The 96,588-nt window shown below is 63.7% G+C and carries 82 protein-coding genes, 2 pseudogenes and 1 CRISPR repeat array; of the genes and pseudogenes, 28 read left to right on the top strand and 56 right to left on the bottom strand.

What is annotated here, in order from left to right; genetic code table 11:
* Nucleotides 1-616: IS21-like element helper ATPase IstB (gene istB, locus HOLFODRAFT_RS20980; RefSeq protein WP_043486717.1), on the top strand; the 616-nt coding region annotated here is incomplete at its 5' end.
* Between the two features lie 193 nt (nucleotides 617-809).
* Here istB and HOLFODRAFT_RS0212055 read toward each other — a convergent pair.
* Genes HOLFODRAFT_RS0212055 through creB form a run of 3 tightly spaced genes read right to left on the bottom strand, consistent with a single transcriptional unit; the run spans nucleotide 810 to nucleotide 3,486 of the window.
* On the bottom strand, nucleotides 810-1,325 hold the full coding sequence (locus HOLFODRAFT_RS0212055; protein ID WP_005035772.1) for an inner membrane CreD family protein: 516 nt from the start codon (nucleotides 1,323-1,325) through the stop codon (nucleotides 810-812).
* Nucleotides 1,326-1,384: 59 nt separating this feature from the next.
* Nucleotides 1,385-2,815, bottom strand: coding sequence for a two-component system sensor histidine kinase CreC (gene creC, locus HOLFODRAFT_RS0212050; protein WP_005035771.1), 1,431 nt, complete (start codon nucleotides 2,813-2,815; stop codon nucleotides 1,385-1,387).
* Nucleotides 2,812-3,486 (bottom strand): two-component system response regulator CreB, encoded by a 675-nt coding sequence (creB, locus tag HOLFODRAFT_RS0212045; RefSeq protein WP_005035770.1) that lies wholly within the window; start codon nucleotides 3,484-3,486, stop codon nucleotides 2,812-2,814. The genes creC and creB overlap by 4 nt, the downstream gene beginning before the upstream one ends.
* 289 nt (nucleotides 3,487-3,775) lie before the next feature.
* Between creB and HOLFODRAFT_RS0212040 the strand changes: the two genes are divergently transcribed.
* The 4 genes from HOLFODRAFT_RS0212040 to HOLFODRAFT_RS0212025 are packed head-to-tail and all read left to right on the top strand — an operon-like array spanning nucleotide 3,776 to nucleotide 10,036.
* Nucleotides 3,776-5,176, top strand: a complete 1,401-nt coding sequence (locus HOLFODRAFT_RS0212040; protein WP_005035769.1) for an MFS transporter — start codon at nucleotides 3,776-3,778, stop codon at nucleotides 5,174-5,176.
* A gap of 24 nt (nucleotides 5,177-5,200) precedes the next feature.
* On the top strand, nucleotides 5,201-5,671 hold the full coding sequence (locus HOLFODRAFT_RS20975; protein WP_005035767.1) for a MarR family winged helix-turn-helix transcriptional regulator: 471 nt from the start codon (nucleotides 5,201-5,203) through the stop codon (nucleotides 5,669-5,671).
* Nucleotides 5,672-5,681: 10 nt separating this feature from the next.
* Nucleotides 5,682-8,897: an efflux RND transporter permease subunit gene (locus tag HOLFODRAFT_RS0212030; RefSeq protein ID WP_005035765.1), complete on the top strand. Its 3,216-nt coding sequence runs from the start codon at nucleotides 5,682-5,684 to the stop codon at nucleotides 8,895-8,897.
* Nucleotides 8,894-10,036 (top strand): efflux RND transporter periplasmic adaptor subunit, encoded by a 1,143-nt coding sequence (locus HOLFODRAFT_RS0212025; RefSeq protein ID WP_005035763.1) that lies wholly within the window; start codon nucleotides 8,894-8,896, stop codon nucleotides 10,034-10,036. The genes HOLFODRAFT_RS0212030 and HOLFODRAFT_RS0212025 overlap by 4 nt, the downstream gene beginning before the upstream one ends.
* 162 nt (nucleotides 10,037-10,198) lie before the next feature.
* On the opposite strand, the gene HOLFODRAFT_RS0212020 is transcribed toward HOLFODRAFT_RS0212025, so the two are convergent.
* From HOLFODRAFT_RS0212020 to HOLFODRAFT_RS20965, 5 genes are read right to left on the bottom strand one after another with little or no spacing between them, the layout of a single operon-like run.
* The gene (locus HOLFODRAFT_RS0212020; RefSeq protein WP_005035762.1) at nucleotides 10,199-10,675 is read right to left on the bottom strand and encodes a hypothetical protein; all 477 of its coding nucleotides are present in this window, start codon (nucleotides 10,673-10,675) and stop codon (nucleotides 10,199-10,201) included.
* 8 nt (nucleotides 10,676-10,683) lie between these two features.
* Entirely contained in the window at nucleotides 10,684-11,091 is a 408-nt protein-coding gene (locus HOLFODRAFT_RS0212015; protein ID WP_005035760.1) for a type II secretion system protein, read from the bottom strand.
* A gap of 48 nt (nucleotides 11,092-11,139) precedes the next feature.
* Entirely contained in the window at nucleotides 11,140-14,061 is a 2,922-nt protein-coding gene (gene infB / locus HOLFODRAFT_RS0212010; protein WP_026939279.1) for a translation initiation factor IF-2, read from the bottom strand.
* A gap of 51 nt (nucleotides 14,062-14,112) precedes the next feature.
* A complete protein-coding gene (nusA, locus tag HOLFODRAFT_RS20970; protein WP_005032318.1) occupies nucleotides 14,113-15,438 on the bottom strand; it encodes a transcription termination factor NusA in 1,326 nt (441 codons plus the stop codon).
* 9 nt (nucleotides 15,439-15,447) lie between these two features.
* A complete protein-coding gene (locus HOLFODRAFT_RS20965; protein WP_005032316.1) occupies nucleotides 15,448-15,993 on the bottom strand; it encodes a ribosome maturation factor RimP in 546 nt (181 codons plus the stop codon).
* A gap of 313 nt (nucleotides 15,994-16,306) precedes the next feature.
* On the opposite strand from HOLFODRAFT_RS20965, the gene HOLFODRAFT_RS0211995 reads away from it, so the two are divergent.
* On the top strand, nucleotides 16,307-17,503 hold the full coding sequence (locus tag HOLFODRAFT_RS0211995) for a trans-sulfuration enzyme family protein (RefSeq protein WP_005032315.1): 1,197 nt from the start codon (nucleotides 16,307-16,309) through the stop codon (nucleotides 17,501-17,503).
* Between the two features lie 7 nt (nucleotides 17,504-17,510).
* Nucleotides 17,511-17,711, top strand: a complete 201-nt coding sequence (gene thiS / locus HOLFODRAFT_RS0211990) for a sulfur carrier protein ThiS (protein WP_005032313.1) — start codon at nucleotides 17,511-17,513, stop codon at nucleotides 17,709-17,711.
* A 101-nt stretch (nucleotides 17,712-17,812) separates the two neighbouring features.
* Here thiS and HOLFODRAFT_RS0211985 read toward each other — a convergent pair whose 3' ends face one another.
* Genes HOLFODRAFT_RS0211985 through HOLFODRAFT_RS24890 form a run of 3 tightly spaced genes read right to left on the bottom strand, consistent with a single transcriptional unit; the run spans nucleotide 17,813 to nucleotide 20,080 of the window.
* A complete protein-coding gene (locus tag HOLFODRAFT_RS0211985; RefSeq protein ID WP_005032310.1) occupies nucleotides 17,813-18,796 on the bottom strand; it encodes a hypothetical protein in 984 nt (327 codons plus the stop codon).
* A gap of 13 nt (nucleotides 18,797-18,809) precedes the next feature.
* Entirely contained in the window at nucleotides 18,810-19,250 is a 441-nt protein-coding gene (locus HOLFODRAFT_RS0211980; protein WP_005032307.1) for a hypothetical protein, read from the bottom strand.
* A complete protein-coding gene (locus tag HOLFODRAFT_RS24890; protein ID WP_052572553.1) occupies nucleotides 19,247-20,080 on the bottom strand; it encodes an OmpA family protein in 834 nt (277 codons plus the stop codon). Before HOLFODRAFT_RS24890 ends, HOLFODRAFT_RS0211980 begins: the two co-directional genes overlap by 4 nt.
* A 532-nt stretch (nucleotides 20,081-20,612) precedes the next feature.
* Between HOLFODRAFT_RS24890 and HOLFODRAFT_RS0211970 the strand changes: the two genes are divergently transcribed.
* The 3 genes from HOLFODRAFT_RS0211970 to HOLFODRAFT_RS23180 are packed head-to-tail and all read left to right on the top strand — an operon-like array spanning nucleotide 20,613 to nucleotide 22,962.
* Complete coding sequence (locus HOLFODRAFT_RS0211970; protein WP_005032304.1) at nucleotides 20,613-21,389, top strand: hypothetical protein; 777 nt, start codon at nucleotides 20,613-20,615, stop codon at nucleotides 21,387-21,389.
* Nucleotides 21,386-22,531, top strand: coding sequence for a murein hydrolase activator EnvC family protein (locus tag HOLFODRAFT_RS23185; RefSeq protein WP_005032301.1), 1,146 nt, complete (start codon nucleotides 21,386-21,388; stop codon nucleotides 22,529-22,531). Before HOLFODRAFT_RS0211970 ends, HOLFODRAFT_RS23185 begins: the two co-directional genes overlap by 4 nt.
* Nucleotides 22,528-22,962, top strand: a complete 435-nt coding sequence (locus HOLFODRAFT_RS23180) for a gamma-glutamylcyclotransferase family protein (protein WP_005032299.1) — start codon at nucleotides 22,528-22,530, stop codon at nucleotides 22,960-22,962. Before HOLFODRAFT_RS23185 ends, HOLFODRAFT_RS23180 begins: the two co-directional genes overlap by 4 nt.
* Before the next feature lie 50 nt (nucleotides 22,963-23,012).
* On the opposite strand, the gene HOLFODRAFT_RS0211955 is transcribed toward HOLFODRAFT_RS23180, so the two are convergent.
* Nucleotides 23,013-23,957, bottom strand: coding sequence for a DUF3187 family protein (locus HOLFODRAFT_RS0211955; protein ID WP_280113205.1), 945 nt, complete (start codon nucleotides 23,955-23,957; stop codon nucleotides 23,013-23,015).
* A gap of 200 nt (nucleotides 23,958-24,157) precedes the next feature.
* Between HOLFODRAFT_RS0211955 and HOLFODRAFT_RS20945 the strand changes: the two genes are divergently transcribed.
* From HOLFODRAFT_RS20945 to HOLFODRAFT_RS20940, 3 genes and pseudogenes are all read left to right on the top strand, one after another.
* Nucleotides 24,158-25,774 carry an ATP-dependent nuclease gene (locus tag HOLFODRAFT_RS20945; RefSeq protein ID WP_005032296.1) on the top strand — a complete coding sequence of 539 codons (1,617 nt, stop codon included), beginning with the start codon at nucleotides 24,158-24,160 and terminating at the stop codon, nucleotides 25,772-25,774.
* A gap of 8 nt (nucleotides 25,775-25,782) precedes the next feature.
* Nucleotides 25,783-26,508, top strand: a complete 726-nt coding sequence (locus HOLFODRAFT_RS0211945; RefSeq protein WP_005032294.1) for a tetratricopeptide repeat protein — start codon at nucleotides 25,783-25,785, stop codon at nucleotides 26,506-26,508.
* A 60-nt stretch (nucleotides 26,509-26,568) separates the two neighbouring features.
* Nucleotides 26,569-26,916: pseudogene (locus HOLFODRAFT_RS20940) on the top strand (flavodoxin family protein); the annotation flags it as partial.
* A 66-nt stretch (nucleotides 26,917-26,982) separates the two neighbouring features.
* Nucleotides 26,983-28,868: a CRISPR direct-repeat array (repeat unit 37 nt; unit sequence GTTTCAATCCACGTGCAGGCCCGAAGGCCCGCACGAC).
* Between the two features lie 188 nt (nucleotides 28,869-29,056).
* Here HOLFODRAFT_RS20940 and cas2 read toward each other — a convergent pair.
* From cas2 to HOLFODRAFT_RS0211880, 12 genes are all read right to left on the bottom strand, one after another.
* A complete protein-coding gene (gene cas2, locus HOLFODRAFT_RS0211935; RefSeq protein ID WP_005032288.1) occupies nucleotides 29,057-29,347 on the bottom strand; it encodes a CRISPR-associated endonuclease Cas2 in 291 nt (96 codons plus the stop codon).
* A 3-nt stretch (nucleotides 29,348-29,350) separates the two neighbouring features.
* On the bottom strand, nucleotides 29,351-30,382 hold the full coding sequence (cas1c, locus tag HOLFODRAFT_RS0211930) for a type I-C CRISPR-associated endonuclease Cas1c (protein WP_005032286.1): 1,032 nt from the start codon (nucleotides 30,380-30,382) through the stop codon (nucleotides 29,351-29,353).
* Entirely contained in the window at nucleotides 30,383-31,009 is a 627-nt protein-coding gene (gene cas4, locus HOLFODRAFT_RS0211925; RefSeq protein ID WP_005032284.1) for a CRISPR-associated protein Cas4, read from the bottom strand.
* A complete protein-coding gene (cas7c, locus tag HOLFODRAFT_RS0211920; protein ID WP_005032282.1) occupies nucleotides 31,010-31,915 on the bottom strand; it encodes a type I-C CRISPR-associated protein Cas7/Csd2 in 906 nt (301 codons plus the stop codon).
* Between the two features lie 9 nt (nucleotides 31,916-31,924).
* The gene (gene cas8c / locus HOLFODRAFT_RS0211915; RefSeq protein WP_005032281.1) at nucleotides 31,925-33,658 is read right to left on the bottom strand and encodes a type I-C CRISPR-associated protein Cas8c/Csd1; all 1,734 of its coding nucleotides are present in this window, start codon (nucleotides 33,656-33,658) and stop codon (nucleotides 31,925-31,927) included.
* Nucleotides 33,655-34,365: a type I-C CRISPR-associated protein Cas5c gene (gene cas5c / locus HOLFODRAFT_RS0211910; protein ID WP_005032278.1), complete on the bottom strand. Its 711-nt coding sequence runs from the start codon at nucleotides 34,363-34,365 to the stop codon at nucleotides 33,655-33,657. The genes cas8c and cas5c overlap by 4 nt, the downstream gene beginning before the upstream one ends.
* 19 nt (nucleotides 34,366-34,384) lie before the next feature.
* Nucleotides 34,385-36,631 carry a CRISPR-associated endonuclease Cas3'' gene (locus tag HOLFODRAFT_RS0211905; protein ID WP_084053610.1) on the bottom strand — a complete coding sequence of 749 codons (2,247 nt, stop codon included), beginning with the start codon at nucleotides 36,629-36,631 and terminating at the stop codon, nucleotides 34,385-34,387.
* 193 nt (nucleotides 36,632-36,824) lie between these two features.
* Nucleotides 36,825-37,859, bottom strand: coding sequence for a zinc-dependent alcohol dehydrogenase (locus HOLFODRAFT_RS23175; protein WP_005032274.1), 1,035 nt, complete (start codon nucleotides 37,857-37,859; stop codon nucleotides 36,825-36,827).
* A complete protein-coding gene (locus HOLFODRAFT_RS20930; protein WP_005032273.1) occupies nucleotides 37,844-38,662 on the bottom strand; it encodes a sugar phosphate isomerase/epimerase family protein in 819 nt (272 codons plus the stop codon). The genes HOLFODRAFT_RS23175 and HOLFODRAFT_RS20930 overlap by 16 nt, the downstream gene beginning before the upstream one ends.
* Before the next feature lie 29 nt (nucleotides 38,663-38,691).
* Nucleotides 38,692-39,882 (bottom strand): 2-deoxy-scyllo-inosose synthase, encoded by a 1,191-nt coding sequence (locus tag HOLFODRAFT_RS0211890; protein ID WP_005032271.1) that lies wholly within the window; start codon nucleotides 39,880-39,882, stop codon nucleotides 38,692-38,694.
* Nucleotides 39,883-40,286: 404 nt separating this feature from the next.
* Nucleotides 40,287-41,369: a deoxyhypusine synthase family protein gene (locus HOLFODRAFT_RS0211885; protein ID WP_211237957.1), complete on the bottom strand. Its 1,083-nt coding sequence runs from the start codon at nucleotides 41,367-41,369 to the stop codon at nucleotides 40,287-40,289.
* 62 nt (nucleotides 41,370-41,431) lie between these two features.
* The gene (locus HOLFODRAFT_RS0211880) at nucleotides 41,432-42,076 is read right to left on the bottom strand and encodes a DUF3786 domain-containing protein (protein ID WP_005032268.1); all 645 of its coding nucleotides are present in this window, start codon (nucleotides 42,074-42,076) and stop codon (nucleotides 41,432-41,434) included.
* Between the two features lie 61 nt (nucleotides 42,077-42,137).
* Here HOLFODRAFT_RS0211880 and amrA point away from each other — a divergent pair, with 61 nt between their 5' ends.
* Nucleotides 42,138-42,662 (top strand): AmmeMemoRadiSam system protein A, encoded by a 525-nt coding sequence (gene amrA, locus HOLFODRAFT_RS0211875; RefSeq protein ID WP_005032266.1) that lies wholly within the window; start codon nucleotides 42,138-42,140, stop codon nucleotides 42,660-42,662.
* Between the two features lie 3 nt (nucleotides 42,663-42,665).
* Here the strand turns inward: amrA and HOLFODRAFT_RS23170 are convergent, their stop codons facing one another.
* The 20 genes and pseudogenes from HOLFODRAFT_RS23170 to dnaA all read right to left on the bottom strand — a co-directional run bounded on the left by HOLFODRAFT_RS23170 (nucleotide 42,666) and on the right by dnaA (nucleotide 69,028).
* Nucleotides 42,666-43,532, bottom strand: coding sequence for a thioredoxin domain-containing protein (locus tag HOLFODRAFT_RS23170; RefSeq protein WP_005032264.1), 867 nt, complete (start codon nucleotides 43,530-43,532; stop codon nucleotides 42,666-42,668).
* On the bottom strand, nucleotides 43,529-44,308 hold the full coding sequence (locus HOLFODRAFT_RS0211865; protein ID WP_084053767.1) for a DUF4215 domain-containing protein: 780 nt from the start codon (nucleotides 44,306-44,308) through the stop codon (nucleotides 43,529-43,531). Before HOLFODRAFT_RS0211865 ends, HOLFODRAFT_RS23170 begins: the two co-directional genes overlap by 4 nt.
* Before the next feature lie 225 nt (nucleotides 44,309-44,533).
* Nucleotides 44,534-45,868 (bottom strand): VWA domain-containing protein, encoded by a 1,335-nt coding sequence (locus tag HOLFODRAFT_RS0211860; protein ID WP_005032260.1) that lies wholly within the window; start codon nucleotides 45,866-45,868, stop codon nucleotides 44,534-44,536.
* Nucleotides 45,849-46,727: an AAA family ATPase gene (locus HOLFODRAFT_RS0211855; protein ID WP_005032258.1), complete on the bottom strand. Its 879-nt coding sequence runs from the start codon at nucleotides 46,725-46,727 to the stop codon at nucleotides 45,849-45,851. The genes HOLFODRAFT_RS0211860 and HOLFODRAFT_RS0211855 overlap by 20 nt, the downstream gene beginning before the upstream one ends.
* Before the next feature lie 210 nt (nucleotides 46,728-46,937).
* Nucleotides 46,938-47,840, bottom strand: a complete 903-nt coding sequence (locus tag HOLFODRAFT_RS0211850) for a cation diffusion facilitator family transporter (protein ID WP_005032257.1) — start codon at nucleotides 47,838-47,840, stop codon at nucleotides 46,938-46,940.
* A gap of 153 nt (nucleotides 47,841-47,993) precedes the next feature.
* Nucleotides 47,994-49,226, bottom strand: a complete 1,233-nt coding sequence (locus HOLFODRAFT_RS0211845) for a hypothetical protein (RefSeq protein ID WP_005032255.1) — start codon at nucleotides 49,224-49,226, stop codon at nucleotides 47,994-47,996.
* Nucleotides 49,223-50,989, bottom strand: a complete 1,767-nt coding sequence (locus tag HOLFODRAFT_RS0211840) for a DUF2339 domain-containing protein (protein WP_005032252.1) — start codon at nucleotides 50,987-50,989, stop codon at nucleotides 49,223-49,225. Before HOLFODRAFT_RS0211840 ends, HOLFODRAFT_RS0211845 begins: the two co-directional genes overlap by 4 nt.
* A 51-nt stretch (nucleotides 50,990-51,040) precedes the next feature.
* Entirely contained in the window at nucleotides 51,041-51,739 is a 699-nt protein-coding gene (locus HOLFODRAFT_RS0211835; RefSeq protein ID WP_005032250.1) for a hypothetical protein, read from the bottom strand.
* A gap of 58 nt (nucleotides 51,740-51,797) precedes the next feature.
* Nucleotides 51,798-52,208: an Imm72 family immunity protein gene (locus HOLFODRAFT_RS25880; protein WP_482793352.1), complete on the bottom strand. Its 411-nt coding sequence runs from the start codon at nucleotides 52,206-52,208 to the stop codon at nucleotides 51,798-51,800.
* Between the two features lie 348 nt (nucleotides 52,209-52,556).
* A pseudogene (locus tag HOLFODRAFT_RS25875) lies at nucleotides 52,557-52,820 on the bottom strand (Imm71 family immunity protein); the annotation flags it as partial.
* 11 nt (nucleotides 52,821-52,831) lie between these two features.
* The gene (locus tag HOLFODRAFT_RS0211825; protein ID WP_005032246.1) at nucleotides 52,832-54,361 is read right to left on the bottom strand and encodes a hypothetical protein; all 1,530 of its coding nucleotides are present in this window, start codon (nucleotides 54,359-54,361) and stop codon (nucleotides 52,832-52,834) included.
* Nucleotides 54,362-54,445: 84 nt separating this feature from the next.
* A complete protein-coding gene (locus HOLFODRAFT_RS0211820; protein ID WP_005032244.1) occupies nucleotides 54,446-55,447 on the bottom strand; it encodes an Imm72 family immunity protein in 1,002 nt (333 codons plus the stop codon).
* Nucleotides 55,444-56,967 carry a hypothetical protein gene (locus tag HOLFODRAFT_RS0211815; RefSeq protein WP_005032243.1) on the bottom strand — a complete coding sequence of 508 codons (1,524 nt, stop codon included), beginning with the start codon at nucleotides 56,965-56,967 and terminating at the stop codon, nucleotides 55,444-55,446. The genes HOLFODRAFT_RS0211820 and HOLFODRAFT_RS0211815 overlap by 4 nt, the downstream gene beginning before the upstream one ends.
* Nucleotides 56,967-59,780 (bottom strand): type VI secretion system Vgr family protein, encoded by a 2,814-nt coding sequence (locus tag HOLFODRAFT_RS0211810; RefSeq protein WP_005032239.1) that lies wholly within the window; start codon nucleotides 59,778-59,780, stop codon nucleotides 56,967-56,969. The genes HOLFODRAFT_RS0211815 and HOLFODRAFT_RS0211810 overlap by 1 nt, the downstream gene beginning before the upstream one ends.
* Nucleotides 59,781-59,950: 170 nt before the next feature.
* Nucleotides 59,951-60,610: a phosphatase PAP2-related protein gene (locus HOLFODRAFT_RS20920; protein WP_052572551.1), complete on the bottom strand. Its 660-nt coding sequence runs from the start codon at nucleotides 60,608-60,610 to the stop codon at nucleotides 59,951-59,953.
* Between the two features lie 49 nt (nucleotides 60,611-60,659).
* The gene (locus HOLFODRAFT_RS0211800; protein WP_005032237.1) at nucleotides 60,660-61,043 is read right to left on the bottom strand and encodes a thioesterase family protein; all 384 of its coding nucleotides are present in this window, start codon (nucleotides 61,041-61,043) and stop codon (nucleotides 60,660-60,662) included.
* A gap of 8 nt (nucleotides 61,044-61,051) precedes the next feature.
* Entirely contained in the window at nucleotides 61,052-63,679 is a 2,628-nt protein-coding gene (gene gyrA, locus HOLFODRAFT_RS0211795) for a DNA gyrase subunit A (protein ID WP_005032235.1), read from the bottom strand.
* Nucleotides 63,680-63,721: 42 nt separating this feature from the next.
* Nucleotides 63,722-66,259, bottom strand: coding sequence for a DNA topoisomerase (ATP-hydrolyzing) subunit B (gyrB, locus tag HOLFODRAFT_RS0211790; protein WP_005032234.1), 2,538 nt, complete (start codon nucleotides 66,257-66,259; stop codon nucleotides 63,722-63,724).
* Nucleotides 66,260-66,296: 37 nt separating this feature from the next.
* On the bottom strand, nucleotides 66,297-67,424 hold the full coding sequence (dnaN, locus tag HOLFODRAFT_RS0211785; RefSeq protein WP_005032233.1) for a DNA polymerase III subunit beta: 1,128 nt from the start codon (nucleotides 67,422-67,424) through the stop codon (nucleotides 66,297-66,299).
* A gap of 215 nt (nucleotides 67,425-67,639) precedes the next feature.
* Nucleotides 67,640-69,028 (bottom strand): chromosomal replication initiator protein DnaA, encoded by a 1,389-nt coding sequence (gene dnaA, locus HOLFODRAFT_RS20915; protein WP_005032232.1) that lies wholly within the window; start codon nucleotides 69,026-69,028, stop codon nucleotides 67,640-67,642.
* Between the two features lie 181 nt (nucleotides 69,029-69,209).
* On the opposite strand from dnaA, the gene HOLFODRAFT_RS0211775 reads away from it, so the two are divergent.
* The gene (locus HOLFODRAFT_RS0211775) at nucleotides 69,210-70,448 is read left to right on the top strand and encodes a serine hydroxymethyltransferase (protein ID WP_026939270.1); all 1,239 of its coding nucleotides are present in this window, start codon (nucleotides 69,210-69,212) and stop codon (nucleotides 70,446-70,448) included.
* 66 nt (nucleotides 70,449-70,514) lie between these two features.
* Here HOLFODRAFT_RS0211775 and HOLFODRAFT_RS0211770 read toward each other — a convergent pair whose 3' ends face one another.
* Nucleotides 70,515-72,548, bottom strand: a complete 2,034-nt coding sequence (locus tag HOLFODRAFT_RS0211770; protein ID WP_005032229.1) for a WD40 repeat domain-containing protein — start codon at nucleotides 72,546-72,548, stop codon at nucleotides 70,515-70,517.
* 122 nt (nucleotides 72,549-72,670) lie between these two features.
* On the opposite strand from HOLFODRAFT_RS0211770, the gene nrdR reads away from it, so the two are divergent.
* Both nrdR and HOLFODRAFT_RS0211760 read left to right on the top strand, forming a co-directional pair.
* Nucleotides 72,671-73,270 (top strand): transcriptional regulator NrdR, encoded by a 600-nt coding sequence (gene nrdR, locus HOLFODRAFT_RS20910; RefSeq protein ID WP_005032227.1) that lies wholly within the window; start codon nucleotides 72,671-72,673, stop codon nucleotides 73,268-73,270.
* A 453-nt stretch (nucleotides 73,271-73,723) separates the two neighbouring features.
* Nucleotides 73,724-74,242: a hypothetical protein gene (locus HOLFODRAFT_RS0211760; protein WP_005032224.1), complete on the top strand. Its 519-nt coding sequence runs from the start codon at nucleotides 73,724-73,726 to the stop codon at nucleotides 74,240-74,242.
* A gap of 77 nt (nucleotides 74,243-74,319) precedes the next feature.
* On the opposite strand, the gene HOLFODRAFT_RS0211755 is transcribed toward HOLFODRAFT_RS0211760, so the two are convergent.
* From HOLFODRAFT_RS0211755 to HOLFODRAFT_RS0211745, 3 genes are read right to left on the bottom strand one after another with little or no spacing between them, the layout of a single operon-like run.
* Complete coding sequence (locus tag HOLFODRAFT_RS0211755) at nucleotides 74,320-75,411, bottom strand: hypothetical protein (protein ID WP_148300440.1); 1,092 nt, start codon at nucleotides 75,409-75,411, stop codon at nucleotides 74,320-74,322.
* A 5-nt stretch (nucleotides 75,412-75,416) separates the two neighbouring features.
* Complete coding sequence (locus HOLFODRAFT_RS23165; protein ID WP_005032213.1) at nucleotides 75,417-76,778, bottom strand: FHA domain-containing protein; 1,362 nt, start codon at nucleotides 76,776-76,778, stop codon at nucleotides 75,417-75,419.
* Nucleotides 76,779-76,825: 47 nt separating this feature from the next.
* Complete coding sequence (locus tag HOLFODRAFT_RS0211745; RefSeq protein ID WP_005032211.1) at nucleotides 76,826-78,880, bottom strand: ATP-dependent DNA helicase; 2,055 nt, start codon at nucleotides 78,878-78,880, stop codon at nucleotides 76,826-76,828.
* Between the two features lie 186 nt (nucleotides 78,881-79,066).
* Between HOLFODRAFT_RS0211745 and aqpZ the strand changes: the two genes are divergently transcribed.
* Nucleotides 79,067-79,756, top strand: a complete 690-nt coding sequence (aqpZ, locus tag HOLFODRAFT_RS0211740; protein WP_005032209.1) for an aquaporin Z — start codon at nucleotides 79,067-79,069, stop codon at nucleotides 79,754-79,756.
* 165 nt (nucleotides 79,757-79,921) lie between these two features.
* Complete coding sequence (locus tag HOLFODRAFT_RS20900) at nucleotides 79,922-81,106, top strand: S1C family serine protease (protein ID WP_158412956.1); 1,185 nt, start codon at nucleotides 79,922-79,924, stop codon at nucleotides 81,104-81,106.
* A 9-nt stretch (nucleotides 81,107-81,115) separates the two neighbouring features.
* Here the strand turns inward: HOLFODRAFT_RS20900 and HOLFODRAFT_RS0211730 are convergent, their stop codons facing one another.
* The gene (locus HOLFODRAFT_RS0211730) at nucleotides 81,116-81,883 is read right to left on the bottom strand and encodes a metallophosphoesterase family protein (protein ID WP_005032205.1); all 768 of its coding nucleotides are present in this window, start codon (nucleotides 81,881-81,883) and stop codon (nucleotides 81,116-81,118) included.
* Nucleotides 81,884-81,970: 87 nt separating this feature from the next.
* Here HOLFODRAFT_RS0211730 and HOLFODRAFT_RS20895 point away from each other — a divergent pair, with 87 nt between their 5' ends.
* The gene (locus HOLFODRAFT_RS20895) at nucleotides 81,971-82,753 is read left to right on the top strand and encodes a sulfite exporter TauE/SafE family protein (protein WP_005032203.1); all 783 of its coding nucleotides are present in this window, start codon (nucleotides 81,971-81,973) and stop codon (nucleotides 82,751-82,753) included.
* 333 nt (nucleotides 82,754-83,086) lie between these two features.
* Here HOLFODRAFT_RS20895 and ribD read toward each other — a convergent pair whose 3' ends face one another.
* Both ribD and ftsY read right to left on the bottom strand, forming a co-directional pair.
* Nucleotides 83,087-84,217, bottom strand: coding sequence for a bifunctional diaminohydroxyphosphoribosylaminopyrimidine deaminase/5-amino-6-(5-phosphoribosylamino)uracil reductase RibD (ribD, locus tag HOLFODRAFT_RS20890; protein WP_158412955.1), 1,131 nt, complete (start codon nucleotides 84,215-84,217; stop codon nucleotides 83,087-83,089).
* A complete protein-coding gene (gene ftsY, locus HOLFODRAFT_RS0211710) occupies nucleotides 84,210-85,121 on the bottom strand; it encodes a signal recognition particle-docking protein FtsY (protein WP_005032198.1) in 912 nt (303 codons plus the stop codon). Before ftsY ends, ribD begins: the two co-directional genes overlap by 8 nt.
* Nucleotides 85,122-85,194: 73 nt before the next feature.
* Here ftsY and HOLFODRAFT_RS0211705 point away from each other — a divergent pair, with 73 nt between their 5' ends.
* The gene (locus HOLFODRAFT_RS0211705) at nucleotides 85,195-85,512 is read left to right on the top strand and encodes a hypothetical protein (protein ID WP_005032197.1); all 318 of its coding nucleotides are present in this window, start codon (nucleotides 85,195-85,197) and stop codon (nucleotides 85,510-85,512) included.
* Between the two features lie 631 nt (nucleotides 85,513-86,143).
* Here HOLFODRAFT_RS0211705 and lon read toward each other — a convergent pair.
* Both lon and HOLFODRAFT_RS23160 read right to left on the bottom strand, forming a co-directional pair.
* Nucleotides 86,144-88,567, bottom strand: coding sequence for an endopeptidase La (gene lon, locus HOLFODRAFT_RS20885; protein ID WP_005032195.1), 2,424 nt, complete (start codon nucleotides 88,565-88,567; stop codon nucleotides 86,144-86,146).
* Nucleotides 88,568-88,803: 236 nt separating this feature from the next.
* Nucleotides 88,804-89,640 carry a UbiA family prenyltransferase gene (locus tag HOLFODRAFT_RS23160; protein ID WP_005032192.1) on the bottom strand — a complete coding sequence of 279 codons (837 nt, stop codon included), beginning with the start codon at nucleotides 89,638-89,640 and terminating at the stop codon, nucleotides 88,804-88,806.
* 105 nt (nucleotides 89,641-89,745) lie between these two features.
* On the opposite strand from HOLFODRAFT_RS23160, the gene HOLFODRAFT_RS0211690 reads away from it, so the two are divergent.
* Nucleotides 89,746-91,092, top strand: a complete 1,347-nt coding sequence (locus HOLFODRAFT_RS0211690) for an FAD-binding protein (RefSeq protein ID WP_005032190.1) — start codon at nucleotides 89,746-89,748, stop codon at nucleotides 91,090-91,092.
* Nucleotides 91,089-91,922 carry an SDR family NAD(P)-dependent oxidoreductase gene (locus HOLFODRAFT_RS0211685; protein ID WP_005032189.1) on the top strand — a complete coding sequence of 278 codons (834 nt, stop codon included), beginning with the start codon at nucleotides 91,089-91,091 and terminating at the stop codon, nucleotides 91,920-91,922. Before HOLFODRAFT_RS0211690 ends, HOLFODRAFT_RS0211685 begins: the two co-directional genes overlap by 4 nt.
* A 5-nt stretch (nucleotides 91,923-91,927) precedes the next feature.
* Here HOLFODRAFT_RS0211685 and HOLFODRAFT_RS0211680 read toward each other — a convergent pair whose 3' ends face one another.
* On the bottom strand, nucleotides 91,928-92,236 hold the full coding sequence (locus HOLFODRAFT_RS0211680) for a type II toxin-antitoxin system RelE/ParE family toxin (RefSeq protein WP_158412954.1): 309 nt from the start codon (nucleotides 92,234-92,236) through the stop codon (nucleotides 91,928-91,930).
* Nucleotides 92,233-92,496 carry a type II toxin-antitoxin system Phd/YefM family antitoxin gene (locus tag HOLFODRAFT_RS0211675; RefSeq protein ID WP_005032185.1) on the bottom strand — a complete coding sequence of 88 codons (264 nt, stop codon included), beginning with the start codon at nucleotides 92,494-92,496 and terminating at the stop codon, nucleotides 92,233-92,235. Before HOLFODRAFT_RS0211675 ends, HOLFODRAFT_RS0211680 begins: the two co-directional genes overlap by 4 nt.
* A gap of 144 nt (nucleotides 92,497-92,640) precedes the next feature.
* On the opposite strand from HOLFODRAFT_RS0211675, the gene HOLFODRAFT_RS0211670 reads away from it, so the two are divergent.
* From HOLFODRAFT_RS0211670 to HOLFODRAFT_RS0211650, 5 genes are read left to right on the top strand one after another with little or no spacing between them, the layout of a single operon-like run.
* On the top strand, nucleotides 92,641-93,195 hold the full coding sequence (locus HOLFODRAFT_RS0211670) for a Uma2 family endonuclease (protein WP_005032183.1): 555 nt from the start codon (nucleotides 92,641-92,643) through the stop codon (nucleotides 93,193-93,195).
* A gap of 46 nt (nucleotides 93,196-93,241) precedes the next feature.
* Nucleotides 93,242-93,559 carry a nucleotidyltransferase domain-containing protein gene (locus HOLFODRAFT_RS24990; RefSeq protein WP_005032181.1) on the top strand — a complete coding sequence of 106 codons (318 nt, stop codon included), beginning with the start codon at nucleotides 93,242-93,244 and terminating at the stop codon, nucleotides 93,557-93,559.
* Nucleotides 93,453-93,962 carry a HEPN domain-containing protein gene (locus tag HOLFODRAFT_RS0211660; protein WP_084053598.1) on the top strand — a complete coding sequence of 170 codons (510 nt, stop codon included), beginning with the start codon at nucleotides 93,453-93,455 and terminating at the stop codon, nucleotides 93,960-93,962. Before HOLFODRAFT_RS24990 ends, HOLFODRAFT_RS0211660 begins: the two co-directional genes overlap by 107 nt.
* On the top strand, nucleotides 93,959-94,411 hold the full coding sequence (locus HOLFODRAFT_RS20875; RefSeq protein ID WP_005032177.1) for a deoxycytidylate deaminase: 453 nt from the start codon (nucleotides 93,959-93,961) through the stop codon (nucleotides 94,409-94,411). The genes HOLFODRAFT_RS0211660 and HOLFODRAFT_RS20875 overlap by 4 nt, the downstream gene beginning before the upstream one ends.
* 48 nt (nucleotides 94,412-94,459) lie before the next feature.
* The gene (locus HOLFODRAFT_RS0211650; RefSeq protein ID WP_005032175.1) at nucleotides 94,460-94,879 is read left to right on the top strand and encodes a type IV pilin protein; all 420 of its coding nucleotides are present in this window, start codon (nucleotides 94,460-94,462) and stop codon (nucleotides 94,877-94,879) included.
* Here HOLFODRAFT_RS0211650 and HOLFODRAFT_RS0211645 read toward each other — a convergent pair.
* Nucleotides 94,873-96,438: a hypothetical protein gene (locus HOLFODRAFT_RS0211645; protein WP_005032173.1), complete on the bottom strand. Its 1,566-nt coding sequence runs from the start codon at nucleotides 96,436-96,438 to the stop codon at nucleotides 94,873-94,875. The genes HOLFODRAFT_RS0211650 and HOLFODRAFT_RS0211645 overlap by 7 nt on opposite strands.
* Between the last annotated feature and the right edge of the window lie 150 nt (nucleotides 96,439-96,588).

Genomic DNA, 96,588 nt, shown 5'->3' with positions numbered 1-96,588 from the left:
AAAGCGAACCCGGATGGGCATCCAGATCGCCCACTTCCCGATCCGGCGGAGCCTGGATGACTACGACTTCGACCTTCAGCCGAGCCTGGATCGCCGCCTGATCCGGGAGCTGGAGACGGGGACCTTCATCGCTCATGCGGAGAACATCCTGCTCCCTGGGCCACCAGGGGTGGGTAAGACCCACTTGGCCATCGGGTTGGGGCGGAAGTCCATCGAACGGGGCGCGAGCTGCCTGTTCGTGAGCGCCACGGCCCTGGTGGGTCAACTGATGCGGGCCGAGGCAGAGGGTCGCCTGGAGGAGCGTCTCCTGCATTTCTCGAAGCCCAAACTACTGATTGTGGATGAGCTAGGATATCTACCCTTCGAGCGGCGGGCGGCCCACCTCATGTTCCAGCTCGTGAACCGGAGATATGAGCGGGGCAGCCTCATGATCACCAGCAACCAGCCAGTGGGTGCGTGGGGCGAGGTGTTCGGGGATACCATCCTGGCAACCGCCATCCTGGACCGACTGCTGCACCACAGCCACATCATCACCATCAAAGGCGAGAGTTACCGCCTGCGGGAGAAGCGCCGAGCCGGGATCGTCCCGGCCCCGGTGCCAGCGGCCACCACCTGAGCCGCACCCAGTGGGGTGTCCTCCGCTTCGGCCTACGGCCTACGCTCCAGACACCCCACGGGCTCATACAACAAGGGGGTCAATATTCGTGTCGCCGGGTGGGTTAATTTTCATGTCGCTTGACAGTCGTCTGGCGATGCGTCAACATCGCGATGACCAAGGAGCCTTCATTTACATGGAATTGCTAGCTTTCTTACTGCGCGGGCCCGCCACACGGCGCCACCCCCGCCGCGGAGCGGCTTCGTTCAACCGTGAGCAGGAGGCGGGCCTTCCCCCACCGGATATCCCGAAGTCCGTTGGGCAGCACCGGGTGCAGAGGGATGGCAACTTCCCCCTGGAGGCTCCCTTCCAGACGGAACAGCTGGGCCTTGTACAGGCCCCGGTAGCGTTCTTCGACCTGGATACCTCCCTCCAGGAGCATCTGCTTGGGGGGGAGCAGCAGGCTGCGGCTCACCTCCTTCTCCTGCCAGTACCCCTTCTGGTTGTTCTCCCCGGGCACCCAGCATGACTCTTTGGCCGTGTAGTCCAGGGCCACCAGAGGGCCGACGAGCCGCTGCCGCTCGGCGGAGGTCTGGGCGATGTTGGCCTCTACCTCCTTCTGGCGCCGACTCCGGGCACTGACAAGGCCTTCAATCATGCAGAGGGGAAGGAGCAGCAGCAGGGCCAGACCGGCCACCGCCAGGGCTTTCCAGAGTAGTACGCGTTTCATGGGCATCCTCCTGATCGGAATGCCCAAGCTTGGGTGGCCGCAGCGAAGGGAGGATGAAGTCAGGTGAAGCGGGTGTGAAGCCAAAGCCGAGCCTCGGCACCCCCCTCCGGCGCATTCAGAAGATCGGCATCCCCCCCGTGCAACTTCGCCACCTCCCGGACAAAGCGCAGACCCAGACCAGTGCTCTTCTTTCCCGTCGAAGGGCGGGGCAGGGAATAGAAGGGTTCGAAGACCCGATCCACGGCGAAATCCGGAATCCCTGGCCCCTGGTCCCGCAGCGTCAGCAGATGGCCACCCCCCATGGGTTCCAGCCTCAGGAGCACCTCACCGCCCCCGGGGGAAAACTCCAGGGCATTGTCCAGGAGGTTGGAGATGGCCAATTCCAGGAGGAAGGGATCCCCCTGGGTCCAGCTCTCCTGCGGCAGTTCCAGCCGGAGGTGCAGCCCTCGCAACGCCATCTGGGGCTCCCTGGTCCGGCAGACTCCCTGGATGAGCTCCGGCAGGGAGAGACGCTGGGGCCGATCCAGGGCCTGACGGTTCTCCAGGGTGGCCAGGTTCAGCATCCGCTCCACCAGCCGCTGTAGCCGCTCATCCTGCTCCCGGATGTTGGCCAGGAAGCGCTGACGATCAGCCTCGGAGAGCTCCTCCTCCAGAAGCTCCGCCGCTCCGTGAATCGCCGCCAGGGGGCTCTTCATCTCGTGGGTGAGGGTGTGGACATAGCGCTCCACGTAGTGGCGGCCCTCCAGCTTTTCCCGCATGGTCTCCAGGGCCTCGCCCAGCTCCGCCAATTCGCCACCCAGGGCTGGGGGCGTGGCCTTTTCCCCTTCGGAGACCCGACGGGCGTAGCCCTGAAGCCTCTGAAGGGAACGGGTCAGCCAGAAGGTCATCCCGAGCCCCATCAGGAGGGCCGCCCCCATGAGCACCAGCCCGGCATGATAGACCTTCCGTTCGCTGCGCTGGGCGAAGGGCACCACGCTGGAGGTGGCAGTACCCACGGAGAGCACACCGGAGATCCGGCCCCCCACCAGAATCGGCGCGGCCACATACATCACCGAGCTGCTGGCATCCTTCGGATCCCGCCGGGTGCTGCGCACACCGTACTGCCCCCGCAGGGTGAGAAGGACATCGTTCCAGCGGGAGTAGTCCGCTCCGGGCTTCTCCCCCTCGGAGTCGAAGAGCAGCGAGCCCTTGGCATCCGTGACATACACCCGGAAGTCCGCACCGGTCTTGGGCAATCCCCAGATCCTGGCCCTGGGCTCCCGGGTCCGATAGCGCTGGATGGCCGCCCCCAGGGCACCCTCTCCAAGGTTCCCGGCCTCAAGCTCTGGAGCCACCACCTCCGCCAGAAGGTGGGCCGTATCCACCAGGGTCACCTCCATCCCCTGACGCACCCCGGGCTTGACCTCCTGCATGAAGATGGCCAGGACGAAATACGCCGCCAGGGCCACGATGAGGAAGAAGCCCAGGAAGACCCGGACGCTCAGCTTCACGACTGCTTCCCGAGGCTGTAACCCTGGCCCCGGTGGGTCTGGATGGGGTCCGCCTCGGGGTCCACCGCCCGCAGCTTGGCCCTCAAGGTCTTCACATGGGTATCCACGGTCCGGTCAGTGCTCTCCTCGGCCCCGGACCAGACCCGCTCCATCAGCTCGTTCCGGCTCCAGATCCGTTCAGGGTGGACCAGAAACAGACGGAGGAGCTGGTATTCGTAGCGGGTCAACTCCAGGGCCTGCCCCTGGAAACGGATGCGCCGGGCGTTTTCATCCACCTCGAAGCGGGGCGGGGCGGGGGGGGTGCCGCGCTCCGTGCGCCGCAGAATCCCCCGGACCCGGGCCGCCAGTTCCCTGGGGCTGAAGGGCTTGGACACGTAGTCATCGGCCCCAATCTCCAGGCCCACCACCCGGTCCACCTCCTCACCCCGGGCTGTCAGGAAGAGCACAGGCAGATCAGAGAAGGTGCGAAGACGCCGCAGGACCTCGAAGCCGCTGATATCCGGCAGTCCCACATCCAGCACAACGAAACGGAAGCCCCCTTCCTTCAAGAGTTCCAGGGCCTCCCTCCCGAGGGTGCAGCGCCGGGTGATGAAACCCTCCGTCTCCAGAGCGTACGAAATGGTGTCCGCAATGGCGGGTTCGTCTTCGACGATGAGGACATCGTTGGACATGGGGCTCCTGGTGACACCTTCCATTCTTGCCCAAGTGCACCCTCCTCGGGGAATCAGCCCTCTCCTTGCCCTTCCGGATCCTGGCCAGAGTGCCGAGCCTCCTGTCGGCTGTTTTCATCCCGGACGTCCCAGCTCATGTCCTTTTTGGCTGAGCATAGCCATTAACTGAAGAATATTATCTATATATTGATTAACTCACAATGTTGCTAATGCAACAAAATGCTTTGAATTCGCCTAAAGTCCGGAATAACCTATCCAGGAAGGCTAGCCTTCCTTGAAGGGAACCATCATGTCTGCACGCACCAAGGATTCCAGGTGGGCCTACTGGATCTGCATGGTCACCTCCTTCCTGGTTCCATTCATGATCAGTTCTTTGAACTTGGCCATCCCTGCCATCGGCCTACAGTTCCAAGGCAGCCAGTACCAGCTGAACTGGGTCGTGGCCTCCTTCCTGCTGGTTACGGGATCCTTTCTGCTCCCCATGGGGAAGCTGGCGGATCTGACCGGGCGGGTGCGGATCTTCAAGATCGGCCTCGCCCTGTTCTTTGCCGGCTCACTCCTCTGCGTCGCCGCGCCCAGCATCCACTGGCTCATCGCCTTCCGGACCCTGCAGGGTTTCGGCGCCTCCATGATCTTCTCGACCTCCATGGCCCTGCTGACGGCCCTGGTGCCCCCCCAGGAGCGTGGCAAGACCCTGGGAATCAATGTGGGAATCGTCTATTTCGCTTACTCCTCAGGCCCTGTCCTGGGGGGCGTGCTCTGCAGCTGCTTCGGCTGGAAGGGCATCTTCCTCTTCCTGGCGGCTCTCGCGCTGCTGGTCCTGATCGCTGCCTTCCTCCGCCTGCAGGGCCCATGGATCCGCCCGCAAGTCACGCAAATGGATCTCAAGGGCAGCCTGCTGTGCACCGTCGGCCTCATCCTCCTTCTCTACGGTTCCTCCAGCCTCTCCCTCTCGAACCTTTACTGGGTGGTCACCCTTATGGGACTGGTCATCCTTGCGGCCTTCGTCGTCCAGGAGGGCCGGGAAGCGGCGCCCATCCTCCCCATCACGCTCTTCACCCAGAATCGGGTCTTCGCCTTCTCGAATCTTTCATCCGTGATCAACTACAGCTCGATTTTCGCCATGCCCTTCCTGTTGAGCCTCTACCTCCAGACGGTGCGGAGCGTGCCCCTCAAGAGTGCTGGCTTGATCCTCCTGGTGCAGCCTGTCGTCATGGCCGTCCTCTCCCCGGTGGTGGGACGCCTGTCCGACCGCATCGAGCCCCGGATCCTGTCCTCGCTGGGCATGGCGGTCAATACGCTCGGGCTGCTGCTCTTCGCCTTCCTCGGGATGGATTCCAGCCTCCCCCTGATCCTGGCCAACCTCGCGTTCATCGGCCTCGGCTACGCCCTTTTCTCAGCCCCAAACACCAATGCCATCATGGGTTCGGTGGACCGTACCCAGTACGGGGTCGCCTCTTCCACCATGGGTACGGCACGGGTCGTGGGGCAGGCCCTGAGCATGGCCATCGTCTCCCTCATCACCACCCGCTTTGTCGGCCCCTGGAAGATCGGCACCCCGGGCTATTCGAGCCATTTCCTCCTGGGGATGAAAGCCTGCTTCATCGTCTTCACCATCCTGAACTTCATCGGAGTATTCGCCTCGCTGGCCCGGGGAGCACGACAGGAGCTGTCCCTCGTCGAGGGGTGATCCATATCCAGAGGGAGTGCCATCTTGTTCCCACAAATCAATGTCCCCTGGGATGAGGCCCACCTCCCCCTGCTCCTGACCTTGGTCCGCAGCCGGGTCAAGCAGGTCTCCCTGCAATTCCTGGCGCCCCACAACCTCACCCCCCCGCAGTTCCAAGTCCTGGCGGTCCTGGAGAGCAACCCCGGCATCTGCCACAAGAACCTGGCAGGGGCCCTCGGCATGGACAAGCCCACGGCTACCCGGATCCTCCAGACCCTCCAGAAGAAGGCCTGGATCCTGATCGAACCTGATCCCACCCACGGCAGGCGGCTCCGCATCAAGCTGAGCCCTGAAGGGGCCAGGGTCCTCGGGCAGATCGCCGAATTCCGGCACACCTTCCGGGAGGGACTGGAGGAGGGCATGGACCCAGCGGAACGCCAACAGCTCCGCGAGCTATTGCGCAGGTTGATGCTAAACCTGGATCGCCTGGAACAGGTCTCATTCTCCAGTAAGTGAAGGGAAACCCATGTGGATCGTCCGGCTGGCCCTGCGCCGCCCCTACACCGTGGCTGTCATGTGCCTCCTCATCCTCCTCATGGGGCTGCTATCCATCTTCCGGATGCAGGTGGACATCTTTCCAAGCATCGATATCCCCGTGGTGGCCGTGGTCTGGAGTTACAACGGCCTGAGCCCCGAGGAGATGGAACGGCGGGTGGTGGGGATCAGCGAGCGCACCATGTCCACGACGGTGAACGGCATCGAGCGCATCGAGTCCCAGAGCATCCAGGGGGTAGGCGTCCTCAAGATCTACTTCCAGCCCGGTACGGATATCGGAGCCGCCATCGCCCAGATCGCCTCCACCTGCACCAGCGCGACCAAGATCATGCCCCCCGGGATAACGCCCCCCAGCATCATCCAGTTCAACGCTGGCAACGTCCCGGTGGTCCAGCTAACCGCCAAGAGCGACACCCTATCGGAGCAGCAGATCTATGACCACGTCACCAACGCGGTGCGGATGCGGCTCTTCACCATCCCCGGAATCTCCATCCCGGCCCCCTTCGGCGGCAAGAGCCGCCAGATCTCGGTGGATCTGGACCTGGACAAGCTGGCGGCCCGGGGCATGAGCCCGGCGGACGTCATGTCGGCCCTCTCCACCCAGAACGTCATCTCCCCCGCAGGTCTGGCCCGCATGGGGCGCCAGGAGCTGCCGATCCAGACCAACTCCAACCCATCCAAGGTGGACGAGCTTCGGGAGATGCCCCTGAAGGTGGTCAACGGAGCCCCGGTGTACCTCAGGGATGTGGCCCGGGTCTACGACGGCTTCGCGGATCAGACCAACCTGGTGCGCATCAACGGGCACCGGGCCACCTATATCGCCATCCTCAAGAAGGCGGATGCCAGCACCCTGGCGGTGGTGGACGCCTCCAAGGAGATGCTGCCCCAGATCCAGGCGGCGGCCCCCAAGGGAATGGAGCTGAACTTCGACTTCGACCAGAGCCGCTTTGTGCGGGGGGCCATTTCGGACGTGGTGAAGGAGGCCCTGATCTCCTCGGCCCTGGTCTCCCTGATGATCCTCTTCTTCCTGGGTTCCTGGCGCAGCATGCTCCTGGTCTGCAGCTCCATCCCCCTGGCCATTCTGGTGGGCATCATCGGCCTCAAGCTCTCGGGACAGACCATGAACATCATGACCCTGGGCGGCCTGAGTCTGGCCATCGGCATGCTGGTGGATGACGCCACGGTGGAGGTGGAGAACATCCACCGCAACCAGGCCATGGGCAAGCCACTCACCGTGGCGATCCTGGACGGCGCCCGCCAGATCGCGGTGCCTGCCATCGTGGCCACCCTGGCCATCTGCATCGTCTTCTTCCCGGTGGTGCTCCTGGTGGGCCCCGCCAAGTATCTCTTCACGCCCCTGGCCATGGCGGTGGTCTACTCCATGCTGGCCTCGTACCTCCTCTCCCGGACCCTGGTGCCCACCCTGGCCAGGATGCTCCTGGAGCACGACCCCCATGGGGGGGGCCTGGCCAGCTTCAATGCCTGGCGGGAACAGGGCTTCTCGCGCTTCCAGGATGCCTACGGCCGGGTCCTGGACCGGGTCCTGCACCACCGGCGCTTCGTCCTGGTCCTCGCGGTGGCCTTCGCCTTCGTGAGCCTGGGGCTCCTCTCGATCCTGGGCCGCGACTTCTTCCCCTCAGTGGATGCCGGGATCATGAAGCTCCACATGCGGGTCGCCTCGGGCACCCGCCTGGATGAGACGGAGCTCGTGGTGGCTCAGGTGGAGCAGGCCATACGCGAGACCCTGCCCCCGGGGGAGATCCAGACCCTCAACAGCAACGTGGGGGTGCCCGTCTCCTACAACCTCTCCTTCATCCCCACGGATAACGTCACCAGCCAGGACGCCGATCTCTTCATCTCCCTGAAGCCGGAGCACCGCCCCACCCGCGAGCACATGAAGGCCCTGCGCAAAGCCCTGCAGGAGCGCTTCCCCGGCGTCAGCTTCTACTTCCAGCCCGCCGACATCGTGAGCCAGGTCCTCAACTTCGGTGTCCCGGCGCCCATCGACATCCAGATCGAGGGGAACAACCTCGCCACCAGCGCCGAGATCGCCAAGAAGCTGGAGACCGCCATCGCCCGGATTCCAGGGGCCGTGGACGTGCGCCTCAAGCAGGCCATCAACGCCCCCGGCTACCGGGTCAATGTGGACCGGACCCGGGCTGCCAGGCTCGGCCTCAGCCAGCAGGCCGTAGCCAACGGCCTGCTGGTGGCCCTGTCCGGCAACGGGCAGCTCTCGCCCTCCTTCTTCCTGGACCCCATCACCGGCGTGAACTACACCGTGGCCGTGAAGGCGCCGCTTTCCCAGATCAACAGCCCCAGGGACCTGATGGACACGCCCTTCAACGTCCAGGGGACCGGGCTCCTCCAGACCCCCGCCTTCCAGGCCGCTGGCCCCGGCTTCCAGGCGCCCTCTGAGCCCCTGGCCAACTTTGCCACCCTCCAGCGCACCACCCTTCCGAGCGAGATCAACCACTACACAGTCCAGCGGGTGCTCGACGTCATGGCCAATGCCGAAGGGCGTGATCTGGGAAGCGTGGTGACCGATATCCAGAGGGAAGTGAAGGCTCTCGGGCCGCTCCCCCAGGGCACCCGGATCCGCATCCGGGGCCAGAACGAGGTCATGGTCGAGGCCTTCGCCAACATGGCCGGGGGCCTCCTCATTGCCATCGCCCTGGTCTACCTCCTGATGGCCGTCCTCTACCAGAGCTGGCTGGACCCCTTCATCATCCTCTTCTCCGTGCCTGGAGCCCTGGTAGGCATCCTGTGGATGCTGGCCCTGACGGGAACCACCCTCAACGTGGAATCCCTGATGGGCGCCATCATGGCCGTCGGCATCGCCACCTCCAACTCCATCCTCCTGGTGAGCTTCGCCAATGAGGTCCGGGTGGCCAACCCGGGCATGTCGGCCCTTGAGGGCGCCTTTCTGGCTGGGAAGACCCGCCTGCGCCCGGTGCTCATGACCGCCCTGGCCATGATCCTCGGCATGGTGCCCATGGCCCTGGCCATGGGGGAGGCCGGAAGCCAGAACGCGCCCCTGGGACGGGCCGTCATCGGTGGCCTCCTGATGGCCACTCTGGTGACGCTCTTCGTGGTACCGGTGGTCTACAGTCTTTTCCGCAAGAGGCCCCCCACGGCCCATCTCCTGGACGAGAAGTTCCACGTGGAACAGCAAGGAAGTGAAGCATGAACCAGCAGGCCACCCCTGATCGCACCTATTCCCGTTTTCGCATCACCGGGGTCGCCCTCCTGCTGGTGGCGGCCTGCGGCATCGGCGTCCTGTGGGCCGCCAAGCGCCATACCCTGAACCAGGAGGCCCAGGGGCTCAGGGCAGGCGAGGCCGCCGGTCCCCGGGTCCGGGTGACAAGCGCCACCCAGGAGGGGGGGGATGGGCTTCTGAACCTCCAGGGCGAGGCCCAGCCCTACGCCTCCACCACCCTCTACGCCAAGGTGAGCGGGTTTCTTCGGCAGATCCATGTGGACAAGGGGAGCCCTGTCCGCCAGGGTCAGGTCCTGGCACTGCTGGAATCCGCCGAGACGGATCGAGACGCTTCAGCCCTGAAGGCCGACTACGAGAACAAGCGCCGCAGCGCAGAGCGGATGAAGGAGCTGGCGCGCCAGGGCATCATCAGCTCCCAGGCCCTGGAGGATGCGGAATCCACGGCCCAGGTCGCCCGGGAGAAACTGGCCAGCCAGGCCGCCGTGCAGGGCTACCAGCGCATCATCGCCCCCTTCTCTGGGGTGGTCACCCAGCGCTTTGCCGACCCCGGCGCCATGCTCCAGAACGGGGGTTCCACCTCCACCGCCCAGCCCGTGCTCTCGGTGGCCCAGGTAGACCGCCTGCGGGTGGTGCTCTTTCTGGATCAGCAGGTGGCGGCCCGGGTGAAGGTCGGCACCCCCGTGGAGGTGCGTTCCTCGGATCGCCCCGACCAGATCCGGCAGATCTCCATCTCGCGTCTGGCCGGTGCCCTGGACACCAAGACCAAGACCCTCCTCGCAGAAGCCGACCTCGACAACCGCGACGGGGCCTTCCTGGCAGGCGGAGCCGTGCTGGTGAGCCTCAAGCTCCCGGCTCACGTCGGTGCGCCCCAGATCCCATCCGAGGCGGTAACGATCCGGGAGAACAAGCCCCAGGTGGTCGTAGTGGGTCCAGACCAGCGCGTGAGCTTCCACCCCGTCATCCTCAGCGACGATACCGGCACCCGGGTCCAGGTCCTCCAGGGACTCAAGCCTGGCGAGAAGGTCATCCTGAGTCCCGCCGTAACCCTCAAGGATGGCGACAGGGTGCAGCCGGTGGAGGCCCCGGCAGCGGCACCGACCGGGAAATAGAGAGGGAGATGGCCGAGACACCTGCGCGGAGTTGCACACCTCACGGCACAAATTTGCCGTCAAACGTAGCGTAATCGCACACTGGGATGCGACGGCAAACGGGTATGAGCAGCCACAGAAAGATCACTCGGTCCCGACCCCTCGCCGTTTCACCGGCCCAGCTTATCCTTTTTCGCCCTTGCGCCTCGGCAGGCTCAGCGCGCCATACCCCAACCCAAGTGCCAACAGCACCCGCAGCCCCAGCATCTGGTTGGCCACAGAGCGGGCCTTGCGCAGGGAGGCCTGGTCAGGAGCCAAGTCCCGACCTTCCACCTCGGCCACAGCCAGGCGCCCTCGGATGTTAAGAATCTTGGGGGCCACGATGAAGGTGCTGGCCAGGCACATCAGGAGGGACACCAGGGCTGCGGCCATCCAGATGCGCATGGGGCCGATGGGCCCCTCGTCGGCGATCTCGTTCAACCAGCGGCTCAGGAAGCTCAGCAGGAAGGCCCCACCGAAAACGCCCCAGGCGCTGTAGTCCAGGGCTCTTCGCAGGAGTTCCAGGCGCCCGCCCACCAGGGTGGCGAGCACCAGAAGCACCCAGATCCAGAGGAGGGCCCGGGAAAGGGTATCCAGGCGGGCCAGCAGTCTTTCGTCCAAGGGTGCTCCTACTGCCATTCGTTGTACGGGATACCGTTCTCCCCGATCTCCGTGGAGTTGCTGCGGACCCGGAAGATCCCGGATTCCGCATCGGGGTTGTCAGGATCCGGAGCCTCGGTTTCAGTCACCCAATCGTCGGCGTTGGTCATGGGGTCCTTGGGGATCTGCCGCAGGTAACCCTTGGCCTGGAGCTCCGAAAGGCTGGAGGGATAGCGCCCCTTGTCCGCCCGGTACTGCTCCAGGCAGTGGTTGATCTGGTAGAGATCTTCCTTCAGCACAGACTCCCGGGCGGCCTTGGTGTGGCGTCGGTAGCCCACGATCCCCACAGTGGCCAGCATGGCCAGGATGGTCATCACAGTCAAAAGCTCCAGCAGGGTAAAACCCCGCTGGAGCCGTTTCGTTCTATCCAAGCTCATGGGCGCTCCTGGAACCTGGATGCCTTGAAATGCCCATGGGTTTCGACATTAGGCGAGGCTGGTATCAGCGACCTTCTCCCGGGTGAAGAATTCGAGGATATCCCCTTCCCTCTCCCCATCGAAGCCCTCGAGGCCAATGCCGCAGTCGAGACCATTCTTCACCTCGGAGACATCGTCCTTGAAGCGCTTGAGGCTCTTCAGGCCGCCTTCCCAGATGATGTCCTCGCCGCGACGGACCCGGACCTTGTTGCTCTTCTGGACCTTGCCCTCGGTGACGAAGGAACCGGCGATCACGCACTTGTCGATCTTGAAGATCATCCGGACCTCGGCCTGACCGATGATGGTCTCCTTGTCGATGGCGTCCAGGAGGCCCAGCATGGCCGCGCTGATCTCCTCGGTCACCTTGTAGATGATCTCGTGGTGGCGAAGATCCACACCCTCTTCCTGAGCCAAATCCTCGGCCTTGCGCTCGGTCTTGGTGCCGAAGGCGATGATGATGGCCTTGGAGGCCTCGGCCAGGAGGACGTCGTTCTCGTTGACGGTTCCGGCGGCGGCGTGAATGATCCGCACCCGCACCTTGTCGGTGCTGAGCTTCTCCAGGCTGCCCACCAGGGACTCCACGGAGCCCGAGGTATCGGCCTTGATGATGAGGGGGAGTTCCTTGACCTGACCATCCTTGAGGGTGCTGAAGATGTTCTCCAGGGTAACCCGGGACTTCATCTGCTGGGCAGCCTTGGCCTTCTCCTGACGGAAGGCGACGATGGAGCGGCCCTTGGCCTCGTCATCGACCACCTGGAAGTTGTCGCCGGAAACCGGCACTTCCTCAAAGCCCAGGATCTGGACAGCCATGGAGGCCTTGGCCTCCGTGACCTTGCGGCCCTGATCATCGAACATGGCCCGCACACGGCCCATGGTCGCGCCAGCCACGAAGATCTCGCCAGCCTTCAGGGTGCCCTGCTGGACCAGAACCGTGGCCACAGGACCACGACCGCGATCCAGGCGGGCTTCCAGGATGGAACCCGAGGCGGGGCAATCGTAAACGGCCTTCAGATCCTTGAGATCAGCCACCAGGAGGATGGTTTCCAGAAGCTCATCCAGACCCTGCTTGGTCTTGGCGGACACCGCCACGCTGGGCACATCGCCGCCGTAGGTCTCGGTCTGGACGTTGTGCTGGAGCAGCATCTGCTGAACGCGATCCGCGTTGGCGGCAGGCTTGTCGATCTTGTTGATGGCCACCACCATGGGCACATCGGCGGCCTTGGTGTGGCTGATGGCCTCGATGGTCTGGGGCATGACGCCATCATCCGCCGCCACCACGAGGATGACGATATCGGTGACCTTGGCACCCCGGGCGCGCATCTTGGTGAAGGCTTCGTGGCCGGGGGTGTCGATGAAGACCACCTGGCGCATCTCACCGGTGTTGGGGTCCTTGACGTCCACGTGATAGGCACCGATGGCCTGGGTGATGCCGCCCGCTTCGCCCGCCGCCACCTTGGAGGTGCGGATGGCATCCAGCAGCGAGGTTTTGCCGTGGTCGACGTGGCCCATGATGGTGACCACCGGAGAGCGGGGCAGCTTGTCACCCACAACCTCGGCACCCTCTTCGGCGTGCATCTGCACATCCTCTTCGAAGGAGACGATATCCGCCAGGAAGCCGAACTCCCGGGCGATCTCCTTGGCCAGCTCCGTGTCCAGAGGCTGGTTGATGGTGGCAAAGATGCCGCGGTGCAGGAGCTTGGCCACCACATCCTTGGCGGGGCGGTTGCACTTCTCGGCGAGTTCCTTGACCGTCACGCCCTCGGAGAGCATCACGATGCCGATCTCGTCCTCGATGTACTCGGTGGCGATCTGCTGAGCGCGGCTCCGGGGCTGGCGGAGCTTCAGCTCCAGGGCCTCGGCCTCGCGATCGGCGCGGGAGCGCTTATCATCCTTCTTCTTCCCGGCGAAGTGGCCGCCGCGACCGGGGCCCTTCTGGCTGTTGGGATCAATGGGTCCGGTGGAGGGAATGGAGGGACCGCGACCGGGCCCGCCGGGACGGGCGCCACCAGGACCGCCAGGACGGGCACCAGGGCCACCGGGACGGCCGGGGCCGCCAGGACGGGCGCCAGGGCCGCCGGGACGGCCGGGGCCGCCAGGACGGGCGCCGGGGCCACCGGGACGGGGAGCGCCAGGTCCGCTGGGCCGCTGTCCGACGGGACGAGGCTGGGGAAGCTGGATGTACCGGGCGGGCTCGGTGCTCCGAGTCGTGGGCTCCGGGCTGTCAGCCATCTTGATGCGGGTGAAGCCCTGCTCCGGCTGGAGCTGGGAGATGCTGGGGGGAATGAAAGGCCGACGGGTGCCGCCATTCTGGGTAGGCTGGGGCGCCTGCTCGTGCTTCACCTCACCCTTGCCAGTATTGGTGGCCATGGGCAGGACGGTGCGGGCCGCCTGGGGCCCACCGGAACGCTGCACGGCACCGGGGTTCTGCTGGCCGGGACGCTGCACCACGGGCCGGGCACCGGCCTCGGGACGGCTCTTGGGCGCAGTCTGGGGGAGCTGGATATAGCGAGCCGGAGCCTGGGCCTTGGGGGCCGGAGCCGGCGTCTGGGAAACCCGGAGCCTTGAGAACTCCGCGACCGCGGGCTGGGGAGCTGCGGCGGCAGGAGCAGTGCTTTCCGGCGCGCCCGCAGGGGCGGCCTCGGCCTCCGAAGCCTCGGGGCGCTTGACCAGGACGCTGGGCGCCTGTCCAGGCAGCATGGGAGCGGCCTTGACGATCTTCACAGCCGCAGTGGGGCGGTGGAGGGCCAGAGGGGCGGATTCTTCCGTCCCCTTGGACTTGGCGTCGAAGATGCGGCGGAGCTGGGAGATCTGGTCATCGGTGAGATTAGAGCTGTGGCTCTTCCCAGGGATGCCCAGGCGTTTCTCCATGACGTCGATGACGTCGTGATTGGTCACGCCGATTTCTTTAGCGAACTGGTTGATACGGAGCATGGAGGGGCGTACCTCGGTCGAATGGTATTCATAAAAAGCCAAAGCAGCGGGTTACTCTCCGAACTGCTCGTGGACGGCGTCGATCAGACGGAAAGCCAATTCCTGATCCATGCCTTCTACGGCGAGTAACTGTTCGACCGTTACAGTGTACAGGGATTTGGCATCGGCATAACCTGCTGCCGCAAGGTTTTCTGCCACTTGGGGAGTCAGGCCCTCAATGGAGCCCAGTTCCTCGAGCAGCGAGGAGAGGTTCTTCTCCTCTTCGGGGACCGCCTCGGGAGCGAAGTCGGGCAGGGCATTGCCCATGGCGACTTCGGCCTCGCGACGCTTCTCGGCCTCGCTGCGGACATCGATATTCCAGCCCGTGAGCTTGGCGGCGAGGCGAACATTCTGGCCGCGCTTGCCGATGGCGATGGAGAGCTGCTCGTCATCCACCACCACCTCGACCCGGTGATGCTCGGGATCCACCACATTCACCCGAAGGGCCTTGGCGGGGTTCAGGGCGTTGGCAATGAAGCGGGTCACATCCTCGTCGTAGCGGACGATGTCGATCTTCTCGTTCTTGAGCTCGCGGATAATGGCCTGGACGCGGCTGCCCTTGAGGCCCACGCAGGCGCCCACGGGATCCACATCGGGGTCCAGGCTGTGGACGGCCACCTTGGCGCGGTCCCCGGCCTCCCGGACGCAGCTGCGGATGACCACCGTGCCGTCATGAATCTCGGGAACTTCCTGATCGAAAAGCTTCACCAGTAGCCTGGGATCGACCCGGCTCACCTGGACCTGGGGATCCTTGGCGCTCTTGTCGACGCTGGAGATGACCACCTTGATGCGCTGGCCCTTGTCGAAGCGATCACCCCGGAGGGCCTCGTTGCGGCGGAGCATGGCCTCGACGCGGTCCACTTCGAGGATGATGGCGCTCTTCTCGAAGCGCTTGACCTCGCCCACCACCACTTCGCCGATGCGATCGGCAAAGTCGGTGAAGATGCGCTCACGCTCGGCCTCACGAACCTTCTGCACCAGCACCTGCTTGGCAGCCTGGGCGGCGATGCGGCCCAGCTGGGTGGTGTCCTGGGGCAGCCAGAGGGTATCGCCCTCAGCGGCCTCGGGATTCAGCTCCTGGGCCTCCGCCAGGCTGATCTCAAGATCCTCCTCCTCCACGTCCTGCACGACCTGCTTGAGGGCGTAGACGTGGAACTCGCCGGTCTCCCGGTCCATCTGGGCCTGGAAGTTGCCGTAGAAGTCGAAGCCCTGGAAGTATTTTTCCGCAGCCTTGACGAGGGATTCCTCGACCGCCTTGAAGACATCCTCTTCAGGAATGCCCTTTTCAGCGGCGATCATCTTCACACTGTCGAAGAAACTGGTTGATACGAGAGCCATCTTGCCTCCTCAGTCCGCGCTTTTCTCTACGGGGACGGCCTGCTTGGGGGTCGCGGCGAGGGCCACGATCCGCGGTTTAGGGGTCTTTTCCTCGTCAAAGGGGGCCAGCCTGGCCTTCTGGAAGATCTCGAAGGGCACGGTCTTGAGAACCCCATCCTCCTCGATCGTCACGGCCTCTTCCGTCACATCACCGATCCAGCCCTTGAACCGCTTCTGCCCGTTCAGGGGAATGCGGGTCTGGATGCGGCAGAGACGCCCGGCGAAGCGGCGGAAGTGATCCGCCTTCACGAGGGGCCGTTCCACACCCGGACTGGAGATCTCCAGGGACATATCCTCCCGGAGATTGGGGAATTCCACATCAATCCATGCCACCAGGCCATCATTGGCCGCCACGCAGTCGTCGAGGGTGATGCCCCCGCGGCTGTGATCGAGGTGGTCGATATAGAGACGCAGGATGGCATCCCGGCCCTCCTTGACGCTCTCCAGGCAGACCAGTTCGAAGCCCAGCAGTGCCAGCTGGCTTTCGATGGGGGCTTGGAGTTTCAGGAGATCCATGGGCTTTCCTCAATAGCCTAGACGGGGGAGGGACTTCCCACCCGACACGACCCAAATGCGTTTGGCGACCCACACGTTCATGCGGACCTCCTTGAGCTTGAGGGATCAAGGCCGAATTCAACTGAACAGCGTAACGCTCTTTTCCAATTCACTCAAGGCGTTAGTCGCCTATGCACTGCCCAGGCACCGCATGGGGAAGCGCCGGATGTGACGGAGGACGAGCTCGGCGGGCGGACAGTCCCCCGTCGTTCATGAAATATTGCCTGCTATCCTGGCTCCTCAATCCGATTCCAAACCCGAAGAGGTCACGTCAATGGACGCAAGGAACTGGGGATTCACCACCGCAGCCATCCACGCCGGTCGCAGCCACAACACGACCCGCGCCGTGATCACGCCCATCTTCCAGACCTCGGTGTTCGAGCTGAAGGAGAACAGCGAGGGGGCGGAGTTCGCCGCCGCCATCGAACCTCCGACTTTCTATACGCGATGGGGAAACCCCAACGCCAGTGAGGTTGAGACCGTCCTGGCCACCCTGGAGGGGGCCGATCGCGCCCTGGTGTGCAGCTCTGGCATGGCCGCCATTTCCACGGTATTCGACACCTTCCTGCGCCCAGGCTCCCATGTGGTGGCCCCAGCCGCCCTCTACATGGGCACCGAACAACTCCTGAGACGCTGGGAGGCGAACCAGAGCCTGCGCATCACCTGGATCGATAACACCCTGGACCTGGACGAGTGGGAGGCCGCCATCCAGAAGGGCGCCTCCATGGTCTGGGTGGAATCCCCCTCCAACCCGGCCCTGGCGATCACCGACCTGGCCGCCGTGGCCGCCATCGCCAAGCGATGGGGCGCCCGGGCCGTGGCGGACAACACCTTCGCCACCCCAGCCTTCACCCGCCCCCTGGAGCTGGGCTTCGACCTCAGCGTCTCCAGTGCCACCAAATACCTGGCGGGACATTCGGATGTGGTGGCCGGGGTCATCGCCGGAGGCGAAGCGGATGTGGTGGCCTGCTGGTCCACGGCCAAGCTCACGGGCCCCACCCTGGACCCCATGGCCGCCTGGTTGCTCCACCGGGGCCTCAAGACCTTCCACCTCCGCATCCGGCGCGCCGCCGACAATGCCCAATCCCTCGCCCAGTGGCTCCTCTGGCAACCCCAGGTCTCCCGGGTGGACTACCCTGGGCTGGCGGACCACCCCGGCCACGCCATCGCGGCCCGGCAGATGGGCGGAAACTTCGGGGCCATGCTGAGCTTCGAACTCCAGGGGGGCCTGGATGCCAGCCGCAGATTCTGCGAAGCCCTGGAGATCATCACCCGGGGGGTAAGCCTCGGGGGCGTGGAGAGCCTCATCCAGCACCCCGCCACCATGAGCCACGCCGCCGCCACCCCGGAAGCCAAGGCGCGGCTGGGTATCACCGAGGGCCTGCTGCGCTTCTCGGTCGGCATCGAAGACAGCCCGGATCTGAAGAGTGACATTGAGCGTGGACTCCAGGCCGCCACCCTGATGCGATAATGAGGGCATGAAGCTCATCATCAACGGCAAACCCCTGGATACCCCTGAACTGGCCACCGTGGCGGATCTCGCGGCATGGTTGGAACTCCCCTCTTACGGCAGCGCCGTGGAGCTCAACGGCGCAGTCGTCCGCAGGGGCGACCATCCGGCGACCCCCCTGAAGGATGGCGATTCGCTAGAGGTGGTGCGCTTCGTGGGGGGCGGCTGAGTCAGCCCAGAACGAGGCTCTTCCCGATCGCGGTGGTCTTGAATCCAAGCCTGGCCAAAAAGCACAAGGCCCATGGAAAGCACGGGCTTCCGAAGTTTGCACTACTCCTCCGGCATGATCGCAAGGGTCCAGAGCCCCCATTCGCCGAGGTAGGGAATGATCAGGGCGTCGTAGCGAAAGGTCTTGGCGGCCCCTTCATCATCGATCATCCGCCCCCAGGCGCTGGTCTCGATCCGCCCAGCATCGTCCCACTCGATGGGTCCGAATTCGTGGATGGCCCGGTTGCGGTTCGATTCGCTGGATGCGAGGGCCCGAGCCTCCGCTCGTTTTCCCGGCATATTCGCCCAAGCACTTGCCAGCAGATCAGGCTTGCCCAATCGTGCACCGTCCACGTAGCGGGAAAGAATGTCGTGGACGATCTTTTCGAAGCGGAGGCGCTCGCCCCACCGCTCCACCAGAACCTTGGCCGCGGCCAGGGCCCCCTTTTCCGCGGCCGTCCCTCCGGAGCCGCCGTTGTCAGGTGTCGGGTAGGCACCGCCTCCTCCCAGGTCCCCGGCACCACCTCCGACCTGGTCGCCGCCCGAAGTCTCTTCGGAAGTCGCGTGGTCTAGCTTGGACCGATCTTCGTCCAGCTGTTTCTCGCCCTTCTCGCGCTCTGCCCGCAATTTGCTCCAGAGCTTTTTGTTACCCTCGGTGGAACCCTTCACCACCGAGGGCTCACCCTTGGCGTCGTAGTAGACCCAAGTTTCGTAACGCATGTAGTCACCTGTCGCGGGATCCCGGAAATAGACCCGGGTGCGGGTCACCCGTGAGAAGCCCTTGGCGCTCGGTTCGCTGAGCGTCACATCCTCGGTGACTTCGTAGTAGTTGTCCGTGGCCCGACGAAACTTGAAGCTTTCAGACCCATCCGAGCCCCAGGTATGACTGCTGCCGCGGCTCGCACCGGCCTTCTCTTCGTCCTCAAAATTGCGGCGCGATTGCTCGGAGCGCACCTCCACCTCTGTGGTCACCCCCTTGCCCGCCTGGGCGGACAGGGGAAGAACCAGAAGGAGACATCCGAGACGAGGGAGGATAGGCCAGAACATGGGATCTCCGAGGCTACTTGGCCTTCTCGGCCAGCTTCAGGCCTGCTGCGAACTTGTTGAGTTCGCCTGCCGCCATGCCTTCGCCACCAGCGAGACCGATGGAACAGCCTTTTGCTTTGAGTTCGATCTGCAGCATGGGCATGCCAGCCATAGCGTAGCTGCGGGTGCGCAGGCCGTGGAGCAGGCCCTCCTTCAGGTTCTGGATAGCACCGGGCATGCGCTTGGCATCATCAAAAGAACTCAGGGGGCTGCAACGCACCATGAGCACCTTTTGAGGCGTCGCCCCCATGAAGGCGGCCATGTATTCGCCGCCATCCTGCTCACATTCCGCCAGCTTGTACCCTGGAACAGCCGTGACCTTCATCCAGGCCTGAAAGGATTCAAAGGAAAGCCCGGGGACTTCCTGGGCCGCCAGCGAAGCGGCCAGCACAGGGATCAGCAGCGTCAATCTCACAACTTCACCAGTTCCACGCGGCGGTTCTTGGCACGACCCTCCTCCGTACGGTTGTCCGCAACAGGCTTGTCCTGCCCGAAACCCTTGGACTGGAGACGTCCGGCCTCGATGCCCTTGGCCACAAGAGCCGCCTTGACCGCCTTGGCCCGCTCATCGGAAAGCTTGCGATTGCCTTCGGGGGTGCCCGTGTTGTCCGTATGGCCTTCCACGCTCAGCTTCAGCTTGGAATTGGCTTTGAGCAGGCTGGCGATCTCATCCACCTGGGCGGTGCTGTCGGCCTTGATGGTGGCCTTGGCAGTATCGAAGTGAATATCCAGGGCGATGAAGCCGTCCTTATTGAGGGCGTCTAAGATGGCGCTGGAGCTGATCTTCTGTTCCATCTGGCCCTTTTCCACCACGGCCACGTTGTAGCTCTTGCACCCGCCGTAGGCATAGATGTAGGCCCATGTTTCCGCTGAGCCCTTCTTCAGGCGCAGGGTAACGGCCGTACCACCCTGTTTCTCCCACATCACTTCGCCCCCCACCTTCTTGATGGCCTGCACGTGGTTGCGAACCACCTCCACCGGAGAAGGCATGTTGGCGCCCTTGCTCAGTTTGTAGTCGATGAAGGTCTTCTTACCTTCCACTGCCCGCTTCTCATCCTTCTTGACATTCTTGACCGTGAACTCCTCGCGATCAAAGTCGGAAGTCTTGTAGCGATCAATGATGAAGCCTGGCATGCGGGTGAAGAGGGCGTGATCCTGGCTTCCGGGCTTATCAACCTTCTCCTTGGGGGGTGCTGCGATAAGAACTGGAGCAGCGATACAGAAAACAATGGCATTAAGTCTCATGAGAATCTCCGGTTGATTATGAACATCCAAGGGTAACCGAAAACTTCGTTGCATTTTTTTAATGCAGAATCTGCAAGGCAATTCCTTGACATGGCTACCCTCAGGGTTGTGTACAAAACCGTCTGTAAGTCCGGCTTGAGGGCCTGAGGAGGAAGGTGGCGAGTCGTGTAGGTTGATCGCGTTCAAAAACCACCAACCATGGAGGACGCGATGGCCGAAAGGCAGTTTGGACCCGAGAGGGGCTTTGGGGAAGGTTTGTTCGAGGGTGAAGGCGGCACTGAAGACACTGTTGGACTGGATCTGCTCGTTGAGAAGGAGCTGGACGATCTCCAGATCAGTCTTCTGGAGAAAGATCCGGGAGCTGCGGCCCAGGCGCAGGGCGGCGGTGACGGGCTCCACCACGAGGCGGTAGGTGGCCAAGGGTCCCAGACCATACGCACCCCATCCCGCAGGCAATCCAGAAAAGCCCGCCATGAAGCACCTGTGGGTCCGGAGGGGGATAGCTGTACTACAATGGTGACCAGGAGTTCCCATGGATCGTTTCGGTAGTTCGCGCCTTCGCATCGTCCTGGTCTGTCTGAGCCTGCTTCTGGCCGGGCTGGTCCTCGGAGGGGTTCGGCCCGCCGAAGGTTCCAACCTCTCTGTCTTCGGAACGCCCATCCCCATCAGCGCCCTGACCATGCTGGTGGACCCCAAGGCCATCTTCCGGGGCGGCCTCAGCGCCATCATCTCCGGGGTGGTGCCTGCTACCTTCCTCCTCACCACCTTCTTTCCGATCCACGAGGCCCTCCAGAGCGGGCGGCTCAAGGCCCTGCCCCTGAACCTGGGTCTGGGGGTCCTCAACGGGCTCTTCTACACCCAGATCCTGCTTCTGCCCATGTGGGCCGCCAGCTTCAGGCTGTTGGACAGCCTCTTCCCCGCCGCCCTCTGCATGGCCGACCTCCACGCCGTCCTCCTGGGCCTCCAGCTCCTGCTCTGGGCCCTCTTCCTGGCCCGCCTCCTGGCTTCCAATCCTGGCTGGGGGCTGCTCCTGAGCTTCGCCCTGAGCGTTGTCGGCCGCTACCTGACCTGGGGCGGGGAGTATCTGGGGGATCCCGACCTCTTCCAGGTGCCGGGTTTCCTGGTGAAGTCCATGGCCATCCTGGGCAGGCTGCTGCCCACGGGCCAGCTCTCATCCGATCCCATGGCCTGGACAGCCCTTCCCCTCAGCATCGGCGGCCCGCTCGTGCTGCTGGTACTCCTCCTGATGCTCCCGGCCCGCAAGGCTGCGCCCAAGGCGGCCAAAGCTCCACGCCGGAGCAAGGGGTGAGGTTTTCCAGGCACCTTTGCCTCGCGGTCGGGATCGTCCTGAGCGCCCAGCCCGCCCAGGACTCCGCCCACCTCCGGGCGCGGCTTGGGGAGATCCAGGCCCGCCTCAGTCAGGTCGATCGCCAGATGGACGCCCTCAAGAAGCGCCGCAAGGGCATCCTGGTGGAACTCCAGGGCATCGCCCTCCAGACCGACCGGATCCGAGCCCAGGCCGACGGAGCCCGGTTGAAGCGCGACCAGACCCAGGCCCAGGTGGAGGCCGTCCAGAGCCAGAAGGTGGGCATCCAGCGCGAAATCCAGCGTCTCCAAGGCGATATCCGCAAACAGGTTCGCTGGATGCAGGCGGTGGGCCCCTGGGGTGGGCTTGGCTTCATGACCAACCTGAAGAGCTTCGAACAGTACCTGGTCCAGGGCCGCTATCTGGCCTGGCGGCGCAACCGAGAGCGCCTCCGCCTCTCCCGCATCCAGGCCCTCCATTCCGACCTCCACCGCCAGGAGGGGGCCCTGCAGGAGATTCTGAAGCGTCTGGTCACCGAGGAGCAGGAGGCCGCCAGCCTGGGGGGCGACCTCAAGTTCGCCGAGGCTCGTCTCAACGGCTTCCTGGACGGACTGCGCCAGGACGAAACCCGCCAGAAGGCCATCCAGGCTGAACTCGCCGAGGAGGCCATCCAGCTGGAGCGGATGGTGACTTCGCTTCTCGCCAAGCCTCGCAGCGATGCCTTTGCCCCCCCACAGGCCTTCACCTCTCTGGCTGGGGAGCTTCCCCGCCCCGTGGAAGGCTCCCTCGCCCAGAGTTTCGGCGAACACCTCCACCCCAAGTACCGCACCAGGACCACAAACTCCGGTCTGCTCATCGAAGCCCCCGCCGGCACCCCGGTGCAGGCGGTCGCGGAGGGCAAGGTGGTCTTCGCCGACTTCTACCAGAGCTACGGCCCCATGGTGATCCTGGACCACGGAAGCGGCTTCTACACCCTCTACACCCACCTTCGGGTCGCCCACGTGAACAAGGGACAGGTCTTGCGGCAAGGCGACATCCTTGGCACCGTGGGCGAAACCCTGGACGGTCCGCGCCTTGGCTTCGAGGTGCGGCAGCAGACCCAGGCCCAGGATCCGAACCGGTGGCTGAAGCAGAAATACCGATGATCGCTGACGGAATCTTCATCTACGGCACCCTGCGGGAGGGCGGTCGCTACCGCACCTGGCTGGAGCGCACCCACCCCCAGGGCTGGACCCCGGCCCATGCCCCCGGGCGCCTCTTCCACCTCCCCGCCGAGGGCTACCCCGCCATGGTGGCGGGCCAGGAGCCCTGCGCTCCGCCCCCGGAGCCGGGGTGGGTCCTGGGAGAGTTCGTGGGCTACGAGGACGATGAAGATCTGGAACAGGCCCTGGCGGACCTGGACGCCCTGGAGGACGTTGAGGGCGGGCTCTACGAACGCAGGGTTCTCCCGGTGCTCCTGGAGAACGGGCATCGCTACGGCGCCTGGACCTACCTCTTCCCGGAGGATCGCCTGCCCATCCTGGAGAAGGTGGCCGTGGAGCTGGAGAGCGGGGACTGGGGGCCTTATCTATATTGACTAATTAGTAGCCGTTCCGTTCGGGGCAATGAACGCTTACACTAATTACATTAAAAGCCGTATCTCAAGGCGGCGTGGAACACGACATCCGGAGATGCATTGACGATGAGGTCTTCCGAGAGGCCCAGGTCGATGGAGGTCCGTCGGGAGCAGCGCACTTCGCCGCCGAGGGTCAGCTGGGCCGAGGGCCCATTCACCTCCCGGAGCTGGCTGCCGGAATAGAAGGAGCTGTGCGCATTGACCTGGGCCCTGAGGGCCAGCCATGGCGCAACATCATAGGCGATGGCAAAAGCGCCGAAGCCGACCACCGGGCGCTGCTGGTCCGGCAGGACATCGCCCCGCGTCATGCCCATGGCCCCGATCGCACCGGACAGCACCAGCCGCTCGGATCTGGAACTCCCGACCACCCACAGCGCGAGATCCGTGCTGCCGCTGCCCCGCAGGCGATCCGGGTCACCGGTCGGCAGCTTGAGGCTGCCCCGCAGGCTCCAGTTCCTCCGCGCGTCCGAGCTTTGATAGACCTGCCAGCCCCCCGTGAGGCGGACATCCCCCACACCGCTTCCGGACTGCTCCATGTCCAGGACGGAAACGCCGTTCCTCTGGTAGCGGTACCGCAGGCGGCCCCGGGGCACCAGATCCCGGCCATGGTTGGGGAAGCCGAAGGTCGAGTGGAAGTTCTCGATGAAGTGGTCGAGGAAGCCGCCGCCGGTGGCGATCACCGGGATATCGACGCCCACCTCCCCACGGGAGCCAACCCCGTACCTTCCGGAGAGGGTGAAGCGCTTGCTCTCGCCATCCAGTTCGACCTCTTCCCCGGGGGCACTATCCCCGGCGAAATGGTTGGCCAAGTCCAGGGTCACGCGGAAGGAACCCTCGCCGTTGCCCAGCGTCCTGGCTTCGCCCAGGAAGGGAAGGCCGAAGATGGACACCAGGGGGCTCTGGTTCTGCGTTTCAAAAAACGTTGAATCCGCTGCACCGAGCCCAAGCGTGCACATCAGCGGAAAGACGCCACGGACCATGCGCCTGAGGCCAGCCTTGACCAATCGGGTACCCCTTCTCGAAGCGGTTTCAAGTCGAACTGTCGCGACACGCAATAGCTTGATGCTCCGCCGAGTTTCCTCCCGATCCGGATCAAGGTCAATCTCGGCCGCGAAGAGAAGTGAACGGCTTCACTTCCCTATGTCATCCTCCTTCCATGCACCTCGAACACGTCGAAGTGATCAACTTCCGAGGCATCACCGAACTCCGGCTCGATCTGGAGTCCGGTGCCACCGTGTGCTTCGGGGAGAACGCCTGGGGCAAGACCACCCTGGTGGAGGCTCTCCAGTCCACCCTGGGCGCCCGGACCATCACCGAGGCCGACTTCCATCGCCTGGAGAACGACCGCAGCACCATCGCCCGGCGCATGGGCATCAGCCTGCGCTTCGGGGGCGAGCCCCCCAAGGGGTGGGAGAGCGCGGGATGGCGGGATGCCAGGGGGGCCTTCCATCTGGTCCTCCACTGGTCGGGGCGGCGCCTGGGGCGGGGCAGGGCGCGGGTGGACCGGATCTTCCTGGGCCCCGAGGGACGGGAGCTGCCCCTCCCGAATGGGGATGCGGCCCTCCTGGCGGATCTGGTGGTGAAGGCCCATCCCCTGCACGTCTTCCACGAACTTCGCCTGGCCGAGGGGATGCTGGCCCCCGCCTTCTCCCCGGACCTGGAACTCCACGAGGATCCCGAACGGGCGGTCCGCCGCATTTTCGAGCGCCTCCTCACCGTGCCCCACCAGGTACACCCCAGCGAGCTGGCCCGGGGCCTGGGGGCCCTCCAGCACCTGGCGGAACGCCGTCCCGAGCTATTCCAGCCCCTGGTGGCACCGCCCCGCCGGGCCTCGGACATGACCGACGCCCCCATGGGCCTGCAGGACGGGCACTCCCTGGGAGACCTGGCCCGCCGGGCCGGTTCCGGCACCCGCCAGGTGGCCCTCCTGGCCCTGGTGGGGGCCATGCTCCAGGCGGAAATGGCCTGGCCCCAGACCGGCGAGGTCAGCCCCATCCTGGTCCTGGAGGACCCCGAAACCCACCTGCACCCGATCCAGCTCGCCACCGTCTGGAACCTGGTGAGCCAGCTCCCGGTGCAGAAGCTGGTGACCACCGCCCACGGCGCCCTGCTGGCCAGTGTGCCCAGCCGCGCCCTGCGCCGCCTGGTGCGCCGCAGTCGGCAGACGGCAGTCTATCCCAATCCCGAGGCTCCCCCCCTGAGCCAGACGGATGCCCGTCGTGTGGCCTTCCACGTCCGCACCCATCACGCCGAAAGCCTCTTCGCCCGGGTCTGGCTCCTGGTGGAGGGCGAGACCGAGGCCTGGCTTCTCCCGGAGCTGGCCCGGGTGAACGGCCTGAGCTTCCCCCTGGAGGGCATCCACTGCGTGGCCTTCGCCCAGGTGGGGCTCGCCCCCCTCATCGCCTTCGCCGACCGCTTCGGCATTCCCTGGCACCTGGTGGCGGACGGTGACGAGGCCGGGCGCCACTACGCCACCCGGGCCCGCCACCTCCTGAGGGGCCGCCCCGAATCCCGCCACCTGACCCTCCTGCCGGACAGAGACATGGAGCACTTCCTCTGGCGCAGCGGTTTCGCAAACATCTACCGCCACAATGCCCCCCACCCGGAAGGGGCCGATACGGATGCCATCATCCACCAGGCGCTGAAGGCCCAATCCAAACCCGGCATGGCCCTGGAGGTCGCGGAAGAGGCTGGACGACGCGGCGAGAAGGCCGTGCCGGGCCTGCTCAAGAAGTGTTTCACCAACCTCCAGCGTCTGACGGAAAAGCGATAGGAGGATCCATGAAGGCACCCGACGCGGACCTCCTGGCCTGGGCCGACCGAACCTACGCCGAGGCCAGGGGACAGGCCATGCCCCCGGAAACCCTGAAGAAGATCCTGGACGCCTACTCCCGCCTCGCCCACCAGGGCAACCCCGAGGCCATGACCGCCCTGGGCTGCATCCACTATGAGGGGCTGCATGTCCCCCAGGACTTCGGGCAGGCCCGGAACTGCTTTGAAAAGGCAGCAGGGCAGGGGAATGCCCTCGCCACGGTCTACCTGGGCTACTGCCACTACTACGGACGCGACATTCCCCGGGATCTGGAGCGGGCCCACCAGCTCTTCACCCTGGCAGCCGGGATGGGCCACCACAACGGGATGTACAAGCTCGGGGACATGCACTACAACGGGCACTTCGTCCCCCGGGACTTCGCCCAGGCCTTCCGCTGGTACCAGCGTGCAGAGGAGGCCTGCCCCCCCGCCAGCCCCGAGCTCCCCAACATCGCCTACCGCCTGGGGCACTGCCACCTGGAAGGGGATGGCACCCCCAGGGAGCTCCTGACAGCCCTGGACTGCCTCCATCGGGCGGAATCCGGGTGCTACCGGCTCATGGCCCAGGGAGACGCCTACGCCGGGCTGACCCTGGTGCGGGTCCAGGAAGACCTGGAGAGGGCACGGCACGAGCTGGACCGCACCCAACACCACCGCACAGCGGATCTGGGGCACCACAATCCCCTGGGCGCTTGATTCCAGGGCAGTGGCGTGAACGACCATGACCCTTGATACCCATCTCGCACCTACTTCGCCGATGTGACCCCCGAAATCAAGGCCCTCATGGACCGCGCGGGCTTCGTGGCCATGGCCAATGGAGGCCTCTTCGCGGGCAAGATCGGGGTCGGTGTGGTGGCCGTCCGCCGGGGCGGCGCCACCCATGTCATGGATTCCATGACCCACCTCTTCCAGATCAGCCAGATGATCATCCCGGGCGCCACCTACTGGAACATGGGCTACGGCCTCATGCCCGGCGATGTGGCCAACGACGCCGAGGGCCTTACCAACATGCGCCACCTGGGCAAGGCCATCCACTGGCTCGGAAAGGCCGTCCAAGCCAGCGGTGAACCCTATCCCACCCACAACGGGGCCTGCCCCGCATAGGGGCGAGAAGCAAAAGCGCGAAAACCCTCACGACCTACCAGATGGACGGGCATTGGTTCTATGTCTGTTTCAATCCACGTGCAGGCCCGAAGGCCCGCACGACTGCAGGGCTACAACACCAAGACCACGCAGCGCGTTTCAATCCACGTGCAGGCCCGAAGGCCCGCACGACGAGAGATTCCCAGGTCCAGTAGCCCCTGGACCAGTTTCAATCCACGTGCAGGCCCGAAGGCCCGCACGACCAAGGCCCCGCCCAGTCATGGGCTGGCTGCTGGAGGTTTCAATCCACGTGCAGGCCCGAAGGCCCGCACGACCTGTGTCCGATACCTCGTGATCGGCCCACACCAGTTTCAATCCACGTGCAGGCCCGAAGGCCCGCACGCACGACTCGGCTTGGTGGAGGGCACGTTCTTCGAGGAGAAGTTTCAATCCACGTGCAGGCCCGAAGGCCCGCACGACTCCCTGGTGTCCATCACAGTATCCCTGGTGTCAGTTTCAATCCACGTGCAGGCCCGAAGGCCCGCACGACCATGCCGGTAGCCCAGGGCGGTCAACTTGGCCAGGTTTCAATCCACGTGCAGGCCCGAAGGCCCGCACGACGGGGTTTCCTTTCCGGGGAAGGTCTTCACATGATCGTTTCAATCCACGTGCAGGCCCGAAGGCCCGCACGACGACCCCCGTCGTGCCTCATGGAGGGGATAATGCCACGTTTCAATCCACGTGCAGGCCCGAAGGCCCGCACGACCTGCGTTCTCGATCTTCTCGGTTCCAACCTCCTGGTTTCAATCCACGTGCAGGCCCGAAGGCCCGCACGACCGTCCGGGTCGGCATGGCGGCAACACTGGAGCAGGTTTCAATCCACGTGCAGGCCCGAAGGCCCGCACGACCGCGAATCCCTGATGGACTGCATAGCCCACGGTCAGGTTTCAATCCACGTGCAGGCCCGAAGGCCCGCACGACGCCGTCCCCACAACTCCCGGACATCGATAAACAGTTTCAATCCACGTGCAGGCCCGAAGGCCCGCACGACGGAAGCCGGTGGAGGTGAGCCGTGGATAGGAACGTTTCAATCCACGTGCAGGCCCGAAGGCCCGCACGACGCGCTCCCAGACGAGGGGCGCATCGTCGTTGTCGTTTCAATCCACGTGCAGGCCCGAAGGCCCGCACGACTCCGGGCCCTCTGCTCCCAGGTCAAAGGTTTCAAGGTTTCAATCCACGTGCAGGCCCGAAGGCCCGCACGACCCACCCCCAAGGACGGCAAGACCTCGACCTTCCAGGTTTCAATCCACGTGCAGGCCCGAAGGCCCGCACGACGAGCTGTCCCAAATCTGTCCCACACCCCCAGACGTTTCAATCCACGTGCAGGCCCGAAGGCCCGCACGACAGGTAATCACCTCCGACAACCCGCTCTACTACCCGTTTCAATCCACGTGCAGGCCCGAAGGCCCGCACGACCAGGGTGTTGGGGGTCATGCCTCACCCCCTGCGAGTTTCAATCCACGTGCAGGCCCGAAGGCCCGCACGACGACGTCCACATCGAGGTCAAGGCCCCCAGCTGGTTTCAATCCACGTGCAGGCCCGAAGGCCCGCACGACCATCGTGCAGGGCGACATGCGCGAGCACTTGGCCATGTTTCAATCCACGTGCAGGCCCGAAGGCCCGCACGACATGAAGACCTGCCCCTTCACAACTGCCCCGCCAGGTTTCAATCCACGTGCAGGCCCGAAGGCCCGCACGACCAGGAGGTCGGGGAGGTTCGTCCCATGGATCTGGTTTCAATCCACGTGCAGGCCCGAAGGCCCGCACGACCCCAAGACGGGATTGGCCTACAGCAAGATCACGGGGTTTCAATCCACGTGCAGGCCCGAAGGCCCGCACGACAATACTTCAAGGAGTTCTGGGGCGATTTTGAGTCGTTTCAATCCACGTGCAGGCCCGAAGGCCCGCACGACTCACCCTCGCGCAAATATTGCATTCGATGCCATTGGATGCATCCGAGCGCGGGGGCCTACTCGTTCTGGCAGTTCCATCATGAAAACCATACTGTTGCCAATTCACATTTCTTTATTTTTCAAGGAACCATGGGGTCGCGCGAGGGGGCCAGGAATTGGGCGTTCGCTTAACCTTCGCGCCATCCCCTTCAAAGCACCAGAGGCGCCTCAAAATCCAAGCTGGGTTTGACTCCATGGTGTTCAGCCTGACGGACATCATCTTCACCCAGGAAGTAGAAGCGAAGACTGTCCTCTCCTGGATCATAGAGGGAAAGCAGCTTCGCCTTCAACTGCGCCCACAAAGCGGGTGTCACCTTGCACTCGAACACACTGAATTGGACCCGTTGGCCATAGCTCAGGCAGGCCTTGGCTACACGGCGAAGACGACGCTGCCCAGCCCGCTCCATGGTCTGAATGTCATAACAGACAAGCACCACCATGCTTCAACCTCTGGGGTGAAAGGGAGGAAAGGCTTCGAGGTCCCCCCTCAAATGCCGTGCGAGAAGCCGAGCCTCCAGCTGGAGCACCAGTCCCCACGGAATCTCCTGGTTGAGAAATGGATGGCGGATCACCTGAGCCTTTCTGGTCTGGTGGGCGGTGATGACCTCTTTGCGGGTCTCCTCGTCCATCTCGACGGCCCCGCTTTCGCTAACCAGGAATCCCTTGGAGCGCACTTGCTGGTTGTTTACTAGCCCCAGGGCTAGGCGGTCCGCCACCAGGGGCCGGAAGCTCTCCATGAGGTCAAGGGCCAGGGCAGGACGCCCCGGACGGAAGGCGTGGAGAAATCCGAGGGCGGGGTCGAGGCCCACGGACTGACAGGCAGCCAGGCAATCTCCCATGAGAAGCGCATACGAGAAGGAGAGAAGGGCATTCATGGCATCCTTGGGCGGGCGTCGGTTCCGCCCCCCCCAAGGGAAGTCCCCGCGCTGCTGGCGCACCATGAAGGGGAATCCCTCAAAGTAGCGTGCGGCAGCTTCCCCCTCGCAGCCACGGACCTGGTCGTGAGTCTCCATGCGATCCACCTGTTTTTGGATCATCTCTATCCGCGCCGATATATCCGTGAGTTCCCGGGCCTCCTCCTCATTCGCCTCCCTGGCTGCCCGCTGAACCACATGCCTCTGATTGGCCAGCTTCCCTTTGACAAGCGTCTTGGCAATCGCCAGGCTGCGGGTTTCATCCAGGTGGGCCTCCATCTGGTTGCGCCGAAGCCAGGCCCCGGAGGCATCCGGGCCCTCCATGCGCCCGAGGAAGCGACCCCGCTCAGAGAGGAAGGTGATAGCCACATGCCGCTCCAGGCACATCCGGGAAAGGTCGGGGCTGACATAGGCCGTTCCCAGGATCACGATGGCCTGAAGGTGGTGGATAGGCACCTGGAGGCGCTTCTCCCGGTTGATCTTCACCACCACCGTCTCATTCTCCTTGTAGAGGTGGGTCTCAGGCGTCGTGATGTAGAGGGTGTTGAGCAGCAAGGTCATTCAGTCCATCCCGCGGAGATAGGCCCGGAGCCCTCCGATACCGGGGAGGCCGGGCATGCAGAGTTCCTGGAGACTGCATTCGGGACACTTGGGCCCCAGTTCGGGTGGAGGGGTGCGGGCCGATTGAAGCATCTCAAGCACCCCCCGGACAGCTTGGAGCGTCTCATCTCTCAGTGTCTGATCGAAAACCACCTCTCGTCGGCGCTTGGAGGCACCGTAGAAGATCGCTCCGGCCGGGACGGGGACCCCCAGCATTTCCTCCAGGCAAAGGGCCTGGGCACATAGCTGCAGTTCTGCGTGGCGGAAGGTGTTCCTTGAACTGCGTTTGTATTCCACCGGGAAGGGCCTCCCAGTGTCCGGCCAAACCGGATCTTCCCAGAAGACCACGGCATCGGCCCGCCCCACCAGATGGTGGACATCTGAGCGCAGCTGCAGCGCCCGGGCGACTCTCATCCCGGGGCGCTGTTCCAAGCCCGGCAGATCCACCTTCTCGTGGAGCTGGTGCCCCTCCACCGTGCGAACCGATTCCGCCCAGAGATTCTCCAGGTGGATCAGCCCGCACTGGCGGTGGCAATAGGACCAGTGCTCCAGGGCTGCCAAGGGAACGAGGAGCTCGTCGTCTTCCATTTACTGGATGCTCACCACGGTCTTGCGCTGGCTGAGGGGCTGACCATCAAGCAGGATCCGGTAGTCACTGAACTCCCGAGCCGGTCCCTCCGTGACACGCTCCCAGGTCACCCGCTCGAAGAGATCACTGGCGGGCGCACTCCCCAGGACGCTCCCATGTTCGAAGACCACTAGGCGGCGGGTGCCCATGAGCCCCCGGGCGGCGCTGCGATCATGCTCGAAGAGGTTCTCCAGGGACTCCCAGAAGAGGTCCAGATCCGCCTGCGTGAAGCCCGTCTGAGCGGCGAGGTGGGCCGAGACAAAGCCGTGGGCGCGGTAGAGACCGTAGGGCACGGTGTACTTGCGGCCCATGGTGCGGTTGTCTCCGCCCTGCTTCTCCGCCTCGGCCTCAGTGGCAACAGCCATGCGGGTGATGGAGTGCTCCAAGGCAACGATGGGCTCCACCGAACGGGCGAAGGTGAGCTGGATGGGGCCGCGAACCTGACCGGCATTGGCCCCGGTACTCATGACCGCCCCGAAGGTGCGTACATCGAAGAACCGATCACAGAGGGCCTTCCGCCCCTTGTCCACTTCACTCCCCTGCGCCGCCCCCTTGGTGTTGCGCTTCTTCCCATCCTTGGGATCAGCAGGATCCTTTTCCAGATCGATGCCCAAGGCTGTATACGCAGCCGAAATGTTCTGGTTCAAGACCGCCTTTTCCTTCACGAAGATGTCGAAGGGCGCCTGGCTGCCCCGGGTCAGCTGGACAAAGTTCCGGACCTTCCGCTTGAGGCAGACATCCGTGACCAGCCCCCGCCCGGTCTCCGCATCGATGCGGGGGAGATTGCCCGCATCGGGGTCGCCATTGGGATTGCCATCTTGAACATCGAAGAATAGGACGAAGTCATAGCGCTTGGTGAGGGTCATGGTGGCTCCTTAGGCCTGGTCAGGGGTTTCGGACTTGGGGGACTTGGTGAACAGCGCCTGGCGCTGGTGGTAGTAGCCGATGGCGAAGCGGGCCTGCTCATCCAGAGAGAGGTGGGGCTTGGGGCCCTGGGCGGGCAGCAGGTCCGTGACCTCCCCCAGCAGGCGTTCCAGGTTCACCGCCTCCCCCTTGCGCTCGATCTTGCGGAGGTGGTGGTTCTTGAGTTTCATCAGCAGAGGGTAGGTGCTGCAGGGTGAGCTGGAAAAGGCGCCATAGAAGCGATCCCGGATTCCGGCATTCACCTCCTGGTAGTTGTTGGAAGCCAGCTGGATGCGCTCCAGCAGGGCAAACACCCGGCCCAGAACGTAACCGGGACAGGTGTTGGTAGGATCGAGGCTCACGGTGATCTCCTTGGATAACGAGGGTTGGAGATGATTGGTGCGATTGAGAACGGCTTTAAGGACGGCTGCGCGCATGCGGGTGACCTGCCGCTCAGCGCGGATGCGGCGGATGGCCATATGGAGCAGGGTTTGTGGGTAGGGCCCTCCCGACAACACAGCCTTGACAACATGGCCTGCCAGATTCGGTGGCACATTGTCGGCCTTGCCCTGTAAAACCAGATCACAGAGCAGGTGCATCAGGGCCCGGCGGCCGGGATCCTGGGAGCTCTTGACGATATCCAGGTCATCCAGGTGACGCCGAAGCTTGGCTGACAGCCCCGCCACCGTATCCACATGCCAGAAGCGCACCGAGAGCCGGGCCGCATTGGGTGCAAGTCCCAGCACATAGAAGGGGGTGTCCCCGGCGCTGACAAGGTGCCCGGTGTAGGGTCCGGCATAGAGTTCAGCCACGGCCCGGGTCTCCGCATCGGGGTCGTCCTTCTGGGCAAGGCCAAAGAAGGCCGCAAAGCCCTCCTCCAGGGCCGAAGCGCTCCGGCCTGACCAGAACACCGTGGTCGCATCACCCACCTGGAGCTTCTGCTTGGAGTCCTTGGCCAACAGGCAGTTCAAAGCAGTGGTATATGCAAACGCTGCAGAATCTGAGACGGGCGCATTGAAATTCTGGGCCCTGCCATGGGATGCAAATGCAGACAGATTGAACGAAACCAGCGCAGCGCCAGAAGACTGGGCACCTCTCACCCCCTGAATGGAGGCGTGGAGCCGAGCAATGGGGCGACGAAGGCCGGAGACCAGGCAACAGCCTTCACCGCCCCTGGCCTCGGGATTCGCCACGTGGGACATCTCGATGCCCTCACAGACGGTTGTACGGGGCGAGCCATCCACCCGGAACGTGAGATTAGCATTGGTTTCCACGAGTTCCTGCCACAGTGGGCCCTCTCCGATTCTAGTTTGAATGGCCTCCAACGCCCCCCGCTCCAGAAAGGTCCTGATGACGCTGACCTCGGGATCACTCCAGTCCGTCAAACGCGCAAGGAAGGCGGCATGGCGTTCGGCGATATCCGTCCGTCCCCGGAAGTTGGCACCCAGGGCATATTCGGCGTTGTCCCAGAGGAGGTTGGCCTTGACGCCCACGGTGCGCTTTTCCGCTTTGGGAACCAGGAAAGGCCGAGCCTGCCGCTTCTTGCCCTCACCTTCCCTTGTGTCCTGGAGTTCCACAAACTCGCATTCAGGACTGACCACCACCAGGAAGGGGATGGACTTCCACTCAAAACCCTCGGGGGCGATACCGGCTTCCGGATCCGCAGCCTTCCGCTCGTAGTATTCACACAGCGCCTGTAGGATCATCGCCGCACCTCCGGGCTGTCCCAGTCGGGCACATGGACCACGCCCTGCTCCAGACGGGCCCGGAAGAACGCAGGTGCCGGACCACCCTCCGCCTGGAAGTCCAGGTCATAGAGCATGAAGCCCAGGTCCCGCGCCTCGGGAATGGGGGCCGGATCGGCGCTGGCCGGGTCCACTAATCGGTAGCTGCCCAGGCTGAACTCCCGGCACCCGAAGTAGGGCTGGTTGAAGCACTGTCCCTTGGTGGCCCGTCGCTCGAACATAGCCTGGTACTTGGCGGGATTCTCATCACGGCGGAGGACTTCCCGTTCCCCAGGGTCCACCAGGGCCTCCGGCGTGCTCCGTCCCCCGGCTTTCCGGCGGGCCACGGGAATGAACACCATCTCGGCGTGGAGCCGATAGGCCACATCCCGCAGGAAGAGCCCGGCCCGCTGCTGGCGATTGTCCTCCACGAAGAGCCCATCCTTGCCGCTCGCCACTGCCCCCACCTCATTGCGGCGGACGCTGGTCCACTGGATGGGGTTGAGGACTTCGATCTTCCGCACCCGCCACTGGATGGCGGGTTTCCAGAAGATGGCCTCGAAGATGGCCCGAGCGGCGGAGGGGGTGATGACATCGTAGCTGACCCGCTCCACCTTCATCTCTGGGCGGGTGAAGCAGGCGAAGTCGCCCCTCACCTCCAGACAATAGATCCGATTGGCATGTTCCATGGGCAGCTCCTGGCGTATTTCAAAGGGTGTAGAGATCGGGGCGGAAGCGGATGGCATCGGCACAGAGTCCAGCCCTGTCGTCGTAGAGACTGTCGGCCACCTGGACCCAGAAGCCCTGCACCTCCTCGATGTCGCCCTGGCGGTGAAGCTCCTGGACCACTCGACCCGGAAGGGTGACCGTGAAGCGCTGGAGCGCCCGGAGCCGCTCCCGGCTGGGGCCCGCAAAGCGCAGCGCCTCCACTAGCCTCTCGATCCGTTCCCGGTGGGGTCCATATCGAACGATGATGGCGGCCTGATCCCCTTCATCGATGAGCCGAAAGGCCTCGGCGGCCTCACGGAACTGGAACTTGGCGAGATGGGCCTCCTTCACCAGCAGGCCCACCATATCCTTCTCGTCAAAGCTGTTCACCTTGCCGTAGAAGGTCTGAAAATAACGGGTGAAGGCCTCCGGGGCCAAGCTCAGGGCCAGCTCCGGGCACACCCGCAGCAGCTCCCGAGCGGCCTCCTCCCCCTTGAGCAGCAAACCCGAGGGGGCGGGCTTGGGGGGCGTGAAGAGCACCACATCCCCCAGTCGCCCCAGCTTCCCCTCCCGGTTGCAGCGCCCCGCCGCCTGGGCCATGGAGTCCAGGCCCGCCAGGGCCCGGTACACGACCGGGAAGTCCAGATCCACGCCCGCTTCCACCAGCTGGGTCGAGATCACCCGGATGGGATCGCCCGCCTTGAGACGCTCCTTGATCATGCGGATCAGGTCACTGCGGTGCTCGGGACACATGAGCGCCGACAGGTGGAGAGTGCCTTCCGGCATGCAGGCGTGGAGCTCCCGGCAGTCCCGGCGGGTGTTCACGATACAGAGCACTTGGTCCTTTTCGGCCAACTCCTCCGCCAGGGCCCCCCAGGTGACGGGAGTGAAGTCCGGTGAGTGGAGGCGCAGAGCGGTGCGGCGCAGGCTCACCGCCAGACCCGTAGGATCCGGCATCAACTCGCGGACCCCCTCCAGTCCTGTGAAGACCGCCCCCTGGGTGCCGATCCGCCCCTGCAGGGTGGGCTGGGTCGCCGTACAGAGCACCGCCGAGGCCCCGTACTGCCGCACCAGGGTTCCCAGCACCTGGAGGATGGGCTTCAGGAACGAAGAGGGGAGCATCTGGGCCTCATCGAAGACCACCACGCTATCCACCAGATTGTGCAACTTGCGACAGGCCCCGGTGCGGGAGGCGAACAGGGACTCGAAGAACTGGACGTTGGTGGTGACGATGATGGGGGCATCCCAGTTTTCGGAGGCGAGCCGCCCCGCCAGGGTCTCCCGCGCCGGGTCTAGGTTGCTGTGGTGCTCCAGCACCACCCCAGGACCGAATACCTTGGCCAGAACCTCCGCGGTCTGCTCGATGATGCTGGTATAGGGAATGACCACCACCACCCGGCGCTTGCCGTGGCGCACCGCATGGTCCAAGGCGAAGGCCATGGAGGCCAGGGTCTTCCCACCGCCCGTGGGCACCGTCAAAGAGAACAGGCCAGGCGCCAACTCGGCACCATCCCGACAGGAGGCCAGCACCTGGCAGCGCACCCGGTTGACCGGAGAATCATCGGCCCCCCTAGCTAGCCCAGCCATGTGAGCGTCCAGCCTGGCCTTGAGGGCACCTAGGTGGGGCTGCTCCTGACCGCGCAGCTCGACCCGCGCTGGGTCCATGAACGCCTCAGTGTCTAGAAAATCGGCATCCACTAGGCAGGAGAAGAGCATTCTCAGCCAGAGGTGCACGTCTTCCGGATGGTCCGGGTCCACTTTGGGAGGCTGGGTCGGCGGCCTCAGAGATGCCAGTAGCGCAAGCATGCCGTTAACCTGGGCCTCCTTCAACCGGTCTAGCTTGCGGACCCGCGCCTCTAATCCAGAGACACCCCCGATCCAATCGGGAAGCCCGGCATGGTGGCCCGCAATGGGATAGGCCAACAAGGTCCCTTGTATACGCCATTGCCCACAAGCCCAGACCGCACCAGCTGAGCTGTGATCCACCTTGCCATGCTTCCCCTCCAGGTGAGCCTCAGCGTCGTATCCGCTGGCCGTACGCAGATACCTCTGGAAATCCGCCCCTGCCTTCCCAAGATCATGCAACTGGGCCGCCATCTCAGCCCAAGACTCCGAAGCAAATTGAGCGGCAAAGGCACCTGCACGCCGAGCTGTCCCGGCCAAGTGGTCACCCAGGTCATGTTGGCGCCAATCACCTGCCCCACCTTGGACAACATGAGCGAGAACATCACTTTGGGTTGCAGCCATCGCAAGGCCCCCCTGGGTTCACATCACTGACATGACCCCCCAAGAATAGCCATTGCGACTAGACATTTCTTGTCACAAGAATGTAGACGGCTAATTTCCGCGCCTGGCCCTGATTCAGTTGACCAAGGTATTCATCACCGAAGGGAATCGAAGGCCCGCACACTCAAGAGATCCCGGGCCCTCCCTCCCACCATCACCCCAGATCGATGACCACCTTGAGATCCCCGGGATGAGCCTTCCCTTCCTTGAGATAGGCTGCGGACTCGGCTAGGGGCACGATCCGGGTCACGACCCTGGAGACGGCCTCGCGGCTGCCCGCGATGATCCGGGCGGCGTCCTGGAAGCCGCCGGTGCTGCCCATGCTGGCGGCCAGGGTCAGGGACTTCTTCATCACCAGCCCGAAGTCCATCTCCAGACTTCCCTGGTGGCCGATGCAGACGATCTTGCCATCGGGGGCCGCCAGGGCCACGGTCCGCTTGAGGGCGGCGCCGCTGCCCGAGGCTTCCAGGATGAGGTCGAAGCTGTCCGCCTCCAGATCCGTGAGATCCGAGACCCTCGCCTTGACCCCGGGGACCCCCAGAGACGCTGCCACGTCGAGCTTCTCCTGCACCAGGTCCACGATGGTGATGTCCCGGATTCCGTAGTCCTGGAGGGTGAAGAGGGCCAGGGCCCCGATGCCCCCCGCCCCGATGACCAGGGCCTTGCGGACCTTCTTCATGGTTTCGCGGCTGAAGCGCAGGCCGATGGCCGTGGCCGAGACGGACATGGGCTCGGTGAGCACGTAGGAGAGGACATCCCCGCCACCCTCGCAGCGGTAGAGGTGGCGCCGGTTGATCACCATGAACTCGGCGCAGGCGCCGTCCACGGTGATGCCCCGCTTCTGGATGCTCAGGCAGTGGTTCCGGTTGCCCTCGGTGGTGCAGTAGTAGCACTCGCCGCAGTAGAGGGAGCAGTCCCCGGTCACCAGATCCCCCACCGCCAGACCCGGGGCGCAGTTCTCGCCCAGGGCGTCCACCACCCCCACCCACTCGTGTCCGATGAGGATGGGGTATTTGTGAGGGGCCTTGTAGGTGCCGTCGAAGAGCTTCTTATCGGAGCCGCAGAGAGCCACGTAGCGCATCCTCACCCGCACCTCGCCAGGCCCGGGGCTCGGCATCGGCAGCGCGTCCAGGCTGACCTGGCCGGGGGAATGGATGACGAGTCCGCGATTGGCTACATGAGCTGGCATAGGTAGCTCCTGCTTTCTTTCAGGGCCCGTTCCCACTGGGTGTCGTGGTGATGGAGCTCGACGCTGACAAAGTGTTCGTACCCGGAGTTCTTGATGCTGTCGACCACCCGTCGGAAGTCGATATCGCCCTCGCCCGGGATCTCGTGATGGTGGACCCGCCCCTTGATGTCTTCGATATGGATATGGCGGGCGTAGGGCAGGGCCTTCTCGATGGCCTCGTAGGGCTGCTCTTCGCAGCAGAAGACATGGCCGATATCGAGGTTCAGGCGCAGGCGCGGGGAATCCACGGCCTGGATCACCGGCAGGGCGGCATCGGTGGTGCCGATGTAGAACCCTGGTTCGGGCTCCATGACCAGGATCAGGTCGCTTCCCTCTGCCAGGAACTCATCGATGGCCTCCCGGAGGCGGTCCGCCGCCTGTTCGGAGCTCACCTCCTCCCTCAGGAAGCCGCTGTTGAAGTTCATCACCGGCACACCCAGCAGATGGGTGACTTCCATGGAGCGCTTGATCAGGTCCCGTCGCCGCAGCCGTCCCGCGGCATCCGAACCAATGAGGGAGGGCTCGTAGGGCACCTCGCCCAAAAGGGTAGGGCCACCGGCTGCGACACACACGATGGAAATCCCGGCATCCAGGCAGAACTCCCGCAGCTCCCGGATCCTGGCATCGGTGGCGCCCAGCGGGTGCAGGTGGGTGTCGTTCAGGGTGAGCTCGACCCCCTCATAGCCGGCGCCCTTGATTTCCTTCAGCGCGTGGAAGAGGTCCAGATTGCGGAGGGTGGTCGAGTTGAAGCAGAGCTTGAACATGTGATCTCCGGGTATCCGTGTGGGCCGACTTAACGCTGCTTGTACTCGTCCAGGATGGCCTTGACGATCTCGGCAGGCACCTTCACCTGGTAGTCGCCATCGGGATTGAGGCACTTGCCGACCCGCTCCAGGAGCACGAACTTGGTGCCGCCGAGGGTCTTCTTGTTGTCGCTCACCATGACGTGCAGCATCTCTTCGACGGACACATTGGCGGGGATGTTGAGGTCGAGGCCCAAGGTTTCACCGAAGATCCGGTAGTGGCGGTCCACCACCTCGCGGGAGATGTACCCGAGGCGGTTGCCCAGCTCGGCTGCGATGCACATGCCCTTGGCCACCGCCATGCCGTGGGTGATGGCGCCCTTGGTGATGAACTCCATGGCGTGGCCGAAGGTGTGGCCGTATTCCAGGATCATGCCGAGCTTCTTCTCGGTGGGGTCCGCCTTGAGGATCTCCAGCTTGGACAGGATGATCTTCAGGGACAGTTCGGTGATGTCCTGCTCGGTGTAGTCCTTCAGATCGGTCTGGAGCTTGGCTTCGAAGTAATCCACCAGGGAGGGGTCGGAGATCCAGCCATTCTTGATGCCCTCGACAATGGCCGACTTCTTGCCCCCCACGGGCTCGCTCATCAGGAACTGGGTGTCGCCGAAGAGGAAGACGGGTCCGTAGTAAACACCGAACTGGTTCTTGCCGTGGCGGCCGTTCACCGCCTGCTTGTTGCTGAGGCTGCTGTCGGTGACGCCCATCAGGGTGGTGGGGATCTCGACGTAACGGATGCCGCGGAAGATCATGGCCGAAGCCAGACCCACGATGTTGGTGAGGCAGCCGCCGCCGAAGCCGATGACCAGGGAGGCCTTGGAGACGTTCTGGCCAACCAGGGTTTCGCAGAGGTGCTCGAGGGTCTTGAAGGTCTTGGTCTCCTCGGTGTCCTCGATGGTGATGACCGTGACGTTCAGGTTGTTCTCAGGGAAGGACTTCTGGAGCTCGGCTCCATAGAGGTCGAGGAGCATCTGGTTGGTCACCAGGTAGACACGATCGGGGTTCTGCTCCTTGATGAGCCCACCCAGCTGGCCGGTGATCCGGTTGCCGAAGTAGTAGGGGGGGTCCGGGATCAGGTGGGTCTTCAGGCGGACCATTTCACCCGCGGCCAGGAGGTGGGAGACGCCGGGTTCGGAGGAGATCTCGCGGAAGGAGATGGAGGAGGAGGTGGTGAGAGTGGTCATGGGGTTCTCCGTATCGGTGTCTCGTCTGGCGATCCACCTGTATTGTTGTGTGGGACACGATTAAAGTAATTCCACCCCATTTTCTTGTCAACAGGGAAACGCGAAAAAAACTTATCGCCTTAAAAAAAAGCCCCCAAAGGGGGCCATGGAAACACGAATAGCCTTCATTTATGAGCAAATTCAACCTACGAACCCGTTACAGACAGGCCTCCCCAGGGTCGGGTTTATGCCGGTAAATGCCTACCCAACCACACTATGAAAAGGGCAATTAGAACGATAAGCATGGCCCGTCAGGCAAACCACAAGTACCGCAAAACGGGCACAGTAAGCACACCTACAAAATCGGCGCTTCGGGTTCCCCCTCGGCGCCGATGTGTCGTGGACGAAAAGAAAGGCCCCGCTCTCTACCAACCCAGCAGGTACGCGAACACCAGGGGGGCCACAATGGTGGCGTCGGATTCGACGATGAACTTGGGGGTTTCGACATCGAGCTTCCCCCAGGTGATCTTCTCGTTGGGGACGGCGCCAGAGTAGGAACCGTAACTGGTGGTGCTGTCACTGATCTGGCAGAAGTAACCCCAGAGCGGGGTGTTCTTCATCTCCAGGTCCTGCTCGAGCATGGGCACGACGCAGATGGGGAAGTCCCCGGAAATGCCCCCGCCGATCTGGAACATGCCCAGGGGCTTCTTCTTGGTGGTCTGGAGGTAGAAGTCCGCCAGCCAGGTCATGTACTCGATGCCGGTGCGCACGGTATGGACGTTCTTGATCTCGCCCCGGATGACCGCTGCGGCGAACATGTTGCCCAGGGTGGAGTCCTCCCATCCGGGAACCACGATGGGAACGTTCTTTTCGAGGGCCGCCAGCATCCAGGAGTTCTTGGGGTCGATCTGATAGGACTTCTTCAGGGCGCCGGACTTGAGGACCTGCTGGAAGAATTCGTGGGGGAAGAAGCGCTTGCCCTTCTGGTCGGCGTCCATCCAGACCTTGAGCATGGCCTTCTCGATGCGGCGCATGGCCTCCATCTCGGGGATGCAGGTATCGGTCACCCGGTTCATGTGGCGGTCCAGGAGGGCCTTCTCGTCCTGGGGGGTGAGATCCCGGTAGTGGGGCACCCGCTCGTAGAAGTCATGGGCCACCAGATTGAAGATGTCCTCTTCGAGATTGGCGCCGGTGCAGACGATGAGGTGGACCTTGTCCTGGCGGATCATCTCGGCCAGGGAGAGCCCCAGTTCCGCCGTGCTCATGGCTCCGCCCATGGTCACCATCATCTGTCCGCCCTGCTCCAGGAAAACCCGGTACCCCTCGGCCGCATCGATGAGAGCAGCGGCGTTGAAGTGGCGGAAGTGGTACTTGATGTAGGCGCCCACGGGGCCCAGGGCAGGGGCCTTGGGAGCCTTGAGAGCCTTCGGGCTGGCGGCAGACTTGACGGGTTTGGGGGCAGGTTTGGCGGCGCGGGGCATGGCAGTCCTCAAGACAGAAAGTTCCATGGTGGAAGCCTTCTCCGCAATGGTCAATCAAGGCTGCAATCCACCGGAAACGGGAATGTAACTTATTCCCAGAAGGGGTCAACCCTCCGGGTGGGTACCTTCACCTCTGGGGCCCGCACCAGGACATGGGCCAAGTAGTACCCGAAACCGATAAGGGTCTCCAGGGGAGCAAAGTGATGGATGGTGCGATCGAAGAGGAAGGTGGCGGATCCCGGCAACTCCTCATCGGCACCCCACAGGGCCACCGCCAGAGGCACCTTCGGAAACATCTGGAAGCAGGCACCCGCTTGGCCCATGGACAGGGGCCTGGCTCCCAAACGCAGAGCCGCTGTCCGGAAGGCGGAAAGATCGTACTGGAATGCCTCCACCAAGGCATCCAGGACCTCCTTCTTGAAGGCCGGGAAGAAGAGGTCACCCCCCTCCGGAACTTCCTTCAGGCTGATCCAGTTCCCTTCGGGTTCCACATCCCTGGCCCAGGCCAAGTGATGAAGGACCAGCATGCCGGTGCCCAGCGGCAGGGGACGGCCCGCGACCTCATCCAGGACCTGCCTCGAAGGGAGATCAACCCGCACGGATCGCCCCAGGAAGAGGATGGCATAGCCCCCAGGAACACACCGCGCCAGGGTGTTCCTGCAGACCCGCAGGGGGTCCTGGGCTTCCAGATCCGCCAGGGCCTTGTCGAATGCGAAGCGATAGGAAGATGCCATCAGTGATTGTATGCATTCCGCCCCTTGTGAACCCTCTAAAGGGGCTTACGTTTTGGGCACCATGAGTCCCCATGTCCGCTTGGCCCGCCTCAGCCTGGAGCACTATCTGCGGTACCACCGGCCGCTGACCCAGGTTCCGCCGGATATTGCCGAGGCCCTGAAGGGCCAGCGGGCCGGGGCGTTCGTTTCCATCCACACACGGGAAGGGGATCTGCGGGGATGCATCGGCACCCTCAGCCCCTGCCGGGAGAACTTGGTGGAGGAGATTCTGTGCAATGCCATCTCGGCGGGCACCCAGGACTACCGTTTCGTCCCCGTGTCCCTTCCGGAGATGGAGGATCTGGCGATCAAGGTGGATGTCCTCTCCGAGCCAGAGGACATCCGCTCCGCCGAAGAACTCGACCCCCGCCGCTATGGGGTCATTGTCTACAACACCGAGGGCCGACGGGGAGTGCTACTGCCGGACCTGGAGGGGGTGGATTCCGTGGACGATCAGATCCGCATCGCCTGCCGCAAGGCCGGGATCGACCCCAGGGGGGAGCGGTACAAGCTGCAGCGCTTCACCGTGGAGCGGTTCAGGGAGTGAACTTCAGGGCCTGGGCTCGACCCCGGCCAGGATCCCGTCCACCATCGATTGCAGCGAGGCGAGTGAACGGTTCCTCACCGGATAGCCATTGACGAACAGGGCAGGCACGGAGGCCACACCGGCCTGGCGGGCATCCTTCCGGTCTTTAGCCAGACGGGCGGCTGCCTCGGTGCCAGCCTGATCGAGCCTGAAAAGCTCCATGTTCAGCCCGGCCTTCAGGGCCGCACTCTGGATGGTTTCCGCAGTCCAGGGAGCACCTGCGAACAGGGCGTCATGCATGGGCCAGAACTTGCCCTGCAACTGGGCCGCGATCGCGGCCAGCGCAGCTCCCTCAGCACGGGAGTGGGAGGGCAGGGGAGCGTGCTTGAACACGATCCTCAATCTGTCCTGGTTCTGGGCCAGCAGCTTCTGGAGGATGGGAGCCTCCTTGGTACACCATGGGCATTCAAAGTCGGAGAACACGACCAGCGTCACGGGTGCTTGATCCGGCCCCAGGGCAGGAGCCCCATGCGTGTCAATCGTCTTCGCCAGGGCGAGATCCACCACCGTGATCCGATTGTCCCGGCCACTGGCCAAGTAGAGGGATTCCCCATCCGAAGCCGCCTCGATCCCCCGGATATCCGCCCCCACCGGAAGTTCGCCCTCCTTCCGGCCGTTTGCGGCGAAGATGCGCACCTTAGCGTCCTCGCAAAGCACGAACACCCGACGGGAGTCCTTCGAGTGGGCGATGGCCAGGGGTTTGGCGGGCAGCTCCCAGGTGGCCCGTACCGACCACCCGATTCCGGCAGACACCTGGAAGGGTGCGCCCGCCCAGGCGGGGCTCGCCAGGCAAGCCCAGACGAGGGCGGACCTCAGAGCGTGGGACCTCAAGGTTCAACCTTGCAGGTGCTGGAGCAACCATCCCCACCCACCTGGTTCCCGTCATCGCAATCCTCACCGGGATCCACCGTTCCATCCCCGCAGATCGGGAGCATGCAGGCGCTGGAGCAACCATCTCCGTTCACCACATTCCCGTCATCGCACTCCTCACCGGGATCCACCGTTCCATCCCCGCAGACCGGGAGCATGCAGGTGCTGGAGCAACCATCTCCGCTCACCAGGTTCCCGTCATCGCATTCCTCACCGGGGTCCACCGTTCCATCCCCGCAGGTCGCGAGCACGCAAGCACTTGAGCAACCATCTCCGTTCACCAGGTTCCCGTCATCACATTCCTCACCGGGGTCCACCGTTCCATCCCCGCAGACCGGGAGCTTGCAGGCGCTGGAGCAACCATCTCCGTTCACCAGATTCCCGTCATCGCACTCCTCTCCGGGTTCCTGCACCCCGTTGCCGCACTCTGCCCCGAGAATTGTGACTGCATAGGCCTTGGTGCTGTGGTCCTCTGCCGTCACGGTGTAGGTGACCGCAGCACTGAAATTCTGGTAGACCCCGCTGGCCGGTGAGATATCCGTTCCCTGGTGGGTGATGCTCGGAGCCAGGTGGGTGCGGTCCGTGCCAGCCGGAACCACAGCCCTGACAGTGTCCGAGCTGATCGTGCCCTCCTGGCCCAGAACGACGAAGCGGGTGATGTCCTTTCGGGAACTAGGTGCTCCGGAACCTCCCCCGCACCCCAACCAGCAGACAGTGGAGACTCCAATAACAACCATGAAAACAACATTAAACACCGACAGACGCACAGAAGCCCCCACCGTCAACCTCCAGAACCGCAAGAATTTGCACCAGAGAGACAAAGCCGATCCGGCATGTCCGTAATGGACGAGTCAAACACTGCCCGAATCTTGGCAGGCCCCCTCGATAGGCACAAGGGCACCCCATGTAGCCGAACGGATGTAAGTAAGAAAGCTATCCAGGGACGGGGGCCTTGAGCCTATTCAGAACACCTCGTTCACAAGCCTTTCGAGCTCGGCCACATTCCCGCAAGGAAAGACCCGGGTGCACCAGGGAGCGTAGACGCCCATGATGCCGTCGCGATCCGCCCATGCCTCCCGGGGCAGGGGGTTCAGCCAGTACAGGGCGGCGGCGGCCTCCCGGACCTCCTCCAGCACCTCATGGCCGTCCACCGCGTTCCAGTTGTTCCGGGCATCCCCGAGGATGATCACCGTGGTCTTCCGGGTCAGGGTATCCAGGTGTTCCACGTGGAACTGCCGGAGGACTTCCCCGTAGTGGCTGTATCCCGTGAGATCGTGACCCCGGAGGCGGACCCGGCTCATATCCTCCTCCCCCAGGAACTCGGTGATCTCCTGGAGCCGATCCACGAAGGCGAAGGAGCGCACCCGGTTGAAGCGCCGCTGGAGGATCGCCACAAAGAGGAGCATGAAGCAGCTGAACTGCCGCACCGAGTTGGACATATCGCAGAGCAGCCAGAGATCGGGCCGGGAGGGTCGGCGCTCGGTGTGCGCCAGCCAGAGGGGCACACCCCCGGCCTTCACAACCCGGTGCAGGCTTCGCCGCAGGTGGATCAGGCCGGACTTCGCGGCCCTGCGCCGACGCCCCTTCCGGGTGGCCAGACGCCGGGCCAGGCGCTCCAGTTCCCGGGTGATCCGCTCCACCTGGGGCCCCTGGGCATCGGTGAAGGAGAGCTGCCGGGGGTTGCCCCGACGGAGCTGTTCCACCACGCATTCCCGGGCCATGCTCCGGGCCAGCCCCCGCTCCACCTCCTCGGTCAACAGGGTATGCCACTCCTCCAGAAGCCGTCTGGCGGAGGCGTATTCCTCCACCGTGAGCCCACTGGCCCTCTGGCGGGCCTCCACCCGGGCCGCGACCTCGCCCCACCCACTGACCCGTTCCAGGCGATCAAGGGCTGCCTCCCGGTCATCGATGAGCTCCTCCAGGCGGAGGCTCCGGCAGAGCCCATGGATGAAGTCGATCTCCCGGGACAGGACGGCCTCCAGGAGGCGCTCAATGGGCACCCCACCGGCCCCGTGGTCCAGGCCCTCACCGGTGGCGCTTCGCGCCAGGCCCCCAAAGCGCTCCGAGTGCCACTCGTCCTCCGGGCCCAGGAAGAGCTCGGTGAGCCGTTGCACCAGCTCGGTACCCCACTCGGCCTTCACCAGGGTGGCGTTGAGAAGGGTGTGCAGCTCCCTGCGCTCGAGACGCCGACCCTCCATGGCCCTCAGGGCCCGGGTGCAGTCGAGCACCTCCGCCGGTCCCACGGGAATGCCGGATCCCCGGAGGATGCGGGTCAGATCAAGAACCAGGAATTCCACGGAACCATTCCGCCTGCGAGAGCTTCTCCGTCATGCGCCGACAGTCCTCCTGGTGCTTGAGCAGGACATTAAGGGTGGCCTGGGCCAGCTCAGGAGTCAGGGTCTCGGCCCCCAGGTGCTCCAGCACCCGGGTCCAGTCGATGACCTCGCTGATGCTGGGATGCTTCTTGAGCTTCTCCAGGCGCAGGCGCCGCACGAAGGTCACCACCTGCCGCCCCAGGGATTCTGTCAGGCCGGGGAAGTGGAGGCGCAGGATGTCCAGCTCCCGGGCCTCGCTGGGGTAGTCCAGGTAGAGGTAGAGACAGCGGCGGCGCAGGGCCTGGCTCAGATTCCGGGTGTTGTTGCTGGTGAGGATAACCGAAGGGATGGTGGTGGCGGCGATGGTGCCGGTCTCGGGGATGGAAACCTGCCACTCGGAGAGGACCTCCAGGAGGAAGCTCTCGAACTCCTCGTCGCTCTTGTCGATCTCGTCGATGAGGAGCACCGAGGGTTGGTGGCCGGAGATGGCCTTGAGGAGGGGGCGCTCCATGAGGAACTCGGGGCCGTAGATGCTGGTGTGGGCGCTGGTCCACTTCCGGTGGTCGGGGTCCTGGGTCTGGATGTAGAGAAGCTGCTTCTGGTAGTTCCACTCGTAGAGGGCCTTGCCCTCGTCGATACCCTCGTAGCACTGGAGGCGGATCAGCTCCCGCTCCAGGAACTGGCTCCAGGCCTTGGCCAAGCCTGTCTTCCCGGCCCCGGCGGGGCCCTCGATCAGGAGGGGCTTCTGGAGCAGCACCGAGAACTGGAGCACCAGGGCCGTGGCGTCATCGGCGATGTAGCCCTGTTTGGCGAGCCCCTGCTTGATCTCCGCAGCATCCACGGCAGCCTCCTGGGATGCCTCCATGGAAACGCGGGGCAGGGGCGGAGTCAACCATCTGGTATGACAAGCGGAAATCCCTCCTCACGGAAGAGAATTCCGTACCCCTTGCGGACGCAGTTGTGATCGCTTGAGAGCCAGTCCTAATTCCATGGCGGAAGTCTGAACACCTACCGTTGGCTTTTGAGGCATGGCTACTTTACAGACATAAGCTCAGGAAAGATCCGGCTCCACGAAGAGGAAGCGGATTTGGGGGAACCTGGCCTTGAGGCGGGCCTCCAGGGCGTTGCTGGCCGCGATCAGGGCCTCGCCGGTGACCTGATCCTTGAAGCGGAGCTTGAGGGCCACCATGAGCTGATCCGAGCCCACCACCACGGTGACAAGGTTCAGGACCCTGTCCACCTGGACATCCTCCAGGATCTCCAGGCGAATGGACTGCCGGAGCCGCGTGGGGGCAGCCTCGTTGAGGAGAAGGCTCGTGACCTCCACACCTACGAAGATGGCCACGGCGATGAGGATCAGGCCGATACCCAGGCTGCCGATGCCATCCCAGATGGGATTGCCGGTGACCATCGTGAGGATCACCGCCACCAGGGCCAGGGCGAGGCCTGCCATGGCTGCGATATCCTCGGCCAGGACCACCACCAGCTCTGTGGCACTGCTCTCCTGCAGGTAGCGGAAAAGGCCCTTCTTCCCGCGTTCCGCCCGGCAGGCATTCATGGCCCCCAGGAGGGAGGCGCCCTCCAGGAACATGGCGAAAACCAGGAGCCCCACGGCCCACCACAACCCATGCGGGGTTTCGGGGTGGCGGATCTTGTGGATGCCCTCCACCACAGAAAAGATGCCGCCCACACTGAAGAGGAGGAGAGCCACCAGGAAACTGGCCACGAAGGCGGCCTGGCCCTGGCCCAGGGGGTGCTTGGCTGTCGGTGGCTTCTGGGCCTGCTTCATACCCAGGAAGAGAAGGGCCTGGTTTCCGCAATCCGCACTGGAATGGATCGCCTCCGTCAACATAGATGCAGAGCGGGTGAGGCCGAAGACCAGGAACTTGGAGATGGCGATGCCGAGATTCGCACCGAGAGAGAGGGCCAGAGCCTTGGAACTGGATGCAGACATGCCGCTCCTTGAAAAGGGACATCAAGCAGAATTCCACAGCTGGGGAACTCTGGCACCGTCGAACTTCGATCCCGATCGTCAGCTTGGCTCAGCCGTTCAGCTCAAGGGCCATGGATCGAGCTTTTCCCCTCGTTAAAAGCTCGATCCGCGGCCCTACCTCCTGAGCAGCCTCGCCCCCACCACCGCCAGGACCGCCACGACCGCACCCGCGATCCATGGGAGCCAGGGCCGGGATTTCTCAGCGGCCTGGTCCACCTTGGCCACTTGGCGGGAGGCCCCCTCAGGATCGGGTTCAGCCTTCCCCAGGCCCAGGGGCTTCCTCTGGTAGAGGGCCCGGCTGGAATCCGGCAGGGCCCCCAGATCCCCCGGGGCCTTCCGGGCTTCGCCTCCGAGGTGGAGGAAATAGGTGGCTCCCGCCTCGGCAGGAAAGAGGAGGGTCTCCCGGCGCACCAGGACCCGCACACCCTCCGGCCTGGCACCCTCCGGAAAGCCCAGCTCCAGCTCGTCCGTAAGCACCGGGGTAATCGATACCCGGCTGGAGCGGCTCTCCAGGGCCGGGAGATTCCAGACCAAGCCTTCACAGCGGGTCCGCAGGGCATAGTCGGGCTCAGGGATCTCTCCGCGCCCAGGCCGAGAGGGAAGGGAGACTTCAGGATGGATGGGAGCCAGGGGAGCTTCCATCTGAAGCTCCAGCCCCACCACCCGCTCCCTGGCCCCCAGCTTGACCTGCCAGTGGCCTTCCGCCTTCTTCTGGAGCACCTGGGGCACCAGCCACTCCCCGCTCTGATGATCAGGCTCCGTCCGGGCCGTGACCTTCACCCCCCGGACCCTGGGGGCCTTCCCGTAAGCTCCCAGGAGGGTGATGCGATAGCTGCTGGCATCCCAAGGGATGGAGATGGCCTCCCGCCCCTCGGCCCCCTCCAGGCGAAAGACCTGGAGGGGGAGATCCTGGTCCAGGGTGATGGGACCACCCCCCTCCCCGCGCCGCTCGACCTTCACAGGGCAGACCCAGGAGCCACTGCCCTCCAGCTCCAGTTCGATCCGGAGCTGCTCCCGCTCCCGCACCTGCCATCCTTCGGGAAACTTCAGAGCGAATTCGGCGGTGGGCCGTCCCTGGGAATCCCGTCCCAGCAGAACCCGCTCCAGATCCAGGCGCCGGGGTTCCCACAGCCCCTCCCGCTCCACCAGGAAGGGCACGGAGCGGCCCTTCGCATCCCCCACCCAGAGACTGGGCATCTGAGCCTGGGCTTCGCCATCCAGAGGCAGGCGCACCCAGCCCCCCTGGGAGGCCTGGCTCAAGGGACGCCGCACCAGACCAGAACGGTCCTCGGTCGTCCCACAGGCCATCAGAAGCAGCAGGGCGCACGCACCACTCAGGCTTCTCATTCCCCCTCCTTCCGGGCCAGACGGATGCGGTTGGCCGTGAGGGCCGCCACCAGGAAGATCACCCCCACCCCCAGGAAGGCCAGGGCCCGGAGGATGGCGTCTACCTCGGACATGTCCACCAGGATCAGCTTGAGGCTGGCGATGCCCAGCCAGGTATAGCCCGCGATGGCCAGGCCCATCCGAAGCCCCTCCACATCCAAGGAAAGGCTCTTGAGCCATTGGACGGCACCCGAAGCCGCCCAGACCAGGGTCATGGAGATGGAGGCCCCAAGACCCGTGCCCCCGGCCCAGCGCACGCCGCGGCTCACTTCCAGTGCCAGTGCGATATTGGCGATGAGCTCCAGCAGGATGAAACCCAAAGCCCGAAGGCCTCCCCCCCGGCGGGCGAGGAGCCCCCAGGCCAGGGTGGCCAGCACCGCTTCGCCGAAGGCGCGATTGAGGAAGGGCGTCACACCGGAGCGTTCAAAGAGCTGTGTGGCGTGGACCATCCAGGTGAGGGTGGCCAGGACGCTCATGCCCACGGCCAGAAGCATCAGGGAGCGCAGCTCCTCCTTCTCCCAATCGGGGTGCTCGCTGGCGTACTCCACGGCCCAGGCCAGACCCAGGGCGAAGAGGCCCCAGAGGAGGCCAACCCATTTCCAGTCCAGGGCGATGGGCACCGCCAGGGCCAGATGGCCCCCGGCGAGCACCAGCAGGCCCAGATCGGCACTATGGCCCTCGAGTCTTTCCCGGAGAGGCTTCACCAGTCCGAGGTTGATGGCGGCCACCAGGAGCACCTGGGCGCAGAACCACTCGTGGGCGAGGTGGAGTTTTTTCCACAGCACCCAAGCCAGACTGGTGGCGGTCAGGGACACCAGGAACCAGAGCAGGGTGGGCGAGCTGGGACGCTCCTCCTGACGGGGAAGCCAGATCCAGATCCCGGCCAGAACATAGTGCAAGGCCAGCAGCGCCATCAAGCTGCCTGCGTCAGCCGCCTGAACCTCACCGCAGGAGAGGGCCACCAGGGCCCAGGTGCCCACCACCGCCATCCAGCGGGCCACCCCCCAGCGGGCGCCAATGCCCGAGACATAGGGAACCAGCAGTGCCGCCCCCACAAGAACCGCCAAGTAGAGGGTCAGGGCGATCTCGTGATGGCCCCCCTGGCTGAAGACCAGGGGGGTGAGGAGGCCCGCCAGAAGCCCGACCCAGAGGGGCGGGGCAAAGCGGGCCCGCCCGGCGAGTCCTCCGGCGAAGATCGCAGCCACGGCGGATCCGGCGAAACCCAGGCCCACCGGGATCAAACCCTGGTTGATGGAGCCCCAGCGCAGGGTGAACATCAGGGTTCCCAGTCCCGCCAGCAGAATGCAGCTGCCCAGCTGGGGGCTGCGCCCCAGGACCATGAGCGCTGATCCGGCGGCGAGCGCGCAGCCCACCACCAGCCCCAGCACAAAGCGCATCTCCGGTCCGATCCAGCCCCGCTGGATCGCAAGGTGCAGAAAGAAGACCGCCCCCAGGAGGAAGATCACCGCGCCGATGGCGGCGATGAGCAGGATGGGACTGGGTGCCGAAGTCCGGTCCGAAACCGGAGTGACCCTGGGAAGGATCGGTGGCCGCGGTGGGACCGGAGGGATGGGCGGTGCAAGGGGCGCCAAGCCAGGGTCCGTCTTGTCATGGGGCGAAGCGTCCTCGGGGGGCAAGGTTGCCTTGGCCCGCGCCACCAGCCATGCGACCTGCTCCTCCAGATGGCGGAGACGTTCCTGGATATCAGTGGTTGATTCGCTCATGGGGGTCCTGGAGTGATTACAACATCCTAGAGCGAAACCCGGGTTTTACGATCAATTCAGCGGTGTCACTCGTGTCGTGACCGTGGACCCATCAACGGGCATCCTTGTCCTGACGGCCCCGGCCAGGAAACCGGCCTGCTGAGACTCCCCCGGCCTGGAGGGGAACTGGACGACGAATACGACCTGTCCCAGGTTGCTTGCCTGGCTCTGGGCCACCTCCCTGAGGCCGTCCTCGTCCAAGCCGTTCACGATGGCAATGGAGTATTCGAAGGCGGGGCCTGTTACATTCCAGGGGTTCTTGAGAGGGGCACCGGTCTCCCGCAACTGGGTTTCCAGATCCTTGTGGAGATCCTGGTCCAGTTTCCCTTGCACCATCCCCATCTCGAACTGGTTCACGAGCACCCCGGTTCCGGTGGAGAGGTGCGTGAGAGCCACCCGATCCTGTGCCCGATTCCTCTGGCCGATGAAGGCCGGAATGGCTATGGCTGCAAAGACGCCTGCCAAGAAGAGGAAGACGGGGATGGCCACCAGAGAGAGGATGCCCATGATCATCCCGGCGCTGCTGGGGGCACGATAGGTGTCAGGAGCATTCCTGGCCAAGGTCTTGGCCTTGTTGTTCTGCACGATGGCGATGATCCCCAGGATCACGGCGGCTGGGAAGAAGATGATGACCAGCACCAGGGCCCAGATCCCGCAGTGGCGTGAGGCCCTGGCGCCGGGGGCCTCGGGGAGGGAAAGGGATCTGTCCATGGCTGGCTCCTGGTCTGGGTAGGATGCCCCCAATCGTATAGGGCTCTGCCTCTTCACCTCAACCCCGCTCTTCCTGGTCTGGGTCGTAGTTCCATATGGTCCGGGCGATCTTCGATTCCGGGAAGTCCGGGAAGACCTCGCCCTGTTTGAAGCAGCGGCGGCTGCCTGACTTGGCGAGCGTGGACCAGTAGCCGGGGCGGGTGCAGGCCTCGCCGGGAAGCGCCCGGCGAATGCCATCCGGGGACTGGGGCGTTTCAAGGGGCGTCTCGGGCATGGGGAGGAAGTAGTCCTTCTCCTCCTCGGGCACGGTGCCGTCCTCGTAGCGGTGATCCTCCCAGATCAGGTGCCAGGTGGTGGGGATGGTTTCGGTGTCCCGAATGAACCGGCCCTTGAAAAAGATGGATTCCTTGAGTTCGCCATATTCCCGGAGCACCGTCGGTGCAATGGTCCCCCCCAGGAGGTAGTTCATACAGGTCCCTTCCTCATTGGGTGCATAGATGCCATCCACGGGAACCTGTCGACCGGTCTTAACTTGGCGTGGTCGGCTTGGTGGGGGGGGCAGGGGCGGAAGAGGATCTGGAAAAGGGTGCTTGGGGAGATCTTCCGGGAGTAGGGCCCAGGTGGGGGAATAGGCGGCGGGCTGTTCTGGTTTCGGCTCAAGGGCACCCAGAGCTCCGCGCCTCGCGAGACTGATTGCATCTGCCAGATTCAGCAGCTCTCCGCCTCGGGTAATGTAGGAATCGGGATTGTCCTCACAATCGTTTTGCCAGATGAGCGTCGCTAGATGGCTAAATCCCTCAGTGCTCTGGACCAGAAACCCTTCCTCGTGCCGGTGAAACACGCTGCGATTGCCCTGAGCCAGCCACCGCAAGCCTCTTTCGAGGTGATCGATATCATTCAACGACCGCTTGTAAATATCGAGTTCCAGTTCGTTCGGGTCGTTGTCAGGGTGGTTCTGGACCACGGACTCGATGAGGGCCAGGAAACGCTGTTGGGAATTGGCTACATCTCTCCAGTAGGTCAAGGAACTGCACCGTTTCAGGAGCCAGAAGATCTTCCGCTGTTCGATGTCACTGACCATTGCCGTTCCTTTCATCTCTGGGGCTCGGCGCGGTATTCGATGCGCTCACCAGCCAGGATCACTTTGTAGGCACGCTCGTATTCCAGGAGGGTATTCGTTTCAGCGTCATAGACCTCCCGGAAGTTTTCGAACCCGTGGATATCCACCGAATCCGCCCAACCTGTCTTCTCGAACTTGAAGAGCACGCCATTGCTGGCCCGGTATTCAGACGACCCCGTTCGGATCGCCTCCTGTGCGGCCTTCAGGATGGCCTCACTCTCTCCCGGCTTCAGGGGAATATGCGCCACGAGTTGCTGTCCGCCGCCCTCTAGCCACTGCCCGGTAGCGGGATGGACTTGTCCGGCCGCCTTCCCCTCCCAAGCGCACAATTCCAGGTTGGGCGGGAGGTGGCAGGTGGCCCGGTATCCGTCTTTGTTGAAGGTATCCAGGACCGCACTTCGCTCCCGCCAATCCTTTGCGCGACGATAGATTGTCCCCTGAGGTTGCCACCAAGCGCCAGATGGGCCTGCCTTGCTGAGGTCGTAATATCTTTCCATGGAATAGGGGCCACGAATTCTTGTGGCATTAATGGGGCCTGAAAATGCCTGTATCCCCTCGTAAACGCCATCTTCCGACAACTTTTTCATCAGATTCGGCCACCCCTCTCTGTGCTGGTATACCTTTGCGATCTCCGTTTCTTGATTCTTCCCCGCCGCATTCTGCGGGAACTTCATCTTCCTCCGCCCCAGCTCCTTGGCCCGCTTGCTGACCAGCCTGGCTTCTGCTTCCCGTGTCATCGCCTTGCCCTGGCCGCTGATCGCCCGCCACTCGCCCTCGTAGATAGCTGCCTGGACGTTCTTGAGCTTCTGGTTCAGGTCCTTGACGGCCTTGGGGATCATCTCGCGGCCGAGCTGACGGATTTCCTGGAAGCCCTGGCGGAGCCAGGCCAGTTTGTCGAGCACGGGTGCAGGCAGGAGCTTGAAGCTGCCCTGGATCTTCTCAATTGCCTGGATCAGACGATCCATGACCCCCTGGAACTTCGCCACGAGCGTCCACTGGTGCGCCGTCAGGTTCAGCTCCCGGATGAACTTCACCGCGTTTCCGCTGCCCACGCGGTTCAGGAACAGCACGATCTCCTTCAGGAGGCCCCGACTCTCGGCGGCGGTCTTGGCCCCCCGGTTGAGGAGGCGTCCTACACCCTTCAGGACACCGCCCCCCACGGGGATCAGGGCCAACAGGAGAATCACCAGCAGCACCCACTCCGCGACTTCCTTGCGTTTCTCCGGGAACTTGACCATGTGGATGAGGACCGCCAGGAGGTCCCGTATCGCCGTCACATCGCCCACCAGGGGGATGCACCCGATGAGGGCATCCACGATGATCTGGCTGACGGTCATCTTCTCGTTGAAGCAGCCCTGGACCGTGCCCCAGGTCCAGTCGATCATCTCCACTGCCGCCGACTTGATGTGGGCGGGCCGGTGGTATTCAGGGTTGTATAGCCCCTTGGAGGTCGAATCTCCGTAGGTCTTCACCAGGTTCTTGACGGGGCTCAGAAGGTCCATGATGCCTTGCAAGCCTCTTGTGTGTAGAAGGGGCCGACCCAGGCCCCTTTCTCCGCCATCAAGATCCAATCCCGGATGTTCACCTCAGTCCCGCTCTTCCTGGTCTGGGTCGTAGTTCCATATGGTCCGGGCGATCTTCGAATCCGGGAAGTCCGGGAAGACCTCGCCCTGTTTGAAGCAGCGGCGGCTGCCTGACTTGGCGAGCGTGGACCAGTAGCCGGGGCGGGTGCAGGCCTCGCCAGGGAGCGCCCGGCGAATGCCATCCGGGGGCTGGGGCGATTCCAGGGGCGTCCCTGGCATGGGGAGGAAGTAGTCCTTCTCTTCCTCGGGCACGGTGCCGTCCTCGTAGCGGTGATCCTCCCAGATCAGGTGCCAAGTGGTGGGAATGGTTTCGGTGTCTGGCAGCATGGCATATTCACCAGCTCCAAGGTATTCCCGCGTCAATTCGCCATATTCCCGGAGCACTTTCGGCGCGATGGTCCCCCCCAGGAGATAGTTCATACAGGTGCCTTCCCCCTCGGGTTCGTAGATGCCGTCCACAGGCACCTGCTGACCTGTCTTCACTAGGATCGGACGAGCCGGGAGGGCGGGCACAAGCGGTAACGGATTTGGGAAAGCGTGCTTGGGGAGGTTCTGGGGGAGGAGGAGCCAAGTTGAGTAGTAGGCGGCAGGCTGATCTTCTCCTGGTTCATAGATCACCCCGTGAAACGCTCGATCCGCCGCCTTGCCGGGCTCCTCAAGGCGGGGCCATCCATCGGGGGTGCAATCAAAGGTATCCAGTTGGATCACGTAGTTAGAAGCGGCACCAGAATGATAAAGATCCCCTTCCGGGTTCTGGCGCAATACGGAGCGGTCCCCCTGGCTGAGCCGTTTCAAGCCCCGCTCAAAGCGTATCTGGTCATTTAATGCGTACCGATAGAGATTGACCAGCATGGAGTCTGGGTCATTCTGAGGGTGATTCTGGATTTCATGCTCCACGAGATCAAAAAAGGTTTTGTGGACTTCTCCGATTTTCTGCCAAAGGCCTAGGGACGTGTAGCGTTTTAAGAGCCAGAAAATCTTGCGCAGGTCATATTCACTGATCATGGTTTGCCCTTTTCCTTTTGGGATTCAGTTCGGTATTCGATGCGCCCTCCGGAGAGAATGACTTTGTAGGCGCGCTCGTAATCCAAAAGATTTTCCGTTTCTGGCGTGAAGACGTCACGGAAATCTTCAAATCCATGGATACCTACGGCGTCCTTCCATCCAGTCTTCTCAAGCGAAAAAACCAGTCCCTCTGGGGTTCTGTAACTTCGACCATCTTTGAGATGCTTTAACATCTCAGATTCGGACTTGCGAATGGACCCCAGGTCCAGATAAAGCTGCTTTGCGCCACCTTCCAGCCACTGGCCCGTTTCGCGATTCATCTGCCCCGCTGTAGTTCCCTCCCAGGTCCGCAACTCGACACCTGGAGGGATGTGACAAGTGACGATGTGACCATTGGTGCTGAAGTTATCCAGGACTGCAAGATCCTCACGCCAATGCCTTGCATTCGCTGGCGATACTCCCGGAGGAAGCCACCAGGCCCCAGTGACACCATTGTGGTCAAGCTGGATCACCCGCTTAATCGTGCATGGCCCCTTGATCGTGGATGCCTGGATTTTCCCGGAAAAAGCTTCGATTTCTGTGTATTTCCCATATTTCTTACTAAATTTTTCCATCAGATCCGGCCACCCCTCTCGGTGCTTATAGACCTTGGCGATCTCCGTTTTCTGTCCTGCTCCCGCCGCATTCTGCGGAAACTTCATCTTCCTCCGCCCCAGCTCCTTGGCCCGCTTGCTGACCAGCCTGGCCTCTGCTTCCCGTGTCATCGCCTTGCCCTGGCCGCTGATCGCCCGCCACTCGCCCTCGTAGATGGCTGCCTGGACGTTCTTGAGCTTCTGGTTCAGGTCCTTGACGGCCTTGGGGATCATCTCGCGGCCGAGCTGGCGGATTTCCTGGAAACCCTGGCGGAGCCAGGCCAGTTTGTCCAGTACAGGTTTAGGCAGGAGCTTGAAGCTGCCCTGGATCTTCTCAATTGCCTGGATCAGACGATCCATGACCCCCTGGAACTTCGCCACGAGCGTCCACTGGTGCGCCGTCAGGTTCAGCTCCCGGATGAACTTCACCGCGTTTCCGCTGCCCACGCGGTTCAGGAACAGGACGATCTCCTTCAGGAGGCCCCGGCTCTCGGCGGCGGTCTTGGCCCCCCGGTTGAGGAGGCGTCCTACACCCTTCAGGACACCGCCCCCCACGGGGATCAGGGCCAACAGGAGAATCACCAGCAGCACCCACTCCGCGACTTCCTTGCGTTTCTCCGGAAACTTGACCATGTGGATGAGGACCGCCAGGAGGTCCCTCGCGGCGGTGACATCCCCCACGAGGGGGATGCAGCCAATGAGGGCGTCCACAATGATCTGGCTGACGGTCATCTTCTCGTTGAAGCAGCCCTGGACCGTGCCCCAGGTCCAGTCGATCATCTCCACTGCCGCCGACTTGATGTGGGCGGGCCGGTGGTATTCAGGGTTGTATAGCCCCTTGGAGGCCGAGTCCCCATAGGTTCTGGCGAGGGTATCGAGCACGCCCATTACCGGCCTCCTGATTCGGAAGTTGATGGAGATTCCGTTTGCCCATCGGCCGTAAAGCGGGCCATGACTTCGTCCAGAGACTCCTGGTATTGGGGGTTCTTGGTCATATCCTTCCGCTGGTGAGGGCGGCAGTCCTCCTCAAAGCGGACCTGGGCGGGCCCGGGGGGAGTTCCCTCCAGGCGGGCGGTGCCCTTGGCATCGGTGATCCCCTTTCGGGTGCTGCCATCGGCGAACTTGACCTCGAAGCGCGCCCCCTGGACGGCCTCGTCATCGTGATAGAGGTGCTGGAGTTCCAGGTCGCCCGGCTTGAGGTCCCCCCGGGGCAAGCTGGGCATGGCCACATCGGCACGAAGCGCCCCCATGGCCCACTTCACGGTGGCCGTCCGCAGTTCCAGATCCCCCGGCATCTTGAGGGTGATCTTGCCGTCCTTGAGGAGGATCTCCAGGCCCCCTGCGGCGAGGCGGAGGCTGTCCTTGGCCAGGACTTCGATGCTGTTGTTGGCGCTGACAATCTGCACATCCTGGTCGGCCACCACGCCGATCTTCCCTTCGTGGGCCTGGATATCGACGTTGCCTTTGCCTGCGATGGCCTTGATGCCGGATTTGGCGGCAAAGACGCTCCAGGCTTCCTTGGCTGCCATCATGATGCGCTTGCCTGCGGCGATAACCGTATCGCCGCCGCTGTCCAGGTGGATATGCTCCCCGGCGGTGGTGACATGGCTGGCGGGGGTGCTCTGCACGATGCCTGCGGGGCTGCTGAGGGCCAGGACGGGGTCGGCGAAGGCGGGGATTTCGTTGCCCTTGGTGGTCTCGGTCTTCTTGAGGGTGTCCTGGAGCTTCTTGGCGGTCTCCAGGGTGCCCAGGGCTTCGAGCTGGTGCTTTTCGGAGACCTCGCTCAGGGCCTTGGAGAGTTCCTGGCCCCCTTCGAGCTGGCTGTGCAGCCCTGCGGATTCCAGGGCGGCGCTGCCGCCTTCGGTGCTGATCAGCAGGCCCTTTTCGCCGCGCAGAGCGCCGTAGGCTTCGCTGCGCAGCTCGAAGCCCGTGCCCTTGGCTTCCGCCACGCCCAGGGCCCGGGGGTGCACGATGTGGCCCAGGTTCAGCTCGGTTTTCGCCTGGTCACTGGCGAGTCTGGCCCGCAGTTCGTTGGTGCTGTCATCGAAAAGGAGTTCGTTGCCCCCCGTGCCCTTGTGCATCTTGGAGCGCATGCCGGAAATGGCCTTGTCGCCCGGGAGGCTGGAGGCCAGGCTGAACATGGCGGGCTTTCGGCGGCCCCCGGGCAGCACCCCCAGGACCACGGGCTTGTCCGGGTCGTTGTTCAGGAACTGGATCAGCACCTCGTCCCCGGCCCGGGGCAGGAAGCCCCCGCCCATGCCCTGGCTGGACCAGGGCTGAAGCAGGCGCACCCAGGTGCAGTCCCGATCGGTGCCGATGGCCCCGGCCAAGGGGTGATCCTCCGTCCGCAGGCAGTGGAGCTGCACCTTGATGCGGCCCACCTCGTCGGTGTGAACCTCCTCGCCCTCTGGGCCCACGACGGTAGCCGTGATTGGGCCGGGGATCGGGGCCTCAATCTCCTCGGGCAGGATGGGGATGCCCTGGCGCAGGCACTCGAAGCGATTGGTGTAGACCTGCGCCGCCTCGTGGCCGGTCTTCAATCCCCCGAAGTTGTTCTCGGCCTCCAGTTTCAACGCGGTCAGGACGAAGGTGCGTTGGGCCTTGGGGTCGGCGTCGTGGACGGGGTGATTCTCCAGGACGAAGCTGGTGCCCACGCAGAAATCCCGTACGGTGCCTTCGCCCGCAAAACATTTGGTACGCTGCTCCCAGACCTGGGCCCGGCTGGTGGTGCGCTTTTCGTGTCCCGCCAGATCGTCGTGCTCCAGGGGGGCCTCGTGGCGGTAGTCCTCCAGGGTTGAAGCCAGGGCGTTGCCGAAGCTCCCCTGGTTCGAAAGGAGCTCCTCACTGGTGGTACTCAGCGAGCCATTGCTGTGATCCCAGGCGCGGCGGGTGACCTTGCCCACCTGGAGCACCCGCTGGGCCTGCCAGCTCGTGATGGTGTCGGCCTCTTCGGTGCCATCGGCCCGGTGGAAGCGCACCTCCCCGGCTTCGTTCTTGTCCAGGTCCCGGGGGTCGTCAAAGAGGATGAGGCTGTGCTGGGGGTGCTCGGGGCTGCTATCGGGGTGGGGCAGGATGACGAAGGAGACGCCGATCTTGGCGAGGCGGCGACGGATGAAGTCCCACTTGTTCTCGTCGCATAGGAAGGCGAAGTCCCGGAGGGGGTAGGTCTTGAGGCAACGGTCTTCGAGGTGGAGGGTGGCGGCAAAAACGCTATTGTTGGCCAGCTCTTCGTTGATCAGGAGCTTGGCGATTTCCAGATCGGTCTTCTGGAGGAAGATTCGGGAACTGCGGCCCAGGCGCAGGGCGGCGGTGACGGGCTCCACCACGAGGCGATAGGCGGAGAATCCACCATCGGACCCCTCGCTGTGGACTTCGGTGATGACCCCGCAGATGAGGCGCTTGCCGCCGCTGTCCGTGAGGATGCTGATCTCGACGGGAACGCCTTCGAGGGTCTTGAGGGGGACGTGGGCATCCTGGGAGAGGGTTTCGACCTCAAACCTGAAATTCTCATTGATCGCCTCGGAACCCCTGAGTCGATGGACCAGGAACCTGCCCTCGGGGATGCCGCTGTCGGCGGAGAAGTGGAGCTCGATGAGGCGGGTGGCCTGGCCGATGAAGGCGTTGAGGAGATCCGCCAAGCTGCTGGGCAGCTGCGGCAACTTGCTGGTCAGGCTGGATAGGGTGGAATCCAGGAGGCTCATGGCAACGCTCCAATAATTAGAACATCCACCAGCCTATCAAATGAATTAATTTTGCTCCAGCCAAAGGAGATTCCCCACACCATGGTATGGGAAATCCTGATGATTAAAGGGAAGACTCAGCTTGATCCGTTTCTATCTGCGTCGATCCATGCCTAAATTACAATTTTCCATTAATCACATACATCACGCGGCACCCACCCTACCTTCACCCCCGCCCGGTACAGGCAGTAGGTGATCGCGTAGGCCCCCACCACATCGATGGTGTAGTGCAGGTGGGCCAGGAAGACGATGGCCAGGGTGAAGAGGTTCAGCCCCAGGAATATCCAGGAGACCCGTCCCAGCCGCCTGGAGAAGAGATAGAGCAGGAAGGTGGTGGCGATGTGGCCCGAGAAGAAGAGGTCCTTGGTCAGGTAGATCCCGGCCGTGTTGCCCACCACCGCAGAGATCGGATTCACGATGGAAAGCCATGTGGACCAGAAAGGGAACCCCTGGAGGGCATTCAGGTCGGATCCCAGGACCGGACCCAGGGCCGTGAGGGGGATGCAGAGGCCCCGTACCAGGGCCAGGATGCCATCCAGCACCACCAGTCGCAGGAAGAGGCTCCGATCCCGCCAGCCGATGTAGACAGCCCCGGGGATATAGCAGAGGATCCAGAGGGTGTAGTTCCACCGGGCCAAGCTCTCCACATAGGGCACGTAGGAGAGGATCAGGTCCGGAAGGCTCGGCGCGGGAGTCCGCTCGTGGACCAGCACCACCAGGAGCATGAGGGAATGGCAGGCGTAGCGCGCCACCAAGGCCAGGATGACGAGGCCCCAGAAATGGCGAGGCACCCGCCTGGGGTCATGCCCCCGGACAGGTGCCATCCGTGCGCTGGACAACTTAGCTGAGGCGCTTCATGAAGTCATCGTTGTTGATGACGTAGCGGACGTGGGTGCCCTCGCCGATCTTGCCGCTCTCATCGAACATCTCACCCGTGAAGGAGATCTTCTTGCCCTCGACGGCGGTGATGGTGGCGGCGCAGCGGACCAGCTTGCCGATGGCCGTCGCCTTCATGTGCTTCACATGGATATCGATACCCACCGTGCCGAAGCCCTGGGGCAGCAGGGGGGCGAGCCCCTGCAGGGCCGCGCCCTCGAAAAGGGCCACCAGGGACGGGGTGGAGAAGACCTCCAACCCGCCGGATCCCACGGCGGCGGCGGATTCGTGGGGTTCGGCGGTCTTCTGGCGCTCAAAGACCATCCCGACGTTGATCTGCTCGGTCATGTCAGCTCCTATTCCAGGCCCAGTTTCTGCTGGACGCCGTTCTCGTCAACAGGGTGAGCGGTCTCGGCATCGGCCATGAGCTCGTCGGTCAGTTCCTCCTCTTCCAGGGCCTGGGCGCTGGCGTCGATCTTGGCGATACCCACCACCCGGTCCTCGGCGGAAGCCAGGTTCAGGAGGCGCACCCCCTGGGCGGCGCGGCCCGTCTGGCGCACTTCATCGATGTTGAAGCGGATGACCATACCCTCCTGGCTGATGAGGAGGCAGCCCTCACCCGGCTTCACCAGGACGCTGCCCACCACGAGTCCATTGCGGACCCCGGCCCGGATGTTAATGACACCACCACCACCACGATGCTGGAGACGGTAGTCCTGGAGGAGACTGCGCTTGCCGTAGCCCTTCTCGGTGACCGTCAGGAGCATGCCGTGCTCGGCGGTGCTCTCATCGGCTTCCACACCCTCGGGCAGGTCGGGCAGGGGATCCATGACCTCCATGTCCACAATGCAGTCGCCGGAACCCATCTTCATGCCCCGGACACCGGTGGTCACGCGGCCCATGGCCCGCACATCCTCGGCGCTGAAGCGGATGGCCTTGCCCTGGGCGCTCACCAGGATGATCTGCTGTTCACCCGTGGACTGGCGCACCGCCACGAGGGCGTTGCCGTCCTCGATGTTGAGGGCGATCAGGCCGTTGCTGCGGATATTGGCATAGGCGGAAAGGCTGGTGCGCTTCACGGTGCCATCGCTGGTGGCGAAGACCAGATGGTGATGCTCCGGGAACTCCCGGAGGGCCATGAGGGTCACCACCTTCTCATCGTCCTTGAGGCTGATGAGGTTCTTGATGTGCTTGCCCCGGTTGGCGGCGCCGCTCTCGGGAATGTCGTAGACCTTGATGGCGTAGGCGTAGCCGCGGTCCGTGAAGACCAGCAGGGTGTCGTGGGCCTTGGTGAGGAAGAGCTGCTCGACGAAATCCTCGTCCTTGGTCTTCATGCCCAGCTTGCCCTTGCCGCCCCGCTTCTGGCGCCGGTAGGCCGCCAGATCGGTGCGCTTGATGTAGCCGGTCTTGGAGAGGGTCACCACCATGGGATCGTCGGGGATGACATCCTCCATGCGGATCTCGCCCGTGAAGCCCATGATCTCGGTGCGGCGGTCGTTGCCGAACTGCTCGCCGATGTTCACGAGCTCCTCGCGGATCACGGCCATGAGCTTGGCGTCGTCCTCCAGAATGCTCTTGAGGTAGGCGATGGTGGCCTCCACCTCCGCCAGTTCCTCCAGGATCTTGTCCCGCTCCAGGCCCGTGAGGCGCTGCAGGCGCATGTCCAGGATGGCCTGGGCCTGCCGGTCCGAAAGCTTGAACTCCTCGGCCCGGGCACCGGCGAAGAGGCCCAGCATGAGGCCGGACTTGGCCTCGTCGGGGCTCTTGGCGGCCCGGATGAGGGCGATGACGGCATCCAGCCAGTCCAGGGCGATCTTGAGGCCCAGGAGGATGTGATGGCGATCCTCGGCCTTCCGGAGCTGGAACATGGTGCGACGGGTCACCACTTCCCGGCGGAAGCCCAGGAACTCCTTGAGGATCTCCCGGAGGGTGCAGACCCGGGGCTGGCCGTTCACGATGCAGAGCATGGTGATGGGGAAGGAATTCTGGAGCTGGGTCTGCTGGTAGAGCTGGTTGAGGACAATGTCCGAGGGCTCGTTGCGCTTGAGCTCCACCACCAGGCGAATGCCCTCGCGGTCGGACTCATCCCGGAGGTCCGAGATGCCTTCCAGGCGCTTTTCGTTGACGAGATCGGCGATCTTCGAGGTCAGGGTGGCCTTGTTGACCTGGTAGGGCAGTTCCGTGAAGACGATCTGCTCCACCTCGCCCTTGTTCTTGACGCGGATGGTCTCGGTGTGGGACTTCGCCCGGACCACACAGCGGCCCCGGCCGGTGCGGTAGGCGTCCAGCACCCCCTCGGTGCCCAGCATCATGCCGCCCCCGGGGAAATCCGGGGCCTTGATGAATTCCATGATGCCGCCCAGATCCAGGGCGGGATTGTCGATCAGCGCCACCAGGGCGTTGCAGCACTCCCGCAGGTTGTGGGGAGGGATGCTGGTGGCCATGCCCACGGCGATGCCCTGGGTTCCGTTCACCAACAGGTTGGGGAAGCGGGTGGGGAGGGTCAGGGGTTCCTGGAGACTGTCGTCATAGTTGGGACCGAAGTCGACGGTGTCCTGGTCGATGTCCTCCATCATCTCGGAGGCCAGGCGGCTCAGACGGGCCTCGGTGTAACGCATGGCGGCGGCGCTATCACCGTCGATGGAACCGAAGTTGCCCTGGCCATCCACCAGGACGTGGCGCATGGAGAAGGGCTGGGCCAGGCGCACCAAGGTGTCGTAGATCGCGGAGTCGCCGTGGGGATGGTATTTACCCATCACATCACCGACGGTGCGGGCGGACTTCTTGTAGGAGCGGTTCCATTCGTTACCGCCCTCTTTCATGGCGAAGAGCACTCGACGATGCACGGGCTTGAGACCATCCCGCACATCGGGAAGGGCTCGGCCCACGATCACACTCATGGAGTAGTCGAGGTAGGACTTGCGCATCTCCTTTTCGATATCGATGGGTTCGATGCGCTGGGACTTAGGCTGCGGTTGTTCCACGTGGAACCTCTAAAAAATATCAATCCAGGGCGGCAGACGGAATCAGACGTCCAGGTTCTCTGCGAGAAGGGCGTTGTCTTCGATAAAGCGGCGCCGGGGTTCCACGGCATCGCCCATGAGGACGGTGAAGATCTCGTCGGCCTGCACCGCGTCCTCCACCCGCACCTGAAGGAGGGTGCGGCGCTCGGAATCCATGGTGGTTTCCCAGAGCTGCTCGGGATTCATCTCACCCAGTCCCTTGTAGCGCTGGATGCTGACGCCCTTCTTGCCTTCCTCGATGATGGTGACAAGCAGGTCCTCGGCGTTGTTGAAGACCATCTCCTTGGCCTGCTTCAAGGCCACCACGGGCTCCTCGCCCTCCTCGGGCTCCGCAACCACGGCGGAGGTGCGGCGGAGCTTCAGGGCACCGCCCCTGAAGGTCGCCAGATCCTCGCGAAGGGCCTGGAGGCGCCGGAATTCACCCCAGTGGGCGACATGCTCGTCGATCCAGAGGGTGATGGGGCGGCTGAGGTGCATGCGGGTGAGGCGGAGGCGGTGGGTGGCGGGGTCCAGAAGCTTGGGTTCGGCTTCCGGCTGCCCTTCCTCGGGAGTCTCCACGGGGGCGTAAGTCGCCTCGGTGGATTCGACCTCGCACTGGCCCAGGCCCATGGCCTGCAGGCGGTCAGAGAGTTCCTGAACGGCTTCGCGGGTGCTGAAGCGGTCGTCAGCCAGGAGCCCCTCCGAGAGGAGGCCGTCCACCAGGGGCCGGGCATAGCCCCGACGATCCAGCTTGGCGAAGAGGTGCTTGACCTCGCCCCACTTCTTCATCTCCCGCACCAGGTCGGGACCCTTGACCTCGCCGCCCTGGGGGAGGGTCAGAGTCCAGCCGTCCAGGGCCTTGTTGAAGATGTACTCCTCCAGGGCCCGCTCGTCCTTGAGGTAGCGCTCCTGCTTGCCCTTCTTGACCTTGTAGAGCGGGGGCTGGGCGATGTAGATGTGGCCGCGCAGCACCAGCTCGGGCATCTGCCGGTAGAAGAAGGTCAGGAGCAGGGTGCGGATGTGACTACCGTCCACGTCGGCGTCGGTCATGAGCACGATCTTGTGGTACCGGAGGTTCTCGATCTTGAAGTCATCCTGGCCGATGCCCGTGCCCAGGGCCGTGATCAGGGTCCGGATCTCCTGGTAGGCCATGATCCTGTCGAATCGGGCCTTTTCCACGTTGAGGACCTTGCCCTTGAGGGGCAGGATGGCCTGGGCGCGACGATCGCGGCCCTGCTTGGCGCTGCCACCGGCGGAATCACCCTCCACCAGGAAGATTTCGCAGAGGGCGGGATCCTTTTCGGAGCAGTCCGCCAGCTTGCCGGGAAGTCCGGCGCTGTCCAGGACGCCCTTGCGCCGGGTCAGGTCCCGGGCACGGCGGGCGGCCTCCCGGGCGCGGGCGGCATCGATGGCCTTCTCCAGGATGGCCTTGGCCTCCCGGGGGTTCTCCTCGAAGAACTGGGTGAGCTTCTCGTAGACCACGGTCTGGACGATGCCCTTGACCTCGCTGGAGACGAGGCGGTCCTTGGTCTGGCTGCTGAACTTGGGATCGGGCACCTTGGCGGAGATCACCGCCGTCAGGCCCTCGCGCACATCCTCGCCGGAGAGGGTCACCTTGCTGGACTTCAGCAGGTTGTTCTTCTCGGCGTAGGTGTTGACCACCCGGGTCATGGCGGCCCGGAAGCCCTCCAGATGGGCGCCACCGTCACGGTTGCGGATGTTGTTGGTGAAGCAGAAGAGTGTTTCCTGGTAGGTGTCGTTCCACTGGAGGGCGACTTCCACGACGATGTCGTTCTTGGTGTCCTCGATGTGGATGGGGAGCTTGTGGAGAACCACCTTGTTGCGGTTCAGGTGCTCCACGAAGGCGCTGATGCCACCGGCATTGAAGAAGTCGTGGCTATCGCCGGTACGCTCATCGGTCACCCGGATGTGGACGCCCTTGTTGAGGTAGCTCAGCTCCCGAAGGCGCTGGCTCAGGGTCTCGAAGGAGAACTCCAGCTTGAAGTGGAAAATCTCAGGATCAGGCTTGAAGCGCACCCGGCTGCCACGGCGGGTGGTGGGGCCCACGACCGCCAGGGGGGCGTCGGCCTTGCCCTGGCTGAAGGTCATGTGATGCTCCTTGCCCTCGCGCCAGATGGTGAGCCAGAGCTTCTCGGAGAGCGCGTTCACGCAGGAGACGCCCACGCCGTGGAGACCGCCGGAGATCTTGTAGGAGTTGTCGTCGAATTTCCCACCGGCATGGAGGACGGTCATGATCACTTCGGCGGCGGAGCGCTGCTCCTCCTTGTGCATGTCCGTGGGGATGCCGCGACCATTGTCCTCGACGGAGCAGCTGCCATCGTCGTGGAGGATCACGTCCACCCGGGTGCAGTACCCGGCCAGGGCTTCGTCGACGGCGTTGTCCACCACCTCGTAGACCAGCTGGTGAAGACCACTGCCATCATCTGTGTCCCCGATGTACATCCCGGGTCGCTTGCGGACGGCCTCGAGATCTCTCAGAACGGTGATGTTGTCGGCGGTGTAAGTGGAAACGTTTTCCTGAGGAATCGTTGCTTCAGACATCAAGACTCACTTTTTCTAATCGACGGGAAATCCCCAATTAGCTGGGGTTCGCGAACTTCACTGGCATGAGCACGTAGCGGAAGCTCATGTCCTCGATGCTCGGGGACATGAAGATGCCCTGGCCCACGTCGTCCTTGAACTGGTAGACCACCTCGTCCCCGGGCAGGCGCTCCAGAAGCTCGGTCAGGTAGTCGATGTTGAAGGCCAGCTCCAGCGGGTTCTCCTCGCCGGTGAAGCTGATGGTGCCCTGGTTGACGCCCTCGTCCGGGTGCTGGAAGAAGACGCGGAGGTTGGGAAATTCAAAGAAAAGGCGGACGTTCTTGTTGTAGTCGTCCTTTTTCAGGCCCACGACCTTGAGGGTCTTGAGGAAGTCCTCGCGGTCGACGATGACCCGGCGGGGAAGCTCGGCCGGAAGGACCTTCTCGTAGGCGGGATAGTTGCCTGTGACCCGGCGGGTGGAGAACTTGAGACCCGGCTGCTCCATGAAGAGGCTCCGGTCGTCCCAGGAGAGGGTCAGCTGGCCGTCCTCCGCCAGGGCGGAGGGCAGGAGGTCCAGGGCACGCTTGGGCACCGTCAGGCGAGCCTCGGCCTCAAGGCCGGTGTCGCAGGGGAGCTCCACCACCGCCAGGCGGAAGCCGTCGGTGGAGACCACCCGGATGAACTTGGGCGCCAGGTGGAGGAGCACACCCGAAAGGGCGGGCTTGGTGGCGTCCTTGCTGACGGAGATGGAGCCCAGGAGGATGGCCTTGCGGAAGGCCAGGGAGTTCACCGTCACCTTGGGCAGGGATTCGTCCGGCTTGGGCAGCTCGGGGAAGCCTTCACCGGGCTGGACGTTGTGCTCGGAGTTGAAGCCCTTGGCCCGGAGCCAGATGCGGCTGGCCACATCGGGCCATTCGATGGTGAGGAGGCCGTCCGGGTACGCCCGGACCGTATCGATGAACTTCTTGCCTGGAATGGCGACGGTACGGGAACCGTTGCCTTCGATGGGCACGGTGGCCTCGAAGGCCAGCTCCATGTCGGTGGCCTTGAGGCACATCTCCTGGTCCTTCACGTCCACGAGGACGTGCTGAAGGATCGGGAGCGTCACACGACGCTCCAGTGCGTGTTTGAGAATGCCCAAGGTCCGATCAAGACGATCTTTGGATACCTGTATTTGAAAGTTCATGCCTCACCTTGATCATGCTGAGGGACGGGGAAAGCTGCGGAAAAGGGCATCAAACCCCTGATTGTACATGGAAAAAGATTGGAGGGACAGGTGTGGATGGTATGGCTCAGGCTGCGGACATCGAGGTGTGGAAAACGCCTCGCATTACAAATTGAACAACACCGCCTGGGGTTTTCCTCCGGTCCTTGTGGAAAACCCACAGGATACCCGCAGCACTAAGAGATGCTGTTGAGGAGGGAGTGGACTGTCTTGTGGAGATCGGGATCTTTCTGCATCCGGGTCTTCACGGATTCGATGGCGTTCATGACCGTGCTGTGGTGCAGATCATTGAAGCTGCGACCGATCTCCGCCAGGGAACTGGTGGTCAGTTCCCTGGCCAGGTACATGGCCACCTGGCGTGGTATGAGGATGCTTTGTGTGCGGGTCTTCTTTTTCACCAGATCGCTGAAGCTGATGTTGAAGGTCTCGGCGGTCATGCGGCAGATTCGTTCCAGGGAGACATTGCTGGTGGCCTCGATGCCCGTCTGACCCTGGAAGGCCTGGGCGGCTACCTCGATGCTCACAGGAAGTCCCAGGAAGCTGCTCTGGAAGACCACCCGGGTCAGGAGGCCCTCCAGGTCACGTACGCTTCCCTTGGCCTTGTGGGCGATGAAGGTGAGCACATCGTCCGGTACCTTGGCCCCCAGATCCTTGAAGACATCCTCCTCCAGTTTTTTCCGGAGAATGGCCACCCGGGTTTCAAAATCAGGCGGCTGGATATCCGCCGTCAGACCCCACTTGAAGCGGGTGATGAGGCGGTCGTGCAGACCCTCCAGCTTCTGAGGCGGCTTGTCCGAGGTGATGATGATCTGCTTCCCGTACTGGAGGAGGGATTCGAAGATATAGAAGATCTCCTCCTGGGTGCGCTCCATCTTGGCCAGGGTCTGCACATCGTCCAGGAGAAGGACGTCGTTCTGCTGGTACTTCTTGCGCATGGGTTCGGTGTTCTTGGCCTTGATGGCCACCGTCAGCTCGTTGAAGAAGTTGTCCACCTTGAGGTACGCCACCCTCAGTTCGGGGCTTCGGGCCCTGAGGCCCTTTCCGATGCCGATCATGAGGTGGGTCTTGCCCAGGCCTGAACCCCCATAAATAAACAACGGATTCATATTTAAACTTGTACTGGCCCGGCCGTAGTTGTCCACGATGGCGTTGGCGGCAGCCATCGCCAACTGGCTGCCTGGACCCACCACAAAGCGGTCCAGCGTGTACCGCTGGAAGCCCTGGGGGAAGGGGTCGGGCAGTTCTTCCACAGGCTGGGGGGCTACCACCTTGGCCTTGCCAGCCACCGCTTTGGCTGCCTTGACCCCCGCATCCCCCTGGACAGAGAACACCAGCTTCAGGTGCGCCAGATCGGACTGCACCAGGACATCGTGGAACTCCTCCGCAAGCTGCTGCTCGATCCAGATCTTGGCCGAGTGGGAGGAGGTCTGGAGCCAGAGGGAGCTGCCATCAAACTTGATGGCCCGGCAGGGCTCGACCCAGTCCTGGTATGTGCGCTCGGGCAGTTTCTGGGCGAGACCCTGGCGGAGGGTCTCCCAGATGGTTTCGGGATCGTTCAAGGACATGCAGCACCGTATTTCGAAATGAAAACGCCCGCCCCGACCACGGATCGTGGTTCCAGCGGTTTGGGATCAGACGACCGGATCGAGGGATCCCCCTGATTTTAGCAGGAAGACGGGCCAGGATCGTCGTGACCTGATATGCCCAAATTCATGAGAAGATGGCCGTCAGAGGTGAAAGATGAGCATGTACGATGTGCTGCGTTCGAGTGACCCCGCCATCTTCGGGGCCCTGGAACTGGAGGTGGGCAGGCAGCGCCACCACCTGGAGCTGATCGCCAGTGAGAACTATTCTTCCGTTGCGGTCATGCAGGCCATGGGCAGCCACTTCACGAACAAATACGCTGAGGGCTACCCGGGTCGCCGCTACTACGGCGGATGCGTCAATGTGGACGTTGTCGAGGACATCGCCCGTGACCGGGCCAAGGAACTCTTCGGGGCCGAGCATGCCAACGTCCAGCCCCACAGCGGCGCCCAGGCCAACGCCAGCGTCTACCTGGCCATGCTCAAGCCGGGTGACACGGTTCTGGGTCTGGATCTGGCCCACGGCGGCCACCTGACCCACGGTCACCCCCTCAACAGCTCGGGCATCCTCTACCACTTCATCGGCTACCAGGTCCGCAAGGACACGGAGCGGGTGGACATGGAGCAGGTCCGGGCCCTGGCCCTGGAACACAAGCCCAAGATGATCGTGGTGGGAGCCTCGGCCTACCCCCGTATCTTCGACTTCGCCGCCTTCCGCGCCATCTGCGATGAGGTCGGCGCCCTGATGATGGTCGACATGGCCCACATCGCCGGTCTGGTGGCCTCGGGCCATCACCCCAGCCCCGTGCCCTACGCCGATTTCGTCACCACCACCACCCACAAGACCCTGCGCGGGCCCCGGGGCGGCATGGTGCTCTGCAAGGAGAAGTACGCCAAGGACATCGACCGGGCCGTGTTCCCCGGTTCCCAGGGCGGTCCCCTCATGCACGTCATCGCGGCCAAGGCCGTGGCCTTCGGTGAGGCGCTGCTTCCTGAGTTCAAGGATTACCAGGCTCAGGTGGTCAAGAACGCCACAGCCCTGGCCCAGGCTCTCCAGGCCAAGGGCTGGCGCATTGTCTCCGGTGGCACGGACAACCACCTGATGCTGGTGGATGTCTTCGCCCAGGGCATCATGGGCAACGAGGCCGAGAAGGCCCTGGACAAGGCCGGCATCACCGCCAACAAGAACGGCATCCCCTTCGACCCCAACCCCCCCCTCAAGCCCTCGGGCATCCGGCTGGGCAGCCCTGCGGTCACAAGCCGTGGCATGAAGGAAGCTGAGATGGTGAAGATCGCCGACTGGATCGATCAGGCCCTTCGGAATACCAAGGACGACGCCGTCCTTGAGCGCATCCAGAAGGAGGTCTTCGAGCTGACCTCCAAGTTCCCCATTCCTGAGTAGGGCGCTTCGTCACACTCGCCCGCCAAGTGGGATGCCTGCTTCCCACTTGGCGGTTCGCGTTCTGGGTCAAGTGTAGTCGTCCCCCCAGTCCAGCTTCAGGTGACGGCACTCCAAATCCTGGAACCCCAGATCTGGGGTGAGCACCTTCACCCGGTCATGGGCATAGACGGCCAGAACACCGCCATCCGGGCTCCACTTCGGCAGGTTCCCTGCCCCCTGACAGCGCTTCAGCTGGCCTCCCTTTTCCGGATCCCAGAGGGCGACACTGCAGTCCTCGCCGCCGCTGGCCAGGCTTCCGCCCGGGGAGAAGTCGAGTCCCCCTACCCAACCTCCATGGGCTTCGATTTGCCAACGGGGTTGGCCGGTGTCCGCGTCGAAGAGGCGAATTACGCCATCCAGGGAACCCACCACCAGCTGGGTTCCTCTCAAGGCTAGGCTGCTCACCCAATGGCCCTGGGTATCCATCACGATCCCGGGCTTCAGGTCGGGGAAGGACCAGCTTCGGACACTGTCGTGTCCACCGGTGAAGATCCGGTGGTTCTCCCAGTCGATGACCATGGCGTTCGCCCGCAGGGGGTGGGCCTGAAGCTGCGCATGAAGGCGGCGCTGAGGCAGGAACCAGACCTTAAGCCTGCCCTCCTGCTCCAGTCCCACAAGCCATTCCCCGCCCACAACCCCCAGTACTCGCAGGGCATGGCCATCCCCTGGCAGCTGCCAGACGGGGGGTGTGGGCCGGGGCTTGTGCAGGGCCGTCTTTCGGTCGGGTGAGAAGCGGAGTCCGCTTCGCTGGAAGGCCCGGATGGCTCCGTTTTGATCGCCCTGGAGCAGCAGGCCCAGCTCCACGCTCCAGGCGAGACAGCGGGTGCTGTCTCCTAGTTCTGCAACGGGAGGCCTTATGAGTTCATCCATGCATCCGAGCTCTTTGGTGGAGTGGCCCTGGCGGTCCCAGAGGCAGGCTGGGCCAAGTGGACGGGCTGCCAAGAGGTGCCGACTATCGCAGCCCCAGGCCAGAAGCCCCTGGTGGGGCATGAAGGCGGTCATCAGGCGAGTCATGCGGCGGGTGGCCAGCTCGTAACAGCGGACAGTGCCGGCCCCGTACTGAGCCACCAGAATGCCTCGCTGTAAGTCCACCCCCAGCTGGCAAGATTGAGCCTCCGTGATTCTCGGGGTGAACTCCTTCAGGGAGGGGAGTTCCACCAAGCGGGTTCGGCCCAGGGGAATCAGGCTGCGGGTAATGATCCCGTGTTGGTGCAGGGCCACCACCCATCGCTTTTCATCCAAGGGGCGGATCTGACTGATGTCACCCTTGCCGACCTCCAGGGGTACTGGCCGGTTCTTGCTGCGCCATGACCAGAGATGCACCCGGGCCATGGCTTGGGTGGGGAGGTGATCGTAAGAGAGTGCTAACGGATGGCAGCCCTCCTGGGTGAAGGCCACCGTGTTGCCGGAGGGGGAGAAGGCACCCCGGGAAGCCGGGTGCGCCCCTGGATCGAAATTACCCGGGAATTGTAGTTCTGCCATGGGTGCCTGAGTTTCCCCCTGGGTGACCTTCCAGGCGTCCCCCTGAGACGAAGCGTTGAGCGACCGGCGTCTGTGCCAAATCACTTCCTCTGATGACAGTGATCCCAGGCAATCCTGCACCCCCCTGGGGAGCGCACCGAATGCCTTGTTCGGGGCGCTGTCCGAGGCCCGGAGGTGGCGGTGGGCCAGGGTCGATCCCGGGAGTCCCACCACCCAGGAAAATCCATCGTCATAGCCGCGCCAGGCTCCGACCAGGGCCGAGGGTCCGGTGAAGAGGGCTCCCTTGAAGGTGCTGTACTGGCCACGCGGGGTGGCCATGGCTTCGCCGAGTCCGCCGGGGTAGGGACTGTCCTCTGACTGGCTCGCCATTGGGAGAACTGCGGCCCGTTGGCCGGTGTAGACGTCCCAGAGTTCAATGGGATCCCCTTTGGGACCCGGGAGGGCTACCCAGCGTCCGTTTGGATGGAGGCAGGAGGGTTGGTAGGACGGCACCACCTCGGATGGCCCTGCGGGTTCTGCTCGCAGGACTTGGGAGAGCCCAAGGACGCTGAACCAGGCCAGCACGTGACGACGTTCCACGGGAATTCTCCCAATTTATGTTTAAAAAATAATAATACCAAATTCATCATTTGATCGCACTTTGCTTGATTTCTCCACAAGGTTCAGTGATTCCCACGAGCATGCGGGTTAGGCTGTAAGTCATGCGCTGCCCCTTCTGCGGTCATCACGAGGACAAGGTGGTGGACTCCAGGGAGTCCCGGGAGGGGGATTCCATCCGCCGCCGCCGGGAGTGCCTCAAGTGCGGGCGCCGTTTCACCAGCTACGAGCGGGTGGAGGAAGTGCCGCTCCTCATTGTGAAGAAGGACGGGCGCCGGGAGCCCTTCGACCGGCAGAAGCTCAGCCGGGGCATCATGGCCGCCTGCCAGAAACGCCCCGTCTCCCTGGCCCAGCAGGAAGAACTGGTGTCGGACATCCAGGCCCGCCTCTTGGAACACCCGGATCGCGAGATCGCCAGCCGGGACCTGGGGGAACTGGTGATGGACGGCCTGAAGGCCCTGGATTCCGTGGCCTACGTGCGCTTCGCTTCGGTGTATCGCCAGTTCAAGGATCTCCCGGACTTCGTCAAGGCCCTGGAGGGCATGATGGCGGGCGTCCAGCCTCCCATCGAAGCGAAGGTCGAGCCAAGGGGCCTGCTCCGGAAGGCCGTTCCCACCTTGCCACTTCCGACGAGCGTCGCGAGCTCAACGCCCCTTTTTCCGGATCTGGGGGCTGTTCCCCCCAAAACCAAGAAGCGGCACTGATTCCGCACCTCCCTTTGAACCGAATGGGGCCTTTAACATAGTGTAATCAAAGCTTTTAAACAAGATATGCAGGATGGGCAGGATAAAAGCAGAAGGCTGATGAACTGCTGTCAAAATATGCCGGCGATGTTATATATAAAATAATTGTAATTATAGATATGGAGACTCTGTGGTTGGCGGCGCTTTGGTGTGAGTCTGAAGCGGCCTTTGCTTCTCCTGGAACGGGGAGATCAAGCTTTGCAACGCAGATAACCGGATCTTTCTCCTGCGTGCATCCAATTCATCCGCGGCTTTCGAGCTGAACGGATGCCTTTTGATATATGTCATGTTTTAATTATGATAAATAAAGAAATTTATCTCGATTGATAACGTTTATTTCCATGCATCGTATACTCCTGCTAAGCTGTAGAAGACCCAACCCGGGCCATGAAGGCCCCCTATTCAGGAGTCACTATGAAGTTTCTAAGCATCCCCTTCCTCTCCCTGGCCTGCGTGGCCTCCCTCTCCGCCGCCGACTACGGTCTTGGCTTCTCCGTGGCTGAAGATTCCTATGCCATCACCGCTCCTGTTCGCCTGAAGGGCGGCATCGTCCTGGAGCCCAGCGTGAACTTCAGCTCTTCCAACTACCACTACAGCAATGGCTACGAGAAGGAGAAGCAGGCCTCGTACGGTGTGGGCTTCGGTGTCTACAAGCACCAGGCGGCTGTCCAGTCTCTCGAGTTCTTCTACGGCGCCGCTGTGAGCGTGAATCGCTCCACCTCCAAGTATGAAGAGCCCGGCTACAGCTCCAAGTCGAGCTACAACACCATCGCCATCGAGCCCGCCGTTGGCCTGGAATACCTCGTCAACAAGAACGTTTCCTTCGGCGGGAAGGCCGGTGTCTCCTTCGAGCGCTATGATAGGTGCGGCAACGCTGCTCAGGAGAACGACATCAACACCTTCAGCTCCCTCTTCGTCCGGATGTACTTCTAAGTCCGGCCAGCAGGCTTGAAGCAGCGGTCACGGGGCTTCCCCCGTGGCCGCTTTCTCTTTAGCCAACTTCCGTTTTCTCACCGCTGCTTGGTGAGTGTGAAGGTGATGGGCTTGGCGTTGGGGCCGGGGGCGGACATGGTGCCCTGAAGGGTCTCGCGGGTGAAGGTGCCGCTGGCCGATACGGCGCCGCCGCCGGAACTCCGCTGGGTCTGGTTCGCAGGCGCGCCCGGCCTGCCGCCGAAGTCGACGTTGAAGGTGGAATCGCTGGTGGCTGTGCCCTTGGCACTGAAGCTGCCATCCCTGGCGCTCCCCTTCAGATCCCCCCGGGTGCTCATCCTGAGCCCCATGGAGATGCCAGCGGTCTGGCCCGCCACGCCGAGTCCCTCCATGGTGCCCTTCAGGTCGAAGTGCATGGAGAGGTTCCCGTCCCGATCAAGGTCCGCCGTCATGGGACCCTGGAAGCGGAAGCTCACGGGCGGCGCCCCCGTGGAGGCGTCATAGGGGGGCTTGTGGATCCAGGTGACGGTCCCGGCGTAGCGGCCCGCCATGGGCAATCCCAGCAGACGGTCCTTGGCATCCTGGGTCCGCTTGTCGTCCGCCAGCTTGTCGACCTTGCCCTCCACATAGTGCTTGTAGGCCCGGTCCCCTCCCTCGGCGCCCACCACCGCTCCCACGGGACCGCCCAGGCTGCCTGCGGCGGCCCCCAGGGCGGAAGCCCCCTTCTTGCCCAGGCCGTTGATGAAGACGGCGGCGGCCCCGGTGGTGTCCCCCTCCGCGAGGTACCCTGCGGCACTGCTGAAGCTGTCGACGATCTCGATGACATCCCCCACCAGCCTGACCTTGCGCAGGAAGCCGGCCTTGCCCGCCTGCTGCCCCTGCCAGGCCCGGGCGTCCGCGCCCTTGGTCATCCCTGACATCTGCTTGGCGGCGTGGCGGTTGCCCTCGGAAGCCTTCTGGTAGCCAGCCTGGAGGGTCTCCAGGGTCTTGTCCACGCCCTCGGTCTTGGCGGTGGTGACCGTGGTTCCGACGGTTTCCATGGCGTCGTAGAGGGCCCCGCTGCCTTCGGTGGTGCTGATGGCCAGGGGAGCTGTGTCGGAGGCGTTCTGGGCCCCCAGCCAAAGCAGGGCACCCGCGCAAGCGGCGATGGCCACGCCGCGTTCCATCGACATGCGCATCATTTCAGCCCCCCGTAGCAGGCATTGAAGCTGAGGAGATCTAGCCGCTCAGGGGCAAGGGCCCCCTCTTCCCGCTGGAAGACGATTCCCAGGAATAGGTCGGGGTTCGAGCCGTTGTGGGCCATCACCAGGACCTTCCCCCCGGCGTCCACCATGACGGTCGGCTTGAAGGCCGCCCACGCCTCCTGCGGCAAAGCCCGGAGGGCTTCAGCGGAGGAGCTGGGGGTGCTCCGAGTCTGGCCGACGGCGGTAGCACCCTCGGCCATGAGACGGATGTAGGCCATGCGCACCGGATTGTTCATAGGCTGGCTGAAGGTGACCAGCGAACGGACCACCTGGGCCATCTGGCTGCCGCAGGCCACCCGGAGGGCATCGGGGGCGGCGGCGGTGATCTTCCGGAGATCCGTCCCATCGGCGAAGGTGCGCTCGAAGGCGCGGATGGTCTGGGCCGTGGTGTAGCCGACGCCGTGGGGCCCGTAGCCCTCCTTGGCCCATCCAGGGGAGCCGAAGGGTGGCCCTTCTCCCCGCAATGCGCTCCCGGGCACCAGTTCCAGGTCCACCATGGTCTCCGGGCCCTTCCATAGGGTGAGGAGCCCCACATCGGCCCAGGGATGGTAGAAGAGCACGGGCTTGAGGCCCTTCTGCTCCGGCGCCCCCGCCACGAGGGAGGTGTTGAAGAAGAATGCCCAGCCCACGGGGGCGTCGGCGGTGGGCCAGAGCACTTCGTTGATGCCCCCGAGGCGGCTCTGCATGGAGGGGGCGAGGGCCTTCTGGAATGCCCCGGGCGCATTCTTCCGGGCAGACTCCCGGAAGGCCAGGGGACCCGCCATGGAGTTGCCGGAGCGACCCATGAGCAACCAGACCCCCAGGGCGGCGAGAATGATCAGGAGTGGCAGGGCGATCCCCAGGAGACAGCCCCAGCGGGAGCCCTTCCGGCGGGTTGGTGGGATCGGCTGGGGAAGGGGCTGGGATGGGGTCTCCCCCGGTGCCGGGGTCGCCTGGGGGAGGGGAACAGGGGGCGGAAGGCTCCGGGCTGGAACAGGAGGCGGGCGGAGGGGTGCGGTGAATGGCGCGGGCAGACCCCCCACCTGGGCCATCACCAGGCCGAAGCGGAGGCGATCCCCTTCCTTAAGCCAGACCCGCTCCTGGACTCGCTCCTCGTTCACCCATGTGCCGTTGGTGGAGCCCAGGTCCTGCAGCATCCAGTTGCCGCCCAAGCAGCGGAAGACGGCATGGTGGCTTGAGACGCTGCCATCGTCCAGGCGCAGGGCGTTGTCCGGTCCCCTGCCTACGGTGAGTCCCTCTGCCAGGGGGACACGGCCGCCGGTGCCGACCAGGATCAGGCAAGGACCGTCAGACATGGGTTCCTCCGCAGGGGTGCCCCAAGATTAGCGCATCCATTCCAGGCTCACAGCCCCTTCAGGAAGCCCTCCACCTCGCCCCAGTCCCGGGTGATGGGGAAGGGGGGCAGGGCGGCGCGGACCTGGGCTGCATAGCGTTTCCCGTAGCGGTCCTCATGGGGCAGCATGAGGCGGGGGTCCAGGATGCAGACCACCCCCTTGTCCGTGCGGGTGCGGATGAGGCGGCCGATGCCCTGCTTGAGCTTGAGGGTCATCTGGGGGACCTGGATGCCGATGAAACCCAGGCCCTGCTGCTTGGCGTCGGCTTCGCGGACCCGGGCCTGGAGCACCGGATCATCCGGCGGGGTGAAGGGCAGGGCGGTGACCACCACTAGGCTGAGGGCCTCCCCTGGGAGATCGACACCCTGCCAGAAGCTCGCCAGGCCTAGGAGGACGGCGTTGGGAGTCTTGCGGAAGCGGTCCAGCATGGCGTGGCGGGTCAGGCCCTCGCCCTGGACGAAGAAGGTCATTTGGGGAAGCGCCGCCTCCAGGCGGGGGCGGAAGGCCGCCAGCATCTTGCGGCTGGTGAAGAGGAGCAGGCCCCGGCCCCGGCTTGCCACCAGGAGCCGCTCCATGGCCGCCAGGGAGTTCTCCACCCAGAGGGGGGCCCCGATGCCGTCCCGGCCGGGCTTGCGTTCCGGCAGATCCGGGGGCACGAAGAGCACCCCCTGCTTGAGGAAATCGAAGGGGCTTTCCACGTGCTCGCTGCGCTGGGCCTCCTCCTCCGAGAGCCCCAGGCGCAGGCGCAGGCCATTGAATCCGCGACCATCCCGCAAGGTGGCGCTGGTGAGGATCACCGTTTCGAAGCCCCGGCGCAGGTGCTGGTGGAAGAAGGGCTTCACATCCACGGGGTTGGCCTTGAAGACCACGGTGTGGGGCCCCTCCCGGGTGATGGTGGAGACCCAGCCCTCGGGCTGGGCGAAGATCTGCTCCATGCGCTCGAAGGCGGTGCCGATGCGCTCGCCGAGCTTGCGCCAGTTGAGGCTCTCGGGGCTGCTGTCCGTGCTGCGGGAGGCGAGACGCTTGGTCTCCTTCCAGGCGGCCTGCCCGGCTTCCACCCAGGCCCCCACTGCGTCCGCAATGATGGAAAGGGGCAGGCGGCCATCATCGAAGCCGTAGACCGAGCTGTCCAGGGGCACCTGGGCCAGGAGCAGGCCCCAGGCGTCCTCCCAGGGAAGCAGGTGGGCCGAGAGGGCGGCGGCGTCCGGCTCCTTGAATGACTCGGATTCCAGGTCCCGGAAGAGCATGGACATGGCCCGGCTGGACCAGATCTCGGCACAGCTTTCGGTGAGCTGCTCCTCGATCTCGTGGGCTTCGTCCAGGATCAGCACCGGAGCGTCCGGCAGCACCTGGCCGAAGGCCGACTCCCGCAGAACCCGGTCCGCCAGGAGCAGGGCGTGGTTGGCGATGATGAGGTCGGCCTCGGCGACTTCCTTGCGCAGGCGGGTGAGGAAGCAGGCCTCGTAGTGGGGGCACTGTTTGCCGGTGCAGCGCTCGGCCCTGGCGTTGAGGCGATCCCAGAGTTCGGATTCCCCCTCGCCGTGGGTACCCAGCTCCTCCCGGTCCCCCGTGAGGGTCTCCCGGGCCCAGCGGGGCAGGGCCAGCCAAAGACCGTGGTCCTTGGCCTGCATCTCCGCCGGTGGATGGGCTTCCATCTCTTCCCAGGCGGCCATGCAGAGGTAGTTGGAACGGCCCTTGGCCAAGACGGCCCGCACCTCCCGGCCCAGGATGCCCCGGACCCGGGGCAGGTCCTCGTCCATGAGCTGGCGCTGGAGCTGCTTGGTGCGGGTGGTGACCACCACCGGGTTGCGCCCCGAGGCCAGGGAAGGGATGAGGTAGCCCAAGGACTTGCCGGTGCCGGTGCCTGCCTCGATGGCCTGGAGCATGGCATTGGGCTTGGTGTCCGGCTCTCCGCCGGAGCGGCGCCAGGCCCCGAAGCGGCCCTCTCCCTCGGCGATGGCATCAGACACCAGTTCCGCCATCCGGCGCTGCCCAGGCCGCTCCTCGGCCCCCGGAAAGCAGGCATAGATGCGCCCCTGGGGCGGGGCAAAGAAGGCGTCCATGGGGTGCGGCATACTCCTACAGCATGGCGGAAAAAGGACGAAAGTCCAAAGGCATTCCCGCTTGAGGGTTCACCTGGGCGCGCCAGTGCGTCCGAAGCCCTTTCGAATTATGTAAGTGGCTTGTTTACATGGCCTCGCAAGGTCCTATCTTTGAGCGGTAGATGATCCAATTGTCATGGGGGAGCTATGCCACTCAGCAATCGACTAACCGCGGAATTCTTCGGCACGCTATGGCTGGTCCTGGGCGGGTGCGGCAGCGCTGTGCTGGCGGCAGGTTTTCCCGGTCTGGGGATCGGATTCCATGGGGTGGCCTTGGCTTTCGGCCTCACGGTGGTGACCATGGCTTATGCCATCGGCCCCATCTCGGGCTGTCACCTCAATCCGGCGGTCACCCTGGGACTGGCCACGGCGGGTCGCTTCTCCTGGGGGGATCTGGTCCCCTACTGGGTGGCCCAGGTTCTGGGTGCCATTGCGGGAGCTACCATCCTCTTCGTGATCGCCTCGGGCAAGCCAGGATTCGTCATCGGAGGTTTCGCCAGCAATGGTTACGGGCCGTACAGCCCTGGCCAGTACGGCCTGAGCGCCGCCCTCGTTACCGAGATCGTGATGACCTTCTTCTTCCTTTTCGTGATCCTGGGAGCCACCTCAAAGAAGGCCGCCCAGGGCTTCGCCCCCTTGGCCATCGGCCTCTGTCTGACCCTCATCCACCTCATCAGCATCCCGGTCACCAACACCAGCGTGAACCCCGCCCGCAGCACCGGGCCCGCCCTTTTCGCGGGAGGCTGGGCCCTCAAGCAGCTCTGGCTGTTCTGGGTGGCTCCGCTGGTGGGCGCCTTCCTGGCCGGTCGGGTCTTCCCGAAGGTAGAACAGGACTGACTGGATGATTTTTCATCCTGCCCATCCTGTACATCCTGTTTGATGGTGTTTTCCAACAGGATGTACAGGATGGGCAGGATGGAAGATGTGACGTTCGGCCGCTTAGGGCTTGATCTTGTCCTGCGGGCCCTGCCGGTTATGGGATCATTGCCCCAGGAGACGGGGATGAGCAGATGGATTCCATGCGCACTGGCAATGGCCCTGTTGGCCCCGGTTGGGTACTCCGCTCCGGTGGCGGTCAAACCGAAGAAGAAGTCTGTTGAGGATATGGTGATCGAGGCCAACCGGAAGATTTCGGCGCCCCGACCCCTGGCGAAGAAGCTCCCCTTGACTGCGATCGAGGGTTCCCGGGTCAAGGTCTTCCGGGAGGCCCGAAAGTCTGTGGTCTACATCTCCAGCGCCGCCCTGGTTCAGGACGTGAAAACCCGTGACTTCCTTTTGGTGCCCGCGGGTTCCGGGACCGGTTTCGTCTGGGACGAGGCGGGCCATGTGGTGACCAATCTCCATGTCCTCATGGTCAAGGATGACCAGGGCAATATCAGGCCCGCTGCGGACCTGGCGGTGACCCTGGCGGACGGCAAGACCTACAAGACCAAGCTCATCGGGGTCAGCACCGCCTACGATGTGGCGGTGCTCCAGGTCTTCGCGCCCCTCAAGGACATGAGGCCCCTGCCCATGGGCAGTTCCGGCGATCTGGTGGTGGGGCAGTCGGTGCTGGCCATCGGCAATCCCTTCGGCCTGGACCACACCCTCACCCAGGGCATTGTCTCGGCCCTCGGACGCCAGCTCAGGACCCTCTTTGATACGACGGTCCCCGAGGTGATACAGACCGATGCGGCCATCAACCCCGGTAATTCCGGCGGGCCCCTCCTGGACAGCGGAGGCCGTCTCACCGGCATGAACACTGCCATCGCCCCAGCCACCGGGGCATCCGTGGGCATCGGCTTCGCCATTCCGGCCGATATCCTGCGCCGGGTGGTGCCCATCCTCATCCAGAAGGGATACCTGGAACGTCCCCACCTGGGTTTCGAGGGCGCTTCCCCAGTAGTGGCCCAGAAGCTGGGCGTTCAGCGCGGCGTCGTGGTCAGCGAGGTGGAGGCTGGCGGGCCCGCAGCCCAGGCGGGGCTGCAGGGTCTCAAGAAGGATGAGGCCGGGAAGGCCATCCTGGGAGATGTCATCGTGGGATACCAGGGTCAGCGGGTGGACACGCCGCTCCAGCTATGGTCCATGCTTGAGCAGGACCTCCCGGGCGCCACCCTGGTCTTCGATGTGGTCCGGGAGGGCAAGCTGGTCAAGGTGACCATCAAGCCGGGTAAGAGCAAGCCCAAGGCCGAGAAACCGACGGTCTAGTACTTAGGTCTACTCTTTCCGCTTCCCCCGGGGGCCGGGCCTGGAAATGCTCTCCAGCCCTGGAGGCACCGGAGGCAGGTCCGGCAGGGAGAGGGGCACCATCTCGTGACCGCCCAGCACACGCCAGGCCCGGGCCTGGCGCGGGAGGCGCTCCGGCTGCATGACCTCCCAGCCCTGGGCGTAGGAGACGAAGGGGGGGATCACCAGGGCAAAACCGGTATAGAGGAAGGCCGGGTAGCGTACCCATTCCTCCTTTCCGTCGGGGCCAGGCACCGGTACTGCGAAGAGCGGGTGCAGCCCCCCATTGATCCAGAAGCCGTTGGCGGAGTCGTGGCGCGGGTAGACGAAGATCCGACGTCGGTGCATGAGGGTGTGGGAGCCCACTCGGAACTGCTCCACGGGCTGGACGCCGATCTTCTCCATGACTGGCCCGACGGAGCGTTCCGGATGCCCCACCACCTGGACGACTTCCCGGTCCCGACCCTTCAGCTTGCGGAAAAGGGTGCGCATCTCCTCGGCTTCGTCATCCTCTACCGTGCCCTGATTGGGCTTGATATCTCCCAGGAGAGCCACCCGTTTGGGCTGGAATTCATCCAGAAGTCCCAGGAGGCGTTCCCAGATATCCGAATGCTGCGAATCCGGGAGGAGATCGGGGCGCTTGCGCCTCGCAGCGCCCAGGCCCAGAAAGAGGTCCGCAATGACCAATGTTTCCTGGCGCGGCAGGAAGACCGCCCGTCGGCTATCGAGGATGACATCGTCGGAAAAGGGGATATGCATGGATCGGAAGCCTTCGGGAACCCTGGTAAGGCTTCCATTGGAACATGCCGAGCCTCCTTTGGGGCATCCTGGTTCTGGAGACCTGATATGGCTGCACCCATGATCCAGTATTCCGCGGGTCTCGTTTCGGGATGGGCTGGGGGCGTCCTGTCGGGGCTGTTCGGGCTGGGAGGTGGCTTGGTGCTCATCCCATTGCTGGGTGCCTTCCTGTCCCTGGGTCAGCACCAGGCCCAGGGCCTGACCCTGGCGGCCATGCTGCTGCCCAACGGGCTCCCGGCCGTTCTTGAATACCGGCGTCGGGGCATCAGGCTCTGGGGACACCTGACGGCTTTCCTGATCCTGGGCTTCCTGATTGGGGCCTGGGGTGGAGCCAGGGCAGCCAACCTGATTCCCGCCAAGGAGATGCGATGGATCTTCATCGCCTTCCTGTGTGTCATGGCCCTCCGCACCCTTCTGAAGGGGGACGGTTCGCTTCAGAACGATGCTCCAGGATCCCTGGCAATTCGTAATGTCTGGCTGCCAGGGGTGCTCACAGGACTGGTGGGTGGGCTGGCCTCTGGCCTTCTCGGGATCGGCGGCGGGGTGATCATGATCCCCATGCTTGCGGGCTGGCTCAAGCTCTCCCAGCACGAAGCCCAGTTGGCCAGCCTCACCATGATGCTTGCCCCCGTGGGCCTGCCGGCGGTCTGGGTCTATGCCCGGTCCGAGGGGGGCCTGCCGTGGTTCATCCTGGCCGGGGTGGCCAGCGGCTTCATGGTCGGTGCCTACCTGGGGGCCCGGATCGCCGGGCGGATCCGGGGGCCGAAGCTGAGGGTCTGGTTCGCCTGCATCACACTGGCGATGGCGATTTTGTTGGCGATACGAGGGTAGGGTGATCCCTGTATGTCTAATTTGTATTAAACAAACATTGACTTTGATTGATTGGTGGGTTAATAATTCCTGGTTGATGGAGGTGCGCCATGATCCAGCTAAAACATTCAATCCATAAGTAACACTTCAAGAGAAAAACGAATTGTTATCCAACTTGTATCCCATCCAAAAAAGTGGCGTTATCCCATCATTTGCCTGGAGCAGAATGCTATGGATACGGAATATTCCCGGGGAATCGAGGGCTTCCGGACTATGGAGGATTTCAAGGCGTTCAACCTGGGCGATGCCATCGCATGCCCGCTTATCACGGTGGATGAGCTTGACCAGTAGTCGCTAACAGCCCTGGACCAGCACATCCCAGTGCCCCCCGGGGAAGGGGGTGGAAGTCCGCACCTTGAAGTGGTCCGCATCCTGTCCGAGCACCGGGGGGCCTCCGGCGGGCTGATCGGAGGTGAAGCGGTGGAACTCGTCCACCAAGCCCTCGGCCAATGCCCGCTTGGCCAGGGTGGGGCCCCCTTCGAAGAGGACCCGGCCCACGCCCCGGGCGGCTAGTTCGTGGAGGAGATGCCTCAGGCTGCAACCCCTGGGGCCAGGGGGCAGCTGGAGATCCTCCACGCCGGGGATGGTGGGCCTGGCCCCCACGGTGGCCCGGAGGGCGGGCTGGCCCTCCAGTGGCTGCCAGATGCGGCAATCCGGGGAGAGGCGGCCATGGCTGTCGAGGACCACCCGGAGGAACTGGCGATGGGGGACGCTGGGTTCGGGCCAGCGGTCCGAGAGCTGGGGGTCATCCACGGCCACGGTGCCGCTGCCCACCACGATGGCTTCGCATGCCCGCCGCAGGGCATGGGCCAGCTTCTGGACCTCAGGGGGAGTGACCTGGGTGCGCTCGGTGTCGGGACCGGTGGAACCGTCCGATCCCAGGGCCAGCTTCAGGATGACCCAGGGGAGGCCGGTGCGGATGAGCTTGAAGAAGGGGGCATGGAAGCGGTGGCAGGCTTCTCCCAGCACGGATTCCGTCACCTCCACACCCCGGGAGCGCAGGAGGGCCATGCCCCCGCCGTCCACCCGAGGGTTGGAGTCCTTGGTGCCCACGACCACCCGGGCGATGCCCGCCGCCAGCAGGGCATCGGTGCAGGGCGGGGTTCGCCCATGGTGGCAGCAGGGTTCCAGGGTCACGTAGGCTGTGGCACCCCCCACATCCGCTCCGCGTTGGGCAGCGTCTCGCAAGGCCATGATCTCGCCGTGGGGGGTTCCGGCCTTGGTGTGTACGCCCCGGCCCAGGACCTTGCCGTCCTTGGCGATGATGCAGCCTACGGGAGGGTTGGGGCTGGAGAGGCCAACACCCTTGAGGCCCTCCTGGATGGCCAGGGCCATCAGCCGTTCGTCGCCCCGCAGGGCGCAGGGATCGGGCCAGGGGCCCCCGGTGGCAATCTGCCAGGCCCAGGCTGGGGTCAGTTCAGGCACTGAGGAGTCCATCGACAAAGGCCTCCGGATCGAAAGGAATGAGATCATCCACGCCCTCTCCCACGCCCACAAAGGCGATGGGAAGCTTCATGCGCTCCAGGATGGGCACCACCACGCCGCCCTTGGCACTGCCGTCCAGCTTGGTGAGCACCAGGTCGGTGATGCCTGCCGCGGCCTTGAAGGCCTCGGCCTGCACGAGACCGTTCTGGCCCGTGGTGGCGTCCATCACCAGGATGACCCGATGGGGAGCCTCTGGAATGACCTTCTGGAGGCTGCGGTGGATCTTGTCCAGTTCCCGCATGAGGTGGTCCTTGGTGTGGAGCCGCCCGGCGGTATCAATGAGCACCCAGGGAGTGCCCTTGGCCTGGGCGGAGGTGGCTCCATCGAAGGCGATGGCTGCAGGGTCGCCCCCCATCTGATTCCGGATGACGGGCACCCCGGCCCGTTCACCCCAGAGTTCCAACTGATCGATGGCGGCGGCCCGGAAGGTGTCTCCAGCCACGACCAGGACATCCTCCCCCCGGGACTTCAGGTGAGAAGCCAGCTTGCCCAGGGTGGTGGTCTTGCCCACGCCGTTGACCCCCACCAGCAGGACCACCTGCGTACCCTTGGCCTCCAGGGGCCTGGAGGGCACCTGCCGGAGGATCTTCAGCAGCTCGTCCTTGAGGACAGCCTTGGGATCGATCTCGGCATTCCGCTTCATCTCGAAGCGCAGCCGCTCCATGAGGCGCTCCACGGCGTGGAGGCCCAGGTCAGCCTGGAGCAGGAGGTCCTCCAGCTCCAGGAGCTGGTCCTCGTCCAGGCGCCGGAGCCCCAGGAGCCGTTGCATGGGGGCGAGGACCAACTCCTGCGTACGCTGGAGGCCCTGTTTGAACTTGTCGAAGAGATTCCCGAAGAGACCCAATGCTTGCCCCGCTTCCCAGGTTGTTCCACGTGGAACCCCGGATCATTATCCCGGAAATGGATAGACTGTGGCCATGTCCCGGCGATCAGACATCCCTTTCCTGACGGTCTTCGGTGCCGGTCTCTGGATGACCGGCGCCTGGATCCTGTCCAAGGCAGGCCTGGACCTGCCCGCCCGCACGCCTCCCCAGGTCATCCACCTGGAAGGCTTGTCCCAGATCCTTTTCGCCGGAGGGCCTATCCTCGGCGGCGTGGCCCTGATGATGGCCGCCTGGCGGGTCTATCGGGGTGGCGAGCTGGGTCCGGATCAGATCACCCTATGGGAAACCGTGGCCTTTCTGGCCGGTATCGCCAGCCTCATCGCCGGGGTCTTGATGGGGGAACGGGTCTGATCGCAGCTTGAAAGATGAAAAAGGCAAAGACTGGCTGGGATGGAGGGGATACAGGGGATGAAAAGCCTCCGGCCCCAGTCCCATTCTCAATCAATAAACTAAAGCAAAAAAACGACTTCCACCACCAAGGCACGAAGGCACCAAGGAGTCACCAATGGCTCACCAGCGGCCATGGATTTGCCCCAGGGTGAGTGTGCAAGCCAGCCTGTGCGATGGCACTCCACTGGGCTGGACACGCTGGCCCCCCCGGAACCAGGCCCGCGTGTCCTGGTCAACGCATCATGTTTTTCTTCGTGGAACTTGGTGCCATTGCGGCTTCGCCGTCCGCCCCCGCGTTGCTGGGCTGACCCAGGTGCCCCGCCAGCAGACCATTTCTTTATCGGTGTGAATCTGTGTGCATCTGTGGACGGTTCTGCTTTTGCAATGGCTCCGTTCCATGGCGGGGGGCTGAACGCTTACTTTTGGCTTTTGTCTGCGAATGCGTATCAGTCCCAGAAAAGCTCTAGCGTCCTGGTTGACCAAGCCTCACGCTTGGCTTCTGTATCCCTTTTATCCCCTCCATCCCAGCTGATTATCTTCCTGCACACGAAAATCCCCGGCCGGAGCCGGGGATTTCGGAGCCTGATCGCGGCTACTTGCCTGAAGCCTTCTTTGTGGGAGCCTTTTTCGCCCCGGCCTTCTTCTCCGGGCAGGTCCACTTGGTGAGGGCCATCTCGAAGACCTCCTCCACGTGCTTGACGGGGTGGAAGCTGAGCTTGGCCCGGACCTCGGGGGCGATCTCCTCCAGGTCCTTCTGGTTGGCGAAGGGGATGATGATGTCCTTGATGCCCACCCGCAGGGCGGCCAGGGACTTCTCCTTGAGGCCGCCGATGGCCAGGGCCTCGCCACGAAGGTCGATCTCGCCGGTCATGGCGAGGGTGTTCTTCACTGGGACGCCCTTGAGGACCGAGAGCAGCACCGTGGCGATGGCCAGGCCCGCCGAGGGGCCGTCCTTGGGGATGGCGCCTTCGGGGAAGTGGATGTGGAGATCGTGCTTCTGGAAGACTTCGGGATCGATCTCGAAGGCGTCGCTGCGGCTGCGGATGTAGCTGAGGGCTGCCTGGGCGCTTTCCTTCATGACGTCGCCCAGCTGGCCCGTGAGGATCAGGCCGCCCTTGCCCGGCATCTTGAGGGCTTCCACGAAGAGCACATCGCCGCCGGTGCTGGTCCAGGCCAGGCCCGTGACCACGCCTACCCGGGGGGCCTTGAGGCGCTCGTCCTTGAGGAGCTTCAGGGGCCCCATGAGCTCCTGGATATTGGCCTCAGCGAGGGTGAACTTGCCCTTCTGGCGCTCCTCGGCGACCCGCCGGGCGATCTTGCGGCAGACGCTTCCGATCTCCCGCTCCAGCTGGCGCAGGCCTGACTCCCGGGTGTAGCCCTGGATGAGGGCCTTGAGGCCGGACTTGGAGAAGGCCACCTGCTCCTTGGTGACGCCGTTCTTCTCGAGCTGGCGGGGGATGAGGTGCTTCTCGGAGATGCTGATCTTCTCCTCCAGGGTGTAGCTGGAGAGGGAGATGATCTCCATGCGGTCCCGGAATGCGGGCTGGATGGGGTCCAGCTCGTTGGCCGTGGTCAGGAAGAGCACCTGACTGAGGTCGATGGGGACGTTCATATAGTTGTCCCGGAAGGTGTGGTTCTGCTCAGGATCCAGCACCTCCAGCAGGGCGGCGCTGGGGTCGCCGCGCATATCCCGCCCGATCTTATCCACTTCGTCCAGGACGATGACCGGGTTCATGGTCTGCACCTGGTGGAGGGCCTGGACAATGCGGCCGGGCATGGCCCCCACGTAGGTGCGGCGGTGGCCCCGGATTTCGGACTCGTCGTGGACGCCGCCCAGGGAGACCCGGGCAAACTTGCGGCCCAGGGCCTTGGCCACGCTCTTGCCGAGGGAGGTCTTGCCGGTGCCCGGAGGGCCCACGAAGCAGAGGATGGTGCCCTTGAGGTCGGGCCGGAGCTTGCGCACCGCCAGGAACTCCATGAGGCGGTCCTTGATCTTCTCCAGGCCGTCATGCTCCTCGTCGAGGGTGTCCTTGGCCAGCTTGAGGTCCTTGTTGTCCTCGGACTGGATGCCCCAGGGCATCTCCGTCATCCACTCCAGGTAGGTGCGGGTGACGGCGGTCTCGCTGGAGTCGGGGTGCATGCGCTCCAGCTTCTTCAGGTTGCGGTCGATCTCCACCAGGATGTCTTCGGGGACCGTGAGCTTGGCCAGCTTGTCCCGGAAGGCCTGGATCTCCTCCGCCAGCTCATTGGTCTCTCCGAGCTCCTGCTGGATGGCCTTGAGCTGCTGGCGGAGGTAGTAATCCCGCTGGCTCTTGTCCATCTCGCCGCGGGCCTCCATGGTGATCTTCTGCTGGACCTCCAGGAGATCGATTTCTCTCATTATCAATTCATGTATTCGTTTAAGGCGCTGAATGGGATCGATGATCTCCAGGACCTCCTGGAGCTGGGGGCTCTTGAGATCCAGGTTGGAGGCCACCAGGTCCGCCAGGCGTCCGGGGCTGTCCAGGTTGGCAGCGATGACCAGGACCTCCTGGTTGAGGTTCTTGCCCAGGGCTACGGCCTTTTCCAGGGTCTGCTTCACGGAGCGCATGAGGGCATCCAGTTCCACACCGGAACCGGAAACCTCTGGCTCCACCAGGGGTTCCACCCGGGCCTTGAAGATGGCGTCGGTCTCGGTGAAGTACTCCACCCGGACTCGCTGGAGGCCCTGGACCAGGGCCCGGATGCGACCGTCCGGGAGCTTGAGGACCCGCACGATGAGGGCGGCGGTGCCCACCTTGTACAGATCCTCGGGGCCGGGGTCATCCATCTCGGTCTGCTTCTGGGAGAGGAGAAGGATCATGCGGTTCTCCACCAGGGCCGTATCCACGGCCTTGATGGACTTGTCCCGGCTCACGCTGAGGGGAAGGATCACATAGGGGTAGACCACCACATCCCGCAGAGGCAGGACAGGCAGCACCTCGGGGATCTTAGGCTGCTCATCGAACAGTTGGGTGGGACTCAATTCTTCGGCCAATGGATACCTCTTTGGGGTTCAGTGTAGCTCGGGGACCCTTTCATGCCATCCATCGCAAGCCAGGACCAGATGCAAAATTCGCAGGTGCTACCCGTTCAGGAGACGATTTCGATCGATCCGGTCCCTTCCTGGTCTTTCGATGCCGGAACCCTTTCCTGGAAGCACGGCCCTCGCTCAACGCCCATCACGGGTGACGAAGCCTACTTCGTCCAGTGGGCGACGCATCTTGATTATGGCTACCCCCAGATGAACACCAGGGCGAAGAGCGCCATGGCCCCCAGGGTTACCCAGTCGCCAAAGAAGGCGGAGGACTGTTCCCGGGCCTTGACGGGACTCCAGCTCTGAAAGGCCACCCGATGCATCCCCACTAGGCAGAAGAGGGGGGGGAGCTCTGGGAGGCGCAGGGAGCCGTCGAGGCCCCGCCGAAGACAGATGGCCACCAGGGCGGCCAGGGCCAGGGAACCAGCCAGTCCTGCCCCCAGTCCCATGGCGAATCGGAAGGGCCGATGGGCTTCATGGGTGCGTCGGTGGAGCCCCTTCATGCAGTTGAGGTAGTAAGCCAGTCCCAGGGTGAACAGGGAGGCCCAGGGGGTGAGAGGGATGGAGACCATGGGGTCGGCGCCGCTCTGGAGCCGCAGCCAGAAACCCAGGGCGATGATGGCCTGCTGGAGGCCCAGGTGGCGCTTGAGGCCCAGGGAATAGCCCAGGTTCAGCAGAAGGTAGATGCCGACGAGAAGGGCCAGACGTCCCGGAAAGCGGGTCAGGGCCAAGGCCAGGAGCAAGGCCAGGAAGCCCGCATAGGCCAGGGCATGGCCCCGGGAAAGGGCCCCTGAAGCCAGGGGGCGATGGAGCCGGTCGGAGCGATGCCGATCGCTTTCCAGGTCCGCCACATCGTTGAGCACATAGACCAGGCTGGCTGCGAGTATCCAGACCAGGGTGATGCCCACCAGATCTGGGGCCTGGGTGCGGAAGGCGCCGAGGCCGTGGAAGAAAGCCGGCAGCCAGATGATCCCCGCCTTGTAGTGCTGGGTGGGGCGCAGGAGCCGCAGAAGGGCGCGGAGGCGTTGGGGCAACGGGGATTCCTTGTCTGAGGAGGTTCTGATCTCCCTAGATCCTATCGCTTCGGATGATTTCGCTCCTTCTCAGACTTCTGCGAGGATCTAGGAGGCGAGGTTGAGATGGTGCTGCCAGTGCGTGAATGCGAGCTCAGCGGTTGGGGTCGTCACCCCGTGCAGCGCTGCGGCGTACTCCGGCCCGATCGCTACGGGGATCTGAGCAGGATCGAGGCTGATACCCTCCCCCGGGGTCTGGGCCGCAGCTACGGGGATTCCTCCCTGAACCAGGGGGGGCGTGTCGTGGAGATGACCCGCCTGAACCGTATCCTGGAATTTGATGAGACCTTGGGCATCCTGGTGGCGGAGGCCGGGCTGAGCCTGGCGGAGGTGGCGGAGATCTTCCTGCCCCGAGGCTGGTTCCTGCCGGTGACCCCCGGCACCAAGTTCGTAACCCTTGGGGGTGCCATCGCCTCCGATGTCCATGGCAAGAACCACCATGGAGAGGGCTGCTTCTCCGCCCATGTGGCCTGGATCGAGCTCTTCACCCCCGCTCTGGGGCGCCTGACCTGCTCCCCGGAGGAGCATCCCGAGATTTTCTGGGCCACCGTGGGGGGCCAGGGGCTCACGGGGATCATCGGGGCCATGGCTCTCCAGCTCAAGCCGGTCTCCAGCCTGTGGATGGAGGTGACCCATCACCCTGCCAGGGAACTGGAATCCGCCTTCAACCTGCTGTCGGACCCCGAGGCTGATGCCCCTTACACCGTGGCCTGGATCGACTGCCTGGCCAAGGGCAGGGAGCTTGGCCGCAGCATCTTCATGGCGGGCCACCATCGGACCGAGAAGAACCTGCCTCCCGCCAAGGCCCCCAGGTCCAAGCCTTTGATCCAGGCCCCCTTCAACTTCCCCTCCGGGTGTCTGAACTCCTTGACGGTCCGGGCCTTCAACGGGGTCTACTACCGTCGCAATGGGCGAAAGCGCTTCCCCTTCCTGAGCGCCATGGATCCCTTCTTCTACCCACTTGACATGGTTGGCCACTGGAACCGCATCTACGGCCGCCGCGGCTTCGTCCAGTACCAGAGCGTCCTGCCCCCCGGCACCGCCTTCGAGGGAGTCAAGGCCCAGTTGGAAGAGATCTCCGCTGCAGAGGCCGCCTCCTTTCTGGCGGTGCTCAAGCGTCTGGGGGCTGCGGGCCCAGGGCACCTCTCCTTCCCCACCGAGGGATACACCCTGGCCTTGGACCTGCCCTACCGGGGCCCAGAGACCGAGGCCCTCCTGAAGCGCCTGGACGCCATCGTCCTCAAGGGCGGTGGCCGGGTGAATCTCTGCAAGGATGCCCATCTCTCCCCCGAATCCTTCCGGGCCATGTACCCCCGCTTCGAGGAGTGGCTCGGGGTGAAGGCCCAGGTGGACCCCGAGTGGATGCTCCAGTCCAGTCTCAGTCGCCGACTGCGCATGAAGGAGGGCGCATGAAGGGTCCTGACGTGAACGAGGGGGACCGCCCGCTCGCTAAGCTCGCTCTGCGTCCCCCTCGTGCTCCCCGCGTGGTGTCCGGGCTAAGCCCGGGCAACACGCCTGTCCTCATCCTGGGCGCCACCTCCCCCATGGCCCGGGGGCTGGCCACGGCCCTGGCGCAGTCAGGGCAACCCATCTACCTGGCCTCGCGGGATGTCGAGGAGTGCGCCCGCTTGGCCTCCGATCTGCGGATCCGCCACGGGGTCACGGTCTTCCATGGCCACTTCGACGCCGGGGATCTGGAATCCCACCTTCCCTTCCTGGGCACCGTCCTGGAGGCCCTGGGCTCCCTGGAGGGCGTCGTCTCCCTGGTGGGCACCATGGGTGAGGATCCCGCGACCCTGGACCCCTTCAAAGCCGAGCAGATCATCCGCAGCAACTACCTGGGGGTCGTCAGCATCCTGGGGGCCTGCGCCCAGCACTTCGAGAGCCAGCGCCGAGGGGTGATCGTGGGCGTGACTTCCGTGGCCGGGGACCGGGGCCGCCAGAGCAACTTCGTCTACGGCTCCGCCAAGGGCGCCCTCTCCATCTGGCTGAGCGGCCTGCGGAACCGCCTCCATTCCAAGGATGTGCGCGTGGTGACCTTCAAGCCAGGCTTCGTGGACACCGCCATGACCTACGGCAAGCCCGGCACCTTCTGCGTGGCCAGCCCCATGGCCGCTGGCCGCGCCATGGCCTGGGCCCTCCACGGCGGCCCCGACATCGTCTACTACCCCCGGATGTGGCGCCTTATCATGGCCATCATCCAGCACATCCCCGAGCGGGTGTTCAAGGGGATGAAGCTGTAGGGGACCTAGTCCACCAGGAAGCGGGCGGGATCGTAGTCCTGCTCCTGGCGAAGCACAGTGACGATACGAAGAGCACCTGCCTCAACTCTGTAGACGACCCGGAAGGGGCGTACTCCGAGGATCTCCCGATAGGATCGGTCCAGTTCTCCCACATGGGGAGCCATCTCAGGAAACTCCGCAGCGCGGGTGATTGCCTCGGTGACTTTCAGCCAAAGGTACCGTGCGGCAATCGGGTTCTCGGCCTCGATATAGGTCAGGATTCGATGGAGGGAGTCCTCGGCACCTTGGGACCAGAGGATGGGAAGGGCTCTCACGCCCATCGCTTAGCCATCCGGTCCACCACCTCCTCATGGGTGCTGAAGCGGCCTGCTCGAAAGTCCTGCTCGCCTTCCGCGATGGCTTCCAGCAACTCCATGCGTTTGAGCATTCCACGATAGGTCCCCACATCGAGCAGGACTGCGGCTTCCCGTCCCCTTTCCGTGATGAGGACCGGGATGCGATCCTCCCGGAGCTGGTCAATGATCTCTACGGCATGCCGCTTGATGTCAGTCACGGGTTTCAGAGTGGGGAGCATGGAGTACCTCCGATTAAAAGTGATTCTTTTGTAGTCCTTCGTCAATCACAAAAGTTGTACACCAAACGCCAAGGCTTTAGGACACTCCCATCGTGAGGCTCCGTTCCCCTGTGCCATACTGGCCCCAGCTCGGAGGAATAACCCATGAACCTCCCCCAACCCAAACACCCTGGCTACACCCTCGACGATTGGCAGACCTGGGAAGGACGCTGGGAGCTGATCGACGGGGTCGCCTACGATATGACGCCCTCGCCTTCGACAGCCCACCAGGAGATTTCCTCCAACCTTCACAGCGCGATATGGAACGCCTTGGAGGCAGCCAAGCGAAAGTCTGGCGGCGACTGCAAGGTCTTCGCGGCCCCCACCGATGTCTTCCTGGATTCGGGGGTCCTCATCCCTGATCTTCTGGTGGTCTGCGATCCAGCCAAGATCTCCCCCAGGGGCATTGAAGGCGCCCCCGACCTCGTGGTGGAGATCCTGAGTCCCAGGACCGCCGGCAAGGACCACAGCATCAAGCGATGGAAATACGAGGCTGCTGGGGTGCCCGAGTACCTGATCGTCGACCCCGATGAGCGCCTCGGCATCCTGCTCCATCTGGTGGAAGGGCGGTACGAGGAGAAGGCCCGCATCGACTGGGGGGCACCTGTGCGCCTGCTGGGCGGCAGTTTGGGGGTCCGATTGGGCGAGGTGCTCTCCTGAATCTGAGGTACGCCTGTCGCGCTACCATGTCCCATCAGGAGGCTTTGTGATCCCCCAATCCGTGCTGGATACGCTCGTCGAGCGTGTGGTGCAGGCGGTGAAACCCCGTCGGATCATTCTGTTTGGATCGGCGGCCAGGGATGAGATGGGCCTTGATAGTGATCTTGATGTCCTAGTGATCATGGCCGACGGCGCTCGCCGCAGGGATGTTTCTGCTCAGCTCTACCGAGCACTTCGCCGCTTCGGGTGCGCCATTGATGTCGTCGTGGCTACCGAGAACGACGTGCTCACGCAACAGGACAACCCGGGGATGGTCTACCAACGGGCCTTGGCTGAAGGCCGAGAGCTTTATCATGCCGCGTGACCATTTCCCCGGTTCCCCACAAGAGTGGATGCAGAGGGCCAGAGCTAGTTTGGCTCTGGCGAAGGCGGATCAGGTACCAGGCATCCTGTTGGAGGATCTCTGCTACCAGGCCCAACAGTCCGCTGAAAAGGCCCTGAAAGCTCTTTATCTTTGTCTCGGTAGTCCCTTTCCCTTTGTCCACAGCCTTGACCAGTTGCTGGCTGGATTGGAGGACCTTGGAGTTCTGGTTCCGGAAGACGTTGACCAAGCTATCGTGCTGACCCGGTACGCTGTGGAAACCCGTTACCCCGGCGTCTACGAGCGAGTCGAGGTTGAGGAGCACCAAGAAGCGATCCGGCATGCTGAGATCGTGCTTGCCTGGGTTGAAATCCAGATGAACCGACGAGGAATCCAGACGCCATGACCCACGACGCCGAACGCAGCCACCTCAAGGACCAGGTCTTCATGAACATGGCGCTCGAACTGAGCCGCCTCGGGACCTGCTGCCGCCTCAAGGTGGGCTGCATCCTGCTCCGCCCCGATGGCGGCATCGCCTCCGCCGGATACAATGGCGCCCTCCCTGGCATGCCCCACTGCACCCCCGAGACCTGCGGCCCCAACCAGCGCTGCCTCCACACCAGCCACGCCGAGGAGAACGCCCTGGGCTTCTGCGACGGCCTAGTCTCCACCGCCTACGTCACCCACGAACCCTGCCTCACCTGCACCCGCGCCCTCATCCGCCGTGGCGTCCGCCGCGTCGTATACTTCCACCCCTACACCAGCATCGCCGAACAGGAGAAGGCCGAGCGGGAGGCAATCCTGGGGCATTTCGGGGTCAAGTGGGAACGGATCCCCCAGGGAATCGCCCCTTGATAATCAGCACGACCATTGCATAGTACATAGAGCCATCGGGAGGAAAACATGCGCAGACACCGGAACGGAAAGAATGGATTTTCATTGATTGAAGTGCTGCTGGTGTTGGCGATCCTGGGGATCATATCGACCATCGCGATTCCCAGCTATCTAGGGCAGAGACGCAGGGCGCGGGTGATCGGCGATGCCCAGACCAATGCCCAGGTGCTACGGATGGCGCTGGAAACCCGCAAGGCGGAGAACGGAGTGTACGGGACCACAGGAACCTACACCTGGACGAATGGCACCCCCAGCAACTCCACCTTCCTTCCCAGCTTCACACCGAAGGGCAATTCCAAGATGAACTTCAGCCTTCTCCTTGGTTCCACCGGACTCACCTACACGCTTACCGTGCAGGACCCGACCGTGGGTGGCGCCACGATTCTGACCACCACCCAGACCGGATCTACAACCATCGCCGCCTATTGAACCTTCGGCTTGGAGGGTTCCATCTTCTTCTTGGTGAGGGTCTCGATCATCTTCTGCTTCTCGACCTTGTACTGATCCTCCGAGAGGTTTTCCAAGGTCCTGAGCTCGTAACCTTCATAGGTGTAGAGATGGGCTCCGCTTTCCTTGAGTGGGAGAATGACCCGGAGTTGCTTACCCTCGCCCCAGGCGAGGCTCACATCCTCAGCCCGTTCGGAGGCGGGTTTCTCGTACTGGGTGAACCAGATGCCTCCGGGGGCAATAGCGGTGCCCTTGACCAGTTTCTTGAGATCCATCCTGCGGTACTCAGCAGGTTCAGTGGTGACGATGCTTGTATCCACCACCTGATAGCGGATGGGAGCTATCGGGTAGGCCTTCTCAAGGTCTTCTGGCGTAAAGGGCTTGCCAGTTTCCAGGGCCTTCAGGAAGCCGTCGCGCAGCGAGAGCAGGCTCAGGGATGCGGAGCGGGTGGTCGGGGTTGAACTGAAGCCAGGCCCCGCAGCCTTGAACATCACCCGGCATTCCCAGGGGTCCAGATTGAACCCATGCACACCGGCCAGGCGGATTTTGTCAGTGACGTGGTGGAAACGCTCCCCGTGGTCGGAAAACAGCACCCTTACGGCCTTCCCGTAGTGGGGATCCTGGTCCAAGCCATTCCAGATGGGCTCCCAGGCCTTGAGGATAGATGCCATTCGAATGCTGTAAGCGGTGAATGGATCACGCCGGATGTCGTAACTCGCGGCACGTTTTGGGGTGACCTGGATTTTGGCAGAATAGGGCTCGAGCGCACTGGGCCGGGCACTCCACCAACGGGGAAGTTGCTGGAGCTCGAAACGGCGGAGGAAGATCGGCTGGTGGGCCAGACAGGAGTGGAACATCACCCAGCGACTGCCCCGGCCCAACCGCAGGGCCTCCTTCAGTCCCCCATCCAGGGGTGCCCAGGGGTTGGTGGTGGGGAAGGCCCGCCCCCAGTTCTCCCAGATTGCAAAAAGAGGGAAAGAGGCACTCAGGTTGGAATTGACGAAGTTCTCCCAGCCTGGGGCTGGCATAAGCATGTCGTCGAAGTTGGTGGGCCTGCCGAGGAGGCCGATGGTTCCACCGTCATCGATGAAAAACCTCGGTTTCCATCCCGCAGAAGCTGCGCGGTCTACCAAGGGCAGAGGCTGTTCTCCCGTATATTCCTCAAGGGCAGGGGGGGCATGTCCCACGGTGTAGTAGAGAGGGTCACCTCCCCAAAGGATGTGCCAGAGGAGACGAGTGGCGGGAAGGACGGTGAAGGCGTTCTCGTAGGTGGTTCCCTTGTAGGCGGTGGTCTGGGCCTGACCCACGTCCGCCCGCAGGCCATCCAAGCCAATGACCAGCATGGTGGCCTGATCCTCTCCCCCGCGGGAAGTGGTCAGGAGCCTTGGCAGGATCTGGGGTGCATAGACCGTGGATGACCACAGGACCAGGAGGCCGAGGGTTACAAGGGAGGCTTTGAGGAGTCCGAAGGACTGCTTTCGGACCCAAACGATGGGATAGATGATCGAAAGTAGCAGCAGGATGGGGAAAACAGTGAGCATTTCGTCGGTGGGGCGTGGGCGAGGCTGCCTCAGGTAGACGGAGCCCCCACCGATGAAATGCGGTGTTGAACAAGCCCGGAGCGGCGGGGGAGTTGGGCGAGGGCTATGGGGAAATCGCGCCTGCTGATCCACTTTTGGGGACGCCAGGTC

Source organism: Holophaga foetida DSM 6591 (assembly GCF_000242615.2).
Taxonomy (GTDB): domain Bacteria; phylum Acidobacteriota; class Holophagae; order Holophagales; family Holophagaceae; genus Holophaga; species Holophaga foetida.
This window is presented reverse-complemented; position numbering and strand designations above follow the sequence as displayed.

Coding starts and splice junctions, on each gene's coding strand:
- HOLFODRAFT_RS0212055 (WP_005035772.1), bottom strand. CDS start 1,325: ATGAAACGCGTACTACTCTGGAAAGCCCTGGCGGTGGCCGGTCTGGCC.
- creB (WP_005035770.1), bottom strand. CDS start 3,486: ATGTCCAACGATGTCCTCATCGTCGAAGACGAACCCGCCATTGCGGAC.
- HOLFODRAFT_RS0212040 (WP_005035769.1), top strand. CDS start 3,776: ATGTCTGCACGCACCAAGGATTCCAGGTGGGCCTACTGGATCTGCATG.
- HOLFODRAFT_RS0212030 (WP_005035765.1), top strand. CDS start 5,682: ATGTGGATCGTCCGGCTGGCCCTGCGCCGCCCCTACACCGTGGCTGTC.
- HOLFODRAFT_RS0212025 (WP_005035763.1), top strand. CDS start 8,894: ATGAACCAGCAGGCCACCCCTGATCGCACCTATTCCCGTTTTCGCATC.
- HOLFODRAFT_RS0212015 (WP_005035760.1), bottom strand. CDS start 11,091: ATGAGCTTGGATAGAACGAAACGGCTCCAGCGGGGTTTTACCCTGCTG.
- infB (WP_026939279.1), bottom strand. CDS start 14,061: ATGCTCCGTATCAACCAGTTCGCTAAAGAAATCGGCGTGACCAATCAC.
- nusA (WP_005032318.1), bottom strand. CDS start 15,438: ATGGCTCTCGTATCAACCAGTTTCTTCGACAGTGTGAAGATGATCGCC.
- HOLFODRAFT_RS20965 (WP_005032316.1), bottom strand. CDS start 15,993: ATGGATCTCCTGAAACTCCAAGCCCCCATCGAAAGCCAGCTGGCACTG.
- HOLFODRAFT_RS0211995 (WP_005032315.1), top strand. CDS start 16,307: ATGGACGCAAGGAACTGGGGATTCACCACCGCAGCCATCCACGCCGGT.
- thiS (WP_005032313.1), top strand. CDS start 17,511: ATGAAGCTCATCATCAACGGCAAACCCCTGGATACCCCTGAACTGGCC.
- HOLFODRAFT_RS0211985 (WP_005032310.1), bottom strand. CDS start 18,796: ATGTTCTGGCCTATCCTCCCTCGTCTCGGATGTCTCCTTCTGGTTCTT.
- HOLFODRAFT_RS24890 (WP_052572553.1), bottom strand. CDS start 20,080: ATGAGACTTAATGCCATTGTTTTCTGTATCGCTGCTCCAGTTCTTATC.
- HOLFODRAFT_RS0211970 (WP_005032304.1), top strand. CDS start 20,613: ATGGATCGTTTCGGTAGTTCGCGCCTTCGCATCGTCCTGGTCTGTCTG.
- HOLFODRAFT_RS23180 (WP_005032299.1), top strand. CDS start 22,528: ATGATCGCTGACGGAATCTTCATCTACGGCACCCTGCGGGAGGGCGGT.
- HOLFODRAFT_RS0211955 (WP_280113205.1), bottom strand. CDS start 23,957: ATGTGCACGCTTGGGCTCGGTGCAGCGGATTCAACGTTTTTTGAAACG.
- HOLFODRAFT_RS20945 (WP_005032296.1), top strand. CDS start 24,158: ATGCACCTCGAACACGTCGAAGTGATCAACTTCCGAGGCATCACCGAA.
- HOLFODRAFT_RS0211945 (WP_005032294.1), top strand. CDS start 25,783: ATGAAGGCACCCGACGCGGACCTCCTGGCCTGGGCCGACCGAACCTAC.
- cas2 (WP_005032288.1), bottom strand. CDS start 29,347: ATGGTGGTGCTTGTCTGTTATGACATTCAGACCATGGAGCGGGCTGGG.
- cas1c (WP_005032286.1), bottom strand. CDS start 30,382: ATGACCTTGCTGCTCAACACCCTCTACATCACGACGCCTGAGACCCAC.
- cas4 (WP_005032284.1), bottom strand. CDS start 31,009: ATGGAAGACGACGAGCTCCTCGTTCCCTTGGCAGCCCTGGAGCACTGG.
- cas7c (WP_005032282.1), bottom strand. CDS start 31,915: ATGACCCTCACCAAGCGCTATGACTTCGTCCTATTCTTCGATGTTCAA.
- cas8c (WP_005032281.1), bottom strand. CDS start 33,658: ATGATCCTACAGGCGCTGTGTGAATACTACGAGCGGAAGGCTGCGGAT.
- cas5c (WP_005032278.1), bottom strand. CDS start 34,365: ATGGAACATGCCAATCGGATCTATTGTCTGGAGGTGAGGGGCGACTTC.
- HOLFODRAFT_RS0211905 (WP_084053610.1), bottom strand. CDS start 36,631: ATGGCTGCAACCCAAAGTGATGTTCTCGCTCATGTTGTCCAAGGTGGG.
- HOLFODRAFT_RS23175 (WP_005032274.1), bottom strand. CDS start 37,859: ATGCCAGCTCATGTAGCCAATCGCGGACTCGTCATCCATTCCCCCGGC.
- HOLFODRAFT_RS20930 (WP_005032273.1), bottom strand. CDS start 38,662: ATGTTCAAGCTCTGCTTCAACTCGACCACCCTCCGCAATCTGGACCTC.
- HOLFODRAFT_RS0211890 (WP_005032271.1), bottom strand. CDS start 39,882: ATGACCACTCTCACCACCTCCTCCTCCATCTCCTTCCGCGAGATCTCC.
- HOLFODRAFT_RS0211885 (WP_211237957.1), bottom strand. CDS start 41,369: ATGGAACTTTCTGTCTTGAGGACTGCCATGCCCCGCGCCGCCAAACCT.
- HOLFODRAFT_RS0211880 (WP_005032268.1), bottom strand. CDS start 42,076: ATGGCATCTTCCTATCGCTTCGCATTCGACAAGGCCCTGGCGGATCTG.
- amrA (WP_005032266.1), top strand. CDS start 42,138: ATGAGTCCCCATGTCCGCTTGGCCCGCCTCAGCCTGGAGCACTATCTG.
- HOLFODRAFT_RS0211865 (WP_084053767.1), bottom strand. CDS start 44,308: ATGGTTGTTATTGGAGTCTCCACTGTCTGCTGGTTGGGGTGCGGGGGA.
- HOLFODRAFT_RS0211850 (WP_005032257.1), bottom strand. CDS start 47,840: ATGTCTGCATCCAGTTCCAAGGCTCTGGCCCTCTCTCTCGGTGCGAAT.
- HOLFODRAFT_RS0211845 (WP_005032255.1), bottom strand. CDS start 49,226: ATGAGAAGCCTGAGTGGTGCGTGCGCCCTGCTGCTTCTGATGGCCTGT.
- HOLFODRAFT_RS0211840 (WP_005032252.1), bottom strand. CDS start 50,989: ATGAGCGAATCAACCACTGATATCCAGGAACGTCTCCGCCATCTGGAG.
- HOLFODRAFT_RS0211835 (WP_005032250.1), bottom strand. CDS start 51,739: ATGGACAGATCCCTTTCCCTCCCCGAGGCCCCCGGCGCCAGGGCCTCA.
- HOLFODRAFT_RS25880 (WP_482793352.1), bottom strand. CDS start 52,208: ATGAACTACCTCCTGGGGGGGACCATTGCACCGACGGTGCTCCGGGAA.
- HOLFODRAFT_RS0211825 (WP_005032246.1), bottom strand. CDS start 54,361: ATGGACCTTCTGAGCCCCGTCAAGAACCTGGTGAAGACCTACGGAGAT.
- HOLFODRAFT_RS0211820 (WP_005032244.1), bottom strand. CDS start 55,447: ATGATCAGTGAATATGACCTGCGCAAGATTTTCTGGCTCTTAAAACGC.
- HOLFODRAFT_RS0211815 (WP_005032243.1), bottom strand. CDS start 56,967: ATGGGCGTGCTCGATACCCTCGCCAGAACCTATGGGGACTCGGCCTCC.
- HOLFODRAFT_RS0211810 (WP_005032239.1), bottom strand. CDS start 59,780: ATGAGCCTCCTGGATTCCACCCTATCCAGCCTGACCAGCAAGTTGCCG.
- HOLFODRAFT_RS0211800 (WP_005032237.1), bottom strand. CDS start 61,043: ATGACCGAGCAGATCAACGTCGGGATGGTCTTTGAGCGCCAGAAGACC.
- gyrB (WP_005032234.1), bottom strand. CDS start 66,259: ATGTCTGAAGCAACGATTCCTCAGGAAAACGTTTCCACTTACACCGCC.
- dnaN (WP_005032233.1), bottom strand. CDS start 67,424: ATGAACTTTCAAATACAGGTATCCAAAGATCGTCTTGATCGGACCTTG.
- dnaA (WP_005032232.1), bottom strand. CDS start 69,028: ATGTCCTTGAACGATCCCGAAACCATCTGGGAGACCCTCCGCCAGGGT.
- HOLFODRAFT_RS0211775 (WP_026939270.1), top strand. CDS start 69,210: ATGTACGATGTGCTGCGTTCGAGTGACCCCGCCATCTTCGGGGCCCTG.
- nrdR (WP_005032227.1), top strand. CDS start 72,671: ATGCGCTGCCCCTTCTGCGGTCATCACGAGGACAAGGTGGTGGACTCC.
- HOLFODRAFT_RS0211760 (WP_005032224.1), top strand. CDS start 73,724: ATGAAGTTTCTAAGCATCCCCTTCCTCTCCCTGGCCTGCGTGGCCTCC.
- HOLFODRAFT_RS0211755 (WP_148300440.1), bottom strand. CDS start 75,411: ATGTCGATGGAACGCGGCGTGGCCATCGCCGCTTGCGCGGGTGCCCTG.
- HOLFODRAFT_RS23165 (WP_005032213.1), bottom strand. CDS start 76,778: ATGTCTGACGGTCCTTGCCTGATCCTGGTCGGCACCGGCGGCCGTGTC.
- HOLFODRAFT_RS0211745 (WP_005032211.1), bottom strand. CDS start 78,880: ATGGACGCCTTCTTTGCCCCGCCCCAGGGGCGCATCTATGCCTGCTTT.
- aqpZ (WP_005032209.1), top strand. CDS start 79,067: ATGCCACTCAGCAATCGACTAACCGCGGAATTCTTCGGCACGCTATGG.
- HOLFODRAFT_RS20900 (WP_158412956.1), top strand. CDS start 79,922: ATGAGCAGATGGATTCCATGCGCACTGGCAATGGCCCTGTTGGCCCCG.
- HOLFODRAFT_RS0211730 (WP_005032205.1), bottom strand. CDS start 81,883: ATGCATATCCCCTTTTCCGACGATGTCATCCTCGATAGCCGACGGGCG.
- HOLFODRAFT_RS20895 (WP_005032203.1), top strand. CDS start 81,971: ATGGCTGCACCCATGATCCAGTATTCCGCGGGTCTCGTTTCGGGATGG.
- HOLFODRAFT_RS0211705 (WP_005032197.1), top strand. CDS start 85,195: ATGTCCCGGCGATCAGACATCCCTTTCCTGACGGTCTTCGGTGCCGGT.
- HOLFODRAFT_RS0211690 (WP_005032190.1), top strand. CDS start 89,746: ATGGTGCTGCCAGTGCGTGAATGCGAGCTCAGCGGTTGGGGTCGTCAC.
- HOLFODRAFT_RS0211685 (WP_005032189.1), top strand. CDS start 91,089: ATGAAGGGTCCTGACGTGAACGAGGGGGACCGCCCGCTCGCTAAGCTC.
- HOLFODRAFT_RS0211675 (WP_005032185.1), bottom strand. CDS start 92,496: ATGCTCCCCACTCTGAAACCCGTGACTGACATCAAGCGGCATGCCGTA.
- HOLFODRAFT_RS0211670 (WP_005032183.1), top strand. CDS start 92,641: ATGAACCTCCCCCAACCCAAACACCCTGGCTACACCCTCGACGATTGG.
- HOLFODRAFT_RS0211660 (WP_084053598.1), top strand. CDS start 93,453: ATGTCGTCGTGGCTACCGAGAACGACGTGCTCACGCAACAGGACAACC.
- HOLFODRAFT_RS20875 (WP_005032177.1), top strand. CDS start 93,959: ATGACCCACGACGCCGAACGCAGCCACCTCAAGGACCAGGTCTTCATG.
- HOLFODRAFT_RS0211650 (WP_005032175.1), top strand. CDS start 94,460: ATGCGCAGACACCGGAACGGAAAGAATGGATTTTCATTGATTGAAGTG.
- HOLFODRAFT_RS0211645 (WP_005032173.1), bottom strand. CDS start 96,438: ATGCTCACTGTTTTCCCCATCCTGCTGCTACTTTCGATCATCTATCCC.